77 protein-coding genes and 2 riboswitches (1 of these 79 cut by a window edge) are annotated in these 113,332 nt (G+C 66.5%); of the genes, 37 read left to right on the top strand and 40 right to left on the bottom strand.

Annotated features, from left to right (window positions below):
- The 5 genes from FHY06_RS11120 to FHY06_RS11100 all read right to left on the bottom strand — a co-directional run.
- Positions 1–2,476: non-ribosomal peptide synthetase (locus FHY06_RS11120; RefSeq protein WP_184604979.1), on the bottom strand; the 2,476-nt coding region annotated here is incomplete at its 3' end.
- Between the two features lie 136 nt (positions 2,477–2,612).
- Positions 2,613–6,908, bottom strand: a complete 4,296-nt coding sequence (locus FHY06_RS11115; RefSeq protein ID WP_184604977.1) for a non-ribosomal peptide synthetase — start codon at positions 6,906–6,908, stop codon at positions 2,613–2,615.
- Between the two features lie 122 nt (positions 6,909–7,030).
- Complete coding sequence (locus FHY06_RS11110) at positions 7,031–7,246, bottom strand: MbtH family protein (protein ID WP_184604975.1); 216 nt, start codon at positions 7,244–7,246, stop codon at positions 7,031–7,033.
- 892 nt (positions 7,247–8,138) lie between these two features.
- Positions 8,139–8,909 (bottom strand): SDR family oxidoreductase, encoded by a 771-nt coding sequence (locus tag FHY06_RS11105; protein ID WP_184604973.1) that lies wholly within the window; start codon positions 8,907–8,909, stop codon positions 8,139–8,141.
- Between the two features lie 529 nt (positions 8,910–9,438).
- Complete coding sequence (locus FHY06_RS11100) at positions 9,439–9,690, bottom strand: hypothetical protein (RefSeq protein ID WP_019658326.1); 252 nt, start codon at positions 9,688–9,690, stop codon at positions 9,439–9,441.
- 131 nt (positions 9,691–9,821) lie between these two features.
- Here FHY06_RS11100 and FHY06_RS11095 point away from each other — a divergent pair, with 131 nt between their 5' ends.
- Complete coding sequence (locus tag FHY06_RS11095) at positions 9,822–10,040, top strand: hypothetical protein (protein WP_019658325.1); 219 nt, start codon at positions 9,822–9,824, stop codon at positions 10,038–10,040.
- Positions 10,041–10,080: 40 nt separating this feature from the next.
- Here the strand turns inward: FHY06_RS11095 and FHY06_RS11090 are convergent, their stop codons facing one another.
- From FHY06_RS11090 to FHY06_RS11080, 3 genes are read right to left on the bottom strand one after another with little or no spacing between them, the layout of a single operon-like run.
- Positions 10,081–10,491, bottom strand: a complete 411-nt coding sequence (locus tag FHY06_RS11090; RefSeq protein ID WP_019658324.1) for a PaaI family thioesterase — start codon at positions 10,489–10,491, stop codon at positions 10,081–10,083.
- A gap of 47 nt (positions 10,492–10,538) precedes the next feature.
- Positions 10,539–11,249 (bottom strand): aspartate/glutamate racemase family protein, encoded by a 711-nt coding sequence (locus FHY06_RS11085; RefSeq protein ID WP_184604970.1) that lies wholly within the window; start codon positions 11,247–11,249, stop codon positions 10,539–10,541.
- 49 nt (positions 11,250–11,298) lie between these two features.
- Positions 11,299–12,717 (bottom strand): MFS transporter, encoded by a 1,419-nt coding sequence (locus FHY06_RS11080; RefSeq protein WP_184604968.1) that lies wholly within the window; start codon positions 12,715–12,717, stop codon positions 11,299–11,301.
- 260 nt (positions 12,718–12,977) lie between these two features.
- Here FHY06_RS11080 and FHY06_RS11075 point away from each other — a divergent pair, with 260 nt between their 5' ends.
- From FHY06_RS11075 to FHY06_RS11065, 3 genes are all read left to right on the top strand, one after another.
- On the top strand, positions 12,978–14,330 hold the full coding sequence (locus tag FHY06_RS11075; protein WP_019658321.1) for a dicarboxylate/amino acid:cation symporter: 1,353 nt from the start codon (positions 12,978–12,980) through the stop codon (positions 14,328–14,330).
- Positions 14,331–14,407: 77 nt separating this feature from the next.
- Entirely contained in the window at positions 14,408–16,270 is a 1,863-nt protein-coding gene (locus tag FHY06_RS11070) for a sensor histidine kinase (RefSeq protein WP_019658320.1), read from the top strand.
- Positions 16,271–16,277: 7 nt separating this feature from the next.
- Positions 16,278–17,648, top strand: coding sequence for a sigma-54-dependent transcriptional regulator (locus tag FHY06_RS11065; RefSeq protein WP_019658319.1), 1,371 nt, complete (start codon positions 16,278–16,280; stop codon positions 17,646–17,648).
- A 31-nt stretch (positions 17,649–17,679) separates the two neighbouring features.
- Here FHY06_RS11065 and FHY06_RS11060 read toward each other — a convergent pair whose 3' ends face one another.
- Positions 17,680–18,420 (bottom strand): response regulator transcription factor, encoded by a 741-nt coding sequence (locus tag FHY06_RS11060; protein WP_019658318.1) that lies wholly within the window; start codon positions 18,418–18,420, stop codon positions 17,680–17,682.
- 65 nt (positions 18,421–18,485) lie between these two features.
- On the opposite strand from FHY06_RS11060, the gene FHY06_RS11055 reads away from it, so the two are divergent.
- The 8 genes from FHY06_RS11055 (at position 18,486) to FHY06_RS11020 (ending at position 48,032) form a co-directional block, all read left to right on the top strand.
- Positions 18,486–20,435: a sensor histidine kinase gene (locus FHY06_RS11055; protein ID WP_184604967.1), complete on the top strand. Its 1,950-nt coding sequence runs from the start codon at positions 18,486–18,488 to the stop codon at positions 20,433–20,435.
- A gap of 374 nt (positions 20,436–20,809) precedes the next feature.
- Positions 20,810–21,535 (top strand): winged helix-turn-helix domain-containing protein, encoded by a 726-nt coding sequence (locus tag FHY06_RS11050; protein WP_184604966.1) that lies wholly within the window; start codon positions 20,810–20,812, stop codon positions 21,533–21,535.
- Between the two features lie 163 nt (positions 21,536–21,698).
- The gene (locus tag FHY06_RS11045) at positions 21,699–40,202 is read left to right on the top strand and encodes an Ig-like domain-containing protein (protein ID WP_184604965.1); all 18,504 of its coding nucleotides are present in this window, start codon (positions 21,699–21,701) and stop codon (positions 40,200–40,202) included.
- Positions 40,203–40,279: 77 nt separating this feature from the next.
- Positions 40,280–41,815, top strand: a complete 1,536-nt coding sequence (locus tag FHY06_RS11040) for a tryptophan halogenase family protein (protein ID WP_184604963.1) — start codon at positions 40,280–40,282, stop codon at positions 41,813–41,815.
- On the top strand, positions 41,812–43,245 hold the full coding sequence (locus tag FHY06_RS11035) for a TolC family outer membrane protein (protein ID WP_311733679.1): 1,434 nt from the start codon (positions 41,812–41,814) through the stop codon (positions 43,243–43,245). Before FHY06_RS11040 ends, FHY06_RS11035 begins: the two co-directional genes overlap by 4 nt.
- A complete protein-coding gene (locus FHY06_RS11030; RefSeq protein WP_184604961.1) occupies positions 43,242–45,365 on the top strand; it encodes a type I secretion system permease/ATPase in 2,124 nt (707 codons plus the stop codon). The genes FHY06_RS11035 and FHY06_RS11030 overlap by 4 nt, the downstream gene beginning before the upstream one ends.
- The gene (locus tag FHY06_RS11025) at positions 45,346–46,689 is read left to right on the top strand and encodes an HlyD family type I secretion periplasmic adaptor subunit (protein WP_260310225.1); all 1,344 of its coding nucleotides are present in this window, start codon (positions 45,346–45,348) and stop codon (positions 46,687–46,689) included. Before FHY06_RS11030 ends, FHY06_RS11025 begins: the two co-directional genes overlap by 20 nt.
- Before the next feature lie 74 nt (positions 46,690–46,763).
- On the top strand, positions 46,764–48,032 hold the full coding sequence (locus FHY06_RS11020) for a tetratricopeptide repeat protein (protein WP_019658310.1): 1,269 nt from the start codon (positions 46,764–46,766) through the stop codon (positions 48,030–48,032).
- 42 nt (positions 48,033–48,074) lie between these two features.
- On the opposite strand, the gene nadE is transcribed toward FHY06_RS11020, so the two are convergent.
- From nadE to FHY06_RS11000, 4 genes are all read right to left on the bottom strand, one after another.
- Positions 48,075–48,914, bottom strand: a complete 840-nt coding sequence (gene nadE / locus FHY06_RS11015) for an NAD(+) synthase (protein ID WP_184604959.1) — start codon at positions 48,912–48,914, stop codon at positions 48,075–48,077.
- A gap of 123 nt (positions 48,915–49,037) precedes the next feature.
- Positions 49,038–50,225 carry a phospholipase A gene (locus tag FHY06_RS11010; protein WP_184604956.1) on the bottom strand — a complete coding sequence of 396 codons (1,188 nt, stop codon included), beginning with the start codon at positions 50,223–50,225 and terminating at the stop codon, positions 49,038–49,040.
- Positions 50,222–50,695, bottom strand: a complete 474-nt coding sequence (locus FHY06_RS11005) for a hypothetical protein (protein WP_184604954.1) — start codon at positions 50,693–50,695, stop codon at positions 50,222–50,224. Before FHY06_RS11005 ends, FHY06_RS11010 begins: the two co-directional genes overlap by 4 nt.
- 29 nt (positions 50,696–50,724) lie before the next feature.
- Positions 50,725–52,833: an ATP-dependent helicase gene (locus FHY06_RS11000; protein WP_019658306.1), complete on the bottom strand. Its 2,109-nt coding sequence runs from the start codon at positions 52,831–52,833 to the stop codon at positions 50,725–50,727.
- A 156-nt stretch (positions 52,834–52,989) separates the two neighbouring features.
- On the opposite strand from FHY06_RS11000, the gene FHY06_RS10995 reads away from it, so the two are divergent.
- Entirely contained in the window at positions 52,990–54,015 is a 1,026-nt protein-coding gene (locus FHY06_RS10995; protein ID WP_184604952.1) for an AEC family transporter, read from the top strand.
- Here the strand turns inward: FHY06_RS10995 and FHY06_RS10990 are convergent.
- Positions 54,004–54,717: a hypothetical protein gene (locus FHY06_RS10990; RefSeq protein WP_311733678.1), complete on the bottom strand. Its 714-nt coding sequence runs from the start codon at positions 54,715–54,717 to the stop codon at positions 54,004–54,006. The two genes, FHY06_RS10995 and FHY06_RS10990, sit on opposite strands and share 12 nt — an antisense overlap.
- 236 nt (positions 54,718–54,953) lie before the next feature.
- On the opposite strand from FHY06_RS10990, the gene FHY06_RS10985 reads away from it, so the two are divergent.
- Positions 54,954–55,163 carry a hypothetical protein gene (locus tag FHY06_RS10985; protein ID WP_026346831.1) on the top strand — a complete coding sequence of 70 codons (210 nt, stop codon included), beginning with the start codon at positions 54,954–54,956 and terminating at the stop codon, positions 55,161–55,163.
- A gap of 35 nt (positions 55,164–55,198) precedes the next feature.
- On the opposite strand, the gene FHY06_RS10980 is transcribed toward FHY06_RS10985, so the two are convergent.
- The 3 genes from FHY06_RS10980 to FHY06_RS10970 all read right to left on the bottom strand — a co-directional run bounded on the left by FHY06_RS10980 (position 55,199) and on the right by FHY06_RS10970 (position 59,832).
- Positions 55,199–57,298, bottom strand: a complete 2,100-nt coding sequence (locus tag FHY06_RS10980) for a primosomal protein N' (RefSeq protein ID WP_184605052.1) — start codon at positions 57,296–57,298, stop codon at positions 55,199–55,201.
- Positions 57,299–57,752: 454 nt separating this feature from the next.
- Positions 57,753–58,862, bottom strand: a complete 1,110-nt coding sequence (gene hemE, locus FHY06_RS10975) for a uroporphyrinogen decarboxylase (protein WP_184604949.1) — start codon at positions 58,860–58,862, stop codon at positions 57,753–57,755.
- A gap of 34 nt (positions 58,863–58,896) precedes the next feature.
- On the bottom strand, positions 58,897–59,832 hold the full coding sequence (locus tag FHY06_RS10970; RefSeq protein ID WP_184604947.1) for a LysR family transcriptional regulator: 936 nt from the start codon (positions 59,830–59,832) through the stop codon (positions 58,897–58,899).
- Between the two features lie 73 nt (positions 59,833–59,905).
- Here FHY06_RS10970 and FHY06_RS10965 point away from each other — a divergent pair, with 73 nt between their 5' ends.
- From FHY06_RS10965 to FHY06_RS10950, 4 genes are all read left to right on the top strand, one after another.
- Positions 59,906–60,634, top strand: coding sequence for an SDR family oxidoreductase (locus tag FHY06_RS10965; protein ID WP_184604944.1), 729 nt, complete (start codon positions 59,906–59,908; stop codon positions 60,632–60,634).
- Positions 60,635–60,821: 187 nt separating this feature from the next.
- On the top strand, positions 60,822–61,838 hold the full coding sequence (locus FHY06_RS10960) for an alpha/beta fold hydrolase (RefSeq protein ID WP_184604942.1): 1,017 nt from the start codon (positions 60,822–60,824) through the stop codon (positions 61,836–61,838).
- Positions 61,839–61,871: 33 nt separating this feature from the next.
- The gene (locus FHY06_RS10955) at positions 61,872–63,299 is read left to right on the top strand and encodes an aldehyde dehydrogenase family protein (RefSeq protein ID WP_184604940.1); all 1,428 of its coding nucleotides are present in this window, start codon (positions 61,872–61,874) and stop codon (positions 63,297–63,299) included.
- A 124-nt stretch (positions 63,300–63,423) separates the two neighbouring features.
- Positions 63,424–64,890 (top strand): TPM domain-containing protein, encoded by a 1,467-nt coding sequence (locus FHY06_RS10950; protein ID WP_184604937.1) that lies wholly within the window; start codon positions 63,424–63,426, stop codon positions 64,888–64,890.
- Positions 64,891–64,897: 7 nt separating this feature from the next.
- Here FHY06_RS10950 and tcuC read toward each other — a convergent pair whose 3' ends face one another.
- From tcuC to FHY06_RS10925, 5 genes are all read right to left on the bottom strand, one after another.
- Positions 64,898–66,235, bottom strand: coding sequence for an MFS transporter (gene tcuC / locus FHY06_RS10945; protein ID WP_019658295.1), 1,338 nt, complete (start codon positions 66,233–66,235; stop codon positions 64,898–64,900).
- A gap of 112 nt (positions 66,236–66,347) precedes the next feature.
- The gene (locus tag FHY06_RS10940) at positions 66,348–66,953 is read right to left on the bottom strand and encodes a class I SAM-dependent methyltransferase (protein WP_184604935.1); all 606 of its coding nucleotides are present in this window, start codon (positions 66,951–66,953) and stop codon (positions 66,348–66,350) included.
- Positions 66,954–66,963: 10 nt separating this feature from the next.
- Positions 66,964–67,656, bottom strand: a complete 693-nt coding sequence (locus FHY06_RS10935; RefSeq protein WP_184604932.1) for a thioredoxin family protein — start codon at positions 67,654–67,656, stop codon at positions 66,964–66,966.
- Between the two features lie 94 nt (positions 67,657–67,750).
- Positions 67,751–69,934 (bottom strand): protein-disulfide reductase DsbD family protein, encoded by a 2,184-nt coding sequence (locus tag FHY06_RS10930; RefSeq protein WP_260310243.1) that lies wholly within the window; start codon positions 69,932–69,934, stop codon positions 67,751–67,753.
- A 103-nt stretch (positions 69,935–70,037) separates the two neighbouring features.
- Positions 70,038–70,811, bottom strand: a complete 774-nt coding sequence (locus FHY06_RS10925) for an alanyl-tRNA editing protein (protein ID WP_184604926.1) — start codon at positions 70,809–70,811, stop codon at positions 70,038–70,040.
- Between the two features lie 144 nt (positions 70,812–70,955).
- Here FHY06_RS10925 and FHY06_RS10920 point away from each other — a divergent pair, with 144 nt between their 5' ends.
- Complete coding sequence (locus FHY06_RS10920) at positions 70,956–72,329, top strand: PQQ-dependent sugar dehydrogenase (RefSeq protein WP_184604924.1); 1,374 nt, start codon at positions 70,956–70,958, stop codon at positions 72,327–72,329.
- A 17-nt stretch (positions 72,330–72,346) separates the two neighbouring features.
- Here the strand turns inward: FHY06_RS10920 and FHY06_RS10915 are convergent, their stop codons facing one another.
- Together FHY06_RS10915 and FHY06_RS10910 are read right to left on the bottom strand one after the other, a co-directional pair.
- Positions 72,347–72,901, bottom strand: a complete 555-nt coding sequence (locus FHY06_RS10915; protein ID WP_184604922.1) for a GNAT family N-acetyltransferase — start codon at positions 72,899–72,901, stop codon at positions 72,347–72,349.
- Positions 72,902–72,987: 86 nt separating this feature from the next.
- Entirely contained in the window at positions 72,988–73,998 is a 1,011-nt protein-coding gene (locus tag FHY06_RS10910) for a zinc-binding alcohol dehydrogenase family protein (RefSeq protein ID WP_132752112.1), read from the bottom strand.
- A gap of 84 nt (positions 73,999–74,082) precedes the next feature.
- Between FHY06_RS10910 and FHY06_RS10905 the strand changes: the two genes are divergently transcribed.
- A complete protein-coding gene (locus FHY06_RS10905; protein WP_184604920.1) occupies positions 74,083–74,991 on the top strand; it encodes a LysR family transcriptional regulator in 909 nt (302 codons plus the stop codon).
- Positions 74,992–75,334: 343 nt separating this feature from the next.
- Here the strand turns inward: FHY06_RS10905 and FHY06_RS10900 are convergent, their stop codons facing one another.
- From FHY06_RS10900 to pgaA, 5 genes are all read right to left on the bottom strand, one after another.
- Positions 75,335–76,132: an SDR family oxidoreductase gene (locus FHY06_RS10900; protein ID WP_145761882.1), complete on the bottom strand. Its 798-nt coding sequence runs from the start codon at positions 76,130–76,132 to the stop codon at positions 75,335–75,337.
- 96 nt (positions 76,133–76,228) lie between these two features.
- Positions 76,229–76,804, bottom strand: coding sequence for a poly-beta-1,6-N-acetyl-D-glucosamine biosynthesis protein PgaD (gene pgaD / locus FHY06_RS10895; RefSeq protein WP_260310224.1), 576 nt, complete (start codon positions 76,802–76,804; stop codon positions 76,229–76,231).
- Positions 76,794–78,074, bottom strand: a complete 1,281-nt coding sequence (pgaC, locus tag FHY06_RS10890; protein WP_184604918.1) for a poly-beta-1,6-N-acetyl-D-glucosamine synthase — start codon at positions 78,072–78,074, stop codon at positions 76,794–76,796. Before pgaC ends, pgaD begins: the two co-directional genes overlap by 11 nt.
- Positions 78,071–80,152, bottom strand: coding sequence for a poly-beta-1,6-N-acetyl-D-glucosamine N-deacetylase PgaB (pgaB, locus tag FHY06_RS10885; protein ID WP_184604915.1), 2,082 nt, complete (start codon positions 80,150–80,152; stop codon positions 78,071–78,073). Before pgaB ends, pgaC begins: the two co-directional genes overlap by 4 nt.
- The gene (gene pgaA / locus FHY06_RS10880) at positions 80,152–82,764 is read right to left on the bottom strand and encodes a poly-beta-1,6 N-acetyl-D-glucosamine export porin PgaA (protein WP_184604913.1); all 2,613 of its coding nucleotides are present in this window, start codon (positions 82,762–82,764) and stop codon (positions 80,152–80,154) included. Before pgaA ends, pgaB begins: the two co-directional genes overlap by 1 nt.
- Before the next feature lie 312 nt (positions 82,765–83,076).
- Here pgaA and FHY06_RS10875 point away from each other — a divergent pair, with 312 nt between their 5' ends.
- Complete coding sequence (locus FHY06_RS10875; RefSeq protein WP_132802187.1) at positions 83,077–83,931, top strand: creatininase family protein; 855 nt, start codon at positions 83,077–83,079, stop codon at positions 83,929–83,931.
- Positions 83,932–83,955: 24 nt separating this feature from the next.
- Here FHY06_RS10875 and FHY06_RS10870 read toward each other — a convergent pair whose 3' ends face one another.
- The 10 genes from FHY06_RS10870 to FHY06_RS10825 all read right to left on the bottom strand — a co-directional run bounded on the left by FHY06_RS10870 (position 83,956) and on the right by FHY06_RS10825 (position 92,505).
- Positions 83,956–84,921 carry a threonine dehydratase gene (locus tag FHY06_RS10870; RefSeq protein WP_019656826.1) on the bottom strand — a complete coding sequence of 322 codons (966 nt, stop codon included), beginning with the start codon at positions 84,919–84,921 and terminating at the stop codon, positions 83,956–83,958.
- A gap of 23 nt (positions 84,922–84,944) precedes the next feature.
- The gene (locus FHY06_RS10865; protein WP_019656827.1) at positions 84,945–85,577 is read right to left on the bottom strand and encodes a LysE family translocator; all 633 of its coding nucleotides are present in this window, start codon (positions 85,575–85,577) and stop codon (positions 84,945–84,947) included.
- 1 nt (position 85,578) lies between these two features.
- Entirely contained in the window at positions 85,579–86,271 is a 693-nt protein-coding gene (locus FHY06_RS10860; RefSeq protein ID WP_184604911.1) for a VOC family protein, read from the bottom strand.
- Between the two features lie 14 nt (positions 86,272–86,285).
- Entirely contained in the window at positions 86,286–87,209 is a 924-nt protein-coding gene (locus tag FHY06_RS10855) for a PhzF family protein (RefSeq protein ID WP_132752120.1), read from the bottom strand.
- Between the two features lie 133 nt (positions 87,210–87,342).
- Positions 87,343–87,984, bottom strand: coding sequence for a glutathione S-transferase family protein (locus FHY06_RS10850; protein ID WP_184604909.1), 642 nt, complete (start codon positions 87,982–87,984; stop codon positions 87,343–87,345).
- 39 nt (positions 87,985–88,023) lie between these two features.
- Positions 88,024–88,860, bottom strand: coding sequence for a PhzF family protein (locus FHY06_RS10845; RefSeq protein WP_184604907.1), 837 nt, complete (start codon positions 88,858–88,860; stop codon positions 88,024–88,026).
- Between the two features lie 12 nt (positions 88,861–88,872).
- On the bottom strand, positions 88,873–89,508 hold the full coding sequence (locus tag FHY06_RS10840) for a LysE family translocator (RefSeq protein ID WP_132802201.1): 636 nt from the start codon (positions 89,506–89,508) through the stop codon (positions 88,873–88,875).
- Between the two features lie 22 nt (positions 89,509–89,530).
- Positions 89,531–90,733: an aminotransferase-like domain-containing protein gene (locus FHY06_RS10835; RefSeq protein ID WP_019656833.1), complete on the bottom strand. Its 1,203-nt coding sequence runs from the start codon at positions 90,731–90,733 to the stop codon at positions 89,531–89,533.
- 61 nt (positions 90,734–90,794) lie between these two features.
- The gene (locus tag FHY06_RS10830) at positions 90,795–91,751 is read right to left on the bottom strand and encodes a DMT family transporter (RefSeq protein WP_184604905.1); all 957 of its coding nucleotides are present in this window, start codon (positions 91,749–91,751) and stop codon (positions 90,795–90,797) included.
- 154 nt (positions 91,752–91,905) lie between these two features.
- On the bottom strand, positions 91,906–92,505 hold the full coding sequence (locus FHY06_RS10825) for a LysE family translocator (RefSeq protein WP_184604902.1): 600 nt from the start codon (positions 92,503–92,505) through the stop codon (positions 91,906–91,908).
- A 122-nt stretch (positions 92,506–92,627) separates the two neighbouring features.
- Here FHY06_RS10825 and FHY06_RS10820 point away from each other — a divergent pair, with 122 nt between their 5' ends.
- From FHY06_RS10820 to FHY06_RS10805, 4 genes are all read left to right on the top strand, one after another.
- Positions 92,628–94,067 carry an aminotransferase-like domain-containing protein gene (locus FHY06_RS10820; protein ID WP_184604900.1) on the top strand — a complete coding sequence of 480 codons (1,440 nt, stop codon included), beginning with the start codon at positions 92,628–92,630 and terminating at the stop codon, positions 94,065–94,067.
- A gap of 226 nt (positions 94,068–94,293) precedes the next feature.
- Positions 94,294–95,076 (top strand): PhaM family polyhydroxyalkanoate granule multifunctional regulatory protein, encoded by a 783-nt coding sequence (locus tag FHY06_RS10815; protein ID WP_132802213.1) that lies wholly within the window; start codon positions 94,294–94,296, stop codon positions 95,074–95,076.
- Between the two features lie 44 nt (positions 95,077–95,120).
- A complete protein-coding gene (locus FHY06_RS10810) occupies positions 95,121–96,401 on the top strand; it encodes an FIST signal transduction protein (RefSeq protein WP_026346611.1) in 1,281 nt (426 codons plus the stop codon).
- Between the two features lie 209 nt (positions 96,402–96,610).
- The gene (locus tag FHY06_RS10805) at positions 96,611–98,017 is read left to right on the top strand and encodes an RtcB family protein (protein WP_184604898.1); all 1,407 of its coding nucleotides are present in this window, start codon (positions 96,611–96,613) and stop codon (positions 98,015–98,017) included.
- Between the two features lie 19 nt (positions 98,018–98,036).
- On the opposite strand, the gene FHY06_RS10800 is transcribed toward FHY06_RS10805, so the two are convergent.
- Positions 98,037–99,344: a D-amino acid dehydrogenase gene (locus FHY06_RS10800; protein ID WP_184604896.1), complete on the bottom strand. Its 1,308-nt coding sequence runs from the start codon at positions 99,342–99,344 to the stop codon at positions 98,037–98,039.
- Positions 99,345–99,435: 91 nt separating this feature from the next.
- Positions 99,436–99,541: riboswitch (glycine riboswitch) on the bottom strand.
- 3 nt (positions 99,542–99,544) lie between these two features.
- Positions 99,545–99,643: riboswitch (glycine riboswitch) on the bottom strand.
- Positions 99,644–99,759: 116 nt separating this feature from the next.
- Here FHY06_RS10800 and rfbB point away from each other — a divergent pair.
- The 12 genes from rfbB to FHY06_RS10740 form a co-directional block, all read left to right on the top strand.
- A complete protein-coding gene (gene rfbB / locus FHY06_RS10795; RefSeq protein WP_184604893.1) occupies positions 99,760–100,830 on the top strand; it encodes a dTDP-glucose 4,6-dehydratase in 1,071 nt (356 codons plus the stop codon).
- Positions 100,827–101,717: a dTDP-4-dehydrorhamnose reductase gene (rfbD, locus tag FHY06_RS10790; protein WP_184604891.1), complete on the top strand. Its 891-nt coding sequence runs from the start codon at positions 100,827–100,829 to the stop codon at positions 101,715–101,717. The genes rfbB and rfbD overlap by 4 nt, the downstream gene beginning before the upstream one ends.
- Positions 101,718–101,737: 20 nt before the next feature.
- A complete protein-coding gene (gene rfbA / locus FHY06_RS10785) occupies positions 101,738–102,634 on the top strand; it encodes a glucose-1-phosphate thymidylyltransferase RfbA (RefSeq protein WP_184604888.1) in 897 nt (298 codons plus the stop codon).
- Positions 102,631–103,179, top strand: a complete 549-nt coding sequence (gene rfbC, locus FHY06_RS10780) for a dTDP-4-dehydrorhamnose 3,5-epimerase (RefSeq protein ID WP_184604885.1) — start codon at positions 102,631–102,633, stop codon at positions 103,177–103,179. Before rfbA ends, rfbC begins: the two co-directional genes overlap by 4 nt.
- A 148-nt stretch (positions 103,180–103,327) precedes the next feature.
- Positions 103,328–104,254 (top strand): UDP-glucuronic acid decarboxylase family protein, encoded by a 927-nt coding sequence (locus tag FHY06_RS10775; RefSeq protein WP_184604883.1) that lies wholly within the window; start codon positions 103,328–103,330, stop codon positions 104,252–104,254.
- The gene (locus FHY06_RS10770; protein ID WP_184604880.1) at positions 104,251–105,216 is read left to right on the top strand and encodes a glycosyltransferase; all 966 of its coding nucleotides are present in this window, start codon (positions 104,251–104,253) and stop codon (positions 105,214–105,216) included. The genes FHY06_RS10775 and FHY06_RS10770 overlap by 4 nt, the downstream gene beginning before the upstream one ends.
- A complete protein-coding gene (locus FHY06_RS10765; protein WP_184604878.1) occupies positions 105,213–105,599 on the top strand; it encodes a GtrA family protein in 387 nt (128 codons plus the stop codon). The genes FHY06_RS10770 and FHY06_RS10765 overlap by 4 nt, the downstream gene beginning before the upstream one ends.
- Positions 105,596–106,198: a hypothetical protein gene (locus tag FHY06_RS10760; RefSeq protein ID WP_184604876.1), complete on the top strand. Its 603-nt coding sequence runs from the start codon at positions 105,596–105,598 to the stop codon at positions 106,196–106,198. The genes FHY06_RS10765 and FHY06_RS10760 overlap by 4 nt, the downstream gene beginning before the upstream one ends.
- Before the next feature lie 7 nt (positions 106,199–106,205).
- Positions 106,206–108,260 (top strand): hypothetical protein, encoded by a 2,055-nt coding sequence (locus FHY06_RS10755; protein WP_184604874.1) that lies wholly within the window; start codon positions 106,206–106,208, stop codon positions 108,258–108,260.
- Between the two features lie 26 nt (positions 108,261–108,286).
- Positions 108,287–109,453 (top strand): nucleotide sugar dehydrogenase, encoded by a 1,167-nt coding sequence (locus FHY06_RS10750; RefSeq protein ID WP_184604872.1) that lies wholly within the window; start codon positions 108,287–108,289, stop codon positions 109,451–109,453.
- A gap of 114 nt (positions 109,454–109,567) precedes the next feature.
- Positions 109,568–110,956 (top strand): hypothetical protein, encoded by a 1,389-nt coding sequence (locus tag FHY06_RS10745; RefSeq protein ID WP_184604869.1) that lies wholly within the window; start codon positions 109,568–109,570, stop codon positions 110,954–110,956.
- Positions 110,953–113,332, top strand: partial view of an FkbM family methyltransferase gene (locus tag FHY06_RS10740; protein ID WP_184604867.1) — the 5' portion only. It continues 2,234 nt past the right edge of the window; only the first 2,380 of its 4,614 coding nucleotides appear in the window; it begins with the start codon at positions 110,953–110,955; the stop codon falls past the right edge of the window. Before FHY06_RS10745 ends, FHY06_RS10740 begins: the two co-directional genes overlap by 4 nt.

The raw sequence follows: 113,332 nt of genomic DNA, 5'->3' as shown, positions 1-113,332 counted from the left end.
CGGCGCTCAGGCCGGGGCGGTTGAGGTAGCCGCGTGCCAGGCCTGCGCCTGCGATGTAGAGCTCGCCGGGCACGCCCGCGGGCACGGGCTGCAGCTGGGCGTCCAGGACGTACACCTGCGTGTTATCCATGGGGGCACCGATCGGCACGTTCGCATCGACGTGAAACGGTGCACGCATCGGATAGCAAGTCGCGAAAGTGGTGGTCTCGGTCGGACCGTAGACATGGACTACGTCGGTGTGCGGGCAATGATCGATCACCTGTTGAAAGGCTCGTGTCGAGGCGGCCTCACCGCCGCTCCATACAGTGCGTACATGCTCGAAGCAATGAGGTTGTTCCTCCGCAAGCAGACGGAACAACGCCGTGGTGAGGAACAGCGCTGTAACCTTCTTGCGGGCGATGAGCTGAGACAGCGCCTGGATATCAGTTTTTTCGGACTCGGCGATCACGCTCTGGTGACCACTCAGCAGCGGGACCCATATCTCGTAGGTGGATGCATCAAAGACCAGCGGAGAGTGCATCAGCACGCGCTGCTGGTTGCCGTCTTGCCAGCGATGGTCCATCGCCAGTTCGATGACGTTGCGATGGGTGATGGTGATGCCCTTGGGCGTGCCGGTAGACCCGGACGTGTACATCACATAGGCCAGATGATCTGGATGCGTCGCGCATGCTGGCGATGCGTCTGGCTGTTTCGCAATTGCCTCGGCTTCGCGATCAAGCACAACCAAAGTGTTCGACAGAGGTGGTAGGCGATCAAGCAGGGTCGATTGAGTGAGCAACACCGGATTCGTCGCTTCTGCGAGCATGAACGCGATGCGCTCGGGCGGATAGTCCACATCCAGGGGGAGGTAGGCGCCGCCGGCCTTGAGGATGGCCAGCAGGGAGACGACCAGCTCCAGGGAGCGGGGCAGGGCGAGGGCGACGATGCACTCGGGGCCGACGCCCTGTGCGATGAGGTGGTGTGCGAGCTGGTTGGCGCGCGTGTTGAGCTCGCCGTAGGTGAGCGAGGAGTCCTCGAAGACGAGTGCGGTGGCGTGGGGCGAGCGTGCGGCCTGCAGCTCGAAGAGCTCGGGCAGGGTGGCTGGTGGCACGGGGTGTGCGGAGTCGTTCCAGTCCAGCAGGATCTGGGAGCGCTCGGCGGGTGCGAGGATCTCGATGGCGCCGATGGGCTGTGCGGGGTCGTGCGCGATGGCCTGGAGTACGCGTTGCAGGCGATCGACGATGGCCTGGACGCTGGCGCGATCGAACAGGTCGGTGGCGAATCCGACCCGGCCGGTGAGACCCTGCGGCGATCCGTCCGTGGCGCGCAGTTCACGCAGCTCAAAGGATAAATCGAACGTGGCTGCAATCGACTCGAGCGATTGGGAACTCACAACGGCAAGCCCGGGCAGCTGGAAGCTGGCGCGCTCGTTGTTCTGCAGCACCAGCATGACCTGGAACAGCGGATGGCGCGCCATGGAGCGCACGGGGTTGAGCACCTCCACCAAGCGCTCAAAGGGCAGGTCCTGATGAGCATAGGCGCTCAGGTTGGTCTCGCGCACGCGCGAGAGCAACTCGCGGAAGCTGGGGTTGCCCGAGGTGTCGGTGCGCAGCACGAGCGTGTTGAGAAAGAAACCGACGAGATCGTCCAAAGCCTCGTCGGTACGCCCTGCGATCGGACTGCCCAGGGGGATGTCGGTGCCCGCGCCCATGCGGGTGAACAGGGTGGCCAGCGAGGCCTGCAACACCATGAAGAGACTGGCCCGTTCCTGGCGGGCGAGGTTCAGCAATCCTCGATGGATGGCTGCGTCGAATTTGAAAGCGATGTCTTCGCTGTGGTAGCTTGATACCGCGGGCCGTGGCCGGTCTGTCGGGAGTTCAAGCTGCTCTGGCAAGCCCGTCAGTGCGTTCCGCCAATAGCTGAGCTGCTTCGAGATGACGCTGTCCGCGTCCGCTTCGCTACCCAGCAACTCCTGTTGCCAGAAAGTGTAGTCGGCGTACTGCACGGGCAGAGGCGACCATGCCGGCGCGGTGCCACGTGCCCTCGCACTGTAGGCCAGGGACAGATCGCGGGCCAGCGGCGTCCACGACCAGCCGTCGCAGGCGATGTGATGGCACAGCAGCATCAAAACGTGCTGGGTCGGACTTAGCTGGAAGAGCCACGCGCCGAACGGGATCTCGCTGTCCAGCTTGAAGCTGTAGGCTGAGGCCCGTGCGATCTGCTGCGCCAGCGTTGCCTCCGATGCCGTTTCGATCTTCAGGAAGGGGCGGGCCTCCTCGGGCGGCAGAATGAGCTGCTGTGGTGACTGCTCGGCACCCGAGAAGACCGTGCGCAAGCTCTCGTGACGTTCCACCACGTCCGCCAGTGCCGTTGACAACGCCATTTCGTCCATGCGTCCTTCGAGCCGAACCACGGTTGGTACGTTATAGGTGGGCGTCGGACCATCGATCTGATAGAGGAACCACAGCCGCTGTTGTGCAAAGGACAGGGGAATCATGGAAGGTCCGGTACTGGATGAGGTTTGTCCCGATGGGGGCGTTGTCGTCGGTGACAAAGGCGAACGATGTGTCGATCAACGGCGAGCGCGGCGCGCACGAGCCATCCGGCGCGTTTGCGCCTGGGGCGCACGCTTGTCAGATGCTGTTGTCGTAGCGAACGCTCGGCTGTGGCACCTGATTGCTGCGCCGGGTCGGACGTAGCGCTATTCGGGCTTTGGGAGCAGTGCTGATCCTGGATGCCAGCTGGGCCACGCTCGAAGCTTCGAACAATGTGTGGATGTCGACTTCCACACCCATGTGGGTACGGATGCGATTGATCAGCCGTGTCGCCAGCAGCGAATGGCCACCCAAATCGAAGAAGCTCTCGTCGGTTCCGACTTGCGGAATGCCGAGGATTTCTGCGAAGAGCGCCGCCAACGCTTCTTCTTGCGGTGTGCCGGGAGTGCGCGTCGCCGGGGCCACTGCGATCGACGGTGCTGGCAACGCCTTGCGATCGATCTTGCCATTGGGTGTCAACGGGAGGGCGTTCAGCCAGACATAGTGCGCGGGCACCATGTGATCGGGCAGCAAAGCCGCGAGCTGGCTCTGCACCTGGGCCGCGTCGGGTGGCGAGCCTGCGCGCGATCGTTTCATCACGGTGGCGAGGTTCACCAGGTTGTCGAGGACTGTGTCCGTTGCGATGCCGAAATCAATCAGGCACGCAAACTCGTCGATCCCGACCTTCTCCAGCTTGCGCACCAGTTCCAGACAGCTCTCCGGGCCACCGATGAGGGATGAGGTGCCGAAGTAGCGACGCACCGCGAGCGCGATGAGTTGCTCCGCCTCGACTTCGCCCACGGCCTGGTTCGGGATGTTCCCCTCGAGGTCTTTGAATACGCTCTTGCGCAATTCCGTGTGTGCCTGGAAATACTGGACCATCGGCTCATGGGCCACCTTTCGTGCCGTCTCGTCGTCAGGGCCAACAAAGGTGTGCAGCATCAGCGTGACCTTGTGCGCGTCCGGGTCGTGCCCGTTGGCACGCAGCGCGTCGCGGTAGATCCGGATGCTCTCGGTCAGCTCTGGAATCGTGAGGCTCAGCAGCGCTGTCAGCACGTTCGCGCCGATCCGACCGGCTGCCTCGAAGGTGGCCGGGCTTCGGGTGGCCGTGATCCACACCGGCAGCTCCGGCTGGATCGGCTTCGGTTGCAGGTGGACCTGGGACGTGTGGCCCGCACCGTTGCGCGCGGCCATCGTGCCGCCGCGCCAGAGTTCGCGCACCTGCGCGACCCCGTCGAGCATCACCTGGTACCGGTCGGCGAAATGGTCCGGCGCCAACACGAAGTCCTCGGGCACCCACCCTGAGGCGAACGCGACGCCGACGCGACCACCGGAGAGATGGTCGACCACAGACCATTCCTCGGCAACCCGCAACGGATGGTGCAGCGGCAGCACGACACTGCCCGCTCGCAGTTGCACGTTCTGCGTGACCATGGCCAGAGCCGAACTCAGCACGGACGGATTGGGGAACGCGGCCGCCACCTTGGTGAAGTGCCGCTCGGGTGTCCAGATGGCAGTGAAGCCGTTGCGGTCCGCGAACTTCGCGCCCTCCACATACAGCCGGTAGAGCTGCTCACCCTCTTGGCCCTGACTCGCATCGGCAAAGTAGAAGAGGCCGAACCCCGGGGAGCGCGAGCGCTGGGGCAGCGCCGCCTCGTCCGCGACGAGATAGGCGACAAGTCGCTTGCCGGCCGTCGAGTCTTCCCGCGCCACAACGGCGGCGTGCTTGATCAAAGGATGCTTGATCAACTGCGCCTCGACTTCGCCGGGCTCGACCCGGAAACCCCGCAGCTTGATCTGGTGGTCGACCCGGCCCAGATAGCCGAGCACACCCTCTTCATTCCAGCGTGCCAGGTCGCCCGTGCGGTACATCCGCTCGCCGGGCGCCCCGAAGGGATTCGCCACGAAGCGTTCGGAAGTCAACGCGGGGCGACCGAGGTAGCCCCGCGCCAGCCCGGCGCCGGCGACGAACAGTTCGCCGACCGCGCCCGGCGGGACCGGTTGAAGCAGGGCGTCCAGCACATAGACCTGCACGCCCGGCAAGGGGGTACCGATCGGCACGCTGGGCAGTCCATGGCCGTCGAAGCTCTGGTTGACCCAGCCCGCCGCGTCCCAGAATTCGGATGTGCCGTACAGGTTGACCAGCAAGGCCTGCGGCAGCACCTTCCTGAAACGCTCGGCCAGCGCTGGCGTCAACGCTTCTCCGCCGCAGGACCAGTACCGCAGGTGCGGCAGCCGGGTCCGCACCTTGAACTCCGCTTCGAGCATCGCCTCGAGCAGCGACGGGACCAGGACGATCCGGGTCACCTTCTCGGCGGCCAGCAGATCGATCAATCCGTTGATGTCCTTGCTGAACTGCGGAGGCACGATCACCAGGCGCTGACCGCCGATGAGCGGCATCAGCACTTCCCAGACGAAGTCGATGAAGTTGTGGGTCGTCCTCTGGGCGTACACCGTCGCTTCGTCGGCCTGCAGCACGTCCCAGCGCAGCCTGTTGAGCAGTGTCCTTGCGGTTCCCGCCACGCCCTTGGGGAGTCCCGTGGAGCCCGAGGTGTACAGCACGTACGCAAGGTCGAGCGGGCTGGGCGCGCGCGTGCGCTGCCCGTGGGTCAGGTCCGTTGCCGGCAAGGCCGAGAGTTCGGCGCAGAGCGATGCGTCGTCCAGGCGCACGCCGAGCGTTTCCATGTCCGTGAGGAGATGGGTAACGTCGGACATAGAGATGACGCATCGGGGCCGTGCGTCCTCGAGCATGAACCGCAGGCGATCCACGGGATAGTCGAGGTCGAGCGCGAGGTACGCCGCACCTGCCTTCAGGACGGCCAGGAGGCTGACCACCAGTTCGGGCGAGCGTGGCAGCGCCAGCGCCACGATGCTGTCCGGGCCGATGCCTAGGGAACTCAGGTAGTGGGCAAGCCGGTTCGCCTGCTGATTCAGTTCCTGGTACGAGAGGTTGATTGCTTCGAACGAGATGGCGCGCGCGTGCGGGGTTGCCGCGACCTGTCGCTCGAACAGGTCCGCCAGTGTGTCGGGAAATGCGCCGGGGGCTGCGCCGTTCCAGTCCGCCAGGACGCGCTGGCGTTCCTCGGTGCTCAGGATGTCCAGCGCCGCGACGGGGATCGCCGGCTGGGCCAGGCTTGAATCGATGAAGCGCAGCAGCCGTTCCTGGTGCGCTTGCACGTCCGCCAGCGAGTAGGCGGACGCGTTCGCCGTGCAGTAGACGTCGGCGCTGCTGTCTTCGCCGATGAAGAACGAAAACGAGATGTCGGCCGCTGTGCGGGCGGAGGTGTTGAACGACTTGGACGGCAGGCCGCCGAAGGAGATGCCTTCCTTGAACGGCATCACATTGATCACGGGCCCGAAGTCGCTGCCATAGCCCCTGATCCTCTTGGCATCCAGGTACAGGCGCGATGCCGGATAGCGTTGATGCGCGAGGACCGTGCGGATTTCCCGGTCGACGATCCCGACGATGTCCCGCATCGTCATTTCCGGCGCAATCGACAGATGCATCGGCAGGGTGTTCGACATCATGCACGGGATCGCCCGTGTCTCGGCGGACCGCCCCGACACCGGCAGGCCGATCGACAATTCCCGGACACCCGTGGTGCGAAACAGGTAGGCGGCCACGGCCGCGATCAAAATACGCGCCAGGGAGGTCTCGCACACGCGCGCCAGCTCCGCGATGCCCTCGAGTGCCGGCTTTTCCATCCGGCAACTGTTGCGGATCGGCAGGCGCGAGAAGCTGCGCGTGCCTTCCCCGAAACGGGTTGGCGCAGGGAGGTTCTCGAGGTAGCCATGCCAGAAATCGCGATCCGAGTTGAACGCATCCGAGGACAGGTAGGTTTGCTCGATGTCCAGCAACTGGCCCAGCGGCTCGAACCACGCGCGCGGTACTGTGCGCGCTTCGATCGCAGCCGTGTAGAGCTCGCCCACGCGGCGCGCGATGAGCGAATAACCAAAGCCGTCGATGACGATGTGGTGGTAGAGGTGGTGCCAGGCGAATCGATCGGCCGAGAGCTTGAACAGGCAGAAGGCAAAGAGCTCGGGATCGGTCGGTGAGAGCGAGTTCTCCATCTTCCGGCCGATCGTGTCGAGCATCGACCGATGGGGATCGGCATCGCCGCTCAAGTCGACAAAGCTGACGCACTGTTCGCTGAGCTTTCCTCCGATGACTTGCCGGGGCGCTGTGTCCGTTTCGATGAACGTGGTGCCCAGCGCCTCGGCCTCCTTGGCCACTGTGCGCAGGCACTGCAGAAACAATTCCGCATTCAGCGCGCCGGCAATCTCGATGTATTCGCCGACGTTGTGGGAGGGGTGGCTCGGGTAGAACTGCCGCTCGAACCAGAGCCCGAGCTGCGCGAAGGACAGCGGCCAGCCATCTTCAGAGGTCGACGCCATATGGGGTCCTGTTGACTTACGTTTCGGGAAAGCCAAACGATCCGGGCCGGCCGCGCAACGGCGCCGGACGGAGAGCCGTACAGCTTTTCTAAGGAAAGAGCCGGATGCAGCGCGGCGGCTGCTTATCCCTGATTGCCCATCGCTTGGGCCAGGCTCCGCGGACGCATGTCCGTCCAGTTTTTCTCTACGAATTCAAGGCATTCAGCCTTTGCGGAAGGACCGTGAACTTTTTGCCAGCCTTGAGGGATTTCAACGAAATCAGGCCAGATGGAGTGCTGGTTTTCGTCGTTGGTCAGAACCAGAAATGAAGCGCCAACGTTGTCGAAAGGATTAGTCATGAGATCTTTTCAATGAAAACGACTGCTAAATTCTGATGCGCTGTTGCTCAATTTGAGCCAAATTGGTGCAACTGCAAATAGATGTGTCATTCCAGCACATTGCTGCCGAGGGCGCAACGCATACATATGGGATGCCACGGGATTGGGGCTTTAGCTGACTTTTAAGAAAAAAGAACTCATTAAAAAATTATTGACTATTTGTTGCTACTCCGGTTTTATCGATTCAGTTGGATCGCTTTGGTATGGGCGATTTGACTGGCATTGATATGGGGCAAATTCATGACATTCGAACTCCCGGCATGGTGATTTCAGCCGAGATGGACGCCACGATTGAAGCTGGTAACCGGTGAAATAGCTGCTCGGACGTTATTGGTCGTGTTGACCATGGGTTTGCGCCCGAACTCATCGAACGCATGACACAAGCACGATTGACTCGGAAGGCAAAGCCTCAGGCGCGGAACCCTTGGAAGGGATATGTCGCGAGAAGTGCCACGAAATTAAGTACCCTCTGTAAAAGGAGTACTTCGCGGGGAGGATCACTGCGGATCCCGCGAGCGCTTTGAACTCGATGCCCGAGCGAAGGCATACCCGTCAGATACCTTGGAGATGCTAGATCTCACAATGTGTCGAGCCCTTCTCGTTCTCGATGAGCCTCCCTCGAGGACAAAAGGCTTTAAGCAACTGCGGCGGCAAGAATGGCTTGATTCATTCGCCCCTTTCGTTGGAGCAAATGCTCTGTTCATCGGTTGGAGCCATTGCCGACATGCCGAACTTTTTGGGACGCTGCGTGCCTTGTGTACTTCTGCACGTTTGGTGATCAGAGTTCTTGGCGATGTCGTGGCAGCTGAGGTCAGTGTTTCAGGCTGCGCTGAGGAGGTCGTAGAGAGCGGGTTCACCGTGCATGAGTGGCGCCGCCGTCGACAATCAGGGTGGAGCCGACGACATAGTCACCCGCGCGCGACGCGAGGTAAACGGCTGCGCCTGCGATGTCTTCGGGGGTGCCGATGCGGCCCAACGGGATATAGGCTGCAACGTCGTCGCCATTGTCCCGTGCGCTCTTGTTGAGATCGGTGGCGAATGCGCCAGGCGCAATGGCGCTCACGACGATGCGTTCGGGCGCAAGCCTCAGCGCCATCAAGCGTGTCAGTTGAATCAACCCCGCCTTGCTGGCTGCATACGAATAGGTCTCCCGAGGGCCCACGGAGATGCCATCAACCGAAGCAATGTTGATCACTTTCGGCAGGTTCTTCGCCACTGCCTTGCGCAGCAGGGGCGTCAGGCACTGGGTCAAAAAAAAGGGCGTCTTGAGATTCAGATCGACGACCTTGTCCCATCCCGCTTCGGGAAATTCGTCGTAGGGCGCTCCCCAGGCTGTCCCCGCGTTATTGACCAGGATGTCAAGCGACTCCTCTCGTGCAGCAACGCCGCGCACGAGGGTGTTGACGCCTTCGAGGGTAGATACATCCGCCGGCAGTGCGACGATTTCACCGAACTCGGAAAGTTGTGCAGCGGTCTGGTTGCAGGTGTCGGCGTCCCGCGCCGAGATATAGACCCGCGCCCCTTGCACGAGATAGGCATGCGCGATCATCCGGCCGATCCCTCGGGACCCGCCGGTGATCAGGGCCGTGCGTCCGCGGAGGGAAAACAGATTGGCGATGTCCATTTGCTGCGTGATTCCTTGGATCGGGAACGTGAGGCTTGGCCGCGCATAGATCCCATACGTTGGAGCGTGTGTTCCGCAAATGTAGCGGAGGATGATGATTGGGTGATCGGACTGACTGCTCGGAGGCGCACGCTGTCGCACATTCAAGGAGCGAGCGGCGCTGCTCTGTATCAAGCGGTGCAATAGGACTCTCGCCGCCCCCGTTAGTCGGATGCTGCGCAGACCAATTTGGTCGCTGCCATAATGGCGGCAGGCTGGATGGCTGCCTGTGGTTCGATGCCACTTCTGGCCATTAGGCCGATGGTCAGTTTGGTGTACCCAAGCGTGTACCCCGCAGGAATTCACGAGTGAGAAAAGTAAAGCGTGGCGGTCTTGGCAAGGGATTTTTCGATTCCGCCCCAGCCACCAAATTCAGCAAGGCGCTACAACTCTCGAGGTTGTAGCGCCTTTTGCTTTGCGCCCGTCTTGCCGCGATCCGGTGCGGCCTCCCGTATCGGCACATCATCGGCCCTTCAGGCCGACGACCACTTCACTGCAGCGCCACCTCCGTCCCATCGGCCGCCACCATCACCCCCGGCGTGTTCTCAGCAATCTCGATGGGCACTCCCATGTGCTTCGTCGCGCTCATGTCGCGTTCGCCAGGGATGGTGATCAGCGACAGGTCGCGCAGATACTGGTCGCGCAGTGCGGGGCTGAGCACGAACTTCCGGGGGTAGGCGTTGTTGTTCTCTCTCCAGTGCGCGGAGAGCTTCTCGGTCATCTGCAGGTACAGCGTAGTCATCGGCTGATCGTAGCGGCAGGCCCGCGCCTACAGTGGGGCGGGCCGCACGCTGCAGAATCGTCGCGGGGAGCCACGACGACGAGCCATAGCCAAAAGAACAAGCAAGCGCGCACCTGCGAGGATCATCAGCAATGCCGATGGACTTTCTACGTCGGATCGAGGAGGCGTCTTTCCCGCTGGCCATCCTGGAGGAGGCCGATATCCACTGCGCGGCCGTCCTTGCGGCGGCCGGGTTCATCGAGGCGAGGCTTCCCGAGCCGGGTGAACGCCTGAGGCGGTCCGCCATGATCCTGCGCATCACGCCGCTCGGTCGGGCGGAGCTTGGGCGATGGCGTCGGCAGCGGGCCTGAGGGCCGCTCCCATCAGCGCTCAGGGCAGCAGCAGCGACGCTCAGGCTGCCGCGTCGAGCACCAGCTGAGTCTGGGTGACGACTGCGCAGAGCTTTCCATCCGCATTGGCGATCGTGGTCTGCCACACCTGGGTCGTGCGCCCGCGGTGCAGCGCCACGCTGGTGCCGGTGACCGTCGTTCCCACGCGTGCTCCGGCGATGAACTTGGTGCTCGAATCGGTCGTCGTCGTGCGCTTGCCTTCGGGCAGGTTGACGATGGTGCCGACCGCGCCCAGCGTGTCCGCGAAGGCCATGTAGGCGCCGCCATGGAGGATGCCGCCGGCGGTGCACAGGTCGGGGCGGACTTCCATCTGCGCGACTACGCGCTCGGGCGCGAGTTCGGTGAGCCTCACGCCCATGAGGCCGGGGAAGATGGTGTCCAGCAGCTTCTGCATCGAGGCGATGTCGGGCATGAGCGTCTCCTTGCTTGTTGTGTCGAGGAACGAATGAAGGCGAAGGCTCAGGCGGTCGCCGCCGCTGCAGCCGTCGCGCGCCGCAGCGCGGCGCGTGCCAGCAGGCGGGTCGAGTCCAGCGTCGGCAGCGACGAGTTGCCGTCGTCCAGCACCAGCGGAAGCTCGGTGCAGCCCAGCACGACGGCATCGCAGCCGCGCGCCTTCAGCCCGTCGATCATCCGCCGCAGCATGTCGGTGGACTCGGGCTTGATCACGCCGCGCACGAGCTCGTCCATGATGATGCGGCCCATCTCCGCACGCTCATCGGCGCCTGGCCGCACGGCTTCGAGCCCGGCTGCAGACAGCGCCTGCGGGTAGACCTCGCTGTTCACCAGCCAGTGCGTGCCCAGCACGCCCACGCTGCGGAAGCCGCGCGACACCGCCTCGGCTGCAACCACCTCGGCGATGTGAAGCCATGGCCGCGGCGATTGCGCAAGCACCAGGTGCATCGCCTGGTGGATGGTGTTGTCGGGGCAGATCAAGAAGTCGGCGCCGGCTGCGGCGAGCTTGCCTGCGGAGGACAGCATCAGCTGCGCGACGCCGTTCAGATCGCCGCGGTCCAGGCAGTCCACGTACGCCGCGAGCGAGTGCGTGTGCATCGAGACCTCGGGGTGCGCATGGGCGTGGCCCATGTGGCTGGCGCCTTCGACGCACAGCGTGCGATAGCAGAGCGCAGCGCCTTCGGCCGAGCAGCCGACGATGCCGATGTGCAATGGCATGGAAGATGTCTCCGGAAACGAAGTGGCAGAAAAGAGGCGGACGATGTTCTCACGCCCTGCGCGACACCGCCACGCCGGCATGGCGGTCGAGCCGCAGCGTCATCAGCGCCGCGATGGCCATCAGCAGGCCGACCACGTACCAGGCATGGCGAAAGTCGGCGAGCTCCACCGCGGGCGCGCCGCGCAACGCCTGAGAGGCGCCGAGCACCATCGCGCCCAGGGCCACGCCGAGCGCGAGCGACACCTGCTGCAGCATGGTGCCGAGCGTGCTGGCGCCCGCGCGGGTCTCGTCGGGCACATCGGCGAAGGCCAGAGTGCCGATGGCGGTGAAGTTCATCGAGCGCGCCATGCCCGCCACGAAGAGCAGCACGCACATCCACGGCAGCGGGTCGCCGGGCGACAGCTGCCCGCAGCCGAAGAGCGTGGCGGCGCAGATCGCGCCGTTCACCGTCAGCACGCGGCGAAAGCCGAAGCGCCGCAGCACCGCCGTGGTGGCGCTCTTCATCACGAGGTTGCCGGCCATGTAGACCAGCAGCATCGAGCCGGCCTGGAAGGCGCTCATGCCGAAGCCGATCTGGAACATCAGCGGCAGCAGGAAGGGCGAGGCGTTGATCGCGACCCGCGAGACGAAGCCGGCGGTCGCCGTGGCCAGCGCATAGGTTGGCACCGCCAGCGCACGAAGGTCGAGCAGGGGCGCCGCCGCGCGCCGCGCGTGGCGCACCGCGGCGATGGCGGCCGCCACGCCCGCGGCCAGCAGGCCAAGCGTGAAGGCCGAGCCCGGGTGCGGCCCGCCCAGCCGCGTGAGGCCTTCGACCAGCGCGGCCAGCGCGATGGCGGTGAGCGCGAAGCCGGCGGCGTCGAAGCGCGCCGGCGCCGCGTCGGCCCGGCGCGGAAAGAGCCGCATGATCAGCCACAGGCCGACGAGTCCCAGCGGCACGTTCAGCAGGAAGATCCAGCGCCACGACGCATGCGTGGCGATCAGCCCGCCCAGCGGAGGCCCGATCACCGGAGCGATGAGCGCCGGCCATGTGATGGTGCCGATGGCCTCGATCAGCCGGTGCTTCGGCGTTTCGCGCAGCACCACCAGCCGGCCCACCGGCGACATGAAGGCCGCGGCCGCGCCCTGCAGCACGCGCGCCGCGACGAAGAATTCGAAACTCGGCGCGAGCCCGCAGGCCAGCGAGGCGAGGGTGAAGGCCCCGACCGCCAGCGCGAACACCCGTCGCGCGCCGAAGCGGCCCGCGCACCAGCCAGCGGCCGGCACCAGCGCGGCCATCGCGATCAGGTAGACCGTCACGCCCAGGCTCGCGTCCAGCGCGCCGATGCCGAAGGCCGCCCCGATCGCCGGCAGCGCCGTGACGATGACGGTGGCGTCCAGCGTCTCCATGAAGAAGGCGGCCGCCACCGTGAGCGCGATGCGCCTGGAGGCGCCTTCCGAGGCCGCGACGGGCTGGGCGTTGTCGTTCATGCGCCGAGTCTGACACCGCCGGGCGCCTAGGGTTTACCCGGTGGTGACGATCCGGAAGCTCGGACGGGACCGGTCTGCGGCATCCGGATCATCGGCGGGGCGCCTCGCACCTCTTGGGGAAAAGCGCTTTGAAATCAATGGCTTATGGCGGCTGCCGACCCTCGCCGGCCGTGGCATGTCGATTGCTGAATCACCGGCCGGCCGCGCCCCTCCGATATGGGCCCGGTCACGACCCTGGAGACAAACCAATGAGCACCCCCATGGAACACCAGACCGCCCCCAAGCCCTTCTACAAATCCCTGTACTTCCAGGTCATCACGGCCATCGTGCTCGGAGTGCTCCTGGGCCATTTCTATCCCGACACCGGCGCCTCGATGAAGCCGCTGGGCGACGGCTTCATCAAGCTGATCAAGATGATCATCGCGCCGATCATCTTCTGCACGGTGGTGGTAGGCATCGCCGGCATGGAGGACATGAAGAAGGTCGGCAAGACCGGCGGCATGGCGCTGCTGTACTTCGAGATCGTGAGCAGCATCGCGCTGATCGTGGGCCTGGTGCTCGTGAACGTGCTCAAGCCCGGCGCAGGCATGAACGTCGACGTGAGCCAGCTCGACACAAAGAGCATCGCGGCCTACACCGGCCCCGGCAAGATGCAGAGCACCACCGACTTCCTGCTCAACATCATCCCGAGCACGGTGGTCGATGCCTTCGCCAAGGGCGAGATCCTGCAGGTGCTGCTGATCGCCGTGATGTTCGGCTTCGCGCTGCACCGCTTCGGTGGCCGCGGCACGCTGGTGTTCGACGTGATCGAGAAGGGCTCGCACGTGCTCTTCGTGATCGTCGGCTACATCATGAAGGTCGCGCCCATCGGCGCCTTCGGCGCGATGGCCTTCACCATCGGCAAGTACGGCGTGAGCTCGCTGCTGCAGCTGGGCCAGCTGATGGCCACCTTCTACGCCACCTGCCTGCTCTTCATCTTCGTGGTGCTGGGGCTTATCGCGCGCTTCCACGGCTTCAGCATCTGGAAGTTCATCAAGTACATCAAGGAAGAGCTGCTGATCGTGCTGGGCACCTCGTCCAGCGAATCGGTGCTGCCGCGCATGATGGCCAAGATGGAGAACCTGGGCGCGAAGAAGTCGGTGGTCGGCCTGGTGATTCCGACCGGCTATTCATTCAACCTCGACGGCACCTCCATCTACCTGACGATGGCGGCCGTGTTCATCGCGCAGGCCACCAACACCGACATGACGCTCACGCAGCAGCTTACGCTGCTGGCGGTGCTGCTGCTGACCTCGAAGGGCGCGGCGGGCGTCACGGGCAGCGGCTTCATCGTGCTGGCGGCGACGCTGTCGGCGGTGGGGCATGTGCCGGTGGCGGGGCTGGCGCTGATCCTGGGCATCGACCGCTTCATGTCGGAAGCCCGTGCGCTGACTAACCTGATCGGCAACGGCGTGGCTACGCTGGTGGTGGCCAAGTGGACCGGCGACCTCGACACCGTGCGCATGAACCAGCACCTGAACCAGGAAAGCACCGCCGAGGCCGACGAGCCCGAGCGCGTGCTCGACGCCACAGAGGCGCACATGCCCGTCGCTTCCGCGCGGCAGGTTTCCTGATCCTCCCCTCGGCCCCGCCCTGGGGCCATCGGGCTGCCACTGATGCAGGCGGCCCCGCCTTGTGCAATAACGGCCCCATGAATCCAAGGGAGCCGGCCCGGCGTCTAGACCCACATTCCGACCAGGCGACGAGAGGGTGGCGCGGCCTGCCTCGATGGGGCGGCGCGCTGGCCCTCGTGGCCGTGGCCGCCTTCGCGGGCTACCAGGTCGCCATGCAGACCGGCCTGGCCCGGCTGCGCGAAGCGGCCGACCACCGGCTCGACATGCTCGCCACCGGCCTCGACGCCGACCTGGCCCGCTTCGACTACCTGCCCGCGCTGCTGGAGATGACGCCCCTGGTGCCGGCCCTGCTCGGCACCCCGTCGGACACGCGGCTGCGCGATTCGGTCAACCGCTACCTCGACGGCGTCAACGCCGCGGCGGGCGCGGAGATGCTCTACGTGCTCGATGCCTCCGGCACCTCGCTGGCGGCCTCCGACTGGGACAAGCCCGGTACCACCGTGGGCCAGGACCTCTCGTTCCGTCCCTACGTGATCGACGCGCTGGGACAGGGCAGGGGCCGCTTCTACGGCGTGGGCATCACCAGCAAGAAGCCGGGCTACTACCTTTCCTATGCGCTGCGCCGCGGGCAGGCCTCGCGCGGCGTGGTGGCAGTGAAGATCAATCTCGAGGAAGCCGAGCGCGCCTGGCGCAAGCTGCCGGGCGACGTGGCGCTGATCGACCAGCGCGGCGTGGTCATACTTTCCACGCGCGAGGACATCAAGTTCCGGCCGCTGCTGCCGCTCGATGCCCTCCAGCGCGCCGAGGTGCTGCGCTCGCGCCCCTACGGCGAGGCCGCGCTGCAGCCGCTGCGATGGACGCAGAAGGAGGCGCTCGACCGCGACGTGCAGGTGATCTCGCTCGACGGCGTCGACCAGCTCGCCTCGGCTCGCACCCTGCGCGGCGCGCCGTGGCAGCTGGTGGTGCTCGACAACCTCGCGCCGCTGCACCTGGCCGCGCGCAACGCGGCCATCACTGCCGGGCTCGCGATGACGGTGCTGCTGCTGGTGGCCGTGGCGCTGTGGCAGCGTCGCCGCGCGGTGCGCCAGAAGCTCGCCAACCAGGCCGCGCTGCAGGCGGCGCACGACACCCTCGAATCGACCGTGGCCGCGCGCACCGCGCAGCTGCGCGCGGCGCAGGGCGAACTGGTGCATGCCGGCAAGATGGCCGCGCTGGGGCAGATGTCGGCGGGCGTCGTGCACGAGCTCAACCAGCCGCTCACGGCCATGCGCACGCTCTCGGAAAGCGCCGCCATCCTGCTCGACAAGAACCGCCTCGACGATGTGCGCGGCAACCTCGAGCGCATCCGCGGCATGGTCGACCGGCTCGCGCGGCTGACCTCGCAGCTGCGCACCTTCGCCTACAAGAGCGAGCTTCCGCTGGCGCCGGTGCTGCTGTCGCACGCGATCGCCGACGCGCAGGTGATCGTCGCCGAGGCGTCCAGGAAGCATCGCGTGGCCATCGAGGTCGACGTGCAGCCCGCCACGCTGAGCGTGATGGCGGAGGAGGCCGCGCTCGGCAGCGTGCTCGCCAACCTGATGCGCAACGCCATCGACGCGATGCAGGACGCGCCGGTGCGCAAGCTGCGCCTGCAGGCGCGGCCGAAGGAGGGCCGCGTGCTGTTGTCGGTGACCGACACCGGGCCGGGCATCCGCCCCGACATCCTGCAGCGCCTGTTCGAACCCTTCGTCACCGGCAAGGCCGCAGGCTCGGGCCTGGGACTGGGTCTCGTGATCTCGGCACAATTGGTGCGGTCCATGGACGGCACGCTGCGCGCGGCCAACCTGGACGGCGGCGGGGCCTGCTTCGTCATCGACCTGCCGGCGGCCATCGCCGTGATCCACGACAGCAGCAGCCAGCCGCCGGTTTCCGACGCCTTTTCCATTGCACAACAGGAGTGACCCCCAAGTGAGCGAAGCCCCTGCCATCCGGGTGATGCTGATCGAGGACGACGAAGACGTCCGCGTCAGCACCACCCAGGTGCTGACCCTGGCCGGTTTCGAAGTCGAGTCCTTTCCAAGCGCCGAGCGCGCGCGCCCGCACATCACGTTCGGCGTGCCCGCCGTCGTCATCAGCGACGTGCGCCTGCCGGGCATGAGCGGCACCGAGTGGCTGCCCGAGCTGCGCAACGTCGATCCCGAGCTGCCGGTGATCCTGGTCACAGGCCATGGCCACATCGCGATGGCGGTGCAGGCCATGCGCGAGGGCGCCTACGATTTCATCGAGAAGCCCTTCGGCTCCGAGCGGCTGGTGGCCATCGTGCGCCATGCCATCGAGCGGCGGCAGCTCAGCCTGCAGGTGCGCGCATTGCGCGATGCGCTGGAGAACTGGCAGGGCATCCAGTCGGTGCTGATCGGCCGATCGGCGCAGATGCAGCAGGTGCGCCAGACCGTGAAGACGCTGGCCGAGACCTCCGCCGACGTGCTGGTCTACGGCGAGACCGGCACCGGCAAGGAGCTCGTCGCGCGCTGCCTGCACGACCACAGCGCGCGCCGGCGCCAGCATTTCGTGCCGCTCAATTGCGGCGGGCTGCCCGAGTCGCTGGCCGAGAGCGAGCTCTTCGGCCACGAGGCCGGCGCCTTCACCGGTGCGAGCCGCATGCGCGTGGGCAAGTTCGAGTACGCCAGCGGCGGCACGCTGTTCCTCGACGAGATCGAGAGCATGCCGATGGCGGTGCAGATCAAGCTGCTGCGCGCGCTGCAGGAGCGCAGCATCGAGCGCATCGGCTCCAACAAGACCATTCCCTTCGACTGCCGCGTGGTGGCCGCGAGCAAGGACGACCTCAAGGCCATGAGCGACCAGCAGAAGTTCAGGGCCGACCTGTACTACCGCCTGGGCGTTGCCTTCATCGAGCTGCCGCCCCTGCGCGAGCGGCGCGAGGACATTCCGCTGCTCTTCGAGCACTTCACGCTGCAGGCCGCGACCCGCTACGACCGCCCCGCGCCGCTCTTGAGCAACGCCCAGCTGGCCGACCTGATGGCCTACGCCTGGCCCGGAAACGTGCGCGAACTGCGCAACGTCGCCGACCGCTTCGTGCTGGGCCTGCTTGGCGAGCGCCTGACGCAGACGCACGGCGGCGGCGGGAGCGCGCAGGGCGTGCCCGCATTGCCGCGCGGGCTGCCGCAGCAGGTGGAGTCGTTCGAGCGCGCCGTGATCGTCGAGGAACTGCGGCGCCAGCGCGGCGACCAGCCGGCCACGGCCGCAGCGCTGGGCATCGCGCGCCAGACCCTGCACGACAAGGTGCGCAAGCTGGGCCTGACGGTCGACGAGTTCAAGTGAGCGAAGCGGCGTACGCGGAGGCTTGCGTACGTCAAGTCTGGAACTGGTAGCCGGTGCCTCGCACGGCGTGCAGCGGCAGCGAGATGCCCGCAGCCGTCGCCTTTCGCCTCAGCCGGCTCACGACAGCGTCCACGCGCTGCAGATCGAAGTTCTCCAGGTCCTCGCCGCCCAGTGCCGCGGCGAGCTGCATGCGGTCGACCGGCTTGTTGCGCTGCTTGAACAGGCTGGTGACGATGGCGCGCTCCGACATCGTGAGGCGTAGCGCCCTGCCGTCCGGGTCGTACAGAATCCAGTCGCCTTCCTTGAGCACCCAGCGCCCAGTGCCGCGCGGCGCCTCGGGCTGATAGGGCTGCAGCGTTCGGCCGGCACCCGCTTCGGCAGCCTTGATGCGACGGTAGATGGCCTCGATCGATGCCGCGAGCTCCTCGGCATGCACCGGCTTTACGAAATAGGCGTCGGCGCCACCGCGCAGCCCGCGGACCCGGTCGCCGAGGTCGCCGTGCGCGGTCGCGAAGACGATCCCCACATTGCTGGCCGAACGCAGGTGCTGGGCGATCGAAAAACCGTTCTCGTCCGGCAGCTCGATGTCGATGACCACTACATCGCAGCGATCGACCGCGTAGGCCCTGTAGAACTCCGCCGCGGTAGAGAAGCCGGAGGCCTTGAAACCCAGTTGTTCGAGGCTGTAGACCAGCGCTTCCTGAAGGTCTTCTTCGTCCTCGATCAGATAGACGGTTATCTTTTTATCGGTGTTGGCGTTCGGAGTATTCATGGTGCACCTTTCCTGGGCGGCTAAACGGGACCGGCGCCGAAGAGTGGCTGGACAATATCAACAACATGAAAAGAAATCGCTGTCTTTTTTTTATCCTGGGGGTGGCGCTGTGGCTTGTTTCGCTGGTTTCCCATGCCCTCGAGCTACGCAGTGACCAGGGGCTGGAAGAACCCGTCCTGCTGCACGGTCATGAGGAAATCTTCATTGATACATCTGGAAATATTTCTATCGAGGACATTCTTTCAGGCCGCGAAGGCGTGGAGTTTATAGCCGGGGATACTCGCCACGGACGGCTTCGCCCCGGCGAGATTTACTGGATCAGATTTTCATTGCAGCGAGAGCCCGGCGCTCCTTCGCAATGGGCCGTGCAGATATTCCCCAACTGGATCGACGACGTGGAGGTCTACCGCCGCGATGCCTCGGGCAAGATTTCGGTGGATAGGGTGGGCGACCAGCACCCCTTCGTCGAACGGACCATCCGCAGCGGCATGCTGGCCTTCCCGGTCGAAGCGGGATCCTCGCCCGAAACCTACTACGTGAGGGTGAGGACACATGGCTTGGCCCCCCTGTGCCTGCATGTCTGGCAACGGGCGGGGATGGAGAGAGTAGAGATCAGCCGCATGGTTCTTGTCTCGGCACTCGCCGGCGCCTTCGGCGTCATGGTGCTGATGAACCTGATCTTCTGGGTCTGGCTGCGCAACGGCATCTATGCGGTCTATGCGCTCTTCTTGGCCTTTATGTTCGTGTTCGTCGCCTTGATGCAGGGCTACGCGAACTCGCTGTTGTTTCCCGAGGCGCCCGTCGTAGCCGACCGCTTCATGGACGTGATCTCAAGCGCGCTAATGTCGATCGGTGCCGTGTTCGCATGGCGATTCTTCGACTACGACAGCTATTCGCCATGGGCTGCCTGGTTGATGAAGGCCGCGGCGGCTACCTTCGCAGCGACCGCGTTTCTTTCGGCATGGGGCGTCCAGGCGGCCGTCCATGTGGCGATCTACCTGCAGATGGGCGTCGGAGTGTTCAACCTGGGCTTCTTCGTCTGGCTGATGCTTCGCCACCGGGCGTTCCACTATCTCCTGGCTACCACCATCTTCACTTGCGTGAATCTGTCGTGGACCTTCTACGTGCTGGTGCTGCTGGGGGTAGTGAACATGTCGCAGCCGTACCTTCTGGACTCTTGGATTCCGATGTTGCAGCTCGCGAATCTGGCGATGCTCAACTTCGCGGTGGCCAGCCGTTCAAGGCAAGCGGAACTGGCCCTTCGCGCAGAGCGCAAGGTCGCCTTCGATTCGATGAAGGTCGCCAAGAAGGCGCTGGAGGACAGAGTGCGGCAGCGTGAATTCGTCGCCGTCGTCTCGCACGAATTCCGCACGCCGCTCGCCATCGTCGACGCGGTGGCCCACGCGCTGGAACTGTCGCCTTCTGGCCGTGACGAGGCGGTGAAGCGCGCGGTCGGCAAGATCCGCAAGGCCATCCGTCGCCTCGCCGTGCTCATCGAGAACATTTTGCAGGACGACGCGTTGGCGGTCGGCTCCACGAAGCCCGCCGCCCGCAGCTTCGATCTGCGCGAGGTGATCGAGAGCGTGGCTGGCGTCGGGCTACCCGAGGAAAACGCCCGCCTGAGCGTCGAGGCGCCGACCCAGCGGACGATGTGCATGGGCGACCCCGCAAAAATCGAAATGGCGATCCGCAATCTGGTCCACAACGCCCTGAAATACTCCCCTTCCAATTCGACGGTCACGGTGCGCTGCGACTCCATGACGGGTTTTTTCAGCGTGACAGTCTGCAATCAGGGGGAGCCGATTCCCGATGGCGAGCAAAGCAGCCTCTTCGAACGCTATTTCAGAGGGGCCACATCGACCCAGGTGCCCGGCTCGGGGCTGGGACTCCACATCTCGCGGACCATCGCCCGCCAGCACGGGGGCGACGTGGTACTGCTGTCCAGCGACGATCAGGGCACGGTGTTTCGCCTGACGATTCCGCTGGAACCAGCGCCTCTTGGGCTGCCGCGCTGACCGAGGCCGGTTGCGACCGCGTCAGCGCGGGGTCTTGACCGATAGTGGAATGTGACTTTTTCGATTCCAGAAAGAAAACGTTCGCAGAGTCGCTGGCGGCATCGGATGACATTAATGGTCATTAATGCGCATTGACTTCGGGTCCGGACAAGGAGTTTTCCTGCTCCCTGTCCAACTTTGTGATTTTCTTCCACTCACTATACAAAAGTTTTAATTTTATGCGCGAGTGAATCAGTCAGCATAGGTCATTTGTGGTCAATCTCTGACATTGTCTGATCTGATTGTAAATAGATACATTCCCCACCCCGAAAGGGTTCACGGGGATGCGGGGAAAGCGCTTTCCGTGAAATCCAACGTCAAACGGAGAGTTTGGAATGATTTCGCCGGAGTCTCGCGCCCAGGTTTTCAACCTGGACAAATCCCAACTGATTTGCCTGCCGCCGCACCAGCGCCAGTTGTCGCACGCCGACACCTTCGATCTGCTTGCCGATTTCATCGGATCGCTTCAGGCGGGGCAGCATTCAGGGCTGGTCCTGCTGCCATTGCCCGTCAATGCGACTGTCCAGTGGCTTGACTCGGTCCGCGCTCTCATTGACGCGCCGCTGCTCTTCGCAGTCAACAGCGACAGCGTTGCTGCACAACAGCGCATCGATCGTGAGTTTTCCGGAGAGAGAAACTTCGATTTCGTGCTTCATCCCTTCGATCTCGAAGAGGTCAGATCGAAAGCACAGGGCCTGCTTCACCGCTCCACCATGGCGGCGTACGGCGCTGGAAGAAACGAGCTTCTGATTTATCGGGGCTACCGCTTCCAGATCAGCGAACGTCGGGTTTTTCACGGCGACCAAGAAATGTACCTGCAACCCCGCGAATTCGATTTGGCGCTCGAATTGTTCCGGAACAGGGATTGTCTTTTGAGCCGCGAGCAGCTCTACAGTCTTTTCTGGCGGGACACCGTCAGCCTGCGCTCTCGCGCATTGGATGTCTGCGTTTTCAAGATCCGCAGAAAACTCAATATCGAGCCGGCAAATGGATTGATGCTGCGCGCCGTATTCGGACAAGGTTACAAGCTGCACACGGTTTCACCAATGTTCCTCAGATGAATTGAGGGTTGCCTGTATTGCAGGCAATTTTGGCCGGCGCTTGGTGCCTCGAGCGCCGCCTTCCTTTTTGATTTTGTTTTTTACCTTTCCGGGATGCATCCGAGCAACATAGCTGGAGCTCCTTGGAATTTACTCGTCGATAGAAAAATGCAGGGAGCAGAAAATGATTTCGTTGAAGGTGGTCAGCAAGCGTAGCGGCGACTCCACGCCCGTCTCGGTGTCCGAGGTGTTCCTGAACGAGGCTGCAGTCGTCCGGGTGGGACTGTCCAGGGAACAGATCAGGGGAATGCGCCGTGTCGGCAACGACTTGGTCATCACCTCTGTCTCGGATGAGGTCGTCACCGTCCGCGACTTCTTCTCGTTGTTCGATGGCCACAAGAGCGATCTCGTGCTCGAGGGTGAAGACGGCGGCCTGTGGCTGACCGGCTTCGGTGAAGGACAGGGTGAGCTGGCATTCAGCTATACCAGCATCGACGCCATCGAGCCCCTGCTGCTGGCACAGGACTTCAACTTCGGCGTGGTGCCCTGGCTGCTGGGCGGTGGGCTGGCGGCTGCCGGTGTCAATGCAGGCGGCGGAGGGAGCTTCAGCGGCGGTTCCATGATGGCGGTGGCGCCTTCGACGCCACGTGCATCGGCTGCGAACGACTCGTCGCCTGGCAGGCCCACGGTCAATCCCACCAATGCTACGAAGATCACCGGTACTGCCCAGCCGGGCACGACTGTCAAGGTCTTCGACAACACCGGCAAGGAGATCGGCAGCGCGGTCGTCGCATCGGACGGCAGCTACATGGTCGTGCCGTCGACGCAGCCGCCTCACGGCTCCGAACTCCGCGTCGTCGCAGTGAACCAGGCGGGTACCGTGAGTCCCGAGGCCCGTGCGACGGTCGACAGCCTGGCGCCGGCCGCACCCACGATCCAGCCGACCACCGGCATCTCCGTCAGCGGCAAGGCCGAGCCCGGCTCGGTGGTCACCGCCACCGACGAGCGCGGCAACGTGATTGGCAGCACGACTGCCGGGGAGGACGGCGCCTACCGGATCATGCCGCCAGCACCACTATCCAATGGCGCTGTGATCAAGGTCGTGGCCGTCGACTCCGCAGGAAATGCGAGCGTGCCGGCCACCACGGCCGTTGACCTGACCGCTCCCGGACGGCCCACGCTCGATCCGAGCAACGGCAGCAAGATCGCCGGCTCGACCGAGCCCGGCGCGGTGGTCGCCATCAGGGACGACACCGGAAAGCTCATCGGCAGTACGACTGCCGATGTCAGCGGCAGGTTCAGCTTCACGCCCTCCACGCCTCCGGCGGACGGCACGTCCATCTCGGTGGTGGCAACCGATCCCGCAGGCAATAACAGCGACCCTGCAACCGCCGTCATCGATCGCACCGCGCCTGCCACGCCCAAGGTGAACCCGACGGACGGCAATCCCATCACCGGCATTGCGGAGCCCCGTTCGATCGTCATCGTCACCGACGAGAAGGGGGACGTCATCGGCAGCACCACGGCAGCCAACAACGGCATCTTCAGCCTCACGCCCATCAAGCTGCCGCGCAACGGCGACGTCGTCAAGGTCGTCGCGGCCGATGCGGCCGGAAACACCAGCGCGCCCGCCACCGCCACCATCGACGGCACGCCGCCGACGCCCACCGTCAACGCGACCAACGGCCGCGTGATCGCCGGCACTTCGGAGCCTGATTCGTTGGTCACCGTCACCGACGGCAACGGCAAGGTTGTCGGCAGCAGGACCACCGCTGCCGATGGCACCTACTCCCTCTCGCCCGCGGCGCCCCTGGCGGATGGCACGGTGATCCATGTCGTTGCCAAAGATCTTGCCGGCAACGTCGGCAGGGCCGTGACGACCACCGTCGACAGCAGGCCGCCCGATGTCCCGCAGGTGGACGCAACGAACGGAACGACGATCGCAGGCAAGACCGAAGCGGGTGCGCTCGTTACCGTCAAGGACGGCGCGGGCAAGCTCATCGGCAGCACCACCGCCGATGCCAATGGCAAGTTCAGCCTTTTGCCGACGACGCCTCTGACCGACGGCACCGTACTGCACGTCGCCGCCGTGGACGCCGTCGGTAACGTGAGTGCCGAGGGCCTGGCCACGGTGGACCGCGTGCCGCCGGCCGCCCCCTCGGTCGACCCTACGCATGGCAACCACATCACCGGTCGTGCGGAGATCGGCTCAGTCGTCACAGTCACGGACATCGCCAGCAAGGTCATCGGCAGCGCGACGGTCGGCTCCAACGGCTTCTACAGCGTGGTACCCAAGTCGCCCCCCAATGACGGCACGGTGCTGCGCGTGACCGCTACCGACGCTGCCGGCAACACCGGCCCTGAAACCAGGACCACGGTCGACGGCGTTCCTCCGTCGAGACCCACGGTCGATCCGACCGCGGGCAGCCCGATCACCGGCACCGCCGAGTCCGGCGCGCTGGTCATGGTCAAGGACAGCGCCGGCACCCTGCTCGGCAGCGCGACCACCGACTTGAACGGGCGCTACAGCATCAAGCCCGTGACAATTCCGCCGCACAACAGCGTGCTGCGCGTCGTCGCGACCGACCCTGCCGGCAACGACAGTCCGGAAGCCAGAGCCACCGTCGACAGCCTGCCGCCTTCGGCGCCCATCGTCGATCCGAGCTCCGGCCGCACGATCAGCGGCACGACCGAGCCAGGTGCAGTCGTCACCGTCAAGGACGGTGCGGGCAAGCTGGTCGGCAGTGCAACGGCCGACGCGAACGGCAAGTTCAGCGTCGTTCCCGCCGCGCCGCTGGCCGACGGTGCCCAGCTCAACGTCGTCGCCTCCGACTCCGCGGGCAATGCGAGTCAACCCGCCACGATGGTGGTCGACGCCGCGGCCCCGCTCGCACCGGCCGTCGATCCCACCGACGGCAGCCGGATCACTGGCAAGGCTGAAGCCGGCTCCGTGGTCACGGCAAAGGACGGAGCCGGCAAGCTCCTCGGCAGCACGACCGCTGATGCGAGCGGCAAGTTCAGCATCGGCCTCGGAACCCGTGAGACTGATGGCACCATCATCACTGTCATCGCGGCCGACCGGGCGGGCAATGCCAGCCAGCCTGCCACCGTCACGGTGGATGGCACGCCGCCTGCCAAGCCCTCGGTCGATGCAACCAACGGCAACTCGATCACCGGCTCGGCCGAGTTGGGCTCGTTCGTCACCATCCGCGACGGCGCTGGCAACATCGTCGGCAGCGCTGCCGTCGATTCAAACGGCCGCTACGGCATCAAGCCCTTGAGCGGCCTGTCGCACAACACCGTGCTGCGCGCCGTTGCCACGGATGCGGCCGGCAACACCAGCCCCGAGACGCGGGCCACAGTCGACAGCGAGCTGCCCGCCGTGCCCAAGGTCGATCCGACCAACGGCGGTTCGATCGCGGGCAAGGCCGAGCCCAACTCGGTCGTCGAGGTCACGGACGGCACCGGCAAGCTCATCGGCAGCACGACGGCCGATGCCAACGGCAACTACAGCATCAAGCCGGCAACGCCGCTGCCGCACGACACCCTGTTGGACGTCACCGCCACCGACGCAGCGGGCAACACCAGCCAGCCAGCACGCGCCACCGTCGACGGCCTGGCGCCCAATGCGCCCACGGTCAAGCCGACGAACGGCAGCCTGATCGCAGGCACGTCCGAGCCCGATGCCGTGGTCACCGTCAAGGATGGCGTCGGCAAGCTCATCGGCAGCACGACCGCAGACGGCAACGGGGCCTATGCCGTGCAGCCTGTGGTGCCGCCCTCCGACGGTACGGTGCTGCGGGTCATCGCCACCGATGCTGCCGGCAACAGCGGCCAGAGCGCGACTGCCACTGTCGACCGCGTGCCGCCTGCCGAGCCCTCGATGGATCCGACCAACGGCAAGCTGATCTCCGGTTTCGCAGAGGCCTATTCGGTCGTCACGGTCCGCGACGGCGTCGGCAATGTCGTCGGCAGCACGACGGCGGCTTCGAACGGCTCCTACAGCATCAAGCCTCCGCTCGTCCTGCCGGACGGCACCGTGCTGCGCGCCTTCGCCACTGACGCTGCCGGCAACAGCAGCTCCGAGGCCCGAAGCACCGTGGACAGCGTCGTGCCCGTCACGCCGACGATCAGCCCGACCAACGGAAACCGCGTCTCGGGCAAGGCCGAGGCCGGCTCGGTCGTCACGGTCAAGGACGACGCCGGCAATCTCATCGGCAGCACCATCGCCGAATTCAACGGCACCTTCACCGTCACGCCGGTAGCGCCGCCTGCGCACGGCACCGTGCTGCACGTCGTTTCGACCGACGCTGCCGGAAACACCAGCCCCGAAGCCCGGGCGATGGTCGACCGTACGGCGCTGCCGGGTGCCACTATCAACCCGACCGACGGCAGTCCCATCACAGGCATGGCAGAGCCCGACTCGGTGGTCACCATCAGGGACGATGCCGGAAAGCTGATCGGCAGCACCACGGCCGATTCGCGCGGTGCCTACAGCGTCACGCCAGCCTTCACCCCGCCGCACGGAACGGTGCTGCACGTCGTGACCACCAACGCTGCAGGCAACGAGAGCCCCGAGGCCACCGCGACGGTCGACAGCGTGCCACCTCCCGCACCGGTCATCGATCCGAGCAACGGCAATCTGATCACCGGGACGGCCGAGGGCGGCTCCGTGGTCCGCATCACCGATGACACCGACAGGCTCATCGGCAGTGCGATCGCCGCGCCCAACGGCGCCTACAGCGTCAAGCCCTTGGCCGTTCCGGCGCACGGTACGGTGTTGCGCGCCGTCGCCACCGACGCCGCAGGCAACGCGAGCCCCGAAGCCAGGACGACCGTCGACCGCGTGCTACCTGCGGCACCCAAGGTCGATCCGTCGCAGGGCGGCGTCGTCACCGGTTCGGCGGAGGTCGGCTCGGTCGTCAAGATCACCGACGATGCCGGCAAGCTCATCGGCAGCGCGATCGCCGGCAACGACGGCGCCTACAGCATCAAGCTCTCCACCACCCTGCCGCACGACTCGGTGATGCGCGTGACCGCGACCGATGCCTCGGGCAACGTGAGTCCCGAAACCAGGGCGACGGTCGACAACTTGGCTCCGGACGCACCGGTGGTGAAGCCCACCAACGGCAGCACCGTCACCGGCACGGCGGAGGCGGGCTCGCTCGTCACCGTGAAGGACGGCGTCGGCAACACGCTCGGTACTGCGACTGCGGACGGCAACGGCAACTACAGCATCAAGCCCACCACACCGCCGGCGCATGACACGCAACTGAGCGTGACCGCTACTGACGCAGCTGGTAACACCAGCGCACCTGCCACGGCCACTGTCGACAGCAAGGCTCCAGACGCACCGAAGGTCGATCCGACCTCGGGCAGCACCATCGCCGGCACGGCCGAAACGGGCTCGCTGGTCACCGTGAGGGACAGTGTGGGCAACCTCATCGGCAGCGCGACCGCGGGCAGCAACGGCAAATACAGCATCACGCCCTCAACGCCGGCGATGAATGGCACCCAGTTGCGCGCGATCGCCACCGACGCGGCAGGCAACACCAGCCAGGCCGCGACGGCCGTGGTCGACAGCGTGGCGCCCGTCATCGCCGTCGCGATCCTCAGCGACGCTAACAACGACGGCTTCATCAACGGCAAGGAGATGGGCTCCGAAGTGACCGTGCGCGTCAAGCTCGTTTCCGGCGCCGCCGAAGGCGATGCCATCAGCGTCACCGACGGCAACCGCAACGTCGAGGTGACGCTGGCCGCGGCGGATGTCGCCAAGGGCTTCGCCGGTGTCTCGTTCCCCAACCCCGCGGAAGGCGCGTCCATCCGCGTCAGCGCCGTGAGCCAGGACCTAGCCGGCAATGTCTCCAGGCCGGTGGCGGTCGACAGCGCCGTGCTCGACACCACGGCACCGGCGACGCCTGCAACCGTGTCCGCATCGGACAACTTCGGTCCTGTGCAGGGCGAGTTCGGCAGCGGCGGCTCCACCGACGACACCACGCCGACCCTGGCCGGCAGCGGCGCGACGCCGGGCGAGATCGTCAAGGTGTACGACGGCGCAACGCTGCTCGGCAGCGCGACCGTCAAGTCCGACGGCCGCTGGGAATTCACGCCGACCGGCCTCGGCCATGGCACGCACAGCATCACGCACACCATCACCGATGCCGCGGGCAACACCAGTATCGCCAGCACGCCGCTGACCTTCACCGTCGACACATCGGCGGTGGCCGTCAGCGTAACCAAGGCCGGGGAACCGCGGCAGGGCCAGCCGGTCAAGCCGCGCCCTGCCGGCTTCACCGATGACACCACGCCGGCCGTCGTGGGCACGGCCTCGCCGGGCGCGGTGGTGACCGTCAAGGAGGGGTCGAAGGCACTGGCTTCCGCCACGACGGATGCCAACGGCAACTGGAGCCTCATGCTGCCCGCGCAGTCGGAAGGCGCGCACAGCTACAAGGTGACGGCGGTCAACGCAGCCGGCAACAGCAGCGAGACCGCGTTCACGCTCACCATCGACACCACGCCGCCGGCCGTGCCGGTGGTCGCATCCGCGGAAGACGACCTCGGGCCGGTGCAAGGTGCATTGGCCAGCGGCGCCGCCACCGACGACACGAGGCCCACCCTCAGCGGAAGCGGCGCGACGCCGGGCGACATCATCACCGTCCATGACAACGGCAGCGCCATCGGCAGCACCACGGTGCAGTCCGACGGGCGATGGAGCTTCAACACGGCTTCGCCGACCGCACCGCTGTCCGAGGGCGAACACAAGCTCACCGTCACGGCCACCGACCCGGTGGGCAACCAGAGCGGGCATTCGGCGCCCTTCGTGATCAACGTCGACACGACGCCGCCGGCGAGGCCGGATGCCATCTCGGGCTATGCCGACAACTTCGGCGCCGTGCAGAACACGGCCAGCACGGCGGCATTCACCGACGACACCACGCCCGGTTTCAAGATCGGCTCCGTCGCGGCCGGCCTGACGCCGTCGCTGTACGTCGACGGCGCGAAGGTCGCCGCGACCTTCGACCCGAACACGGGCACGCTGATGCCTACATTCCCGCTGGCCGAAGGCGCGCACAGCATCAGCTACACGCTCACCGACGCGGCAGGCAACGAAAGCCCGCGCGCCGTCGATTTCAGGCTCACCGTGGACACCACGCCGCCGTCGGCCCTCGATGCCTCCCAGCTGCGCGTGCTGGATCACGTCGGCCCTGTCCAGGGCCCCCTGGCTGCCGGCGCGAAGACCGACGACAGCAAGCCGGAGTACACCGGCACGGCCGATCCCGCCCAGGTCACGGCCATCAACGTCTACGACAACGGCAATCTCATCGGCAGCACCGCGGTGAACGCCGACGACACCTGGCGCTTCACGCCTGCCGTGCCCCTCGCCCTGGGCGCACACAGCCTCGTCGCATGCCCTGTCGATGCGGCAGGCAACATCGGCCCGGCCACGCCCGCGTCGACCTTCACGCTCGTGGGCGATCCGCCGGCGGCACCCGCGATCATCGGCGTGAGCGACGACAAGGGCAGCGTCACCGGCAACGTGGCGCCCGACGCGAGCACCGACGACACCACGCCCACCCTGCGCGGCACGGGCACGGTCGGCACGGTGGTCACCGTCTATGCCGACGGCGCGGCCGTTGGCTCGACCAGCGTGGCCTCCGACGGCACCTGGAGCGTCACCACCAGCGCCCTGAGCGGCGACGGCACCAAGAACCTCACCGCGCAGGCGGTCGACGGCGCAGGGCAAGTCAGCCCGCGCACCGGCGTCTATGCGATCGTGCTCGACACCACTGCACCGGCCACCCCTGCAGTGGTCACGGCCATGGACGACCAGGGGCCTGCACAGGGCGCGATCACCGCCGGCGGCGTGACAGACGACACCACGCCCACCTTCAGCGGCAGCGGCGTGAAGGCCGGCGACACCATTCGCCTGTACGACGGCGGCGCCCTCATCGGCAGCATCACGGTCGCGACCGACGGCGCGTGGAGCATCACGCCCAGCACGCCGCTGGCCAGCGGAGCGCATCGCATCACCCTGACCGTGACCGACGCCGCGGGCAACACCAGCGCCGCCAGCGCGCCGCTGGAGTTCACCGTCGACCTCGCGGACGTCGTCGTCAGCATCGAGCAGGTCGTCGACGACCAGGGCAGCATCAAGGGCAACCTCGCTCCCGGTGCCCGCACCGACGACACGACGCCCACGCTCGTGGGCAAGGCGACGGCCGGCGCGCTCGTCACCGTCAAGGAAGGCGCGACGGTCCTCGGTTCGACGACCGCCGATGCCGGCGGCAGCTGGCGTCTCACGCTTTCCGCTCAAGGCGAGGGCACGCATAGCTACACCGCCACCGCGGTGAACGCCGCGGGCAAGAAGGGCGAAGCCACCATCGACCTGACCATCGACACGACCGCCCCGGAAGTGCCGAAGATCGCCGGCGTCGGTGACGACGTGGGCCTCGTGCAGGGCGCGCTCGCCAGCGGCGCATACAGCGACGACACCACGCCCACGCTCGGCGGCAGCGGTGCCACTGCCGGCGACCTCATCAAGATCTATGACAACGGCAGCTTCCTCGGCTCCGCCACGGTGAAGGCCGACGGCAGCTGGAGCTTCACGCCGACCACGCCGCTGGCAGAGGGCGCGCACCGCTTCACCGCCACGACCACCGATTCCGTGGGCAACGAGAGCGCGCACTCGGGTTCCTTCACGGTCAACGTGGACGTCACGCCTCCGACGGCCAAGGCCACCGTCGGCGCGATCAGCACCGACACCGGCACGAGTGCCGACGACTTCGTCACCAGCGACCGCACGCTGGTCGCGACGATCACGCTCGACTCCGCGCTGGAGCAGGGCGCCACGGTGCAGATCTCGATGGACAACGGCAGGACCTGGAGCAACGCCACGCCTGTGGGCAACAACAACTACCAGTTCGACAACACGGCCGTCTCGCTGCCCGATGGCAGCTATACCTTCCTGGCGCGCGTCGTGGATGCCGCCGGCAATGCGACCCCGTCGAGCTCGCAGGTCGTGATCATCGACAACAGCGGCCCCACCGCCGACAACGCCGTCGCGATTACCGCCTATACCGACGACGTTGCGCCCAATGTCGGCGACTACCCGAGCGGCACGAGCACGAACGACACCACGCCGGTGCTCAAGGGCACGGTCTCGGGTCTGAAGGCCGGCGACGTCGTGCAGATATTCGAGGGCGCCGTGCTGCTGGGCACGGCCACCGTGAACGGTGCCGCATGGACCTTCGCGCTGCCGGTCCTGGCCAACGGCACCGCCCACACCTACAAGGCCGTGATCGCCGATGCCGCAGGCAACAAGGGCACGGCCTCGGCGGACTTCTCGCTGAGCGTGGCCACCGCAGTGCCTTCGCAGTCCGCGCAGATCGTCGGCTTCACCGACGACCAGGCCCCGCTGACGGGCACCTTCGGATCGGGCGCCGTCACCAACGACACCTCGCCGCTGCTCAACGGCACCTTCACCGGCACGCTCAACACGGGCGACGTCATCGTCATCTATCGCAACGGCGCGCGCCTCGGTGCCGCCACCATGACAGGCGGCAGCGCCTGGACCTTCCAGGATGCGGGCCTGGTCGACAACACCAGCTACAGCTACGCGGCATTCGTCGAAGATGCCGCCGGCAACCGCGGCGGCTCCTCGGCGGCCTTCACTCTCACCATCGACCAGCGCGCGCCCAGCACGGCGCCCTCGATCGACAGCGTCACCGACGACGTCGCGCCCGTCACCGGCAGCATCGCTTCCGGCGGCACCACCAACGATGCCCGCCCCGAGCTGAAGGGCTCCGGGGCCGAGCCCAACGGCACTGTCAGGATCTACGACAGCGGCACGCTGATCGGCACCGCGACGGTGGACGACGCGGGCAAGTGGAGCTTCACGCCGGAGGCCGGCAAGGAGCTGGCCAACGGCGTTCACAGCCTCACGGCGAGCAGCGTCGATGCGGCCGGCAACGAGGGCCCGCAGTCTGTTGCGACGGCCTTCACGGTCGACACCATCGCGCCGTCGCAGTCGACGACCATCGTCTCGATCAAGGACGACCAGGGCGCACTGCAGGGAACGGTGGCCGACGGCGGCTTCACCGACGACGTCGCGCCGCAGCTGGCCGGCACGCTCTCGGCGCCGCTGCAGGCGGGCGAGAAAGTGGTGGTGCTGCGCGACGGCGCAGTCATCGGCACCGCGACGATGACCGACGCCACCCACTGGACCTTCGACGACGCCGGCCTGAGCGACGGCCGCACCTACGCCTACACCGCACGCGTCGAGGACGCCGGCGGCAACCGCGGCGCCATCTCGGGCAGCTACGCCATCACCATCGACACCTCCGTGCCGGCGCAGAAGGCCGCGATCTCGACCGTGTTCGACAACGTCGAGCCGGTGCAGGGCGATGTCGCCAACGGCGGAACCACCAACGACTCGCAGCCGGAACTCAGAGGCACGATCACCGGCAGCCTGGCGGCCAACGAGTTCGTCACCGTCTATCGCGACGGCGTCAAGATCGGCACCGCGTCGATCTCGGGCACGAGCTGGTCCTACACCGACACCAGCGGCCTCGCCAACGCCGCGAGCTACAGCTACACGGTGCGCGTCGAAGACGCCGCCGGCAACGGCGGTGCGGCTTCGTCGCCGTACGTCATCACGCTCAAGCTCTCCGGTCCGGCCACCACGGCAGCCATCACCGGCGTGAATGACGACGTCGACCCGCAGCAGGGCGACGTGCCGAACAACGGCTACACCAACGACACCGCGCCCCAGGTCTCGGGCACGATCTCGGCTGCGCTGCAGGCGGGCGAGAAGGTCGTGGTCCTGCGCGACGGCAAGGAGGTCGGCTTCGCGACCATGACGGATGCGACGCATTGGACCTATGCCGACAGCGGGCTCTCCAACGGAAGCGCCTATGTCTACACGGCCCGCGTGCAGGACGCGGCCTCCAACCCCGGGGCAGAGTCGAACGCCCACGCCATCCGCATCGATACGTCCGCGCCGACGCAGACGGTGAGGCTGCTGCGCGCCATCGACAACGTCGACCCGGTATCGGGCGACATCCCGGCCGACGGCACCACCAACGACGACACGCCCACGCTGGAAGGCACGCTCTCGGCCGCACTGACCGGCACCGAGCAGCTCCATGTGTTCCGCAATGGCGTGCACGCCGGCACGGCCAAGGTGAGCGGCACCCGCTGGACCTTCGAGGACGCAGGCCTCTCCAGCGGCACCGCCTACACCTACGAGGCGAGGGTCATGGACGCAGCCGGCAATGCCGGCGCTGCCTCGAACAGCCTGCGCTTCACCGTCAACACGTCGGGTGTCACCCAGACGGTTCAGATCCTCGGTGTGGAGGACCGCACCGACCCGGCGATGGGCAACGTGGCCAGCGGCGCCGCGACCAACGAAACCAGCCCGTTGCTCACCGGCTCCATCTCCACCGCGCTGGGGGCTGGCGACGTGGTCCAGGTGCTGCGCAACGACAAGGTGGTCGGCACCGCCACGGTCACCGGCACGACCTGGAGCTTCTCCGACTCGGGCCTGGCCGACGGCATGACCTACAGCTACACCGCCCGCGTCGTGAACTCGGGCGGCAACGAGGGGGCGAAGAGCGCTGCCTATGCGATCTCGCTAGACCTCACCGCACCGGGCCAGACCGCTGCGATCACCAGCTTCACGGACAACCAGGACCCGCAGCAGGGCGACTTCCCCTCGGGCAGCGCCACCAACGACACGACGCCCATGCTCAACGGCACCTTGAGCGCCCCGCTCAGCGCGGGTGAAGTGGTGGCGATCTATCGGAACTACAGGCGTGTCGGTTCCGCCACCATGGCCGATGCCACCACCTGGACCTTCCAGGACTCGGGCCTGGTCGATGGCGTCAGCTACGTGTACAGCGCCGCCGTCATCGACGCCGCGGGCAACAAGGGGCCGAGCTCCGCGCTCTTCTCGATCGCCATCGACCGCACCGCACCCGCGGCGGCGCCTTCGATCGACAGCGTCATGGACAACACGGCACCGGTCATCGGCCAGATCACCGCCGGCAGCACGACCAACGAAACCCGCCCCCAGATGGCGGGCGCGGGTGCCGAGCCCAACGGCACGGTGAAGGTCTACGACAACGGCACGCCGATCGGCACCGCGATCGCCGACGGCTCGGGCAAGTGGAGCTTCACGCCCGAAGCCGGCAAGGCGCTGTCCAACGGCGCGCACAGCCTGACGGCGGGCAGCGTCGATGCGGCCGGCAACGAGGGACCGCGGTCTGCGCCGCTGGCCTTCACGGTCGGTACCACTGCGCCTGCGCAGGTGGCAACGATCACTTCGATCAGCGACGACACCGGCGCCAGCGCGAGCGACTTCATCACCAGCGACACCACCCTGGTAGTGACGGCGGCGCTGGACGCCGCGGCCGCCACCGGCGAGAAGGTGCAGATCTCGCTCGACAACGGCACCAGCTGGCGCGATGCGACGCTGGTCTCGGGCAACACCTATCGGCTGGACAACACCGCTGTGCCGCTCGCGGCTGGCGACTACGTCTTCCAGGCGCGCGTCGTCGACGCCGCCGGCAATGCCGGCAAGCCGACCAGCCAGCGCGTGGTGATCGACACCCGGCACTCGGCGGGCATCACCATCGACATCGCCTCGATCAGCACCGACACCGGTGTCGCCGGCGACTTCATCACCAGCGATACCAGCCTGACCATCAACGGCAGGCTGACCGGCACGCTGGCCTCAGACGAAACCGCGCAGATCAGCCTCGACGGCGGCGCCACCTGGGTCAACCTGATCGTCAGCGGCGGCAACTGGAGCTACGTCGACGGCAGGGTGCTGACCGACGGCAGCCACGACTACAGGGTGCGCGTGGTGGACACCGCCGGCAACCTCGCGGCCTTCGACGCCCGCACCGTGGTCGTCGACACCTCGACGCCGACCGCCGGGAATGCGGTGGCCATCACCGCCTATGCCGACGACGTCGACCCGAATGCGGGCGACTACGCCAGCGGCACGACCACGAACGACACCACGCCGGTGCTCAAGGGCACCGTGTCGGGCCTGAAGACGGGCGAGGTCGTGCAGATCCTCGAAGGCGGCGTGCTGCTGGGCACCGCCACCGTGAACGGCAATGGCAACGTCTGGGAGTTCAAGCTGCCGACGCTGGCCGATGGAAGCACGCACACCTACACCGCTGCAATCGCCAGCGCTGCCGGCACCAAGGGAACCACCTCGGCGAACTTCACGCTGACGGTCGATACCGTCGCCCCGTCTGCCGCACCGGTCATCGACAACGTCGACCCGGTCCAGGGCCCGATCGCCCAGGGCGGCACGAGCAACGACGCGCGCCCGGAGTTCAAGGGCTCGGGCGCCGAAGCCAACGGCACGGTGAACGTCTACGACAACGGCGTGCTGATCGGCAGCACCAGGGCCGATGCCTCCGGCAAGTGGAGCTTCGAGCCTGCATCCGGCAAGGAACTGGCCGACGGCGTGCACAGCCTCAGGATGAGCAGTGTCGACGCGGCGGGCAATGAAGGACCGAAGTCGGCGCCGATGGTCTTCACGGTCGACACGGTCGCACCGTCGCAGACCGTGACGCTCGCGCGCGCACTTGACAACGTCGACCCTGTGCTGGGCAGCATTCCGGCCAATGGAAACACCAACGACGATTCGCCCAGGCTGGAGGGCATGCTCTCCGCCACGCTGGGAGGATCGGAACAACTGCGCGTGTTCCGCAATGGCGTGTACGTGGGCAATGCGAGCGTCAACGGTACCGACTGGGTCTTCGAGGACACCGGCCTCTCGAACGGCACCACCTACACCTACGAGGCCAGGGTCATGGACCTGGCCGGCAATACCGGAGCAGCCTCGAACAGCATGCGCTTCACCGTCATCACCTCGACGGTTACGCAAACGGTGGATATCACTCGAGTGCAGGACAACGTCGATCCGGTGCGGGGCGCCGTGGCAGACGGCGGAACCACCAACGACGCCGCCCCGGTACTCGTGGGCTCGATCTCAACAGCGCTGAATACGGGCGAGGTGGTCGAGGTGCTGCGAAACGGAACCGCGATCGGCACCGCCACGGTGTCCGGAACCAGTTGGCGTTTCGCCGACAAGGGACTCGCCGATGGTGCGACCTACAGGTACACCGCCCGCGTCGTAAGTGCCGGTGGCAACCAGGGCGCAGAGAGCTCGGCTCACTCCATCACGCTCGACCTGACGGCCCCCGTCCAAAAGGCGGCCATCACCGACTTCACCGATGACCGCGATCCGCAGAAGGGTAATTTCGCGTCCGGCAGCGCGACCAACGATGCGGCGCCCCAACTCAACGGCACGCTCTCAGCGCCGCTTGCGACGAACGAAGTGGTGGCGGTCTATCGCAACGGCTCGCGCCTTGGCGCTGCCGTCGTGAGTGGCAGCACCTGGAGTTTCGAGGACAAGGGCCTAGATGATGGCAGCACCTACCGCTACACCGCCCGCGTCGAGGACGCTGCGGGCAACCAGGGTGGTGCCTCGGCGGAGTTCACGCTCACGGTCGACCGGACCGCACCGGTGACCGCTCCCTCCATCGACAGCGCAAGGGACGACGTCGCGCCGGTGACGGGGGCCATCGCGTCGCGCGGCGCGACCAACGATGCACGTCCCGAACTGACAGGCTCGAGCGCAGAACCGAACGGCACCGTCCACGTCTATGACAATGGCACGTTGATCGGTACTGCGACGGCGGATACCTCGGGGAACTGGAGCTTCACGCCCGCGACGGGCAAGGAGCTCGCCGATGGTCTGCACAGGCTCACGGCGCGAAACGTCGATGCAGCGGGCAACGAGGGCCCGCAGTCGACGGCGATGGTCTTCACGGTCGACACGATCGCTCCGACGGCCACGCCTTCCATCGATCGTGCCGTGGACGACGTCGGATCGATCACCGGCTCGATCGCGCCTGGAAGCATGACCGACGATGTCCGCCCCGAGATTAGAGGGACGGGAATCGAGCCCAACGGCATGGTGAGCATCTACGACAACGGCAAGCTGATCGGTTCCACGACGGCGGACGGCTCCGGCAAGTGGAGCTTCACGCCCGAAGCCGGCAGGGAACTGGCCGATGGCACTCACAGCCTGACGGCGCGCAACGTGGATGCCGCTGGTAACGAGGGCCCCGCGTCGGCAGCGCTCGCCTTCACCGTCGATACAGTCGCTCCCACGACCGCGCCTTCCATCGACCGCGCCGTCGATGACGTGTCCCCCGTCGTCGGGGTCATCGCGCCCAACGGCGCAACCAATGACACCCTCCCCGAGCTGGGTGGTAGCGGCGCCGAACCCAACGGCTTGGTGAAGGTCTACGACAACGGTACGCTGATCGGCTCCGCGACTGCGGACGGCTCCGGCAAGTGGAGCTTCACGCCCGACGCCGACAAGAAGCTTGCCGACGGGGCCCACAGCCTGACAGCGAGCAACGTCGATGCCGCAGGCAACGAAGGCCCGAAATCGGCGCCGCTGAGCTTCACGGTCGACACGAAGGTGCCGGCCAATGAGGCGAAGATCGCCGGCTACATCGACGACGCGGGCCCGGCCAGGGGTACCTTCGGCAGCGGCACCACGACCGACGACGCGAACCCGGTACTCACCGGCACCCTGACGACCGCGCTCGGCGCCGGCGATACGGTGAATGTCTACGAAGGCTCCGCCCTGCTGGGGACGGCGACAGTGACGGGCGCCACCTGGACCTACGACCTCGGAGTTCTCGCGGACGGGTCGACCCATACCTATCGCGCTGCCGTGATCAGTTCGGCGGGCAATCAGGGCAGCCTGTCGGGCGGCTTCAGCCTGACCGTGGACTACGCCGTCACGGTCAACCGCCAGACGACCGTCGACACCACGCCGCTCGTCTCGGGTGGTATCCCCTTCAAGCTGGTTGGTGGTCAGTATCTCGAGGTCACCATTGTCGGAAAAACCTACAGCTCGGCCGATGGTTCGGTGGTTGTCGATTCGCAAAACGAGAGCTGGTATGTGCAGGTGACGTCGGACATTCCGGTCGGAACTCATGACGTCCGGGCCGTCGTGAAGAACGCTTCCGCTGCCGTGGTCACCGACGACGCAACCACGGGTGAACTGATCGTCGCGACGGCGCCGACGGTGACCGTTGGATCGGTGGCCAGTGACCCGAACCAGAAGGCGACTGCCTACACGCTCGGTGAGAACGGCATGTGGCGCATCCACAGCAACCAGACGATGCTGGATGCCGACGGGAGCGACAGCGCTTCGCTGGGCAGCTTCAAGCAGACGTATCTCCGCAGCAATACCAACGATGCTTCAAGCATCGGCTATGCCCGCGGTTATGTCGGGCCAAACTACGTGCAGAACGCCACGTTCATGGACTTCAACCGCGATGGATACATGGATCTGTTCGCGGAGGACAGCACCTACGACGATGGCCAGCAGGCCTTCCTCTACAACGGCGCCTCCTACACCGCCGTGCAGGTCGGCGGGCCGGCCGCCGTGTACGGCGACAAGCTCACCCCCGGAAGCGCGAATACGTACAGCTGGTTCGGTGGCGTGGTGGCCTTCGACAAGACCGGGGACGGGCTGGTCGATCTGGCATATGGCGACCAGACGCCCAACGACGCGACAAGCGGCGGCGGCTATGACTCCCAGATCGTGCTGAACGCGGACGGCACCATCCTCGGCATGGTGAAGGACGGCGGCTACACCGACGACAAGGCGTCCGCGTCGGGTGCGCCCAATTCGAACAATTACTACAACACGACCTTCGACATGGAACTGTCGGGCGTCGACCTGGACAACGACGGCAAGGTCGACCTGGTCTATCACGCCACGGCAAGCCTCACGAAGCTCGGCGGACCGTACGACGACCCAAACACCAATCCTCGTCTGGGCAGGAGTACGAACCAGCACCGGCTGGTCGTCGCGAGCAACAAGGGCGACGGCACCTGGGAGAACACGCAGATCATCGAGAAGACCTTCCAGCGCACAGACGACGACCCATACTATGGAAACGGCATCTCCATGACCTGGGCCGATTTCAACGGCGACGGTTACATGGACCTGTTCCTCAGCCGCGGGTACGGCACCACCACCGACGCCCAATACCAGAGCCGCATCATCTTCAATGACGGCACTGGCAAGCTGAAGATGGATTCCGGGACGCAGTACGCCGGCGTCGGCAGCCAACCGTCGGGCATGTACATGGTCAACGACGCGTACGTCGGCTGGAACGGCGCAACGCCGACCACGAAGCGCCTGCAGGGCGGTCCCTCGATCGCAGTGGACTGGGACGGCGACGGCAAGATGGATGCCATCGAACTGCCCGGCCTGGGGCCGAGCGGCGGCCAGACGGCCAGCGGCATGTCCGGACCGATAAACCTCTACCTCAACAAGAGTTCGTCCGGAAATGTCCAGTTCGACACCGTCAACCTTCTGGGAGGGCTGAATGAGACCGGCATCTGGACAGGCAACAACGCGACCAACAACGCCGTGACCGGCGCTGTCGCGGTCGACATCGACTGGGACGGCGACCGCGACCTGCTGGCATTCACGCAGCGGGGCAACACGAAGTTCATCACCAACACCAGCACGGTGGCCGATGGCACGGCGCTGCATTTCCGCATCCTCGATGCGCAGGGCATCAACGCGCTCTACGGCAACACGGTCCAGCTCTTCGATTCGAAGGGCAAGCTGGTGAGCACGCAGATGATCAACCCGCAGTCCGGCAACCAGACCAACGACAGCTCGGCGATCGTCGATTTCTACGGGCTCGACGCCAGCGAGACCTACACGCTCGCACTCCTGCGCATCGCCAACGGCAAGGCGGCGGACGTCGGCGGCCTGGGCAGCCTCGGCGGCAACACCATCGAGAACGTCAATGCGGCCTGGACCGGCCTGAAGACCGGCGCTGCGAACCATGCCTTCGTGCTGACGGCCGAGTCCGACAGCAACGTGACCAACGCCGACATCGGCAACGGCATCGTCGGAACCGGCTACAACGACACCTTCTTCGCCACCCTCGGCGACGACAAGTACGAGGGCGGCGGGGGCACAGTGACGGTATCGGGCGTCAGGGCGTGGAGCAACACGGGAGGTGTCGACGTCGTCGACTACAAGCTCGCTGGCAGCACGCCGCTGACCATCGACCTGAGCAAGGCCGGCGTTCAAAGCACCGGCTTCGGCAGCGCGACCTTCAGCAACATCGAGGGCCTCGCCGGCGGCAGCGGCTCGGATGTCTTCACCGACAACGCGGCGGACAACCAGTTCGAGGGGCGCGGCGGAAACGATGTCTTCAACCTCACGGGCGGGGGGCGTGACACGCTGCTGTACAAGCTGCTCGCCTCCAGCGATGCCACCGGCGGCAACGGCGCCGACTCGGTGAACTCGTTCACGGTCGGGACCTTCGAGGCAACCGCCAATGCGGACCGCATCGACATTCGCGAACTGCTGGTCGGCTACAAGGCGGACGCCGACGGCGCGGCCCGCTACATCAACGGCGTCGCCACCATCGACGCCGGCGAGACCATCGGCAAGTACCTCAGCGTGACGGTCAGCGGAGGCAACACCACGCTGTACATCGACCGCGACGGAGCGGGCGGCGCCTACTCGGCGACGCAGCTGATCACGCTCAACGGCGTGACCACCGACCTCGCGACGCTGCTCGCCAACCACCAGCTCGTGCTGGCCTGAGGCCCATTGCCGGACGAGAGAAGGGCGCGACACGTGCGCGCCCTTCTTCCCGGCCGGGGGCCCATGAAAGCACGCATATGCTGAATCTTCGCAACATCTCCCGTGTCGTCGTCATCGGCGGCGGAACCGCGGGTTGGTTCTCGGCGCTCACGCTGCGCCGCCTGTTCGCACCGAATGTCGAGGTGCGCGTGATCGAGTCGCCCGCCATCGGCATCGTCGGCGTGGGCGAGGGCGGCCTGCTCAACCTGATCGACGCGCTGCGCCGCAACGGCATCGGTCTCAAGGAGTTCGTGCGCGAAACCGGCGCGGCCTTCAAGCTCGGCTTCTGCTACGAAGGCTGGCGCACCGGCGACGACGACGACCGCTACTACCACCTCTTCGGCCGTCCAGGGCTGCAGGAGATCGACTGGATGGAAGCCGGCTTCCATCCTCTGCTCTCGGGCATGGTGCATGAAGGCATCGAGCTGCATCGGTACATACCGGGCTTCGCGTCGATCGCCAGCAATGCATCGCAGCAGCAAGCGGCGGCGATGCTCCAGCTCGGCGAGAGTTCGGGCCTGTCGGCGTCCTTCCATTTCGACAGCCACAAGCTGGCCGATTACCTGCGCCGCGTGGCCGTCTCGCGCGGCGTGGTGCACCAGCAGGCCCGCGTCGAGGAGCTGGTGTGCGACGCGCAGGGGCTGGCGCGCGCCGCAAGGCTCGAAGGCGTCGAGGAGGTCGTCGGACTCGACCTGCTCATCGATGCGTCCGGGCTGGCACGACTGGGCATCGGCGGCAAGCTGGGCGTGCGCTGGCGCTCGTTCTCCGACTACCTGCTGCTGGATCGGGCCGTGCCTTTCCACATGCCGCATCCGCAGCCCAATCCGTCGCTGGTCACGCGAGCGATCGCGATGCCCGCGGGCTGGATGTGGCAGATACCGCTGATGGAGCGCGTGGGCGCCGGCTACGTCTTCAGCAGCGCCCATACCGACGAGGCGCAGGTCGTCGACGAGATCCATCGCCGCATCGGCCCCGGGATCGAGCCCATGCGCACGCTCAGGTTCGAGCCCGGCCACTTCGAGCAGGTCTGGGTCGGCAACGTGATGGCGATCGGGCTGGCCTCGGGCTTCGTGGAGCCGCTGGAGGCGACTTCCATCGGGCAGATGCTCGAGCAGCTGCGCAATTTCGAGCGCATCGTCGCCGCGGGTGACGGTGTGGTGGCGGGGCACCTGATCGACGACTTCAACGAAGCCAATGCGCGTTGCTGGTCCGGCATCCGGGACTTCCTGCGCATGCACTACGACTGCCCGCGGCGAGACACCGCCTTCTGGCGCGACGTGGCGGAACTGCCGCTGCCGCCCAGCTACGCAGAGCTGTGGGCGTGCTTTCAGCAGCGCACCCCGCGGATGGTCGACGTGCAGGCCTACGCCATCAACGGATGGCAGGGAATCTTCCACGCCATCAACTGGCTCTTCGTGGCCGCGCCGCTGGGCGTGGTGCCGCGCGAGGCGGCTGCGGCCGAACTGGCGAGCCTGCCCGCCGCCAGCCGCAGGCGCGTGGGGGCCTACATCAACCGGATGCGCGAACTCGGCGCTGCGGGCAATTTCTCTTCCACGCAGGAGCGAAGCGCGTGACCCCTCGAACGAAACTCTGCGCGGCCGCCTTGGTGGCCCTGGCCGGCCTGCCCGCCGCCGCGCAGGATGCTCCTGTCGAGCTGAAGGCGTCGCGGCGGCTCGCGCCTAGCGCACTGGCTCGCGAGCTCGGTGCAGCCCGCGCCACGGCGGCGATGCATTCATCGACTCAGGCAGCCGCCGAAGACTCGAAGCCCTTGGAGCTGGCCGATGCCGTGCGCCGCGCGGTGGCGCGCCATCCGTCCATCGCCGATGCCATCGCCACGCTGGCGCAGCAGTCCGGAGGCGTCGACGTGGCGCGCGCCGGCTACTACCCGCAGGTGAAGCTGGGCATGGGGGCAGGCCTCAACAACAACAGCGGCGGCGCAAGGCGCGGCAACGGCATGCTCGCCAGCGCCTCGCTGTCGCAGATGCTCTACGACTTCGGCAAGGTCTCGGGCGCTGTCGACCAGTCCGAGGCGCAGGTCCGGCGCCAGCAGGCCATCGTGCTGAGGCAGATCGATGCGGTCGCGCAGCAGACGGCCGAGGCCGTGGTCAGGGCGCACCGCTACCAGTCGCTCGCCGCGATCGCGCAGGAGCAGGTAAACGCGGTCGAGAAGGTGCTCGAGACCGCGCGGCTGCGCGCGAAGTCGGGGCTGAGCACCGGGGCCGATCCGCTGCAGGCCGAGTCGCGCGTCGAGAGTGCGCGCGCCAACCTGCTGCAGGTGAAGTCGCTGCTCGCGCAGTCGCGCGAACGCCTGGCAACGCTGCTGGGCGGCCCCGCCCCGGCGCTCGTCGCAGCGCTGCCGCAGCAGCTGGCCAGCGAGCTGCGCTTCGACCAGCCGCCGGACACCAGCCTGCTGCCCGAAGTGCTGACCGCAGAGGCGGACCGGCGCGTTGCCGCCGCCCAGCTCGATGTCGCGAAGGCGCAGCGCTACCCGACGCTCAGCCTCGACGTCTCCGCCAACAAGGCCATGGGCGGAGTCAACCCAGGCACGCTGGAACGCAACGGCTTCAACCACACGGTCATGTTCAACCTCTCCAGCGCGATCTACCAGGGCGGCGCGATGGACGCCCAGGTGCGCTCGGCCACCGCCGCCGAGGAGGCCGCGCGCATGCGCATCGATGCCGCCCGCCTGAATGCGGGCGACCAGGCGCGCAGCTTCCGCGAGCAGGTCGCCGGCGCGCAGGCACGACTGGGCGTGCTGGCCGAGCGGCGCCGCAGCATCGCCGAGGCACGCGACCTCTACCGCGAGCAGTACACGCTCGGCACGCGCTCCATCCTCGACCTGCTCAACGCCGAGCAGGAGATCCACCAGGCCGCGGCCGACCAGGAGGCCGTGCTGCACGACCTCTGGGAGAGCCGCATCGGCTACATCGGCGCGACGGGACAGGGCCGCGCCTTCTACGGCCTCGACAACACAACCGTCCAGGGAATGGAGCTGCTTCCATGAAACTGCCTCCGCAGTACACCAGCTGGCTCGACGCCATGCTCTACGTCGCACGCCACTACGGCATCGGCGCCTCGCAGGAGCGCGTGCGCGTCTCGCTGGCATGGGAGCGCGGCGCGCCGCTGGACGCGCTGCTCGACCACATGGCGCGGCACCTGGGCCTCGCGTTGCGGCTCGACGCCTTTTCCCGCACGCAGCTCGACCCTTGGCGGCTGCCTCTGGTGGTGGAGTTCGACAACGGCGAGGTCGGGGTGGTCCGCACGGCCGACGGCAGCGGCAGGCTGGGCGTGCTGTTGTGCGGCGACCAGGGACTGGAGACCTCGCTGTCCGTCGACGAGCTCTGTGCGCGCGCGCAGCGCGCCGCCATCCTGCGGCCCAACACGGCCGTGCCCGACGCGCGCGTGGACGACTACATCCGTCCCTACCGCAAGGACTGGTTCTGGGCCGTCGCCCTGCGCGACTGGCGCCGCTATGGCGACATCGTGCTGGCCTCGGTCTTCGCGAACGTGCTGGCGCTGGCCTCGACGATCTTCTCGATGCAGATCTACGACCGGGTGGTGCCCGCCCAGTCGGAGTCCACGCTGTGGGTGCTGTTCGGCGGCGTCATGCTCGCCGTGGCCTTCGAGTTCCTGCTGCGCACGTCGCGCACGCACATCTCCGACGTGATCGGCAAGCGTGCAGACCTCAAGGTGTCCGATCTCGTCTTCGGCCACGCGCTGCGCGTGCGCACCGACGCCCGCTCCAAGTCCACCGGCTCCTTCATCGCCCAGGTGCGCGAGGTGGAGCAGGTGCGGGAGCTGCTCACCTCCACCACCATCGGCGCGGTGGCGGACCTGCCGTTCTTCGTGCTCTTCCTGGTCGTGCTGTGGCTGGTGGCGGGACCTCTCGCGCTGGTGGCGCTGGCCGCGGTGCCCCTGCTGGTGATTCCGGGGCTGCTGATCCAGAAGCCTCTCGCACGGCTCGCCAGCGAGGGCATGCGCGAGTCGGCGCTGCGCAATGCGCTGCTGGTCGAAGCCGTCGAGGGCCTGGAAGACATCAAGCTGATGCGCGCAGAGCCGCGCTTCCAGAACCAGTGGAACCACGCCAACGACGTCGCGGCCGGCGTCAGCATGCGCCAGCGCTTTCTCACGGGGCTGCTCATGACGTGGACGCAGGAGGTGCAGACCATCGTCTACGCGGTGACGCTGCTGGCCGGCTGCTTCCTGGTGATGAAGGGCGACATGACCACCGGTGCGCTGGTGGGATCGTCGATCCTCGCCTCGCGCATGATCGCGCCGCTCGCGCAGCTTTCGGGCGTGTTTGCGCGCTGGCAGCAGGCCAAGGTGGCGCGGGCCGGGCTCGACCAGCTCATGCAGCGGCCGGTAGACCACCCCGAGCGTGCGCGCCTGGTCCACGTGTCCGCAATGCAGGGACGCTACAACGTCGCAGGCGTCGAATTCCGCTACGGCAAGGACGACAGGAGCCCGGCCTTCGCGGCCGCGCAGCTGCAGATACAGCCCGGCGAGAAGGTCGCGCTGCTGGGCCGCATGGGCGCGGGCAAGTCCACGCTGCTGCAGCTGCTGGCCGGCCTGCAGTCGCCCCAGCGCGGGCATGTGACGCTCGATTCGCTCGACATCGCGCTGATCGACCCGTCCGACCTGCGCCGCGACGTGGGCCTGCTCACGCAGAACGCGCGGCTCTTCCACGGCTCGATCCGCGAGAACGTCACCATGGGCATGCCGCTGGCGACCGACGATCAGCTGCTGGAGGCGCTCACGATGGCCGGCGCCCTGCCTTTCGTGCAGTCCCGCGCGGAAGGCCTGGGCGAGATGATCCACGAGGGCGGCCTCGGCCTCTCGGGCGGCCAGCGGCAGGCGCTGCTTCTCGCGCGCACGCTCATACGCCAGCCGTCGATCGTGCTGCTGGACGAACCCACCGCGCATTTCGACGAAGTCACGGAACGCCAGGTCATCGATTCGCTCGGCGACTGGCTGGCGCCGCGCACGCTGGTGGTGGCGACGCACCGCATGCCGGTGCTGCACTGGGTGGACCGGATCATCGTGGTCGATGGCGGGCGCGTGGTTCTGGATGGTCCGAGGGACCGCGTGATTGGAGAGCTTTCCCATGGCAACAGCAACGTCTGAAGCGGGCCGTCCCAGTACCGTGGGTGGCGAAGTGGTGGTGGCCGACGCCGCGCAGGTCGTAGCGAAGACGGTCGCGGAATTTCCCGCGCAGCCTGCCGCGGCCGAACCGGCAGCGCCGGTACCTCCGTCGAGGCCGCCGTCGCGGCTGCCCGTGGCGCCTGCCGCCGCACCCCGCTCGCCCTCCGAGCCGCCGCTGCCGCGCTCCTCGCTGATCGTCTGGATCGTCAGCGCGGCGCTGCTCCTGCTGCTGGCGTGGGCCTGGCGCTTCGAGCTCGACGAGGTGTCCACCGGTACCGGCAAGGTGGTGCCGTCGTCGAAGGAGCAGATGGTGCAGTCGCTCGAAGGCGGCATCCTGGTCGACCTGAAGGTGGCCGAGGGCGACATCGTCGAGGAGGGGCAGGTGCTCGCGCAGCTCGACAGGACCAAGACCGAGTCGACCGTGCAGGAGAGCGCGTCCCGCGTGCGCGCGGCGCTCGCCATGTCGGCGCGGCTGACGGCCGAGGTGGGCGGCACGCCGCTGGCGTTTCCGCCGGAGGTGCAGGCCGACACCGACCTCGTGCGCACCGAGACCGCGCTCTACCGCTCGCGCCGGGAGCAGCTCTCGAGCAGTCTCGCCGGCGTGACGCAGGCGCTGGCGCTGATGCGCAGCGAACTGGCGCTGACCGAGCCGCTGGTGTCGCGCGGCGCCGCGAGCGACGTCGAGGTGCTGCGCCTGAAGCGCCAGATCAACGAGGCCGAGAGCAAGGCGGCCGACATCCGCAGCCAGTACTACGTGAAGGCGCGCGAGGAGCTCGCCAGGGCCAACGCCGAGATCGAGGCGCAGCGCTCGGTGACGCGCGGACGCTCCGATTCGCTCACGCGCCTGACCTTCGCCTCGCCGGTGCGCGGCATCGTCAAGGACATCGCAGTGACCACGGTGGGCGGCGTGCTGCCGCCGGGGGGCAAGCTCATGGAGATCGTGCCGCTCGACGAGAAGCTGCTGGTGGAGGCGCGCATCTCGCCGCGCGACGTGGCCTTCATCCACCCGGGGCAGGAGGCGACGGTGAAGGTGACGGCCTACGACTACGCCATCTTCGGTGGCCTGCCGGGCAAGGTGACGACGATCTCGCCCGACACCATCCAGGACGACGTGAGGCGCGACGTGTACTACTACCGCGTGTACATCCGCACCGACGCCGACCACCTGACGAACAGGAGCGGCAAGAGCTTCCCGATCGTGCCCGGGATGATCGCCTCGGTGGACATCCACACCGGCAGCAAGTCGGTGCTCGACTACCTGGTCAAGCCGCTCAACAAGGCGCGCGAGGCGCTGCGCGAGCGCTGAGGCGAACGAGCAAGCAAGCGAAGAAGCGAACACGCGAAGAGGCGGAACAACGCAGAGGCGAAGGGAGCGCGACGATGGCGAAGGCGGGCACGAAGAAGACGAAGTCACCGGTTCCGGTGCGCAGGCCGGCGATCACGCAGCAGGCGCTGGACGCCCTCGGCACGAGGTTCCGCGCGGCCTTTGCGGCAGGCGACTACGAGAAGGCGCGGGGCTTCGCGTCGCAGGCATGGCAGGCCACGTACAGCCCGCAGCCGCTGGCCGACGTCGCGCTGTGCCTGCTGAGGCTCGGCCAGCCGCAGCAGGCCTATCACCTCTACCTGCGCGTCATCGGCGAACTCGGTACCGCCAACACCTTCGACGGGCTGGCCGAGGCGGCCGGGCAGCTCGGCAAGCGCGACGAGGTGCGCAGGTTCGGCTCCGAGTCGCTGCGGCTGAAGATGCTGGAGGCCGACAGGGAGCCGGCTGCCACCACCGTCGGCCTGCCCGTACCTTGCCGCTTCGACGAACGTAACCGCCATCGCAACCTCATCGCCTTCAGCCTCTTCGGCGGCGATCCGCGCTACTGCGAGATGGCTGTACTCAACGTGCGGGCCGCGCGCGAGTTCTTCCCGGCGTGGCTGTGCCGCTTCTATGTAGACGATTCCGTGCCGGTCGACGTCTGCGGCCGGCTGATGCGGGAGGGCGCCGCGGTGATCGACGTGCGCTCCATCGGCGGTCAGGACCTGCCGGGCACCATGTGGCGCTTCCTCGCGCTCGACGACCCCTGCGTCCACCGCGTGCAGTTCCGCGATGCCGATTCACTGCTGTCCACCCGCGACCAGGCTGCGGTGCGCGCGTGGTGTGCCTCCGACCGCTGGTTCCACGTGATGCGCGACTACCACTCGCACACCGAGCTCATGCTCGCCGGCATGTGGGGCGCGTGTGCCGGCGTGTTCTGGGACATGGCCGGCGACATGCGCGCCTACCTGCGCAGCCGCCCTTTTTCCTCGCGTTATGCCGACCAGCATTTCCTGCGGCACCGGGTGTGGAAGGTCGCCCAGCGCAGCCTGCTCATGCACGACGAGTGGTTCGACCTGCCGGGGAGCGAGCCCTTTCCGCCCCACGTGCCGATGACGGTGGACGCGCGCTACGCCCACGTGGGCGCCAACATCGGCGCACCCTCGATGCAGGTGGTGCACGAGGCGCCCGACGGCACCCAGGTGCGCTGGACCCTGTACGACGCCGAAGGCCAGCCCGTGTGCAGCTACGACGCGGTCGTGCGCGGCAACGCCTACGAAGCCAGCATTCCGGCGCCCTACGCCGCCGAGATCTCGGCCGGGCGCTGGAAGGTCGTCACGCGCTGAGGCAGCGCGGGAAGGCGAGGCGGGGCGGGGCGGGCGCCGCGCTCAGAACGGCTCGACCGGCAGCGCCCGCTTGTGCGCGCTCTTGCGATGCGTGGAAAGAATGATGCGACGCGCCTCGGCCGACACAGGCTTGCCTTCGAGGAAGTCGTCGATCTGCTCGTAGGTGACGCCGAAGGCGTCCTCGTCGGGCTTGCCCGGCACCAGCGACTCGAGGTCGGCGGTCGGCACCTTGAAGACCAGCGCGTCGGGCGCGCCCAGCAGCTGCGCCACCGCGCGCACGCGGCGCTTGCTGAGGCCGGTCAGCGGCGTGATGTCGGCCGCGCCGTCGCCGAACTTGGTGAAGAAGCCCATCAGCGCTTCGGCCGCATGGTCGGTGCCGATGACGATGCCGTCGTGCGCGCCGGCCACCGCGAACTGCGCGATCATGCGCTGGCGCGCCTTGATGTTGCCGAGCACGAAGTCTTCATGCGCCGCATCGCGGAACTCCAGGTCGCCGGCCTTCAGCGCCGCGAGCATGGCGTCGGCCGCGGGGCGGATGTCCACCGTGATCGTGCGGTCGGGCTTCATCACCGCGAGCGAGGCCTGCGCCTCGGCCTCGTCCTTCTGCACGCCGTAGGGCAGGCGCATCGCGATGAAGCTCGCGTCGTAGCCCGTGGCGCGCAGCTTCTCGACCGCGCGCTGCGCGAGGCAGCCGGCGGTCAGCGAATCGACGCCGCCGCTGATGCCCAGCACCAGCGTCTTCAGGCCGGTCTGCTTCAGGTAGCTTGCGAGAAAGTCGACGCGCCGCTCCAGTTCGCGGGCTGCATCGAAGACGGGCGCGACATGCAGCGCCGCGATGATCTCGCGCTGCGTGTCGTCGACGGGGGAGAGGTCGTGATTCATACGGCGATTTTTCCTGAGATTCTTCGAGTGGAACACCGCGGAACCGGCTTTGCCGGGCCGCGGGTGTTGCCCCCGGTAGGGGGATGGCGAAGCGACACGAAGTGCGCGCAGCCTGGGGGCGAACTAGAAGTCCACGAGGCTGAGGCCGATGCTGAGCACCGTGCGCTTGCGGTTGTAGTCCGCCAGCGTGTCGCCGTAGCCCGAGAACAGCTGCGTGTGGAAGCGCAGGTTGCTCTTGGTCGGGTCGCCGATGGCTTTCAGCCATTCGAGGCGGATCGAGCCGCGGCCGCTGTCGCGCAGGTTGTTGCGCACGGTCACGGCGAGCTGGTTGTCGCGGTTGAGGTTCCAGCGGCCGGTGATCTCGGCGCGGCCGATGTAGTCCGCGATGTCGGGGTTGTCGTCCTTCGCGGCGCTTTCGGAGATGCGCTTCCAGATGCGGCCGGTGATGGTGAAGCGGTCGTCCAGCTCGGCGCCGCCCATCAGGTACACGCGGTTCCAGCTGCGCGACAGCGGCAGGCTCTGCCCGTTGGACTGGTGCACGATGCCCAGGCCGGCATAGCGCCAGCGCCAGCCGCCCGGCAGCTTGAAGTCGGCCGGGTAGACGTACATCAACTCGGGCTCGTGGTCGGTGGTGCGGAAGGGCCGCGAGATGGAGCCGTTGAACAGCTGCCAGGTCGACTGCTGGCTGTAGGCGAACCACAGCGAGTCCTTCTTGACTGGGTCGTTCTGCGTGAGCAGGCCCTGCGCGAGCTTGGTGCGCACCGACAGGCCGATGCGCATCTCGTTGGCCTGGTAGGCCACGGGGTCGGCGGTGTGGTCGGGCGAAGGCGAGGTCGGCGTCTCCGGCTTCTTGGTGGCGGCCGAGACCGACACGTTCAGCGGACGGTAGCCGCGGAAGCCGAAGGTGCCGCAGTCGGTGGCGTTCTCCAGTTCCCAGAAGCGCGAGAGCGCCGAGTACTGGCGGTCGCGGCAGCCCTCGGTGGTGGCCACCGAGACCACGCGCGTGGCGGGCACCGATCCGTCCACCGGCGGCTGCGTGCTCGCGAGCACCGGCGGGGCAGGCGGCACCGCGGCGGCGGGCAGCGTCTGCTGCTGCGCCCAGCGGTCGAAGCACGCCAGGCGGGCCTCGTTGTTGGCGCCGAGCGCGGTGCACTGCTGCCAGGTGAGCTGCGAGTCGGCCAGCGGGCTCGGGGGCTTGTCCACGGCCTGCGCGTGCAACGCGCCCGCCGTACCGCCCAGGCAGGTCGCCACGGCGGCGAGCGTGCCGAACCCGAATCGGGACCGCGGGATGATCTTCTTCGTCTTCGTCATGGCTTCTTTCCTTCCTGTGCCACTGTCTTGCTGAGCACGAACGGGTGCGTGCTCTCGTCGGCCGCATTGCGCCAGGTGCCCCTGAATTCGCGGCCGCACGAGCCGGCCTGCAGCTTGCCGGACCAGACGCCGCTGATGGCGCGCCCGTCCTGCGATTCGTCGATGGAGAGCGCGCCTTCGTCGTCCACGTCGCCCGCGAGCTGCGCGACCGTGGCCTTCGCCGGGTTGGCGCCGTTGCGCGTGATGGTGCCGCGCACGCCGTCGTAGTCGGGGTGCTTGCCGAGCTGCACGACGGCCACGGCCGGCAGGTTGTCGAAGCGGGCTTCCCAGCTGCCGTAGAGCGATTCCAGCGGCAGGTCGCGCGCGTCGGTGGGGCAGTCGGGGTTGACGCCTCTCATCGAGGCGCAGCCCGAAAGGAGGGCAATGGCGCCGGCGAGCAGCGCAGCGGTCGCGGTGGTCTTCTTCTTCATCGTGTTCGTCGTCGTCCTCGCTGTCGTCCTCATGGCGCCGAGGCGGCCGCTGCCGCCTTCGCCGCGCTGTCCTGCGCCTTGCGCGCGAACTCGGCGCGCAGCGCCTTGAGCTTCTCGCGCGGGTCTTCCCTGGTGGTGGCCTTGTCCAGGCCCATCTCGGCGATGAAGCGGCTGGGCACGCAGGGCACCATCTCGCGGCCCTGCTTGCGCTTCTTGGTCCAGCTCACGGCCAGGCTGCGCTGCGCGCGCGTGATGCCCACGTACATCAGGCGGCGCTCTTCCTGCAGGCGCTGCAGCGTGTCTTCGCTGACCTGCTGCTGGCGGCCGTTGTCGTCGTCGAGCTTGAAGGGCAGCAGGCCCTCGCTCACGCCGATGAGCATCACGTGCGGCCACTCGAGGCCCTTGGAGGCATGCAGCGTGGAGAGCGTGACCACGTCCTGGTCCTGCTCGCGCTCGCTGATGGTGGACAGCAGCGAGATCGTCTGCGCCACCTCGAGCAGGCTCTTGCGCTCGCTCTCGATGCCACCGCTGTCGGCGCCGGATGCGTCGTCGAGCGTGCCGCCGGCGCGCTGCGACATCCAGTCGACGAACTCCAGCACGTTGGTCCAGCGCGAGGCCGCGGCGGCCTCGCTGTCCTCGCCGTCGTAGAGGTGCTTCTCGTACTCGATCTCCTTGAGCCAGTCGAGCATGAAGGTGCGCGAGTCCTCGGCGCCCATGGTGCGGCGCGCACGGTATTCGAGGTCGTTGATGTAGCGGCCGAACTCGTGGATGCCCTCGAGCGTGCGCTTGGGCAGCACGCTGGGCAGCGAGGGGCTGAAGAGGGCCTCGAACAGGCTCAGCTTGTACTGGCTCGCGAAGGTGCCGAGGCTGGCGAGCGTGGTGTGGCCGATGCCGCGCTTGGGCGTGGTGATGGCGCGCAGGAACGCCGGGTCGTCGTCGTTGTTGACCCACAGGCGGAACCAGCCGCACAGGTCCTTGATCTCGGCGCGGTCGAAGAAGCTCTGGCCGCCGGAGACCTTGTACGGGATCTGCGCCTTGCGCAGCGCCTGCTCGAACACGCGCGCCTGGTGGTTGGCGCGGTAGAGGATGGCGAAGTCGCGGTACTCCTTGTACTGCTTGCCCTGCGTGGTGGCCTCGCCCGCGCGGATGCTGATGATGCGAGCCACCGCGCGCTCGGCCTCGTGCGCCTCGTTGTCGGCATCGACGATGCGCACCGGCTCGCCTTCGCCGAGTTCGGAGAACAGCGTCTTCGGAAAGAGCTTCGGGTTCGGCCCGATCACGTTGTTGGCCGCGCGCAGGATGGCGCTGGTGGAGCGGTAGTTCTGCTCCAGCTTGATGACCTTGAGCTTCGGATAGTCGACCGGCAGCTTGCGCAGGTTGTCCAGCGTGGCGCCGCGCCAGCCGTAGATGGACTGGTCGTCGTCGCCCACCGCGGTGAAGTGGCCGCGCTCGCCGGCCAGGGCCTTGAGCACGTCGTACTGCGTGGCGTTGGTGTCCTGGTATTCGTCGACGAGGATGTGGCCCATCTTCGCCTGCCACTTGGCGCGTACTTCGGGGAACTCGTACAGCAGCTTCAGCGGCATGCCGATGAGGTCGTCGAAGTCCACGCTCTGGTAGGCCAGCAGGCGCTCCTCGTAGCGCGCCATGATCTTCGCGGTGATGCGCTCGTTGTCGTCGGCCGCCTGGGCCTCGGCCTGCGCGGCGTTCAGGCCCATGTTCTTCCACTTGCTGATGGTCCACTGCCAGATGCGGGCGGTGGCCGCGTCGGTGGTGCCGCCGGCGTCCTTCAGGATCTTGGTCACGTCGTCGGCATCGAGGATGCTGAACGCGTTCTTCAGGCCGAGCACGCTGCCGTCCTCGCGCATCATGCGCACGCCCAGCGCGTGGAAGGTGCACACCACCACCTTGCGCGCGTCCTTGCCGATGAGGTCTTTCGCGCGCTCGCGCATCTCGGCGGCGGCCTTGTTGGTGAAGGTGATGGCCGCGATGCGCTGCGGCTCGATGCCCGACTGGATCAGCCGGCCGATCTTGTGGGTGATCACTCGCGTCTTGCCCGAGCCCGCGCCGGCGAGCACCAGGCAGGGACCGCTCATGTAGTTGACCGCTTCGAGCTGTGCGGGATTGAGACCGTGGGACATGGGAGGAAAAGAGAACCGAGGAAGCCGGAAACTGCCGCCGCAAACGCCGTGGGGAACGGCCGGCGCAAAGCGGGCAATGATACGGGGCCGGCGCTTTCGAGGCTGTAGGCGCGCAACGCCGATGCATCCCCCGGCAGCGGGCAACGACAATGGGGTGTGCTGGCTGTATTCCTTGTTACTTTCCCTTTCTTCGCGCTGATCGCGGCCGGCTACGGCGCGGCGCGCGCCCGCATCCTGCCGCTGGACGCCATTCCCGGCCTCAACACCTTCGTGCTGTATTTCGCGCTGCCGTGCATGCTGCTGCGCTTCGGGGCCGGCACGCCCATCGGTCAGCTGCTGGACGGCAGCGTCGCACTGGTTTGGGGCATCTGCGCGCTGGCGGTGGTGGCGGGCGTGGTGGCCTTCACGCGGAATGCGCGCGTGGGCTGGAACGACGCCGCCTTCGGCGCGCTGGTGGCCGCGTTCCCGAACACCGGCTTCATGGGCGTGCCGCTGCTGGTGGCCATCCTCGGCGCGCAGGCGGCGGGGCCGATCATCATCATGATCGCGTTCGACCTGGTCGTCACTTCCTCGCTGTGCATCGCGCTCTCGCGGCTCGACGGGGCCGGGGAGGCCGGGCGGCACGGTGCCATGCTGGCGGCGCGCAAGGCGCTGCGCGGCATCGTGGTCAACCCGATGCCGTGGTCGATCCTGCTGGGCGTGCTGCTGTCGGCCGCGCGCTGGACGCTGCCGGGCCCCGTCGAGCGGACCGTCGCCATGCTGGCCGACGCGGCCTCGCCGGTGGCGCTCTTCACCATCGGCGCGGTGCTGGCCCGCTCGGCGCTGCTGGCGCGCGAGCACGACGCGAGTGCGGCCGTGGCCGAGGCCATGGGCGCCACCGGCCGCATGCTGGCGGCCAGGGCGCCGTGGAGCGACGTGCTGCCGGTGGTGGCGGTGAAGCTCATCGTGCATCCGCTGCTGGTCTGGGGGTTGGGGCGGGGCGCCATCGCGCTGGGGCTGCCGCTGTCGCACGCGGCGCTCGTCGCCATCGTGCTGGTGGCGGCACTGCCGAGCGCGAGCAACGTGTCGATGCTGGCCGAGCGCTTCGGCGCGGACAACGGGCGCATCGCCCGCATCATCTTGTGGACGACGGTGATCGCCTTCCTGAGCTTTCCCCTGGCAGTGAGCGCGCTACGGAGTTAGCACGCCGAGCTTGAACGGATCGGCATCGGCCAGGCGCTCGCACTTCGAGAAGTCGCGGCCCTGCGTGCCGTCGCAGTAGTAGGTGTTGTAGATGCGGCCGAAGAGGGTGGGGCTCGCGGTGAAGAGCACGCCGTGGTCGGGCTGCCAGTTGTCCTTGGCGTCCCCCGTTGCAGAAGGCGCCGCGCTGGTCTCGATGGGCTTGGCAACGGCCGAGGTGGGCGTGAATTCGGCCAGCGTCTTGTGGGCCTCGTCGCCGCGCCAGCGCACGGCTAACTCGGCGGCGGTGGGGCGCTGCGCCACCGGAAGCAGGATGCCGTTGACCTGCGGGCCGTAGCCGAAGCGATGGGTCTTGCCGGCCAGGAAGGCGTAGGCGCAGGCTGCCATGCACTGGCCGCGCACTTCGGTCTGCACGCCGCTCGCGCGGATCGCGTCGGCAAAGGCGCCGGCCGCGTCGGCGGTGCCGCCGAAGGAGTCCTCGAAGACCACGGTGTGGATTGTTCCGCTGGTCAGGCGGTCGGTGAATTCCTTGATCGCGCTGCCGTCGAGCATGCCCGACACCACGAGCCGGCTGCCCTGAAGTTCCAGTTCGGCCGCAGCGGCGGGCGGCGCGGCGAGGGCAACAGCGAGGCCGAGGAGGCCCACGAGGCCGGAGGGGCCCGATGCCAGCGAGAGGGACCAACCACGAAGAGACGGCGGTTTCACGGTGACCTACCTTTGCGACCAGTAGCGAGGCAGTTTGGAGTTCGCGATCCGCGGCGGGTTCGCGTCTTTACAGCTTGTGCAGCGCAGCGAGCGCCGTCAACTTATTTTTCACATATTTTCGGTAATCCTGGGCATGCCGTAAGGCATAGCTGTCGGCTACCACTTCAGATGAATGCTTGGGTTTGCAGATGCACTGCTACAGTGTTCACAAGTCAAAGATGTGAATGGGGCGCGCGATGGCAATTCTGGTTCGCATCCTTCTGTGGCTGGCCTGGCTCTCGGCAGTCGGCTGGTTCTGGCATGCCGGCAAGTTCGGCACCGCCACCGCGATCGCGCTCGCCGCGCTGAGCCTCGTGGTGTTCGCATGGCCGGTGGGCGTCGCGCGGCGCAGGCACGACGAACTGCGCTACGTCGACATGGGCAAGGAGCCGACCGGCTACCACTGAAACCGCGGTCTCAGGGCCTGCGGACGCCGCCGGCGTCAGATGCTGTGCGGATCGACGTCGATCAGCCAGCGGATCACCCCCTTGCCCTCGGGCGTGCGCCGCAGTTCGTGCAGCAGTGGCTGCCATGCCGCAAGCAGCTTCTGCAGTGCGGCGCGCGAGGGGCTCTCGATCAGCATCTGCGCACGCTCCACGTTCGCCACGCGCTGGATCGCCAGCGGCACTGCCGGGTAGCGCGTGACGATGTCGGCGCCCGGCAGCGACTCGGCCTGGTCGGCCGCCGTGTTCAGGAAACCCTGTGCCACCGACTGCTCGCGTGCGTCGGCCCGCAGCAGCGCCTGGAAGGCGAAGGGCGGCATGCCGGCGGCGCGGCGCTCGTCGAGCTGCTGCGCGGCGAAGGCGGTGTAGTCGTGCCTGCGCAGCGCCATGAAGAGCGGGTGCTGCGCGTGGTGCGTCTGGATCCACATCTCGGCCGTCGCGCCCTGCGCCGCGAGGTACGCGGCGTCGCGGCCCGCGCGGCCGGCCGATTGCATCAGCAGGCTGAAGAGCCGCTCCGGCGCGCGGAAGTCGCTGGAGAACAGCGCGCCGTCGGGGTTCACCGCCGCCACCAGCGTGATGCGGCGGAAGTCGTGGCCCTTGGCGATCATCTGCGTGCCCACCAGCACGTCGACCTCGCCCGCGTGCACGGCGGCGAGCTGCGATTCGAGCGCGCCCTGCTTCTTCGTGCTGTCGGCGTCGATGCGTGCGATGCGCACCGCGCTGCCGTCGGGCCGCTTCACCGATGAGAACAGCTCCGCCAGGTGCTCCTCGAGCCGCTCGGTGCCGCGGCCGACCGGTGCGATGTCGGGATTGCCGCAGGCCGGGCAGGCGCGCGGCACGCGCTCGGTGAAGCCGCAGTGGTGGCAGCGCAGCGTGCGGTCGATCTTGTGGAACACGCGATAGGCGCTGCAGTGCGGGCATTCGCTCTTCCAGCCGCAGTCGCCGCAGGCCAGCACCGGCGCATAGCCGCGTCGGTTGAGGAAGATCATGCTCTGCTCGCCGCGGGCGATGCGCTGGCCGATGGCCTCGAGCAGCGCGCCCGAGATCACCGTCTTCGGCGGCTGCAGGTTCATGTCGACCAGCCGCACGGCGGGCAGCTCGCCCGCGCCGATGCGCGAGGGCATGGCCAGCCGCACGTAGCGACCGCCCGGGTCCTCGCCTTCGGCGGGGCGACTCTGGTGCCAGCTCTCGAGCGAAGGCGTAGCCGAACCCAGGATCACCTTGGCCTTCTCGCGCTGGCCGCGCCATACGGCGAGGTCGCGTGCGGAATAGCGCGCGCCCTCCTGCTGCTTGTAGCTGGGGTCGTGCTCCTCGTCGACCACGATGAGCCTGAGCGCCGGGATCGACGCGAACACCGCCATGCGCGTGCCCAGCACGATGCGCGCCGCACCGCTGTGCGCCGCCAGCCAGCTCGCCAGGCGCTGCGGGTTGGTCATGCCGCTGTGCAGGGACACCACCGCCTCGTCGCCGAAGCGCGCCTTGAATCGGGCCTCGAGCTGCGGCGTGAGGTTGATCTCGGGCACCATCACCAGCGCCTGCGCCTCGGGCTCGCGCGCGAGCAGGTCGGCCACGCAGCGCAGGTAGACCTCGGTCTTGCCGCTGCCGGTGCTGCCGGCGAGCAGGAAAGTGCCCGTTCCCTCGTCGATGCGCGCCAGCACGGCCGCCTGCTCCGCGCTCAGCGCCACCGGGTTCGACGACTCGGCCGTCTGCGCGACCGGTCCGGCCGCGCTCTTGCGCTTGAGCCGGCGTGCGAGCTGCGCGGTCGACAGGTCGCGCAGCTGCGGCGGCAGGGCCGCGAGCGCGATCTCGCCGATCGAGCGCTGGTAGTAGCGCGCGGCGAAGGCCACGAGGTCGCGCCAGCCTTCGCCCAGCGGCGCCAGCGCGTCGAGCGCCGCGCCTACCGGCTTGAGCGCCATGTCGGGCTCGGTGCCTTCCAGCGAGACCGGCTCGTTCCAGACCACGCCCAGCACCTCGCGCCTGCCCAGCGGAACGCGCACCAGCGTGCCCGGCGGCAGCGGCTCGGCGCCCGCGTAGCTCAGCAGATCGCCGAGCGCGGCGTGCGCGGGCGTCTGCACGGCGATGTCGAGCCGCCACGGCAGTGCCGAGGGGGCGCCGTTCGTCGGCTGGTCGCTGTCGTCGAGGGGCAGGCCGGCGGGGGAGATGGGAGATCCTTCTTGGAGCGGTTTGTTAATGAGACTTTGAGCAAGACCACTTAAGTCGTTGATTTTCCAGCGCTTTGGATCCCATCCAGAGTTCCTGTGGATAACTTTGTTGACAAGCAGGCCCGACACGCTGCCAAGCCTTGAAAATCAAGGCTCCGGCTGGATTGCCCGGAAAAAATGCAAAGTTCAAATCCTATACAAATCAACGACTTAGCTTTGCTATCTCTTTGGAAGCACGGAAGATGGGTAACCCGCGAATCTTGCGCACTGCAGCACGCGTTTTGTGCATAAGTGGGGTTGCATATACCGTTTTTGCGCTTGACAAACGGCTGCGGACGGCTTCTTCCGGGTTGCCGCGACCGCGCCGGCCCGGCACCCGCCGTTAACAATCTCAGGCCCGCATCGCCCTGGACTTCGCGTGCACCGCGGCCACCAGGGCCGCCACGTGCTCCGGTGGCGTGAACTGGCTGATGCCGTGCCCCAGGTTGAAGATGTGGGTCGGGCCCGGGGCAGCGCGGTCGGCGTGGGGCTTGCCGAAGGCTTCGAGCACCTTGGCCACTTCGGCCTCGATCTGCGCGGGCTGCGCGAACAGCACGTTGGGGTCGATGTTGCCCTGCAGGGCCTTGGCCTTGCCGTCGGCGCCTTCGGCGACCTGGCGGCGCGCGGCGGCCAGGTTCACGGTCCAGTCGACGCCCAGCACCTGGCAGTCGAGTTCGCGCATGTCCTGGAGCCAGAGGCCGCCGCCCTTGGTGAACACGATGCGCGGCACCGGCTGGCCGTCGGCGCCGGTGCGCTTGAGGCCGGCCAGCACGCGAGCGGTGTAGGCGAGGCTGAATTCCTGGAACGCGCCGTCTGCCAGCACGCCGCCCCAGCTGTCGAAAATCATCACGGCCTGCGCGCCGGCGTCGATCTGGGCGTTGAGGTAGGCGGCCACCGAGTCGGCATTCACGGCCAGCAGGCGGTGCATGAGGTCGGGACGGCCGTAGAGCATGCTCTTTACCAGGCGGTAGTCGCTGGAGCCGGCGCCTTCCACCATGTAGCAGGCCAGGGTCCACGGGCTGCCCGAGAAGCCGATCAGCGGAACGCGGCCGTTCAGCGCCTTGCGGATCGAGGTCACGGCATCGAACACGTAGCGCAGCTTCTCCATGTCGGGCACTTCGAGCGCCCCCACGGCGGCCTCGTCGCGCACCGGGCGGGCGAAGCGCGGGCCTTCGCCGGCCTCGAACGACAGGCCCAGGCCCATCGCGTCGGGCACGGTCAGGATGTCGGAGAACAGGATGGCCGCGTCCAGCGGATAGCGCTCCAGCGGCTGCAGCGTGACCTCGGTGGCGTAGCCGGTGTTGGTGGCCAGCCCCATGAAGCTGCCCGCCTTCGCGCGGGTGGCCACGTATTCCGGCAGGTAGCGGCCGGCCTGGCGCATCAGCCAGACGGGCGTGTGGTCGGTGGCCTGGCGCCAGCAGGCCCGCAGGAAAGTGTCGTTTTGCAATGGGGCGAAAGGCATTTCCCGATTGTCGCAGGGGTGTGTCCCGGCCCCCTCAGGCAACCGGCTTGCCGCCGAACGCGTCCGCCACGAGGCCGATGAGCCACTGCAGGGCCGGGTCGGCATCCTGCGCGGCCGTCCACAGCAGCGACACCTCGTAGGCCGGCGTCTCGAAAGGCAAGGGGCTCACCGCCAGCCCGAGCGCGTCGCGCCAGGTGGCGGCGGCGAAGGTGGGCACCGTGGTGATCGCGGGCATCTGCCGCACGATGAAGGGGCTGGTCGCGAAGTTGCGGCTGGAGAAGACGACCTGGCGCGTGTGCCCCTTTTCGCGCAGCAATTCGTCGACGAGCCCGCTGAGGTCGGCGCTGAACGAGGTCAGCAGGTGCGGGTGGCGCAGGTACTCGGCGAGCGTGATCTTCCCGCCGCGCAGCTTCACCAACGCCGGGTTGTAGACACAGACGAAGTTCCAGCCGAACAGCGCGCGCTGCCGGTGCCACGAGGCGCGGTCGATGAAGACGCCTGCCGCCAGCTCGATCTCGGCCGCGTCGAGCATGGCGGGCGCGTTCGTGCGGTCGGCCTCGCGCGCGATCAGCCGTACGCCGGGCGCCTCTTCGGAAAGCCGCTGCATGAGCCGCGGCATCAGCGCCACTTCGAGCGCATCGCTCAGGCCGATGCGGAACACGCGCTCGGCCTTCGCCGGGTCGAACGCCGGCCGCGCATGCAGGGCCTGCTGCAGCGACAGCAGCAGCGGCTCGATGACGCGCGCGAGCTCCAGTGCGCGCGGCGTCGGCGTCATGCCGCGAGAGGTGCGCACGAACAGCTCGTCGCCCAGCGCGGCGCGCAGGCGCTTGAGCGCGCCGCTCAATGCAGGCTGGCCGATGAACAGGCGCTGCGCCGCGCGCGTGACGCTGCGTTCGTGCAGCAGCGCGTGGAACACCAGCAGCAGGTTCAGGTCGAGCCGCCTGAAATCACTTTTGTTGATGTATTCCATGGTTACAAACGATTTGAATGATAGTGCCGCGCTCCCTAACCTGAGGCCTCTTCCAGCATTCAAAGGAATCGGCATGACCCAGAAGGAACAACAGCAACAGACGGTGGTGGTGGTCGGCGGCTCGTCGGGCGTGGGGCTCGAGACCGTGCGGCGCATGGCGGCGACCGGCGCGCGCGTGATCGCCACGGGGCGCGACAACGGCAAGCTGCAGGAGGCGATCGGTGGCCTGGGCGCGAACGTGAGCGGCGCGGCCTTCGACGCCTGCGACCGCGGCGCGCTCGACGCCTTCTTCGACAGGGTCGGGCCCGTCGACCACCTGGTGCTGACGCTCAGCGGCGGCGAGGGCGCGGGCGAGTTCGCGCAGCTCGACCTGCGGTCGCTGCGCCGCGGCTTCGAGGCCAAATTCTGGCCGCAGCTCGAGGCCGCCCAGGCCGGCGCACGCGTGCTGCGCAAGGGCGGCAGCCTGACCTTCGTGACGGCGATTTCCGCGCGCAACTCGCTGCCGGGTACGGCGGGGCTGGCGGCGATCAACGGCGCGATCGAGGCCATGGTGGGCAGCCTGGCGCGCGAGTTGAAGCCGAGCCGTGTGAACGCTGTGTCGCCGGGCCTGGTCGACACGCCCTGGTGGGACCGCGTGCCAGCCGCGATGAAGGACGACCTGTTCCGCCAGCAGGTCGAGACGCTGCCCGTCGGCCGCGTGGGCCGGCCGCAGGACGTGGCGCATGCGATCCAGTTCCTGATCGAGAACGGCTACACCACGGGCACCGTCATCGAATGCGACGGAGGGCTGCGGCTGGTGTGAGTCGAAGCGCCTGCAGCACCCGAAAGCGCCTGCGCCGGGACATGCATCGTGCGGGCATCGAAAAGTTTTGTTGAAAAAATGCGGGCGGATACAGAGCGATACGCAGGACCGGGCGAACGGCGGTTCGAGGGGTGACAGTCGGATCCATCGACCTTCCACCACAACCTCCAGCCATCCAGGAAAGCCCATGACATCGTCGCTCCAACTGCCCCGCAGAACCTTCCTCGCAGCCGCCGCCCTCGGCGCCGCGGCCGCCCAGCTCGCGGCACTCACGCCGGCCTTCGCCCAGGCCGCCGGCGCGTCCCGGCGCCTCGAGCCGCTCAAGAGCATCGATGCCGGCACGCTCAACATCGGCTACTACGAAGCGGGCCCGGCCGATGGTGCTCCGGTGATCCTGCTGCATGGCTGGCCCTACGACATCCACATGTTCGTCGACGTGGCGCCCGCGCTCGCGGCGGCGGGCTTCCGCGTCATCGTGCCGTACCTGCGCGGCTACGGCACCACGCGCTTCCTGTCGGCCGACACGCCGCGCAACGGGCAGCAATCGGTGGTGGCCGTGGACATCATCGCGCTGATGGATGCGCTGAAGATCCAGGTCGCCACCGTCGCCGGCTGCGACTGGGGCGCGCGCACCGCCTGCATCATGGCCGCGCTGTGGCCGCAGCGCGTGAAGGCGCTGGTCTCGGTGAGCGGCTACCTCATCGGCAGCCAGGAGGCCGGCAAGGTGCCGCTGCCGCCGCAGGCCGAACTGCAGTGGTGGTATCAGTACTACTTCGCGACCGAGCGCGGCCGCGCCGGCTACGAGAAGAACCGCCACGACTTCGCGAAGCTCATCTGGCAGACGGCGTCGCCCAAGTGGAACTTCGACGCCGCCACCTTCGATCGCAGCGCCGTGGCGCTCGACAACCCCGACCACGTCGCGATCACGGTCCACAACTACCGCTGGCGTCTCGGCCTGGTCGAGGGCGAGGCGAAGTACCAGGCGCTGGAGGACCGGCTTGCCAAGGCCCCGGTGATCGGCGTGCCGACCATCACGCTCGAAGGCGACGCCAACGGCGCGCCGCATCCGGAGCCCAGCGCCTATGCGAAGAAGTTCTCGGGGCGCTACGAGCACCGGCTGGTCAGCGGCGGCATCGGCCACAACCTGCCGCAGGAGGCGCCCGAGGCCTTCGCGAAGGCGGTGATCGACGTCGCGCGCGGTTGAGCTGGCAAGGCCCCAAGCGCAGGAGCGACGACCATGTGGAACATCCATGACGCCTACATCGACGGCGCCTTCGTGCCCGTGCAGGGCAGCGAGCGGCTGGAGCTCGTCGACCCGGCCACCGAGCAGCCGATCGGCACCGTGACGCTGGCGAACCGCGACGACGCGAAGCGCGCGATCGAGGCCGCGAGCCGGGCACAGCCGGCGATGGCCGGCAGCACCAGGGCGCAGCGCATCGACATGCTCAGGCGTCTCGAGGCCGCCGTGCTGGCGCGCACCGAGCAGATCTGCGAAGCCACCATCGAGGAATACGGCGGCCCGCTGGCCCGTTCGCGATGGGTCAGCAACTACGCCTCGCAATGCTTCGCCGACACGGCGCGCGTGCTGGAGGGCTACGACTTCGAGCGGCGCATGGGCGATGCCGTCGTGCGCATGGAGCCGGTCGGCGTGGCGGGGCTCATCGCGCCATGGAACAGCACCGCAGGGAGCATCTGCAGCAAGCTGGCATCGGCCGTCGCCGCGGGCTGCGCATCGGTGATCAAGCCCAGCGAGTTCAGCCCGCTGCAGGCGCGGGTCGTGACCGAGGCGCTGCACGAGGCGGGCCTGCCGGCGGGCGCCGTCAACGTGCTGCTCGGGCGCGGCGGCGACGTGGGCGACGAGCTCGCCACCCATCCGGCCGTCGCCAAGATCTCCTTCACCGGCTCGACAGCCACCGGCAAGCTCATCGCACGCGCGGGCCTGGACACGCTCAAGCGCGTGAGCCTCGCGCTCTCGGGCAAGTCGGCCACCGTGGTGCTGGACGATGCGGATCTGCCTGCGGTGTTGCCCATGGCGCTGGGCGCGGCCTTCATGAACAACGGCCAGGCCTGCGTGGCGGGCACGCGCCTGCTGATTCCGAATGCGCGGATGGCGCAGGCCATCGAGCTCTTGCGCGCGGCGGCAGCAGCCATGCGCGTGGGCGACCCGCGCGACCCCGCCACCGCGGTCGGGCCGCTGGCGAGCAAGGCGCAGTTCGAGCGGGTGCAGCGGTTCATCCGCCGCGGGCTCGAGGAGGGCGCGACGCTGGTGGCCGGAGGCGAAGGCCGCCCGGAAGGCTTCGACAAGGGCTGGTTCGTGCGGCCCACCGTGTTCGCGGGCGTGCGCAACGACATGGACATCGCGCGCGAGGAGATCTTCGGGCCGGTGCTCTCGGTGATCGGCTACGACGGCGAGGACGATGCGGTGGCGATCGCGAACGACTCGCCCTACGGCCTGCAGGCCTACGTCTTCTCGTCGCAGCCGCAGCGCGCGCTGCGCGTGGCCTCGCGGCTGCGCGCCGGCACGGTGCTGGTCAACCGCGTCACGCCCGAGCTCAGCGCGCCCTTCGGCGGCGTGAAGCAGTCGGGCATCGGCAGGGAGTTCGGGCTCTTCGGCATGGAGGCCTTCCTGGAGCCGAAGACCGTGGCCGTCGCGCAGTCCGGTTGAGATCGCGCCGCGACGGGGCGCAGGGGCAGCAGGGGGCAGGGGTTATCCTGCCCTCATGCTCCTTACAGACTCCGAGTCCTGCGCATTCGCACCGCAAGCACAGGCGAATGACGGCAAGAGGCCGTTGAAGCGCTGGGCGTGCCTCTGCTTTCTTTTCTTCGTCTTCATCGCGGCCTGCGCATGCCCGGCCTTCGCGCAGTCCAGGACGAGCCCGGTGCCCGTGCCGCCGATGAAGACGCGCGTGGTCGATCTCACGAACACGCTGGGCGCGCAGGAAGCCGATGCGCTGCGCCAGGAGATTTCCGAGCTCGAGAGCAGCACGCAGGCGCAGCTCGCGGTGCTGGTCGTGCCGACGACCGGACAGGAGTCGATCGAGCAATACGCCACGCGCGTGTTCGCGCGCTGGAAGCTGGGCCGCAAGGACGAGAACGACGGCGTGCTGGTGCTCGTCGCGTTGAAGGATCGCAAGATGCGCATCGAGGTGGGCTCGGGCCTGGAGGGCGCGATCACCGACATCCAGGCCGCCGCCATCATCGACCGGGAGATGGCGCCGCGCTTTCGCAAGGGCGACTACGCGGCCGGCCTGCAGGCGGCGGTGCGTGCGCTCTCGCAGCTGATCGGCGCGCCGGCGGCTGCGCAATCATGGCCCGACACGCTCGCATCGGACACCTCGTCCGCGTCGCTGCCGGTGGATGAGGAAGCCGTGCGCGAGCCGAAGGAATCCGGCGGAGGCCTCACGCCGGAGGGGAAGGCCTTCCTCGGCGTGATGCTGTGGAGCATCGGCGTGGGTGCATGGCATGGACTGGGCGCGGGGCCGCTCGTCCCCACGCGGCGACGCACCTCGCGGCCCCCTGTGCGGGGCAAGCGTTCGGGCAAGCGCGGGCGCCGCCTCCAGCGGCCCGAGCCCTGGGCCGAGGCGCTGCAGGACATCGAGCCCGAAGAGCCGCGCAAGCCGCGCGACTGGCGGCTCGTGCTCGGCCTGGTCGGCGTGGGTCCGCTGGGCGGGGCAGCCCTGCTGCTGAACCCGTTCATGGCGGGCTTTCTGGCCATTCCGGCGCTCTTCCTCTACGGGCTCGGCTATCTGTGCGCGCGCGTGAAGGAGGTGGCCTATGTGCTCGGCGGCATCGCCGCGGTGATCGCCGCCTTGACCTGCATCGGCTTCATGGTCGGCGGCGAGGTGTTCTGGCCGGGCTTCCTGTGGGCGCTGGCGATCGGCGGCGCGGGCCTTCTGGTCACGGTCATCGTCTTCGGCATCCGCAATACCTGGCGCGACGGCAGCGTGCTGGGCTTCGTGGTCCGCTGGGTCGTCGTGCTGGGCGTGGCCGGCGCGGCGGTCGCGATCACCAGGCCCGGGCCCTTCCCCGGCGAGATGTGGATTCCGGTGGCCATCGCGACCGTCGTCGCGCTGCTGTTCATGTTCGTCTTCCCGATCTTCGGCACGGGCTCGGGGGACGGCGACGACGACAGCTCGGACAGCGGCTGGAGCAGTGGCTCGTCGAGCAGTTCTTCGAGCAGCAGCTCGTCGTCGGACAGCTCCTCGTCCGGCGGCGGGGGCTCCAGCAGCGGAGGCGGGGCCTCCGGCAGCTGGTAGCGGCCGGTCAGACCACCGGGACGCGCGTGGCGTCGGCCGCGTCCACCTTGCGGCGGTACAGCACCAGCGTGGCGATCAGGCCGCAGATGGCGGCGCCCGTCATCCACAGGCCCGGCGCGCCCTTGTCGCCGGTCATCTCGATCAGGCCCGTGGCGATGGCCGGCGTGAAGCCGCCGAAGATCGCGGTGGCCAGGCTGTAGGCCAGCGAGAAGCCGGCGGTGCGCACGTTGACGGGCATCACCTCGGTGAGCGCGACCACCATCGCGCCGTTGTAGCTGGCGTACAGGAACGACAGCCACAGCTCGACCGCGAGCATGCGCGCGAAGCTCGGCTCGCCGACCAGCCACTTGAGCGCGGGATAGGCTGTGAGGATGGTCAGCACCGTGAAGACGATCAGCAGCGGCTTGCGGCCCACGCGGTCGGACAGCGCGCCCATGATCGGCAGCCAGATGAAGTTGGAGATGGCCACGCACAGCGTGACGATCAGGGCGTCGGTGGTGCTCAGGTGCAGCACGGCCTTGCCGAAGGTGGGCGTGTAGACGGTGATCAGGTAGAACGACACGGTCGTCATCGACACCAGCATCATCCCGGCGATGACGAGGCCCCAGTTGGCGATCATCGAGCGGAAGATCTCGCGCGCGTCGGGGCGGTGCTTGCGCGCCATGAACTCCTCGGTCTCCTGCAGCGAGCGGCGGATGATGAAGAGCACCGGCACGATCAGGCAGCCCACGAAGAAGGGGATGCGCCAGTAGAAATCGCCGATCTCCTGCGGCGTGAAGGTCACGTTGAGCCAGTAGCCGAGCGCGGCCGCCACGACGATGGCCACCTGCTGGCTGGCCGACTGCCAGCTCACGTAGAAGCCCTTGTGGCCCGGCGTGGCCATCTCCGACAGGTACACCGACACCCCGCCGAGCTCCACGCCGGCCGAGAAGCCCTGCAGCAGCCGGCCGACCAGCACCAGCACCGGGGCCGCGAGGCCGATGGTGGCGTACGAGGGCACGCAGGCGATCAGCAGCGTGCCCAGCGCCATCAGCGCCAGCGTGACGATCAGGCCCTGGCGGCGGCCGACGCGGTCGACGTACGCGCCCAGGAAGATCGCGCCCAGGGGCCGCATCAGGAAGCCGGCGCCGAAGGTCATGAAGGTCAGCATCAGCGAGGCGAACTCGTTGCCCGACGGGAAGAAGGCCTTCGAGATCTGCGTGGCGTAGAAGCCGAACAGGAAGAAGTCGAACATCTCCATGAAGTTGCCGCCGGTCACGCGCAGGACGGTGGCGAACTTGGAGGAGGAAGCGGTGGAGGCGTGGGCGGCTGTGCCCGATTGCGCGGCGCTGGGCGCAGGATTCATCTAGTTGTCCCCTTGGGCGGTTCTGGCGATGTGTGCGCCCAAGCGTAGGCCGGGCTTCCCGACCGCAACCTGACTGCGCTGGTCAGGTAGCTGTCACCGGCATCGTTGTCCCTCAGGCGGGGCGCTGCAGGACCAGGAAGCTCCAGCGCACGTCGGCGCGCCCGAGCATGTCCTCGCGCTGCGCGAGGAAGCGCGGCAGCAGCCCGTGACGGCCGGCGAGTTCGGCCGTTTCCTCGGCCGAGACCTCGAACATGCGCCGTCCCTCGGGCACCGGGCCGTGGCGCAGCGACATCGCGACCTGGCCGCCTTCGGCCACCAGCCCCGCGAGAGCCTGCATCGCTGCGGCGCGCTCGGCGGCGTCCAGGTGCATCCAGACGGCGGTCAGCAGGACCAGGTCGTGGCGAGTGCCCAGCGTCAGGGTGCGGTGCAGGCCGGGCAGGTGGTCGTCGATCCACTCGATGGGCAATTCGGCATGGCGGCGCATGCCCTCGGCGCGCAGCTGTGCCGTGGGCTCGACCGCCACCACCCGGTGCCCCCGCGCGGCCAGCGCCGCGGCATCGCGCCCGGAGCCCGCGCCGATGTCGAGCACGCGCGCCGGTGCGGCAGGGAACAGGTGCAGCACCTCGCGGTGCACGTCTTCGAAGCGCAGGCTCTCGTACTGCTGCGCCAGCGCTGCGGCATTGGCGCCGTAGCCGGCTGTGCCCCGGATCTCGCTCATCCCGGCGGCGTCAGGCCTTGTACTTGATCGAGCAGCCGTACGGCCGGGTGGTGGCCGCCGAGATCGGCCTGCCTCCGAAGGCCTCGCCCAGGGCCTGGTTCACGTAGTTGGTCGCGGTCTTGATGTCGTCCGCCCGCGCCGAGGCGATGCTGTCGATGCCGCCCGCGTAAACCAGCACGCCCTTGGGGTCGATGATGAAGATGTGCGGCGTGGTGCGCGCGCCGTAGACCTGGCCGATGACGCCGTCCTCGTCCATCAGCACGGCGGTGGGCGCGGCCTTCTGCGACTTCATCCAGGCGTCCAGCGCCTCGGGCTTGAGGTAGTCGGTGGCGGCGCGCTCGGTGGAATTGATGGCCAGCCACACCACGCCCTTGTCGGTGGCGGCCTTCTGCGTGGCGGGCATGTTGCCGCTGCCATAGTGCTTGCGCACGAAGGGGCAGCCGGGGTTGGTCCACTCGAGCACCACGAACTTGCCCGCGAAATCGGACAGCTTGTGCTTGGCGCCGGTGGTGTCGACCGCGACGAAATCGGGCGCCTGCTGGCCCACCGTGGGCGCCGCGGCGGCGTTGTTGCCCATCAGGAAGGTGGCGCCGAGCGCCACTGCGGCGGCGACGACGGCACGGCGGGAGGCCCGGCTCAGGGCGGCGCGGGCATTGCGCGCGGCACGGAAGGAACGCGAGTCGGCGGTTGGCGAGAGAGACATGGCCAGCTTGAACTCCAAAACAAAATTCCAAACAACAACTGCAGCTTAGAACGGTTTCTTCAAGTGCTTGTGACAACCCATGTCACGCCGGTGGTCAAAGCGCGGCGATGGCGGCGCGGACCTCGTCCTTGCCCAGTATCTCCGTCAGCACGACCGGCGGCTTGCCCGGCGCCTGCAGCACGTACACCGGCACGCCGCTTCGGCCCAGCGCGGTGAGCGCGGCGGTGATGGCCGGGTCGCGGCGGGTCCAGTCGGCGCGCAGCATCGCGACCTTCTTGGCGTCGAAGTCGGCCAGCACCTTCTCGTCGGACAGGGTGCTCTTCTTGTTGTACTGGCAGGTCACGCACCAGGCGGCGGTGAAGTCGATGAACACCGGCCGGCCCTCGCCCGACAGCTGCGCCACGCGCTCGGCGGACCAGGGCTGCCAGCGCTGGCCGACGCCGTCCTTCGTGGCGGCCGATGCCAGCTTCGCGGGCTCCACCACCTGCAGCACGTTGCGGCCGATGGCGGCGGTGAGCACGGCGGTGAAGGCGATCAGCACGCCGGCGATCACCATCCGCGTGCGCCCGCGCAGCGTGAGCGCCCAGACGATCGCGGCCATGCACACCAGCAGCGCCAGCAGCGTGCCCGCGCCGTCGATGCCGCTTTGCTGGCCCAGCACCCACACCAGCCACGCCACGGTGGCGAACATCGGGAAGGCGAGCAGGCGGCGCAGCGTGGCCATCCACGGCCCCGGCTTGGGCAGCAGGTAGGCCACGGCGGGCACGAAGCCGGCCACGAGGTACGGCAGCGCCAGCCCGAAGCCCAGCGCCGCGAAAAGCAGCAGCGCCTGGGCGGCCGGCAGTCCGATGGCGAAGCCCAGCGATGCGCCCATGAACGGCGCGGAGCAGGGCGATGCGATGACCACCGCGAGCACGCCCGAGAGGAAGTCGTTGGCCAGCGGATGCTTGGCCTGCGCGCTGCACACCGAAGAGGGCGCGGCGCGGCCGAACTCGAACACGCCCGCGAGGTTCAGCCCGATCAGCGTGAACAGTGCCGCCAGCGCCGCCACCACGCCCGGCGACTGCAGCTGGAAGCCCCAGCCCAGCCCGGCGCCCGCCGCACGCAGCGCGAGCATGCCGCCGCCGAGCGCGAGGAAGGACAGCATCACGCCGCCCGTGTAGGCCAGCCCGGCCTTGCGGTGCGCGCTGGCGTTGCCGGCCTGCCGCGCGAAGCCCAGCACCTTGATCGCGAGGATCGGGAACACGCAGGGCATCAGGTTCAGCAGCAGGCCGCCGAGCAGGGCGCCCAGCAGCGCGGCCATGAAAGTGGTGGTGGAGGGGGCGGGCAGGTCGCTGGCCTTCGTTGCCGCGGCATTCGCGGCGTTGGCCGCGAGCGCCGCCTGCAGCGCCGGAGACACCTCGGCAGCGCGCGATGCGGCGGCCGAGGGCCACGCGCCCGAGACGGGCGCCTCGGCGCGCCACGCCACCGGCTGGCCGGGCTGGCGGTCGGACTCGGGCAGCGTCACCACCACCGGCATGACGGTGGGGCTGGCGCTGCGCTGGTCGGCCAGCGGCACGGTGGCGGTCCAGGTGTCGCCCTGCCAGGACTGGGTCCAGTCCTTGCCGGAGACGGCGGCGGTGCGGATCACCTCGGGGGTCTCGGGGAAGAACTCCAGCGTCTTGCCCTGCGCGGCGGCCGGCAGGCCCTCGAGCCGCACCTTCAGGCTGTGGCCGTCGACCTCCACGGCGCCCGGCCTGGCCAGCGGCTGGGGGGCGGCGCCCAGGGCGGCATCGAACTCGGCCTTGTGCAGCGCGGTCGAGCCCTGCAGCGGCAGGGACAGCGTGAAGGTGCCCTCCTCGGGAATGCATTCCTTGCGGCAGACCAGCCAGGAGGCCTTGAGCTGGATGTCCATCGCCGGCGTGCCGCCCAGCGCCACCGGCGGCTTGTAGAGCGTGGAAACCTCCAGCGGCACCGGCAGCAGCACGGTGTTCTCGTAGCCGTAGTTGGCGAGGCTGCCGACCGGGATCTTCTTCGGCGCCGGCCATGCGATCTCGCCGGTCGAGACGCCCGCCGGCAGCGTCCACGTCATCTCGGTGGGCAGGCCGGAGTCGCCCGCGTTCTTCCAGTAGGTATGCCACTCGGGCTGGTGCGCGATCTGCAGGCCGACCCAGACCGGGGCGCCGGGCGTCACGCCGTCGGGGGCGTGGGCGACGAGTTCGGCGCGCACATGGGGGGTGGTGACCACCGCGCCCGGTTTCGACGCCAGTTCGGATGTCGATTGCGCCACGGCCGGCATGCTGGCTGCGGCTGTTGCTATCAGAAGCGTAGCGAATTGGATGCGCGGGAAGATCATGCCGTCAGTCGGAGCAATCGGTGGGGGGCGAAGTTCCGGGGCCTCGTCAGCCTGCCGTGGCGGCTTGCGGACCCCAGCCCAGCACCACGCGGCGGCTGCTGGCGCTCTTCTTCTCTATCTTGGTGACCACCACCGCCCCGATCTCGGCGGTGTTTGCAACATGCGTGCCGCCGCACGGCTGGAAGTCGATCGCCGTCCCGCCCTCGCCCGATCCGCCGATGCGGATGGTGCGAACGGTGCCCGTGCCGCGCGGCGGCTGCACGCTCATGCTCTTGACCAGCGCGGGGTTGGCGTCGAGCTCCTCGTCGGTGATGGCGCCCACCGTCAGCGGATGGGCCGCCTCGACCAGCCGGGCCAGGCCCGCGGTCAGCGCGTCCTTGTCCAGCGGATCGGTCATGTGGAAGTCGATGCGTGCGTAGTCGGGCGTGATGGAGCAGCCGTTCACCGGGACCGGCACCAGATGGCAGAGCAGGTGCGAGGCGGTGTGGAAGCGCATCAGCCGATGGCGGCGCCCCCAGTCGATGCGGGCGGCGACAGCGTCGCCTGGCTTCAGCGCGGCCAGCAGTTCGTCCTGCCCCGGGGCCGGCACGTGGATGAATTCGTCGGTCGGCTTGCCTTCCGCATCCTTGGCCTTGCGGGTGTCGGCGATGACGATTTCTCGCCCGCCGGCCATGGCCAGCACGCCGCTGTCTCCGGCCTGTCCGCCGCCCATCGGATAGAACACCGTGCGGTCCAGCACGATGCCGGTGTCGTCGATTCGCACGATGCGGGCGTCGCAGCTGCGCAGGTAGGCGTCGGCGCGGAACAGGTCGTCGGTCATCCGGCGATGGTAGCGGCGATGCGCCGATGAGGTGCGCCCACGCCAGAAAGCGCCCACGGCCGACACTGCCCGGTGCACCCGCCTGGGGAAGATGTGCCGCATGCGGCACGCCGCCGCAGACGACCGCAGCGCAAAGGAACACGCATGGAACGACAGCAGCAAGCACCCACCCGCATCGCGCCTTCGTGGCCCGCAGCCACCGCCGCGGCACTCGCCGCCGCGCTGCTCGTCGCCGGCTGCGGCGAGGCGGCAAAGCTCGCGCCCGAGCTGACCACCGGCCCCCGCCCGCAGCTGGCCGAGCCGAACAAGACGCTGATTCCCACCGTCAACGTCGCGCCGGCTGTCGGCTGGACCGACACCGCCGCGCCCGTCCCTGCCGAGGGCCTGAAGGTGACGGCGCTGGCGCGCGGCCTCGACCATCCGCGCTGGGTCTACACGCTGCCCAACGGCGACATCCTCGTGGCCGAGAGCAACAAGCCGCCCAGGCCCGCCGACAGCAACGACGGCGGCAGCGGCCCCATCGCCAAGATCCGCAACTGGGTCATGGGCAAGGTCATGGGCCGCGCCGGCGCGGGCGTGCCCAGCGCCAACCGCATCACCCTGTTGCGCGACGCCGACGGCGACGGCGTCGCCGAGGTGAAGCAGGTGTTCATGACCGACCTGCGCTCGCCCTACGGCATGGTGCTGGTGGGCGGCGAACTCTTCGTCGCCAACGCCGATGCGCTGGTGAAGGTGCCCTACACCGAGGGCCAGACCTCCATCACCGCCAGCCCGACGCTGGTGACGCAGCTGCCCGCCGGCATCAACCACCACTGGACCAAGAACGTCATCGCCAACGCCGACGGCAGCAAGCTCTACGTGACGGTCGGCTCCAACAGCAACATCGGCGAGAACGGCCTGCCGGCCGAGGAGGGCCGCGCCGCCATCTGGGAGGTCGACACCAAGAGCGGCGAGAAGCGCCTCTTCGCCAGCGGCCTGCGCAACCCCAACGGCATGGGTTGGGAGCCCGAGACCCAGGTGCTGTGGACCGTGGTGAACGAACGCGACGAGATCGGCAGCGACCTCGTGCCCGACTATCTCACCTCGGTGAAGGACGGCGCCTTCTACGGCTGGCCATGGAGCTACTACGGCGGCGTGGTCGACGTGCGCGTGCAGCCGCAGAACCCGCAGATGGTCGCCAAGGCCATCGCGCCCGACTACGCGCTCGGCTCGCACGTCGCGCCGCTGGGCATGGCCTTCTCGCGTCCGGGCGGCATGCCCGAGCAGTTCGCCAGCGGCGTCTTCATCGGCGAGCACGGCTCATGGAACCGCAAGCCCAAGTCGGGCTACAAGGTGGTGTTCGTGCCCTTCATCGGCGGCAAGCCCAGCGGGCCGCCCATCGACGTGCTGACGGGCTTCCTCAGCGCCGACGAGAAGGCCCACGGCCGCCCCGTGGGCGTGGCGCTCGACAAGAGCGGCGCGCTGATCGTGGCGGACGACGTGGGCAACACCGTGTGGCGGGTGTCGAAGGCGCGGTAGCCGTCGTCCTTCCTGCCTCAGCGCTGCGGCCGGGTGATGCGGTAGAGCCGGTGCCGGCGCAGCGCGTGTCCTTCGGGCACCAGCGGGTGGTCGAAGGCGCCATCGATGTCTTCCTTCATGCCGATGCGCTGCATCACCGCGGCCGAGCGGGTGTTGTTCCATGCGGTGAAGGCGACGATCTCCTGCAACCCGAGCTGCTCGAAGCCCACCTGCAGCGCGCCGCGCGCCGCCTCGCTCGCATAGCCATGGCCCCACCACCTGCGCGCGAAGCGCCAGCCGATCTCCACGCACGGTGAGAAGGGCAGCTCGGGCGCCGGCGAGTTGAGCCCGGTGAAGCCCATGAACTCGCCCGACTCCCTGTGCTCCACCGCCCAGAAGCCCCAGCCGCTCTCTGCGATGCGCGAGCGTGTGCGTGCCACTGCCGCATCGCTGTCGGCGCGCGTGGGCAGCGGCAGCAGGAATTCCATCACCAGCGGGTCGCACGCGAGCTCGAAGAAGGGAGCGAGGTCGCTGTCGCGCCATTGGCGCAGGCGCAGGCGGGTCGTGTCGGTTTCGATGATGTCTCTGGTCATGCGGCCGATTGTGTTCGACCAGCACGCTAGCCCCGCCGCGGCGGCAGGCGCTCTCTCCATCGCGCCTGCCTGCCGCGTGCCTTGACTCAGAACCCGGCCAGCACCACCTTGCCCTGCGCCTTGCCGCTCTCGATGAGCGCGTGGGCGCGGCGCAGGTTCGCGGCGTTGATGGTGCCGAAGCTCGCGTTCGCCGTGGTGCGGATGCGGCCCGCGTCGACCAGCGCCGCCACCTCGGCCAGCAGCGCGCCCTGCTCGGCGATGTCGGGCGTCTCGAAGCGCGAGCGCGCGAACATCATCTCCCAGTGCAGCGAGATGCACTTGGTCTTCAGCGGCATCGCGTCGAGCACCTTCATGTCGTCGATCACCGCGAGCTGGCCCTGGGGCTTGAGGCTTTCGATGATCTGCGCGTAGTGCTGGTCGGTCTGCGTGAGGCTGGCGACCATGTCGACCTCGCCGATGCCCGCGGCCTTCAGTTCGGCGGCCAGCGGCCTGGAGTGGTCGATGACCGCATGCGCGCCCAGTTCCAGGCACCAGGCGCGCGTCTCGGCGCGCGAGGCGGTGGCGATCACGCGCAGCTTCGTCAGCTGGCGCGCGAGCTGGATGAGGATGGAGCCCACGCCGCCGGCACCACCGGTGACCAGCAGCGTCTGGCCTTCGCCGCCGCCCTTGGGCACGCGCAGGCGGTCGAACAGCAGCTCGTAGGCGGTGATGGTGGTCAGCGGCAGCGCGGCGGCCTGCGAGTCGTCGAGGCTCTTGGGCGCGAGCGCCGCGATGCGCTCGTCCACTGCGTGCAGCTCGGCATTGGTGCCGGGACGGATGATCGAGCCCGAGTAGTACACGCGGTCGCCGACCTTGAAGTTCTTCACCTGGGCGCCGACGGCCTCGACCGTGCCCACGGCGTCCCAGCCCAGCACCTTGGCCTGGCCGGCCTCGGGAGCGGCGTTCTTGCGGACCTTGGTGTCCACGGGATTGACCGACACCGCCTTCACGCGCACCAGCAGGTCGCGCGCGCCGGGCACGGGGGTGGGCAGCTCGATGTCCTGCAGCGACTCGGGGTTGTCGATGGGAAGGGGCTGGTAGTAGCCGATGGCTTTCATGGGAGGACCTTTCAGTGACGATGAACGGACTGTAGGATCGCAAGGCCGATTTGATAAGTAGGCCGAAATCAGCAACAGTTTCAAATGAAGATTGAAAATATCTCCGACCTGCAGGTGCTGGTGCACACCGCGCGCGCCGGCACGCTCACTGCGGCGGCGCATGCGCTGGGCATCACGCCGGCGGCCGCGAGCGCCACGCTCAAGCGGCTGGAGGCGCAGCTCGGGGCGCGGCTGTTCGAGCGGTCGACGCGGGCGATGCGCCTCACGCCGCAGGGGCAGACGCTGCTCGACTACGCGGTGCGGGCGTTCGAGCTGCTGGACGAGGGGGAGTCGCTGGTCACGGCCGATCGCGGCGAGCTGGTCGGCACCCTGCGCGTGGCCTCGCCCTCGGACCTGACGCGCAGCACGCTGCTGCCGTGGTTCGACGAGTTCCTGGCGCTGCATCCGGGCGTGCAGCTGTCGCTCTCGGTGGGAGATCGGCCGCTGGACGTGATGCGCGACGAGGTCGACGTGGCGCTGCGTTACGGCGCGCTGGCCGATTCGCGGCTGGTGGCGCGCGCCTTTGCGCTGACCAATCCGCTGCTGACGGCGTCACCCGACTACCTGCGGCGGCATCCGGCGCCCCGGGTGCCGCAGGACCTGGTGCATCACAACTGCCTGATCTTCAATCGGTCGGGGCGGCGGCACCGGGTGTGGCGGTTTGCGCAGAACGGGCAGTGGACGGAAGTGCGGGTGAATGGGAACCGCAGCGTGGACGATGCCTCGTTGGCGCGGGAGTGGACTGTGGCGGGGTATGGGATTTCTCTGAAGTCTGCGCTGGATGTGCGCAATGACATTCGGGAAGGGCGGTTGGTGCAGCTGTTGGCGGATTGGGAGACTGAGCCTTATCCGTTGCATGCCTTGTTGCCTAGTGGGAGGTTTGTGCCGGCTCGGGTTCGGGCGTTTGTCGAATTTCTTGCCGTGAAGTTCGAGGGGTTGTTGGGGGCGGGGTGAGGTTGTTTCCCGGGGCCGGGACTCGCCCCGGCGGGCGACCTGCTTTCTTTTGCTTCGCCAAAAGAAAGTAGGCAAAGAAAAGGCGACCCCGCTGTCTGCGACCCTTCGCTTCGCTGCGGGCAACCTGCGGTGCTCGCGTTTCGCGGGGTCTCGCCCAAACTCGCTTCGCTCAGACAAGGGCGAGCCCTGATCCGCGAAACGCTGCGCTCCTCGGCGCAGCCAGAGGGGAGGAGGGACGCTCGGGCCTTTGCTGCGCTCGGCCTGGCTCCCTCTCCCTCTCCCGCTTGCGGGAGAGGGCTGGGGTGAGGGCTGCGGCGCCTATGTGTCGTGCTTTCTCGTTCTTTCAGATCATCGGCGTGACCGCACCATCCATCGCCACGATCGCGCCGGTCACATAGCTTGCCTTCGGCGACGCGAGGAACAGCACGGTGTTCGCCACTTCTTCCGGCGTCGCGATGCGGCCCAGCGGCAGTTTGGACTTGGCACGCTCCAGTGCTTCGTCGGTGCCGATGCCCTGCAGCTTCGCGTCGGCCTTCATGCCTTCCTGCAGGCGCTCGGTGAGGGTGAGGCCGGGGTTCACGGCGTTCACGCGCACGCCCTTGGCGGCGTAGGCGGCGGCCATGCCGGCGCTCACGAGCATGAGGGCTGCGTTGGCTGCGCCGCCGGCCATGTGGACGGGGCTGGCGACCTTGCCGCCCTGGCCGATGACGTTGACGATGGCGCCGCGGCCGCGACGGCCCATCCGCTTGACCACCGGGTCGATCATGTGGATGTAGGTGAAGTACTTGGCGTCCATGGCGTCGTGCCACGACGCGGCGGTGAGGTCGTCGGGCGGGGTGCGGCGGGCGGCGCCTGCGGAATTGACGAGGACGTCGACGGGGCCGAATGCCTTTTCGGCGGCGTCGAGGGCGGCAACGGCGCCGGCGGGGTCCTTGAGGTCGGCGGCGTGGATGGAGACGCGGCCTTCGGCCTGCGCGAACGATTCGAGCAGGGTCTTGCGGCCCTGTTCCAGATTGGCGAGGTCGCGCGAGACGAGGCTCACGCGCGCGCCTTCGCGCAGGAAGCCGAGGGCGCAGGCCAGGCCGATGCCCTTGCTGCCGCCGGTGACGAGTACGTGTTGGTCCTGGAGTTGGAGGTCCATGAATCGGGTCCTTGTTAGAGATTGCAGGATGGGTGCGGCGATTCAATCACCACAGCGAAACCCCTGCACGCGCCCGGACGGACGGACCGCGGGCGCTCAGCGCCTGTTCTTCGTGGTCTCGGGTTCGAGGGCCGCCGGCGTGGTGTCGATGGCTTCGCGCAGGTGGCCGTCGTTGTCGTGGTGCACCAGCAGCTGGCGCGTGCGCTGCCAGGTCGACAGGCGCGAGGGTGGCACCTCGATGTAGGTGGCCAGGGCGGAGAGGGAGGATTTCTCCTTCACCGGCGCCGGCTCGCGGCGGTGCTGCCGGCGGCGCCAGGGTGCGATCACCAGCATCGACAGCAGGATGCCGCAGATCACCAGCCCGTAGAGGCTCAGCAGGTGCATCACCTCGGGCTGGGAGCGCGCGCCCAGCACGTAGGGCCACGCGTACCAGATGGCGCAGAACCAGATCGCGACGGTGACGGCGGGGCGCAGCAGGCGCAGCCACAGGTACATGGCCAGCGCACGCTGCGGCGAGCGGCTGCTGCCGAAGGCGTGCAGCGGAATGCGCGCGGCGTCGATGATGGGCTCCTCCACCGCCGGCTGCCCCCACGAGCGGCGCCGGCTCGGGGGCGCCGTGTCGTTGTGCATGTCGGGCGGGTAGCTGGAGGGGAACACGGACTCATGGGACATCGGAAACTCCTCTATCGGGACTTGTCCACACCGCTCGTTTGCCCCGGCGGCGTATCAGGGCTTTGGGAAAGGCGATCACGGTGGTGGCCATCGTGATGGTCCAGAAGGCGATCGGATACCAGATCGTTCCGGCGAAGTAGCGCATCAGGTCCCGGTCGTAGCGGCGGTCGATCCACAAGCTCAGCAGCATCTGCAGGATGCAGGTCATGGCCAGCAGCGTGCCCTGCCAGTGCGGCAGCAGGGCCGAGTGCCACGACGAGTCGTAGGGCAGGAAGGGCCGCACCAGGCTGACGACGAGCACCAGCGCCATCGCATAGGCCCAGAAGACGCTGGTCATGTACTCGATGTAGATGGGCCACATGCGCCAGTGGCGCGGCCGCAGGATGTGCGAGCTGCAGCGCAGCATGGTCTGGATGCCGCCGATGGCCCAGCGCAGGCGCTGCTTCCAGAGGCCGCGCAAGGTCTCGGGCATCAGGATCCAGCACAGCGCGCGCGGCTCGAAGCGCAGCTTCCAGCCGGCGATCTGCAGCTTCCAGCTCATGTCGATGTCCTCGGTGAGCACGTCGGGGCTCCAGAAGCCCACGTCGATCACCGCGCGGCGGCGGAACATGGCGATCACGCCCGACACCGTGAAGAGCGTTCCCACCAGCTGCTGCGAGCGCTTGATGAGGCCGATGATCGAGGAGAACTCGCCCACCTGCATGCGCCCGAGCAGCGTCGTGCGCGTGCGGATGCGCGGGTTGCCGGTGACCGCGCCGATGCGCTCCGAAGCCAGCATGGGCAGTAGCATCCAGGCGATGGCGTCCTCGTCGATCAGTGCGTCGCCGTCGATGCCCAGGATGTACTCGCCGCGCGCGAGCTGGCAGGCAGTGTTCAGGCCCACGGCCTTGCCCTGGTTGCTGGCGTTGTGGATCACGCGCAGGCGGCCGTATTCCTTCGTCATCTCGTCCAGCAGCTCGCCGGTGCCGTCGGTGCTGCCGTCGTTCACCGCGATGACTTCGCAGTAGGGGTAGCGCGTTCGCATCAGCTGCTCGATCACCTCGCGCAGGTGCGGCGCCTCGTTGAAGCAGGGCACCACCACCGTGACCAGCGGGCGCGAGGGCAGCAGGTCGAGCGGGTTGACGTCCACGTCGCGCTTGCGCTCGAACACCATCGCATGCGAGAGGCCGCCGGCCATCCAGACGTAGGCCATGAAGAACGGGTAGTAGAAGACGAAGCCGAACAGCAGCGAGGGCAGCGTCTGCGCGAGGAACTGCGTCGTGGGGCTCATGGCGCACGTCCTCCCTGCGCCGCGGGCGACGGGCCTTCGGGCTGGGCCGGCGTGCGCAGCGCACGCGGCAGCAGGGTGCGCACCGAGATCGCGCGGCGCACGGTGTCAAGCCCCGGCTGGTCGTTGAGGAAGTCGTCGGGGTAGTAGCCGAGGTGGCGCACACCGGCGCGCTGCAGCAGCGTCCACTGGCGCGCGAGTTCGGCGTCGGGCACGGGCTTGCCGGTGCGCCAGTCGCGCGCCTGCAGTTCGAACACCGTGCCGTCGAGGCCGCGCGGCGTGTCGGCGGCGCGCCTGGCCAGCCGCGCGAGCCAGCCTTCCGCGTCGGCCTCGCGTTCCATGCGCGGCATGGCCATCAGCGCGACGTAGTCGTAGGCCGCGAGCGAGGACTCGTAGTTCTGCGCGAACCACTGCTCGGCCTGCGGCTCGAGCACCGGCCGGGCGTAGAGGTTACGCGCGGTTTCCAGCGCGGGCCGCCACGCGCCGGTGCGTGCGGCGAGCTCCTGCGTGAACTCGATCAGGTGGCGCGTCTTGGCCGCGGTCCAGCGCGCCGCCAGTTCGGGGTTCGCGCGGATCGCGGCCATGTCGGCCGGCAGGCCCCACTTCGCGTAGGCGGCCAGCGCGGCAGGGCTCGCGTCCTCGTCGTCGGACAGCATCGCGTCGTCGTGGAACAGCAGGCCCTCGAAGAAGGCGTGGCGGCCCAGGTCCTCGTAGATGTCGCCGACCAGCGCCCGCACCGCGGGGTCGAAAGGCGTGAGGCGGTGGTAGCGGTCGGCGTGCACCGCACCGTCCTGCGCCGTCACGGTGTGCGTGGCGAGCGGGTTCGACGCCGGCAGCCTGAAGGCCGTGACCGGCATCCACGCGTAGACCTTCACGCCGGCGCGGCTGTGCAGCTGCCAGGCCGCGCGGCCGAACAGGTCGGCGCGCACCGGCAGGTGGCGGTTGGGAAAGTACAGCGCGTCGGCCACGCCGTCGCCGTCGGGGTCGGCGTACGCCTGCAGGAACACCGCGCGCGGATGCACCGCGGCCACGCGGTCAATCAGCAGCGAGAGGTTGCGCTCCTGCTGTCCCGGATCGGGGTCGTACACGTAGTCGAGGTCCACGTGCATCACGCGGTTGACCGGCCGCACCTCGCCGCCCACGGGGCTGCGCAGCATGCGGTCGAAGGCGGGCGCCTCGTTGTCGTAGGCGGCCAGCGCGCGGCGGATGCGCGCGAGCGGCACCTCGGGCGCGTTGGGGCCGTCGTCGAGCGTGAAGGTGATGGGCATGCCCGCGCGCTTCGAGGCCTCGACCGCGGCGCTGTTGTAGGCGCCGTAGGGCCACACCATCGAACGCACCTTCGCGCCGGTGCGCCGCTCGATGATCTCGCGGCTGCGGCGCAGGTCGGCCTCGACGCGCCGCACGTAGGTGTCGTCGTCCTCGTAGCGGCCGGTCTTCGGGTCGTAGCGGTGCGTGGCCGCGGCCGGCAGCAGGTTGCCCTGCGGGTTGGCGAGGATGCCGGTGTGCAACGCGTCGCTGTGGCTCGCGAACTCGACCAGGCCCGAGCGCGCCATCTCGGCCGCCTCGCTCCACGAGAGGAAGTTCTCGCGCGGCGCGGGCCTGTCGCCCCAGTGCACCTGCCGGCCCTCGGGCACCTCGAGCCAGCTCGTGACCAGCGCCATCAGCGCCGGGTAGTTGTAGCGCTTGAGCAGCGGGAAGACCTTGGTGTAGGCGCTGCGGTAGCCGTCGTCGAAGGTCAGCAGCACCGGCTTGGGCGGCAGCGGCTTGCCGCCCGCGCGAGCGTCGACGATCTGCTGCAGGCTCACCGGGTGGTAGCCGTTGTACTGCAGCCAGGCGAGGGTGTCGGCGAAGGTGCGCTCGTCCACCGCGGTCTCGTCGGGCGATGCCTCGAAGCTCTGGCGCACGTTGGCGCGCACGTCGTGGAACGCGATCACGCGAAAGCTCAGGCCGTCGTCCGGGTCGGCGGGCGGCAGCGGCTGCGCGGGCACCGGCAGCGCGCAGGCCGCGAGCAGCGCCAGCAGCAGCCACGGCAAGGTCGAGCGCCAGAAGGCGAGGGGATGGGGCTTGGTTTTTCTTCTCATCACGGCAGCGGGGTCGAGAGGTTCAGGAAGACGCCGCGCTGTCGCTCGCGCACGCCGTCGTAGGGATGGCCGGAGAAGACCAGGCCGTAGCGCAGCGTGAGCTTCGGGCCGAGGTTCCAGCGGTGCTCGTAGCGCAGGCTCCACATCGGGCCGCTTCCGAAGCCGGCCTGCCGGTAGCTGCCGCCGCCGAGCTCCAGCACCTGGAAGAACTGCCGGTCGTCGCGCTTCCAGTTGAGCCACTGCGCGCGCACGCTGAACTGCACGCTGGAGTCGCTCGACGGATTGAAGTAGGGCGCATCGACCGTGCGCCCGCGGCTCGCGTCCGCGCCCAGGCGCGTCTCGAGCTGGAAGGCCGGTGTGCTGATCCAGCGCTCGCGCCAGCCGATGTCGACGCCTTCGCGCCGGTTGCCGTCGCTGAAATCGAGCTGCTGCCACTTGAGATCGAAGCGGCGCGATTCGTCGACCACGTAGCCCACGCCCGCGCCGAACTCATGCGCGCCGATGCCGGCCGCGCGCGCCTTCCACGGCAGCTCCCGGCTGTCGCCGTCGTAGGTGGCCGACAGCCGCCATGCGTCGCCCGCGCGGTAGTCGAGCCGGCCGGCCACGCTGTTGCGGTACGGCCCGCTGTTCGCGTGCTGGACGATGCCTTCGGCGAGCCAGCGGCCCTGCTCCCAGCTCAGGCCGAGGCCGCCGCGCGCCCAGTTCGCGTTGCCGATGTCGGTGCTGCCGCGCCCCAGCGTCTGCTCGTAGAACACGCGCCAGCGGTCGTCGATGAGGCCCGAGCTGAGCCGGCTGTCGATGCGCCATTCGTGGTTGGCGATGGCCGCGCCGCCCGAGGAGGCCTCGGCGTCGACGTCGAGTCTCGGGCCCACGAGCGCGCGGCGCTTGCGTTCCATCTCGCGCACCTGCACCGAGTCGGGCACGTCGGCGGCGAGCGATTCGGCGCGGCGGCGGGCCTCGGCGAACTCGGACGCGTCGAGCAGCGCCTCGACATGGCCCACGCGCGCATCGGTGTCGTAGGGCGAATCGGCCGCGAGTGCCTCGTAGCGCGCCAGCGAGGCCTCGGGGTGCTCGCGCAGCCGCTCGGTGAGGGCCGCGCCGTGCGCGAAGCCGGCGTTCATCGGCGCCTCCCGCGTCAGCACCGAGAAGCTGCGCTGCGCGAGCGCGGGACGGTCGGTATAGAGCTGCACCATGCCCCGCAGGCCGCTGACGTCGGTGTACTCGCCGTTCGGGCGGCCGGGCTCGGGCGCGAGCCGCAGCTGCGCGGGCGTGGCGGCCTCGATGCGCTGCAGCAGCGCATCGGCGTCCGCGAAGCGGCCCACGTCGAGATAGGCGTAGACCAGCCCCAGGTACGCCTGGTCGGGCATCGGCAGCTCGGACCCGCGCCAGGCGATGGCCGCCTCGTAGACCGGCACGGCCTCGATGGAGCGCCGCTCCTGCGCCAGCGCGCGGCCCGCGGCCACCAGCGCGTAGGCGGGGATGTCAGTGTCGGTGGCGCGCATCGCGTCGTAGAGCGCGATGGCCTGGGCAGGGCGGCCGCGTTCGACCAGCGCCAGCAGGCGGTCGGACTGCAGCTTCACGCGCAGGTTGCGCCATGCGTCGGCGTCCACCGAGTCCGCATGGAGCACCTCGGCATCGACCCGCGCCAGCGCGGCTTCCTGCTCGGCCAGCACGCGGTCGAGCGCCACGACGCGCTCGGTGCCCAGGCGCTGGTCGCGCGCCTGTATCGCCCAGCGCAGCCGCTGCGCAAGCGCCTCCTGCTGCAGGGTGGACAGCGCCAGCGGCGAGAAGCTGCCGGGGCTGGCGCGCTGCGCGGCCTCCGCGCTCTCGAAGGCGCTCGATGCGGCGCCGCTGTCGGCGAGGAGGAAGTCGGCCTCGCGGCGCAGGTCGGGACGGCCGGGTCGAAGAGCCCCGGCCTCGGCGTAGGCGCCCAGGGCCTGCAGCGTGTCCTTGCGGGCACGCGCGAGCGCGCCGCGCAGTTCGAGCAGCGCCACGCGGTCATCGATCCGCGTGGGAGCGGGCTGCGACAGCGTGTCATAGAGCGCCTGTGCGCCGGCGAGGTCGCCGCTCTCGATGCGCCACCAGGCCTCGTGCACGCGGGGCTCGCGCGCTTCGGGCTGCCGCGCGCGCCAGACGGCGATCGTCTCGCCCTGCAGGCGGGTGTCGTGCGTGCGCCGGGCGGCCACCGCCAGCGGGCCTAGCGCATAGGTCTGCAGCGTCGAGGGCGCGAACTCGCGGCCGAGCGCGACGGCCTCCGCGTACTGGCCGTCCGCCGAAGCGATCGCGATGGCGTCGGAGGCCACGCGCCGGCGCGCATCGCCGTCGATCGGCGAGGCCAGCCATGCCTTGAGCTGGCGCAGCGCGTCGGCACCGGTGATGCGGCCTTCGCGGCGCTCGACGATCAGCGCGTCGTGTCGGCGCGCGTCGTAGGCCGCGTCATTCGGCGAACGCGCGCTGTCGATGGCCGCGGGCCGTGCGGGCGACGGCTGCGCGAGCGCGACCGGTGCGCCGAACGCCAGGGTGCATGCCAGGGGCAGTGAGGGAAGTTTTTGCGCGGTTCGCGCCAATCGAAGAAACATCGGACCGGCCGGCGCCGAAGCGCGCGCAGCCATGACCGTGCCTCCAGTCTTTTTCTGGATGAACACCTTGCTCCCTTGGAAAACCGAAAAGAGACCCCGGGCGACCCATCGCGACGCCGCAAGGACCGGGGGTGCCTACGTGACAGGCCGGCAACCCCGATTCGGAGAATCAAATCTTCGCTGACTTTAGTGATGATTGTTAACTAACGCAAACAATGAAGTGAACTTTTGCGGTTCTAGGTGTGAATAGGTTCGCGTTTTGGCCGCCTGCGTCGATCGCTGTTGTCGGACGGGTGCCCGACCCGCCGATGACCGCGCGGTTCCGGCCCGGCCTAAGATCGCGTGATGAACGCTTCCCAGGCCCCTTCGACGCCATCGCTGCCATCGCCCGCGCTGCCGCGGTTCTGGTCGCAGCTCACCACGCGCGACTTCGCATCGCTCGACGCGAGCACCACCGTCGCGGTGCTGCCGCTGGGTGCGACCGAGCAGCACGGGCCGCACCTGCCGCTGGGTGTGGACACGGTGCTGGCCGACGGCATCGTGGCCGCGTCGCTGCCGCTGCTGCCGGCCGCGCTGCCTGTGCTCTTCCTGCCGACGCAGCAGATCGGCCTGAGCCCCGAGCACGCGCGCTTCGCGGGCACGCTCACGCTTTCGGCCGAGACGCTGATCCGCATGTGGAAGGAAATCGGCGCAGGCGTGGCGCGCGCGGGCGTGAAGAAGCTGGTGCTCTTCAATGCGCATGGCGGCCACGTGGGGGCGATGGACATCGTGGCGCGCGAGCTGCGCGCCGAGCACGGGCTCATCGTCTACAGCGTGAGCTGGTTCAACCTGCCGCTGGGCGACGCCGGTGCGCAGTTCAGCGCGCACGAGCACCGCTTCGGCGTGCACGCGGGCGAGATCGAGACGTCGATGATGCTGGCGCTCTCGCCGCAGCTGGTGCGCATGGGCGAGGCGCGCGATTTCGACTCCACCTCGCGCCAGCGCGCGGCCGACTACGCGATCCTCGGCAACGGCAGGAGCGCCAAGCTCGGCTGGGCCATCGAGGACTACAACGCCCACGGCGCCGCGGGCAACGCGGCCGCCGCCACCGCGGCGCACGGGCAGGCGGTGGTCGACGAGGCCGCACGGCAACTCGCGCTGCTGCTGGAAGAGGTGTCGCGGCTGCCGCTGGAAACGGCCAACACCGGGCCTCTGCCCTGAACTCCCGAGCTTCCTGAATTCCGGTCAGGCGGCGGCCAGCACGCCGGCGAACATGTCCGAGTCGACATTGCCGCCGCTCAGGCATACGCCCACCGTCCTGCCGCGCCAGCGCTCCTGCTGCTGGAGCGCCGCGGCCAGCGCGGCCGCGCCGGCCCCTTCGGCAACGTTGTGCGTGTCGCTGAAAAGGATGCGCATGGACTGCGCGATCTCGTCGTCGGTGACGGTGACCACGTCGTCGGCCTCGCGCAACATCACCTCCACCGATTCGGGCACCGGCGTGCGGCAGGCCATGCCGTCGGCCAGCCGCGTGGTCACGGGCGATTCGACCGGCTTGCCCGCGCGGAAGGAATCGCGATAGGCCGTCGCATGCGCCGACACCACGCCGATGAGCTTCGTCGACACGCCGCAATGCGCGCGCGCCGCCGCTGCGGCCGCGAAGCCCGAGCCCAGGCCGATGGGCACGAAAAGCACGTCGGGCGGCGTGGCCGAGAGCGCTTCGAAGAACTCGACATACGCCGTCGAGACGCCGCGCACCAGCTCGCGGTGGAACGAGGGCACGCGGTGCAGGCCGTCGCGTTCGGCGAGCGCGGCCGCATGTTCCGACGCGGCCTGGAAGTCGTCGCCGTGCTCGACCAGCGTGACGCCCAGTGCACGCATCGCGGCGTTCTTCTCGGTCGAGTTGCCGTGCGGCACGACGATGGTCGCGCCCAGCCCGTGGCGGCGCGCCGCGAAGCCGACCGACTGGCCGTGGTTGCCGCGCGTGGCGCTGATCGCGTGGCGCACCGTCGGCTGCTCGCGCGCCAGCGTCTCGAAGTAGGTCAGGCCGCCGCGGATCTTGAAGGCGCCGGCCGGCGTGTGGTTCTCGTGCTTGGCCCACACGGTGGCGCCCAGGCGCTGCGACAGGAGCGGCCAGGCGTACTGCGGCGTGGGCGGCATGGCCGCGCGCACGGTGCGCTGCGCCGATTCGATCTCTTCGCGGGTGAATCTCATGGGGTGTCTCTCTTCCTGTCTTCCTACTTGCGCTCGGTCAGCGCCACCCGCACGGCCAGCGCGGCGAGCACGCTGCCCATCACGTAGCGCTGCGCGCGCAGCCAGCCGGCGCTTTGCGACAACACGGCCGTGATGCCTGCGGCGCCGACGATCATCACCGTGTTGACCAGCGCGCTGGCGGTCATCTGCGCGATGCCCAGCTGCATGCTCTGCAGCAGCACCGAGCCGCGCTCGGGGTGGATGAACTGCGGGAAGAACGAGAGATAGAACATCGCCACCTTCGGGTTCAGCAGGTTCGTGAGAAAGCCCATGCGGAACAGCTTGCCCGGCGGGTCGGCCGGCAGCGCGCGCGCTTCGAAGGGCGCGGTGCCGCCGGGCTTCACCGCCTGCCATGCGAGCCACAGCAGGTAGGCCGCGCCGGCGATGCGGATCGCGTCGAACGCCAGCGGTACCGCCAGCAGCAGCGCGGTGAGCCCGAGCGCCGCCGCGAACAGGTGCACCAGGAAGGCCAGCAGCACGCCGCCCAGCGATATGAGCCCCGCGCGCCGGCCCTGCACCAGCGTGCGCGAGACGCAATAGATCATGTTCGGCCCGGGCGTGAGCGCCAGCAGCAGCGAGGCGAATGCGAAGAGGGCGATCTCGGTGAAGCTCAGCATGTCAGAGTCCTTGCGATTCGAGGGTCACGCTGCCGCGCGGCGTGTCGAGCACGGCAACCAGGTTGGGCGGGCCGGCATCGACCTCGAGGCCCGTCATGCCGATGGCCGACAGCGCGGCGGCCAGCGCCGGCGCGCGCGGGTGCGTGGCGCGCAGCGAGCGCAGCACGACGCCCGACGCGGGCATGGCGTCGGTGGGATGCACCGCGCCCCACTGGATCAGCGTGGGCAGCGCGCCATAGAAAAGCCGCTGGCCGTCGTCGCGCACGGTGATCTGCCATTCGAGCCGGCCGGCGGGCGTGTCGCGCGAGGCTTCGAGCAGCTGGCCGCGGTCGATGTGCGCGTGCTCTTCATGCGCCAGCGCGCGCATCGCCGCATGCGCATCGGGCACGCGCGCGACGACGTGGATCAGCCGCGGGCCGTGCCGCACGAGGCCGGCCTGCAGCGCGGCATCGTCCATGTCGAACCAGCGGCGCGTCTTGGGCCGCGACGGCTTCCTGCCCGGCTCGATCGCGATGATCTCGGCATAGGCCGCCGGGTAGGCGTCGCCGGAGACGTTGAACAGCCGGTTGTGCGTGCCCATGAGCGGATGCGAGCCGCCCGGTGCCGGCGTGATGCCGAGCGTGGCCTCGCACCACGCCACGCCCTCGGCGAGCGAGGTGGCGGCGATCACCAGGTGGTCGAGTTGCGCGTGCATGGCGGGCTGTGCGTTCAGAGCGAGACGCTGCCGTCCACGCAGGTCACGGCGTCGCCGCCGACCCAGATGCGGCCTTCCGCGTCGCGCTCGATGTGGACGCGGCCCGCGCGGCCCAGGCACTGGCCCTGCGCCGCGAGGTAGCGCTCGGGCATGTGGCCGTCGGCGATCAGCCATTCGGCGAGGCTCGCGTTGAGGCTGCCGGTGACCGGGTCTTCCTGCACGCCGATGGGCTCGGCGAAGGCGCGCACCTCGAGGTCGATGCGCGCGCCGTCCGCGTTGGGAACCGCGGGCCGGTTGCCGAAGGCGCGTGCCTCTCGGTTGGAGCGGCCGATAAGCAGCGAGGTGTCGTGCGCCGCAGGCACGCCCGCCACGCCGGCCTTCACGCCCAGTTCCTTCAGCGCGCGATGGTCGGGCTGCAGCGCCAGCACCGCGTCGGCGTCGTTGACCAGCAGGCCGAACCAGACGGGGCCGTTGTCCAGCACCTGCGCCGCGATGACCTGCTGCGCCTTCAGGCCCAGCGCGCCCGCCACCTTGGCCAGCAGCGCGGGGCTGGGCGCGCTGCGCTTGAGCGGCGGCGCTGCGAAGGCCAGGCGGCTGCCGTCGCGGCGCAGCGGCACCAGGCCCGCGCCGCACTGCTGCACGACCATGCCCGCCGCCTTGGGCTTGCCGCCGGCCTCCAGCCACGCATGGCAGCTGCCGATGGTCGGGTGGCCGGCGAAGGGCAGCTCGCCGCCGGGCGTGAAGATGCGCACGCGGTAGTCGGCCGTCGGATCGGTGGGCGGCAGCAGGAAGGTCGTTTCGGACAGGTTGGTCCACTGCGCGAAGCGCTGCATGGCGGCGTCGTCGAGGTCCTGGCCGTCGATCACCACCGCGAGCGGGTTGCCGTAATAGGCGGTGGCGGTGAAGACGTCGACTTGCTTGAAGGGGCGGGATTTCATTCGAGGCTCAGGAGGGTCGGATCAATGGACGATGTCAGTCGGGGAGCACCGTGGAACCGGCTTTGCCGGGCCACAGGTGTTGCCCCCTGCAAGGGTGTTGGCGCAGTCACACGAAGTGCGCGGAGACTGGGGGTCATTCCAGGCTCAGATCTAGCACGCCGCGCGTGCCCGGTCGGGAAAGCAGTTCGGAGTACCAGCGCTCCACGTTCGGCCAGCTCGGCCGGCGGTATTCGGCGGCGGGCAGGCCGAACCAGCGGTGCGCTTCGCAGCCGACCGGGATGTCGGCCATGGTGAAGCGCTGGCCGGCCATGTAGGGCTGGCGCGCGAGGTGCGCGTCGAGCATCGCGAACAGCGCTTCGCTGTCGCGCACCGAGGCATCGATGAGCGAGGGCTGGCGCTCCGAGGGCGGCGTGCGCACCCACTGGACGAAGGCGTCGCGGCTCACGCGGTTGAGCGTGGTCTGCTGCCAGTCCATCCAGCGCTCGGCGTCGAAGCGCGCGGGCAGCTCGGCCGGATAGAGGTTGCCGTGCGAATGCTTCGCGCAGAGGTAGCGCACGATCACGTTCGACTCCCACAGCGTGACGCGCTCGGCGCCTTCGCCGTCGTCGATGGCGGGCACCATGGCGTTCGGATTGATCGCGAGGTATTCGGGCGTCTGCACCACGCCGAACCTGCCGCCGGCCTCGGTGCGCTGGAAGTCGAGCCCGAGCTCCTGCGCGCACCACACCACCTTGCGGACGTTGATCGAGCTGATGCGGCCCCAGATGTTGAGCATGTTTGGTCTCTTTCTTTCTCTTCTCGATTCTTCGGTTGTTCAGTCCCGCATGACGCGCGCCGTTCCCGACACGCGTATCGAGCTGCCCGGCGCGGGCGAAATGTCGGCGTGCAGGCGCGACAGCATGCCCATGTCCTCGCCCTGCACCACGTCGATGGCGCCGCCGTGCGGCCAGCCGATGTCGCGCAGGTAGCCGGCCAGCGCGGCCGTGGCGGCGCCGGTGGCGGGGTCTTCGTACACGCCGCCGGACGCGAAGGGGTTGCGCGTGTGCAGCCGCTGCGCGGTCTCGGCGAAGACCAGCACGATGGTCGTGAGCCCGGCGCGAGCCATCAGCGCGCGGCCGGCCTCCAGCTCGTAGTGCATCGCCGACAGCGCTGCGCGGCTTTTCAGGGCCAGCACCAGATGGTCGGCGCCCGCGTGGACGACGGCCGGCGGGATGCGCGGATCGATGTCCTGCGGCGAATAGCCGAACAGGGCGAGCGCCTCGGACAGCAACCCGGGCGACGCAGCGGCGCTGCGCGTGGGTGGCGACTGCAGCGCAGCCTCGACCACGCTGCCGTTGCGCCGGCCTTCCACGGTGATCCGTGCCTGGTTGAGCACCAGCGGGAACACGCCGTCGCCTTGCCGCATCGCCAGCGCGGCGCCCAGCGCGATCGTCGCGTGGCCGCAGAAGGGCACTTCGGATTGCGGCGCGAAGTAGCGCACGCGCCAGCTGCCGCCGTCGGCCGGAGCGGCGAACGCGGTTTCAGAAAAGCCGACTTCCGCCGCAATGTGCTGCATTTGTGCAGCAGGCGGCAGCGCATCGGCGATAACGACGCCGGCTGGGTTGCCGCCCGTCTCTCCATCGGAGAAGGCTGCGATCTTCAGGACATTCATGAGAAGGCCTCTTCAGCGGGGCGAGGGGCGGTCGAGGAACAGCAGGCGCACGGCCAGCCCCAGCATCACGGCCGCAAGCAGACCGCTCTGGAAGCGCGCCGCGCCGGGGCGACTGTGCAGCCAGCGTCCGATCTGGCCGCTGCACGCGCCCAGCAGCGTGTTGAAGGCCAGCGCCGCCATCGACAGCACCACGCCCAGTTGCACCAGCTGCAGCGGCACGCTGCCGTGCGAGGGGTCGACGAACTGCGGCAGGAACACCATGAAGAACAGCAGCGCCTTCGGATTGACGAGGTTGTTCAGCAGCGCCATTCGCACGATGCGGCCGAAGCCGGCGGGCTGCGCCTGCGCCCCCATGCGAAGGCCGCCGCTGCGCAGCGCCTGCACCGCGAGCCACACCAGGTACAGCGCGCCCGCATAGCGCAGCACGTCGAACGACGGCGGCCAGGCGGCCACCAGCGCGGTGACGCCGGTGGCGGCGAAGAGCGTGTGCACCAGGTCGGCCGCCGAGATGCCGATGGCCGCCGCGAAACCGCCGCGCGGACCATGGGCCACGCCGTGCGAGAGCACGAAAGCCATGTTCGGGCCCGGCGACAGGAACAGCGCCAGTACCGCGAGCAGGAAGAGCGAGAGCGTCGCAAGACCGATCACGGGTGGCTCCTGGGTCGTGGTATCAGGCCTGCGCCACGGCCGGCGTCTTCTCGCCGAGCAGCGCCAGTTCCTCGCGCAGCGTCTGCGCGAGCGCGGCGATGGCGGTGTCGATCTCGTCGACGCTGGCCGTCACGAACGACAGGCGCAGCGTGCGCGGATCGCCTTCGCCGGCGTAGAAGGGCGCGCCGGGCACGAAGGCCACGTTGCGCTCCACCGCCTTGGGCAGCAGCTTCACGGTGTCCACGCCCTCGGGCAGGCGGGCCCACAGGAACATGCCGCCCTTGGGCGCGTTGAACTTCACGTCCAGCCCCTTCATCTCGCGGGTGAGCGCGGCCATCATCGCGTCGCGCTGGCGCTTGTAGAGGGCGCGGATGGTGGGCACGTGGGTGTCGAGGAACTTGTCCTTCATCACCGCCGAGACCATGCGCTGCGTGAAGATCGGCGTGTGCAGGTCGACGGCCTGCTTGGCCTGCAGCAGCTTCGGGTAGATCGACTTGGGCGCCACCAGGAAGCCCAAGCGCAGCCCGGGGGCCAGCACCTTCGAGAACGAGCCCAGGTAGATCACGCCCTCGGGGTTGCGCGCGGCCAGCGGCAGCGGCGGGGCTTCGTCGAACCAGAGTTCGCCATAGGGGTTGTCCTCCACGATGGGCAGGCCCGCGGCGGCAGCGGCGGCCGAGACAGCGGCGCGGCGCTCTTCCGTCATGGTGCGGCCGGTGGGGTTCTGGAAGTTGGGCAGCAGGTAGATGAAGCGCGCGTCCTTCGCCTTTTGCACGAGGTCGTCGACGATCACGCCATCGTCGTCGCTGGCCACGCCCACCGGGTGCGGCTCCATCGGGCCGAAGGCCTGCAGCGCGCCGAGGTAGGTGGGCGTCTCCACCAGCACCTTGCTGCCCGGATCGATCAGCACCTTGGCCACGAGGTCGAGGCCCTGCTGCGAGCCGGTGGTGATGAGCACCTGCGAGGCGTCGACGTCCCACGGCAGCATGTCGGCCACCGCCTGGCGCAGCGGCGCGTAGCCTTCGCTGGCCGCGTACTGCAGCGCGGCCTGGCCGTCGTTGTGCAGCACCTCGGCACAGGCGTCGGCGAAAGCCTGGATCGGGAAGGTCTTGGGCGAGGGCAGGCCGCCGGCCAGGCTGATGATGCCGGGGCGCTCGGTGACCTTGAGGATTTCACGCAGCACCGAGGGATTCATCTTGGCGGCGCGGGCGGCGAGTTTCCAGTTCATGGCTTTCTTCTTTCAGGCGGTGAGGTGAGATTCGGATGTTCGGGGGCGCGCACGGCGCGGGTCAATCACGGTACACGACATGGGCTCGCTTGTCGTCCCGGCCCCGGGCGGGTGCCGGGGCGGGCTGCGACAGCTGCTTGCCGATGACCACCGTGGCCACCACGGCCGCGGCGAAGGCCAGCGTGACCACGTCCAGCGGCTCGCCCAGGATCGGGATCGAGGCCAGGATCGACAGGAAGGGCTGCAGCAGCTGCGTCTGGCTCACGCGCAGCGCGCCGCCCAGGGCCAGGCCGCGGTACCAGGCGAAGAAGCCGATCCACATCGAGAACATGCCGACGTAGACGAAGCCCAGCCAGGAGGTGGTGGCGATCGGCTGCGTGGGCCACAGCGCGAGCGTGGCCGGCAGCGTGACGGGCAGCGCCATCACGCACACCCAGCAGATCACGCGCTCGGCGCCCAGCGAGGGCGTGACCTGCGCGCCGTAGATGTAGCCCAGCGAGGCGGCGACGACCGCGCCCACCAGCAGGAGGTCGGCCCATTCGAAGCCGAAGCCATGACCGCCCTGGCTCGCGCGCAGCACCGAGAACACCACCACCAGCAGGCTGCCCGCGACGGCGCAGAGCCAGAAACCCAGCCGCGCGCGCTGGTGCAGCACCCAGGCCGCGACGGCGGCCGTGACCAGCGGCAGCAGGGCGGTCACCACCGCCGCATGGCTGGCCGTGACCACGCGCAGCGCGTAGGCCAGCAGCAGCGGGTAGCCGATGACGTTGCCCAGCACCGCCATGCCCAGCGGCCTCCACTGGTGCGCAGCGGGGCGCGGCGAGCGCGTGACCAGCAGGAAGACGGCCGACAGCACGCCCGCCAGCGCGGCGCGGCCGAGCGTCACGAACCACGGCGACAGCTGCGGCGCGTCCTGCGAGCCGGTGGCCAGGCGTGTCATCGGCAGCGTGATGGCGAACATCGCCACCCCCACCACGCCCAGCCACATGCCGAGAGTTTCGGCCTTGAAGTTCTTCATGTCGGCGACCTCCCCGAGAAAGGTGCCGCTGTAACCGGGCGGTGCGCCGTCGGGGAATACCGCGGAACCGGCTCGGCCGGGCCGCTGGTATTGCCCCCTGCAAGGGGGGTGGCGAAGCGACACGAAATGCGCGAAGCCTGGGGGTGAGCCGATCTCATACGCCCGCCATCCACCAGGCGGTGAGCACGAGCACGAGTCCCATTGCGCGGTTGAACCACAGCAGCCGCGAGCCCTTGGCCAGCCAGTCGCGCAGCATGGCGCCGACCAGCGCATAGGCGAAGTTGCTGACGAAGGCATAGGCCAGCATCACCGGCGCCACGATCGCGAAGCGGTGCAGCGCGTCGGGCTGCCCGGCGATCCAGCCGGCCACCAGCGTGAGCGCCAGCAGCCAGGCCTTGATGTTCACGAACTGCAGCATCACGCCCTGCCCGAAGCCCACCGACAGGCTCTTGCCGTCGGCCTTGCCGAGCGTCGCGCTGCCACTGAGCTTGTACGCCAGCCACAGCAGATAGCCGATGCCCAGCGCCTTGATGGCCAGCCGCAGCGAAGGCACCGCCACCACCAGCGCGCCGATGCCGGCGGCGCACAGCGCCAGCAGCAGCGTCCAGCCCACCGGCACCGCGACCACGAAGCGCATGGCGCGCGGCAGGCCGCCGTTGGCCGCCAGGGCGGTGGAGAGCGTGGTGTTGGGGCCGGGCGAGAAGCTCATCGCCGTGGCCAGCACCAGCAGCGCGGTGAATTCTCGCCAGTTCATGACACACACTCTAAACTTGAGACCATTACAGTTCCAGTACAGATGATCGAACAATCGGGCGATCTGTATTGGTCACTCCTTCGACACAGAAGCCAGGGAAGCCGGCAGACCCCGGACGACGAATGCTCACACGCACCTCCACACAGTCGCTGACCGGGCAGCTCGCCGATCGCCTGGCCGAGCGCATCCGCACCCGGCTGCTGCCGCCCGGCGCGCGCCTGCCCTCGGTGCGCGAGTGCGCGCGGCAGCAGGGCGTGAGCCCCTACACCGTGGTCGCCGCCTATGACCAGCTGCTGGCGCAGGGCCTCGTCGAAGCCCGGCGCCAGCGCGGCTTCTACGTTCGCGACTCAGCTCCTGCGCAGGACGCCCGCTCGGCGAAGGGCGCCGATGGCGCGATGGGCGTGCCCGCAGCGATCGCGGTGCAGATGATGGCCTCGCGCGTGCCGGCCGACGCCAGCTCGCTGATCCGCAGCATGTTCCACCGCCCGAGCGACAAGCCGCAGCCGGGCATGGGCGTGTTCCCGCCCGACTGGATGGCGTCGACCTTCATGCCCACGGCAGTGCGGCGCATGACCAATACAGCCGCGCTGCAGGAACTGTCGCTGCAGTACGGCGAGCCGGCCGGCGACATGAGCCTGCGGCGCAGCCTCTCGCAGAAGCTGGTGGGCATCAACGTGCCGGCCTCGCCCGACCAGATCGTGACCACCGTGGGCGCCACCCACGCGCTGGACATCGTGAGCCGCACGCTGCTGCGTCCGGGCGATCCGGTGATGGTCGAGGAGCCCGGCTGGGCGCTGGAGTTCGCGCGGCTGGAGGCGCTGGGCATGCGCATCCTGCCGGTGCCGCGCCGCGCCGACGGGCCCGACCTGGAAGTGATGGCGCAGTACTGCAAGCTGCACGGCCCCAAGCTCTTCGTCAGCGTGAGCGTGCTGCACAACCCCACCGGCTACAGCCTCACGCCGGGCAGCGCGCACCGGGTGCTCAAACTGGCCAACGAGCACGGCTTCCACATCGTCGAGGACGACACCTACAGCCACCTCGCACCCGAGCACGCCACGCGGCTGAGCGCGCTCGACGGGCTGCAGCGCACCATCTACGTCAGCGGTTTCGCGAAGATCCTCGCGCCCAACTGGCGCATCGGCTTCCTGGCCGCGCCGCCCGACCTGAAGGAGCAGCTGCTCGAGACCAAGCTGCTGGCTACGCTGACCTCGCCCACGCTGTTCGAGCGGGCCTTGTCGTGGTGCATCGACCAGGGGCAGCTGCGCCGGCACTCCGAGCGCGTACGCATCCGGCTCGACGGTGCGCGGGGGCGGGCGGTGAAGCTGGCGATGGCGCACGGCTGCACCTTCGCCTCGGAGCCGGCGGGGCTCTTCGGCTGGGTCGACACCGGCGTGGACACCGACGCGCTCACGCAGCGCATGCTCGACCAGGGCTACCTGCTGGCGCCCGGATCGCTCTTCCATGCGCGCCGGCCGCCGAGCACCATGATGCGGATCAACTTCGCCACCTCGCAGGATGCGGCCTTCTGGAAGGTCTTCAGCAAGGTCCGAAGCGAAGTCTGATCTGGCTCGCCACCAGGCGTCGCCCACTTCGCGCCGCGCGCGCCTTGCCTTGCCGGGGGCCATTCCGACGGCCCGGCAAAGCCGGTTCCGCGGGGTCCCGCGGAGGGGCTTTCGCGTTGGACGGCACGTTGGGAAAAGGCGGCACGGAAAGGTCAAACGCCGGAGGCTTGGAGTAAGCTGGCAGCACAAGAAAACCCATACCCAGCACCCCAGGAGACCTCCTCGCATGAGCAACGCCAGCAAGCCCTTCGACTTCAGCCAGTTCGTTCCCGGATTCGACTTCCTGAAGAACCTCGCCGGCGGCGCTGCCTCGGGCAACGGTTCGGTGCCGGGCATCCCGAGCCTCGCGAGCTGGGTCGCGCCCACGCTGAGCGTGGAGGAGGTCGACAAGCGCATCCAGGAACTCAAGACGGTGCAGTACTGGCTCGAGCAGAACGGCCATGCGCTGAAGGCCACCATCCAGGCGCTCGAAGTGCAGAAGATGACGCTTTCGACGCTGCGCGGCATGAACGTGCGCATGGAAGACATCGCCAGCGCGTTCACCCGGCAGGCGACCGCCGCCGCAGCAGCCGTGGCCCCCGCGGCCGCGGCCTCCAGGGCTGCGCCGGAGCCCGAACCCCGGGAGCCCGAGGAAGTCGAGAACGAAGAGGCGCCCGAGGAGGAGGCTCAAGAAGCCGCTCCCCCGCCCAGGAAGCCCACCCGCAAGCCCGCCGCCTCCAAGGCCAAAGCCACGGCGGGCGAGAGCGCAGGCGTGGTCGACCCGATGCAGTGGTGGGGCTCGCTCACCGAGCAGTTCCAGCAGATCGCCAGCACGGCGCTGCAGGACGCGGCCCAGTTGAAGATGCCGTCCATGGCGCAACCGCTGGCCGATGCAGTCGGCTCGGTCATGGGCAAGCCGGCTGCAGCCCGCAAGCCGGCCGCCGCGAAGAAGTCTGCGAAGACGACGGCTCCGGCCGCCAAGAAGAAGACGTCCACCGCCGCGCGCAAGCGAACCTCCGCGCGACGCTGACGTCATACACACATCCATTTTTCAAGAACGGGTTGGCACGCATCATGAAGCTTTTTCCCTCCGGTCATGCCACCCATCCGCAATGGCGAATGGCCGCGGGCCTCGTGCTCGCGCAGCTGCGGGCGCAGATGGCGCTGCCCGACTACGCCTCCGCGCCCACGCTGGGGCTCCTCTACATCACCGACCACTACGCCGGCGACGCGCAGGACATCCTCGACCACCTGAGCGCCGAGCTGCCCGAGGTGACCGACTGGTCGGGCACCGTCGGCGTCGGCGTGTCGGCCAACAACGCCGAGTACTTCGACGAACCCGGCATGACCCTGATGCTGTGCGCGCTGCCGAGCGACCAGTACCGCGTGTTTTCCGGCGTCGCGCCCCTGGGCAATTCGGAAATGAGCGGTTTCGAGGCGCACACGGCGCTGGTGCACGCCGACCCCGCCACGCCCGACCTCGCCGAACTGATCGGCGAGATGGCCGGGCGCACCGATACCGGCTACCTGTTCGGCGGACTTTCGTCGGGACGCGGCGGCGCGCTGCAGTTCGCCGTCGGCGGCAACGGCAACATCCGTGGCCATGGCGCCGCGGGCGGCGTGTTCTCGGGCGGGCTCTCGGGCGTGGTCTTCGGCGAAGGCGTGCGGCTGGTGTCGCGCGTCACCCAGGGCTGCCAGCCGCTGCGCTCGGGCGCTGTGCGCGAACGCGAGATCACCGAGGCCGACGGCAACCTGCTGCTCAAGCTCGACGGCGAGCCTGCGCTCGACGTGCTGCTGGCCGACCTGCAGGTGTCGCTGGAACGCCCGCAGGAGGCCATCGAAGCGGTGCGCAACACCCTGGTCGGCCTGGCCGACGCCGGCAGCGACGGCATCCGCCGCACCGGCGACCTGGGCGCCGACGTGCTCGTGCGCCACATCATCGGACTCGACCCCACGCGGCGCGGCATCGCCATCGCCGATACCGCGGAAGCCGGCATGCGCCTGACCTTCTGCCGCCGCAACGCCCAGGCCGCGCGCGCCGACCTGATGCGCATCTGCGCGGAAATCCGCGAGGAACTGGAGCCCGAGGAACAGACGCTGGCCACCGCACGCGCCGTGGCGGCTGGCGAGGCCGAAGCCGCGCCGCATCCCGCGCGGCGCATCGCCGGAGCCGTGTACGTGAGCTGCTCCGGCCGCGGCGGCCCGCACTTCGGCGCGCCGGGGGCGGAGCTGCAGATCGTGCGGCACGCGCTCGGCGACGTGCCGCTGGTGGGCTTCTTCGCCGCAGGGGAGATCGCGCGGCACCATCTGTATGGGTATACCGGGGTGTTGACGGTGTTCACCGCGCCCGACTGACCTGGCGCCCGACGCGAAAAAGCGACGGGCGAGTTTTCGGCGGGAGGATCCATCGCTAGAATCCGCCCGCTTTCTTGAATCTCTGCTGCTGCAAGAAAGAGCCAGCCGCGCATCGCCTCCTTCGCGAGCGCGGCCGATCTTTTTCGCCTCTCCACGCAAAGTGCGACGAGGCAGGAAACCGACATGGTTTCCCGAATGGAACAGCAGTCATGAGCGATCCTCGCTTCTCCAGACTCCAGCGTGCCTTCTCGCGCGCCGGCATCGCCGTCGACTACCGTGATGGCGTGTATCACCTGCACCATGAGGCCTCGCAGGCCACGGTGCTCCTGCCGCCCAGTCTTCCACTGGAAGAAAAGGCGGTGAACCAGTTGCTGGCATTCGCCAGCGTGCGCTCGCCCGACGGCGAGAAAGGCGTGTGCAAGGCCTGCGCGACGCCCGATTTCCACCCGGGCTCCGTCGCGCCCGTCGGCAGCGTCGTCGCGACCGACCCCGACTTCGTCATTCCCGCAGCAGTGGGTACCGACATCAACTGTGGCATGCGCCTGCTGACCACCGGGCTCACGCTCGACCAGGTGGCTCCGCACAGGACGCGGCTGGTCGAGAGGCTCACGCGCAGCCTGCTCGACAACGGTCGCGACGTGCCGGTGCACACGACGGCGTTCAGGGCGCTGTTCGACGTGGGCCCCGCGGCCTTCCTGGAGGCGGTGCGCAGCGGCGGGCTATGGTCTTCGTGCGAACGCGACCGGATGCAGGCCGAGCTCGATGCCTGCATCGGCCTCGCGAGCTTCGGCGGCAGTGCCCGGCATGCACCCGAGGCCTACATCGGCGGCCGCCACGAGCTGTTCCGTGACCCCTGCCTCGGCACACCGGGAAGCGGCAACCATTTCGTGGAGCTGCAGGTGGTCGACCATGTCCTGGACCGCCATGAGGCCTACCGTGCGGGCCTGAAGACGGGAGATGTGGTCGTGATGATCCACAGCGGCTCGCGCGACATCGGATTTCATGTGGGTGGGCGATGGATGGATCGCGCCCGCGCCGAGTGGCCCGGCGGCCTGCGCCATCCGAAGAGCGGTCTCTACGGTCTGGCGGGGCCGCTGGCCGACGAATACCTGGAGGCCATGGGCGTGGCGGCACGCTATGCATGGGCCAACCGTGTCGTGCTGGCCGAACTGGTGCGGAAGGATTTCGCTGAACTGCTCGGTGCCTCGTCGTCGAAGCTGGTGGTGGACGTGCCGCACAACGTCGTGCTGCGGGAACGCGGCATGAACATCCACCGCAAGGGAGCGACGCCGGCGAATGCAGGCGACCTGGCGCTTATTCCGGGCTCGATGGGCGACTACTCGTATCTGGCTTCCGGGCTCGGGCATGAGGACTGGCTCTGGTCGTGCAGCCATGGCGCCGGTCGGCGGATGCGTCGGCAGCAGGTGCGCGCGATGCGGCCCGCGACTGCCGACCAACAGGCCAGCTGGCAATGCGTGACCTTGCGCGAGGAGCGCCGGATCGAAGAGGCGCCGCAGGCCTACAAGCCTATCGGCGAGGTGATCGACGCGCAGGAACGCGCCGGGCTGATCCGCTGCGCGGTGCGGCTCAGGCCCTGGATCACCTTCAAGGCGTGATCCATGGCCTGCCGGCTCGTCAGCCCAGAGCGGGCTGAGGAACGCGGGGACTGGGCGCCGGCATCCCCGTGAACGCGAAATCCACCTCCGGCGCCAGCCCGCTCACGATCCGCGCGATCGACTTGCCCGAGCCGCAGGCGTGCGTCCACCCCAGGGTGCCGTGGCCGGTGTTGAGGAACAGGTTCGGCAGCTTCGTCTTGCCGATCAGCGGGACGTTGCTCGGCGTGGCCGGGCGCAGGCCCGTCCAGAACTGGGCCTGGGTGGTGTCGCCGGCGCCGGGGAAGAGCTCCTCGACGCGGCGCACGATGGCTTCGCAGCGCACGCGGTTCAGGTCGCGGTCGTAGCCGTTGAGCTCGGCCGTGCCGGCGATGCGCAGGCGGTCGCCCGATGCGGAGGTGTAGCGCGAGAACACGAGCTTGAATTCGTCATCGGTCAGCGAGACCTGGTGGGCCTTGAAGGCGTCCTTGACAGGCAGGGTCACCGAATAGCCCTTGGCCGGGTAGATCGGCAGCCGGATGCCCAGCGGCGCTGTGTACAGCGGGCTCAGCGAGCCCATCGCCAGGACGAAGGCGTCGCCGCGGATTCGCTGGAAGCGGCCTTCGCTGTCGGTGGCCTCGACGTGGTCGATGCTGCCGCCGGCCTCGCGCAACGCTGTCACGGTGTGGCTCATCAGGAACCTCACGCCCGCGGCGGCGGCCAGCGCGACGAGTTCGCGCGCGAAGCGGTTGGCGTCGCCGGACTCGTCCTCGGCCGTGTAGGTGGCGCCGGCCAGCTTGGGGCGGATGTGGGCGAGGGCGGGCTCGATCTTCAGGGCCTCGTCGGCCGAGATGACCCGGCGCTCGCATCCCAGGGCACGCATCTGCTCGGCGGGCTCGAGGGCGCCGTCGAACTCCTTCTGCGTCGTGTAGAAGTGGAGGATGCCTTGGGTGCGCTGGTCGTAGTTGAGGCCGGTGTCGCGGCGCAACTGTTGCAACATCGAGCGGCTGTATGTGCCGAGACGAACGATCTGCTCGATGTTGTGGCGGGTGCGCGCCGGCGTGCATTCGCGCAGGAACTGCAGGCCCCAGAGCCACTGGCGCATGTCGGCACGCATGCGGAAGAGCAGCGGGGCGTCTTCCTTGCCCAGCCATTGCAGCACCTTGAGCGGCGCGCTGGGGTTGGCCCAGGGCTCGGCATGGCTGACGGAGATCTGCCCGCCATTGGCGAAGCTGGTTTCGGCGGCCGGGGTGGCCTGCCGATCGATCACGGTCACTTCGTGGCCGAGTTGCTGGAGGTAGTAAGCCGAAGTCACGCCGAGCAGGCCGGCGCCGAGGACGATCACGCGCATTTCAAGTACCTTTGAGGTGCTGCGCTTGAACGGCGGGCATTGATTGCTATCGAATGAATAGCAAGGCAACCAGGCGACCGCAGTCCAAGTTGCCGCTCCCCCTGTCCTCGGTACCTGAGAGATTCACCCGCTGCGCCCGCAGAGGGTTTGCTCCTTCGGTGCGCCACATGGCGTGGCGGCTCTCCAGACGGCGTTTCAGTTGGTGCAGTACAGGCCCTTGCGAGGCCGACCTGAGCGTTTATGGGAGTTTGCGCCTTCGGTAGGGCCACCGGGGTGGCCCGCTCTCCTGCAGTGGGGCGATTGTAGGCGGAGCCTGCACGGGCGCCAACCTCTGAATTCTCGCCCTTGGGCGAATGGGATAATCGCCCGTTGATTTGCCGCAGGGCGATCGTTCCACATCACTGCAGGGGACTTCATGATCCTGGTTACCGGCGGCGCTGGCTTCATTGGCGCCAATTTCGTACTCGACTGGATCGCGAACAGCGACGAGCCCGTCGTCAATCTCGACAAGCTGACCTACGCTGGCAACCTCGAGACCCTCGCATCGCTCAAGGGCAATCCCAGGCACATCTTCGTGCAGGGCGACATCGGCGACAGCGCCCTGGTCGACCGCCTGCTGGCAGAGCACAAGCCCCGCGCCGTGGTGAACTTCGCCGCCGAGTCGCACGTCGACCGCTCGATCCACGGCCCCGAGGACTTCGTGCAGACCAACGTGCTCGGCACCTTCCGACTGCTCGAATCGGTGCGTAGCTTCTGGAGCGCGCTGCCGGCCGACCAGAAATCGGCCTTCCGCTTCCTGCACGTCTCGACCGACGAGGTGTACGGGTCGCTCTCCAAGACCGACCCGGCCTTCACCGAAGAGAACAAGTACGAGCCCAACAGCCCCTACTCGGCTAGCAAGGCCGCCAGCGACCACCTCGTGCGCGCCTGGCACCACACCTACGGCCTGCCGGTGCTGACCACCAACTGCTCGAACAACTACGGCCCGTTCCACTTTCCCGAGAAGCTGATCCCGCTGATGATCGTCAACGCGCTGGCCGGCAAGAACCTGCCCGTGTATGGCGACGGCATGCAGGTGCGCGACTGGCTCTACGTGAAGGACCACTGCAGCGCCATCCGCCGCGTGCTCGAGGCCGGCAAGCTCGGCGAGACCTACAACGTGGGCGGCTGGAACGAGAAGCCGAACATCGAGATCGTCAACACCGTGTGCGCCCTGCTCGACGAACTGCGCCCCCGCGCCGACGGCAAGCCGTACAAGGAACAGATCACCTACGTCACCGACCGCCCCGGCCACGACCGCCGCTACGCCATCGACGCGCGCAAGCTCGAGCGCGAACTCGGCTGGAAGCCCGCCGAAACCTTCGACACCGGCATCCGCAAGACCGTCGAGTGGTACCTCGCGAACAGCGAATGGGTGCGCAACGTGCAAAGCGGCGCGTACCGCGAGTGGGTCGAGAAGCAGTACGACGCGAAGGCCGCGGCATGAAGCTGCTGCTGCTGGGCAAGGGCGGACAGGTCGGCTGGGAACTGCAGCGCAGCCTGGCGCCGCTGGGTGAACTGGTCGCGCTCGACTTCGACAGCACCGATTTCCACGCGGACTTCAGCCGGCCCGAGGAACTCGCCGACACGGTGCTCAAGGTGCGCCCCGACGTGATCGTCAATGCAGCGGCGCACACCGCCGTCGACAAGGCCGAGAGCGAACCCGAGTTCGCGCGCAAGCTCAACGCCACGTCGCCCGGCGTCGTGGCCGAAGCGGCGCAGAAGATCGGCGCGCTGATGGTCCATTATTCGACCGACTACGTCTTCGACGGCAGCGGCACCACGCCGTGGAAGGAAGGCGATGCGACCGGCCCGCTCAGCGTCTACGGCAGCACCAAGCTCGAGGGCGAGCAACTGGTGGCCCGGCACTGCGCCAGGCACCTGATCTTCCGCACCAGCTGGGTGTATGCCGCGCGCGGCGGCAACTTCGCCAAGACCATGCTGCGGCTGGCCAAGGAGCGCGACAAGCTGACCGTCATCGACGACCAGTTCGGTGCCCCCACAGGCGCGGAACTGCTTGCCGACGTGACGGCGCACGCCATCAGGGCGACGCTGCAGGATCCCTCCAAGGTCGGCCTCTATCACGCGATCGCCGGCGGCGAGACGACGTGGTACGGCTACGCGCGCTTCGTGCTCGAAATGGCGCAGCAGGCAGGCGTCGAACTCAAGGCCGGGCCCGACGCCGTCGAGGCCGTGCCGACCAGCGCCTTCCCGACCCCGGCGAAGCGCCCGCACAACTCGCGCCTCGACACCAGCAAGCTGCAGACCACCTTCGGCCTGCGCCTGCCGCCATGGCAGGAAGGCGTTGCGCGCATGCTGCGCGAGATCCTTTGAATCCCACGAGAAGAAAGAGCATGACCAAGACGACGCAACGCAAGGGCATCATCCTGGCCGGCGGTTCGGGCACGCGCCTGCATCCCGCGACCCTGGCGATCAGCAAGCAGCTGCTGCCGGTGTACGACAAACCGATGATCTACTACCCACTCAGCACGCTCATGCTGGGTGGCATGCGCGACATCCTGATCATCAGCACGCCGCAGGACACGCCTCGCTTCCAGCAGTTGCTTGGGGACGGCAGCCAGTGGGGCATCAACCTGCAGTATGCGGTGCAGCCCAGTCCGGATGGTCTCGCGCAGGCCTTCATCATCGGCGACAAGTTCGTCGGCAATTCGCCGAGCGCGCTGGTGCTGGGCGACAACATCTATTACGGGCACGACTTCGTGAACCTGCTGGCCGATGCGGACGCGAAGACTTCCGGGGCCACCGTGTTCGCATATCACGTGCACGACCCCGAGCGCTATGGTGTGGTCGCGTTCGACGGCAAGGGCAAGGCCAGCAGCATCGAAGAGAAGCCGCTCAAGCCAAAGAGCAGCTATGCGGTGACCGGCCTCTACTTCTATGACAACCAAGTGGTGGACATCGCGAAGGCGGTGGAGCCGAGCGCGCGTGGCGAGTTGGAGATCACCGCGGTGAATCAGGCGTATCTGGATCTCGATCAGCTGAACGTGCAGATCATGCAACGCGGCTATGCGTGGCTGGACACGGGCACGCACGACAGCCTGCTGGAAGCCGGGCAGTTCATCGCGACACTGGAGCATCGGCAGGGATTGAAGATTGCGTGCCCGGAAGAAATTGCTTGGCGCAATGGGTTCATCGACAACGCTCAGCTCGAGAGGCTCGCCGCGCCGCTGGAGAAGAGTGGCTACGGCAAATACCTGAAGCGTTTGCTGAGCGACGAGGTGCGGTCATGAAGGCAACGCCGACTGCAATTCCTGAAGTGCTCGTGATCGAGCCCAGGGTGTTCGGTGATGCGCGCGGTTTCTTTTTTGAAAGCTTCAACCAGAACGCGTTCGACGAGGCTGTTGGCCAGCACGTCGAATTTGTGCAGGACAACCATTCGCGCTCGACCAAGGGCGTTCTGCGCGGACTCCATTATCAGATCGAGCAGGCTCAGGGCAAGCTCGTGCGCGTGGTCAGCGGCGCTGTCTTCGACGTTGCTGTGGACATCCGCCGATCGTCTAAGACATTCGGTCAATGGGTCGGTGTCGAACTGACTGGTGCCAATCACAAGCAGTTATGGGTGCCTGCAGGTTTCGCACATGGTTTTCTGGTGCTGAGCGAAACTGCCGACTTCCTCTACAAGACCACAGACTACTATGCACAGGCACACGAACGTTGCATCCGTTGGGATGACGCGTCTATCGGCATCGCTTGGCCGGAGATCGGTGCCGTGCCGACGCTCTCGCCAAAAGATGAGATAGGGGCGGAACTCGTCGAGGCGCAAGTGTATTCGTGAAGCCGTTTCCGCCAAATTTCGAAGCTTGTCCGAGTGCTGGCGCTGTGAATGACGCTGCGGGTGTCGTAACGCGCAGACTAAAATTTCGCCTTTAAGTTTTCAATTTCAGATCGGGGGCCTCGTGCGCATTTCAAACAGAAAAAGAGTAATGGTGACCGGAGGCGCCGGCTTTTTAGGGTCCCATCTCTGCGAGCGGTTGCTCAATGACGGGTGCGATGTGCTGTGCGTGGAGAACTTCTACAGCGGTACCCGGGACAACGTCGTCCATCTCATGGGCAACCCGCATTTCGAGCTGATGCGCCACGACGTGACCTTTCCCCTGTATGTCGAGGTTGACGAGATCTACAACTTGGCCTGTCCAGCTTCGCCCATCCACTATCAGCGCGATCCGGTACAGACTACCAAGACCAGCGTTCATGGGGCAATCAACATGCTGGGCTTGGCGAAGCGTACGGGTGCCAAGATCCTTCAAGCTTCGACCAGCGAGGTCTACGGAGATCCTGAAGTACATCCCCAACGCGAGGATTACTGGGGCCATGTGAACCCCATCGGAATCAGGTCCTGCTACGACGAGGGCAAGCGTTGCGCGGAAACCCTGTTCTTTGACTACCACAGGCAGCACCAACTGGAGATCAAGGTCGTCCGGATCTTCAACACCTATGGCCCTCGCATGCATCCGAACGACGGGCGAGTAGTCAGCAACTTTATCGTGCAAGCACTGCGCGGCGAAGACATCACTATCTATGGTGATGGATCCCAGACGCGCAGTTTTTGCTATGTCGACGACTTGATCGAAGGGTTCGTTCGCATGATGGGTACTTCGAGCGAGATCACTGGCCCCTTCAATATCGGCAACCCGATCGAGTTCACCATCAGGGAGCTTGCGGAAGCGGTGCTCCAGACGGTCGGTGGAAAGTCCAAGCTCATCTTCAAACCTCTTCCGCAAGACGATCCGAAGCAGCGTCAGCCTGATATCGGCTTGGCGCGCGAGAAATTGAACTGGGAACCGAAGGTGAAGCTCCAGGAAGGCCTTGATCGGACCGTCGCGTACTTCCGGGGATTTTTGGCTCTATGAGCATCGGCGAGCGCACCCTCATCATCGTCACTCCTGTCTACGAAGACACTGAGGCCAGCAACCGGCTGTTTTCCGAACTCGCAATGCAATTTGGGAGCGACGTCTTCGTTGTCGCCGTGGATGATGGCTCCGTAAAGCAGCCGATGCAGATCGGCAATCTTGAACGGGCCCCCGTCGATGGCGTGATCTTGAAGCTGCGCCGAAACGTGGGGCACCAGCGCGCCATCGCGATCGGCTTGGGCTACGTTGCCGAGCACGTCCAGCAGGGTCAACGCGTGGTTGTAATGGATTCGGACGGAGAGGATTTGCCCTCAACGATTCCTGAGTTGCTGAAGAGCCTCGAGTCGGAAGACGTGGACGTAGTAGTGGCGCATCGCAAAAGCCGCGTCGAGACGTTGCGATTTAAGGCCTTCTATGCCATCTACAAGCGTTTCTTCAGCCTGATGACCGGCCGTGCCATCAGCTTCGGAAACTTCATGGCTCTCAAGCCACACGCAGTCAAGCGACTAGTGGTAATGCAGGAGTTGTCGATCCACGTGGCAGGCGCGGTTCTCGCGTCGAAGCTGCGAACAGGGCGATGCTCGCTGAACCGGGGTCCCCGCTACGCGGGGCAGTCGAAAATGAACTTCGTTGGACTGGTGCTGCACGGCTTCAAAGGCCTGATGGTATTTGCCGAAGATGTGCTGGTGCGTGTCGGCATCCTGTGCGCGATGATCGCTAGCTTGTCCGTAGCTGCCGCCTTTGTTGCAGTCGTTCTCAAACTATTGGGTTTTTCGACGCCTGGCTGGTTCTCTGTCGCCCTTGGCATTCTGGTGCTTGTTTTTCTTCAGACCGGCACATTGACGTTGATGACGCTGATGCTCACCGGAGTGGTACGTGGAGGGACAGTTACGACGTTCATCGCATATCACGACTTCGTCGAGGAGGCGATCGAGACATCCCAGCCTCAGCTGGCCACATGAAGCGCGAAGTGCTCCAAGTTGTTCGCTATGGAATCAATGGTCTTGCAGCAACGGCTGTTCATTATGGCGTCCTGACCTTCAACCTGAAGGTTCTACATTTTTCCTCCGCGGGCGCGGCCAATATGGTTGCGGCTTTGTTCGGCATCGCCACGTCCTTCCTAGGAAGCCGCTATTTTGTTTTTTCTCGCACCGGTCATTCGGTTGTCTACGAAGCCTTGAAGTTCAGCGGTTTGTACGGCGTGATCGCACTTCTCCACGGTGCGGTTCTTTTCGTATGGTCCGATATCTACTCCGGTGATTTTCGGATTGGATTTCTTCTAGCTACCGCCCTTCAGATTACGTTGAGCTTCTGGGGAAATAAGTATTTGGTGTTTAAGAAATGAAGTTGACTCGTGCGCTTATTGCATCGATGGTTTTTACGGTAGTCCTGCTTGGGATCTATTATTTCCATGTTAATTTTTTCAAAGTTAACGTGGTCTTTTATGCCGCCATCGGTGACGGAGTGGTTGCCGCTTTTATGACAGGCGTAATCCTCCAATTCCTTCCCTATTTCCGAGTATTTGGAGGATTCGAGAAGCTGCAGCTTGTGGTTATATGGCTTCTATTTGGATACTCGTTCGCCATTTCCGTGCCGACAGTGATCGATCGTTCTCTATCGTTCTATATTCTCGAAAAACTCCAACAACGGGGGGGCGGCATCAAGCAGGATAGCTTCGAGCAAGTCTTCACGCAGGAATATGTCAAGGAACATCATCTGGTCGATGTGCGCCTGACGGAGCAGCTGCAGTCGGGAACCATTGCCATCAATGATGGCTGTGTGACGCTGACCGAGAAGGGGCAGATGATTGCCAGCTTCGGGAGATTCTTCAGAACGCACTGGCTGCCGAAGCAGCGGCTGCTAATGGGGAAGTACAGCGATACCTTGACAGACCCATTCAGGAATAGCGTGGCCAATGTGGACTACACCTGTCAGCGTCGCTAGGTAGGTGATGCGACCGAAATCGATGGCAGCGGTAGGGCTGCCTTTCGTTTTTTTTGGAGCGGCTTTTTTATTCGGCCCGTTGTTGCAGCTTGACTATCTCGCGATGATGCCGGGTAATTTAGGCGACGCAAGGCTGAATAACTATTTCCTGGAACACTTCTATCTTTCTTTTTCTGAAGGATTCAATTCGCTCTGGCACCTGCCGTTCTTTTTTCCATTTCCCTATGTAATAGGGTTTTCGGATAACCTATTTGGCGCTGCCCCGATTTACGCCCTAGCTCGGTGGGGCGGCGGTGACCCAGATACCGCTTTCCAGATGTGGTTCCTGTTTGCATACTTGGCAAATTTCATTGCTGCCAGATATGCCTTGAAGCGACTGGGTGCTAATGATATCGGAGCAACGCTTGGCTCATTGATTTTCACGTTCGCACTACCTGTTACAGCGCACGCTGGGCATGCTCAACTTCATTACCGATTTGGCTTGCCTCTTGCAGTGGCCTACTTTGCCAACTTCTTGTCTCAAAAAGAGTGGCGCTTCTTTTTGGTGGCCTGCGCATGGATGACATGGCAGTTTTATTGCGGGATTTACATCGGATTCTTCACGGCATTGATGCTTGCAGCACAATCTGTGATCTATATTCTATTTGCAATCGGTGCATCGCGAAAGGACGTTGCCAGGGTCGGGACTGATTTTTTTGAAGGGTGGAAGAGGCAAGAAGGAGTGGAAAAAATTGTATTTCTGATTTTTCTTTTCTTTCTTGTTGTTTTATTGATTTTGCTTTTTTTCCCATATCTGCGAGTTTCCCGTCTATACGGCGTAAAACGCACTTGGGAGGAAATTGAGGCCATGTTGCCTCGTCCGCAGAGCTATTTTCTAGCTGATGCTTCAGTGCTGTGGTCGAATTTGAGCAAAGACATGGGCTCGAATATTCCCATGCGGCATGAGCATCAAATGTTCCTTGGCGTAATGCCGCTGTTATTGGCTGCAATAGGGTTCGCTTTTGGCATGCAGACTGGCTATGGAGATAAAATTTTTTTCCCGTTGCTGGCGGGTACTATCGTTGTTGTAATCGCATTGACCATCTATGTCGATGGGCATAGCCTATGGTACTTTTTCTATTTTTTACCCGGTGCATCGGCAATCCGTGCGATGAGTCGAATCGACTTAGCGCTGCTTTTTCCAATTGCGTATCTCTCGGCTATTTCAATCGATAAATTTAATTTTTCGAAAAATGGAAGATATGCACTCTTCATCCTATTGTTGCCACTTCTCGTGTTCGAGTTCTCGTCCACGAAAATGGAAACGACTCCCAAGTCGGAGTGGCGAATGCGCCTAGTGCAGGCGGAAGCGCGTATTCAGCAGCCCTTGCAAAAAGATTCGATCCTTTTCATGGCACAGCAAACCGGCATTTTTTTTGTCGATGAGTTGGACGCAATGTGGGTGGCCCTCCAGCGCCGGGTGAAAACGCTGAACGGATATTCAGGCGGTCTACCTCCAGGCTTTGCAGTTGAATATGGACATGATTGTTCGGAACTGCCCAAGCGAGTGATTTCATATCTGATCTTCAAGCGCGATCCGGGAAATACTAGGTTGTACCAGAATTTGATGTCGCGAATGGTGCCTGTAGGATTTTTAGATTGCAAAAAGAATTGGATGTCCACGCCACCTCGTGTCACGTCTGCTACAAGAATCTACACGAAAGAAGAAATCAGAAGCCTTCGCTATCAAATAGATAGAAAATTCGAAAAAGAAAATATAACTTATGTCGCCGTTCGAATAATGAACGACGGACAGACGAACTTTTCTGCGCATTCCTCCATTGGCCGACCGCTTCGGCTTTCATGGAGATTTCTGGATCGACAAGGTAAACCTGCTTCCGGTTTCGAAACGAGAAAAGATTTGCCCGCGGATATTCCTCCGCTGGGCGAGCTATCAATGCAAATACCTGTCGAGTCTCGAGAAGAATTTTCGAAGGATGTCCTAGAGCTCACTCTTGTTCAGGAGAGGGAGTTCTGGGCGCATGATGTTGGGGTGCCGGTAGCTAGGTTTTCCTGGAATTAGGACGCGTGATTTATGAGGAAATATAAATGAAGATTGCTGTTGCTGGCACGGGCTATGTTGGTCTCTCGAATGGTGTATTGCTGTCGCAGCATCATGAGGTCGTTGCGCTGGATGTTATCCGCGAGAAGGTGGAAATGCTCAACCGCAAAGAATCACCTATTGACGACGCCGAATTGACGCACTATTTGAAAAGCGGAAACCTCAACTTCCGGGCTACCTTGGATCCAAATGACGCGTATGCCGATGCAGCATACGTCATTATTGCCACGCCGACCGACTACGATCCGCTGACGAACTACTTCAACACGGAATCGATTGAAACCGTCGTTCGCGATGTCATGCGCATCAACCCGTGTGCAATCATGGTGATCAAATCGACAATACCGGTTGGATATACTCAAAAACTCAGTAAAAAGCTTCAGACCGAAAATTTGATTTTCTCTCCGGAGTTTTTACGCGAAGGCCACGCACTTCATGACAATCTTTATCCGTCGCGGGTCGTGATCGGCGAACGTTCAGCGCGTGCTGAAGTTTTCGCAAATCTTTTGCGCGAAGGTGCCCTCAAGAAAGATGCGCCAGTTCTTTTTGCAAACTCCACGGAAGCTGAGGCAATCAAGCTGTTTGCAAATACCTATCTGGCAATGCGAGTTTCCTATTTCAATGAACTCGATACCTACGCGGCTACACATGGTTTGGATAGCCGGCAAATCATCGAGGGAGTGGGGCTCGATCCTCGAATTGGATCGCACTACAACAATCCGTCGTTCGGTTATGGAGGTTATTGTCTGCCAAAGGATACCAAGCAACTACTTGCTAACTACCGCGATGTTCCACAAAACTTAATTCGGGCTATTGTCGATTCCAATACCACCCGAAAGGATTTTATCGCTGAAGAGGTTCTTCGCCGCCGGCCGAAAGTGGTAGGAGTTTATCGGTTGATCATGAAAAGTGGATCCGATAACTTCCGTACATCATCTATTCAGGGCGTCATGAAGCGCATCAAGGCCAAAGGTGTCGAGGTCATCATCTACGAACCCAATCTACATGAAGCCGAGTTTTTTAACTCTCGCGTTGTCACTGACCTGAACGAATTCAAGGCTAAATCAGACGTAATCATCAGCAATCGTATGTCAGAGGCACTGTCAGATGTGGCTGAAAAGATTTATACGCGAGATCTTTTTGGTGAAAACTGAGCAGATACTAAAAAAACAAGCTTGTGCAGATCGAATAAGTTGCTGACTGACAATTAAATGAATTTAAATCAATCCGCTACTGTCGGCAGTTCGAGTTGGCCGAAGTACCGCCTCATGGCGTTCAGCTTCTCCGTTCTGGGTTTCGCCGCATCATGCATTGCCTTCTTTCCTGGCTTCATGTCCTCAGACTCGCTTACCCAGTATGCGAGCTCCCAATCGCTCTCATATATTGACTGGCACCCACCAGTAATGGCATGGGTCTGGTCGATTTTAAATTTGATATTTCCCGGCCCGCAAGGGTTGCTTTATCTTCATCTTCTCACGCTATGGACGGCTCTCTACCTCTGGTTCCTCCGATACAGAGATAAAAAGCTTGCAATGGCAATTCTTCTTATCGGACTTTTTCCATGGGTGGTAAATTTTTCGGGGGTATTGTGGAAGGATGTGGGACTGGCATTTGCTTTGCTGCTCTTTTCCGTGATTGCAAGTTCTCCAATGAAATTGGGGAGGTTCATGATTGCATTGCTCTTGCTGTTTTACGCAATCAATGTAAGGCATAACGCGATTTTTGCCGCATTCCCATTGGTTATATATGCTGTTTATCAATGGCGCCCTGCGTTTAGGAAGGTCTGGGTACTGGTAATAGCTGTTGTGGCGTTAGGCGCAATGCTTGTTCTTGGAAATTTTCTCAATTACAACATTCTCCACGCCAAGAAGATGCATCCCTCTAACTACATGATGTTGGATGATCTTTCCTATCTTTCGTTGATTGAGAAAAGAAGCTTGGTTCCGGAAATTCCTATTGAGGATATTCGTGATTGCGCGACTCAGGAAGTTGGACAGACCAAACTGATAGCCAGGGATTTTTGTTTGTCAAAAAAGCAGAGCTATCGTGATCACAGTCCTTTCCGGGTAACGCTGGCTAGCGAGTGGAAAGAAGCAATTATGAATCATCCACTGGAGTATCTTCGTTTTAAGCTCGCGGCTTTTGCGTATTTCATGAGATCGAGTGATTCACCGTCTTTTTATATTTGGCAAGAAGGTATTGATCCAAATGAGATGAAGCTGGCTCAAAATAAAAATGCCCTAACTGTTTCTTTGGAGCGTTATGTAAAGAGCACTGCCGAAGTTTTCCCTTTTTTATTTAAGCCGTATTGGTGGCTGTGGTTTAGTTTTTCTCTTTTGATATTGAGTTCAGCAATCAAGAGAAGCCGTTCCACTGGTGCAGCACACATGCTGCTGATTTCATCTATTTTTTATATTTTTGGGTATCTTCCTGCGGGACCCACTGCCGATTTTCGCTATGTTTACTGGAGCGTGATTGCAACGTCACTGGCAGCGGTACTGATCGCAGTTGGGGGATTTCGATTGCAGGAGAAACCAAAGCCGGCGACGTATATTGCTTTGCTATTTGGTTTTCTGATTGCTACGATTTTTTTGTTTAATATTCAGCGTATCTTCACGATCGACATGGACAAGGTCGTTCTGCAGTCGATTTCTTGATCGTTAAAAAGAGGTTGAAAATGGAGCTTATTAGCGTTAAGACTGTAGGAACGATCAGGCCAGAGGATGAACTGATTGCTCGGCTGGAACGCGTGCTAAATCAAGGGTCTGAGAATCTTGAGAACGATGCGTTGATTGCATCAGAAATCGCTGGTCGTTTGACCGCATCAGATCCTGAATTGTTGTGTGTATTTCAAGAAAACTTGAATTTTGCGGAGCGTGCAATCCGCTATTTGAGTGATCATGATCAGCTTGAGGCAGCATTTTCTCTCGTTAGTAATCTTCAGATCCCATTTGAGAATAAATCGCTATTGCAAACCGCTGTCGATTTTGGCCTCCAAGGCGAGTCAGAAAAAATGCATCGATGGATTTTGGAGGATGATATCGTGCGGCAACGACTCGAAGTAATTCGTGACGTCGTTCTGCCCTACACCGAAATGCATTGCCCGGAGAGAAAGGCGTTTCACGCGCTGAAGGTCTACGAAGGCCGCTCTCTGGTTTCTGGCCAGTCACCTGTCAATGCCCAAGCTATCCACGACCTGCTTGCAAAACTCAAATTTAGAATCAAGAGCAATTCTTTTGAATTTGAGAGTTTCCCTGAGCCGAGCCAAAGTACGGTTGTTCGGGTTGCATTTGCCGAAGATGCATTCAAAACGATCTTGCGGCTGGCATGGGCCTCGCAGGAATATCTTTTCGAACTTCATGAAAGATATGGACCCGACGAGTTCATCGCGGCGATCGAACGTTTGAAGAATGTAGTTCCCGTCTGCCTAATACCTACACACTTGGGGTATCCCATGGGTGGTGGTGAAAGCTTTGTCCATCAGACTTGCCGAGTTCTCAATGAGTTTGCGGTCAAATGCATATGGATGAGTTTTGTGGAGCCTGGTATTGGGTGGTACAAGAAAGATTATTTCGTCACTACGCCATACTATATAGATATTCGAAAATCCGGTGAATGCATTGAAGATGCAATTCTTATGGCGGTAGAGAAATTTCGCCCTGAGATTATTCATGCTCATGGCGGAACGGCGGATCTGAGCATAAAGATCGCAAAGGAAAATCGCCTCACGGCAATGATTGGATACCATTTTTGGGATGGGCTGATTGAACTGGGTGGCACTAAAAACAGCCATATCCTAGAAAATATAGATCAGCATCGCCTCAGTAAATCTTTAGCTCGGGGTTCACCCCTGATCTATCGATATGTAGCCTCAGAGTTCATGCTGGAGGTTTATCAGAAGCTTGCCGGCACTGAGCCTCTCAACGTCATCCATCCGATCTCCGACAGCGCCCAATATGCGGTCGATCGACAAGGTGACGGTACCTTTGTGTTGCAGGTGAATACGTGCGTGCTAAAGGGTGGGAGAATTTTCCTGGATTGCGTAAAAAGTCTTGGAGACAAGATTCCCTTCATGGGAATCCAAAGTGAACCCGATAGTCCGGAGTTCAACGCCAGCCTGTCTGAGGAAATGGCTCGGCACCCCCAGTCGGAATTGAAATCTTACGGTAATGTCCGTGATTTCTACCGCTCGGCGCGGATGGTGCTCGTTCCCACACTTGTGGACGAGACTTTCTGTCGGGTTGCGTTTGAGGCCGCGATGAATGGCATTCCGGTAATTTCTACCGCAAATGGTTTCCTTCGGCAAATGCTGGGAGAGACCGGTGTATTTTTGTCGGAAGATTCTTCGGAATGGGTTGAAAAAGTCGGAGAGCTTTATTTTGATGTTGAACGCCTTCGAGAAATTGGAAGAAGACAACGTGATCGCTTGATACAGAACTTCGGCGGAAATTCTGGGCGGTTTGTTCGGGCGGCGATGGATCTGATCGATAACTCATCGACCCGAAATATCGGCATATTCACTGTTTGGGGTGATCAGGGCATTGGAAATCTCTCGCATACCCACGCAAAGGTATTGAGGAAGATCGGTTACAAGGTCCATATATTTTCAGCACAGCCGTATGCCGCGATAGGTCGGGCGCTCCTCAGGCAGGCAAATCCGGAAGATTGGGATGTGCCGGCAAACGCCGACTCGGTTCATTACTCCTTGAATCACAGGGAAGCAGTAACTGTTCATGAGCTGACGCAATTTATTCTAATCAACAAGATTCACACGCTCATCGTGCCGGAAGTTTGTTGGCAGCCTAACTGGGACAGACTTTTTGCATTGGAAATCAAGGCACTGGAGATCTGCACCATACCAATGATAGAGATTGTCATCCGGGATGAAATTCCGAATCACAATCGCTTGACTTCGACGCTCTATTGCACTCGTTTGGCGCAAAATGCTCTCAATTCTGCTGGCATTACTAATGGCGCGTTCTTGGGATATGGTTTCGGGACGTCGCTGAGCAAACAAAGAATCGATGAAAAGC

The sequence above is a fragment of the Variovorax atrisoli genome, assembly GCF_014195185.1.
Lineage (GTDB): Bacteria > Pseudomonadota > Gammaproteobacteria > Burkholderiales > Burkholderiaceae_C > Variovorax > Variovorax atrisoli.
The sequence above is the reverse complement of the archived record's forward strand: the minus strand, read 5'-3'. Positions and strand labels throughout refer to the sequence as shown.

Excerpts from the sequence above, each read along its gene's own strand:
- FHY06_RS11115 (WP_184604977.1), bottom strand. The coding sequence starts at position 6,908 with ATGGCGTCGACCTCTGAAGATGGCTGGCCGCTGTCCTTCGCGCAGCTC.
- FHY06_RS11110 (WP_184604975.1), bottom strand. The coding sequence starts at position 7,246 with ATGACTAATCCTTTCGACAACGTTGGCGCTTCATTTCTGGTTCTGACC.
- FHY06_RS11105 (WP_184604973.1), bottom strand. The coding sequence starts at position 8,909 with ATGGACATCGCCAATCTGTTTTCCCTCCGCGGACGCACGGCCCTGATC.
- FHY06_RS11100 (WP_019658326.1), bottom strand. The coding sequence starts at position 9,690 with ATGACTACGCTGTACCTGCAGATGACCGAGAAGCTCTCCGCGCACTGG.
- FHY06_RS11095 (WP_019658325.1), top strand. The coding sequence starts at position 9,822 with ATGCCGATGGACTTTCTACGTCGGATCGAGGAGGCGTCTTTCCCGCTG.
- FHY06_RS11090 (WP_019658324.1), bottom strand. The coding sequence starts at position 10,491 with ATGCCCGACATCGCCTCGATGCAGAAGCTGCTGGACACCATCTTCCCC.
- FHY06_RS11085 (WP_184604970.1), bottom strand. The coding sequence starts at position 11,249 with ATGCCATTGCACATCGGCATCGTCGGCTGCTCGGCCGAAGGCGCTGCG.
- FHY06_RS11080 (WP_184604968.1), bottom strand. The coding sequence starts at position 12,717 with ATGAACGACAACGCCCAGCCCGTCGCGGCCTCGGAAGGCGCCTCCAGG.
- FHY06_RS11075 (WP_019658321.1), top strand. The coding sequence starts at position 12,978 with ATGGAACACCAGACCGCCCCCAAGCCCTTCTACAAATCCCTGTACTTC.
- FHY06_RS11070 (WP_019658320.1), top strand. The coding sequence starts at position 14,408 with ATGAATCCAAGGGAGCCGGCCCGGCGTCTAGACCCACATTCCGACCAG.
- FHY06_RS11060 (WP_019658318.1), bottom strand. The coding sequence starts at position 18,420 with ATGAATACTCCGAACGCCAACACCGATAAAAAGATAACCGTCTATCTG.
- FHY06_RS11055 (WP_184604967.1), top strand. The coding sequence starts at position 18,486 with ATGAAAAGAAATCGCTGTCTTTTTTTTATCCTGGGGGTGGCGCTGTGG.
- FHY06_RS11050 (WP_184604966.1), top strand. The coding sequence starts at position 20,810 with ATGATTTCGCCGGAGTCTCGCGCCCAGGTTTTCAACCTGGACAAATCC.
- FHY06_RS11045 (WP_184604965.1), top strand. The coding sequence starts at position 21,699 with ATGATTTCGTTGAAGGTGGTCAGCAAGCGTAGCGGCGACTCCACGCCC.
- FHY06_RS11040 (WP_184604963.1), top strand. The coding sequence starts at position 40,280 with ATGCTGAATCTTCGCAACATCTCCCGTGTCGTCGTCATCGGCGGCGGA.
- FHY06_RS11030 (WP_184604961.1), top strand. The coding sequence starts at position 43,242 with ATGAAACTGCCTCCGCAGTACACCAGCTGGCTCGACGCCATGCTCTAC.
- FHY06_RS11025 (WP_260310225.1), top strand. The coding sequence starts at position 45,346 with ATGGCAACAGCAACGTCTGAAGCGGGCCGTCCCAGTACCGTGGGTGGC.
- FHY06_RS11020 (WP_019658310.1), top strand. The coding sequence starts at position 46,764 with ATGGCGAAGGCGGGCACGAAGAAGACGAAGTCACCGGTTCCGGTGCGC.
- nadE (WP_184604959.1), bottom strand. The coding sequence starts at position 48,914 with ATGAATCACGACCTCTCCCCCGTCGACGACACGCAGCGCGAGATCATC.
- FHY06_RS11010 (WP_184604956.1), bottom strand. The coding sequence starts at position 50,225 with ATGACGAAGACGAAGAAGATCATCCCGCGGTCCCGATTCGGGTTCGGC.
- FHY06_RS11005 (WP_184604954.1), bottom strand. The coding sequence starts at position 50,695 with ATGAAGAAGAAGACCACCGCGACCGCTGCGCTGCTCGCCGGCGCCATT.
- FHY06_RS11000 (WP_019658306.1), bottom strand. The coding sequence starts at position 52,833 with ATGTCCCACGGTCTCAATCCCGCACAGCTCGAAGCGGTCAACTACATG.
- FHY06_RS10985 (WP_026346831.1), top strand. The coding sequence starts at position 54,954 with ATGGCAATTCTGGTTCGCATCCTTCTGTGGCTGGCCTGGCTCTCGGCA.
- hemE (WP_184604949.1), bottom strand. The coding sequence starts at position 58,862 with ATGCCTTTCGCCCCATTGCAAAACGACACTTTCCTGCGGGCCTGCTGG.
- FHY06_RS10970 (WP_184604947.1), bottom strand. The coding sequence starts at position 59,832 with ATGGAATACATCAACAAAAGTGATTTCAGGCGGCTCGACCTGAACCTG.
- FHY06_RS10965 (WP_184604944.1), top strand. The coding sequence starts at position 59,906 with ATGACCCAGAAGGAACAACAGCAACAGACGGTGGTGGTGGTCGGCGGC.
- FHY06_RS10960 (WP_184604942.1), top strand. The coding sequence starts at position 60,822 with ATGACATCGTCGCTCCAACTGCCCCGCAGAACCTTCCTCGCAGCCGCC.
- FHY06_RS10955 (WP_184604940.1), top strand. The coding sequence starts at position 61,872 with ATGTGGAACATCCATGACGCCTACATCGACGGCGCCTTCGTGCCCGTG.
- tcuC (WP_019658295.1), bottom strand. The coding sequence starts at position 66,235 with ATGAATCCTGCGCCCAGCGCCGCGCAATCGGGCACAGCCGCCCACGCC.
- FHY06_RS10940 (WP_184604935.1), bottom strand. The coding sequence starts at position 66,953 with ATGAGCGAGATCCGGGGCACAGCCGGCTACGGCGCCAATGCCGCAGCG.
- FHY06_RS10935 (WP_184604932.1), bottom strand. The coding sequence starts at position 67,656 with ATGTCTCTCTCGCCAACCGCCGACTCGCGTTCCTTCCGTGCCGCGCGC.
- FHY06_RS10930 (WP_260310243.1), bottom strand. The coding sequence starts at position 69,934 with ATGCCGGCCGTGGCGCAATCGACATCCGAACTGGCGTCGAAACCGGGC.
- FHY06_RS10925 (WP_184604926.1), bottom strand. The coding sequence starts at position 70,811 with ATGACCGACGACCTGTTCCGCGCCGACGCCTACCTGCGCAGCTGCGAC.
- FHY06_RS10920 (WP_184604924.1), top strand. The coding sequence starts at position 70,956 with ATGGAACGACAGCAGCAAGCACCCACCCGCATCGCGCCTTCGTGGCCC.
- FHY06_RS10915 (WP_184604922.1), bottom strand. The coding sequence starts at position 72,901 with ATGACCAGAGACATCATCGAAACCGACACGACCCGCCTGCGCCTGCGC.
- FHY06_RS10910 (WP_132752112.1), bottom strand. The coding sequence starts at position 73,998 with ATGAAAGCCATCGGCTACTACCAGCCCCTTCCCATCGACAACCCCGAG.
- FHY06_RS10905 (WP_184604920.1), top strand. The coding sequence starts at position 74,083 with ATGAAGATTGAAAATATCTCCGACCTGCAGGTGCTGGTGCACACCGCG.
- FHY06_RS10900 (WP_145761882.1), bottom strand. The coding sequence starts at position 76,132 with ATGGACCTCCAACTCCAGGACCAACACGTACTCGTCACCGGCGGCAGC.
- pgaD (WP_260310224.1), bottom strand. The coding sequence starts at position 76,804 with ATGTCCCATGAGTCCGTGTTCCCCTCCAGCTACCCGCCCGACATGCAC.
- pgaC (WP_184604918.1), bottom strand. The coding sequence starts at position 78,074 with ATGAGCCCCACGACGCAGTTCCTCGCGCAGACGCTGCCCTCGCTGCTG.
- pgaB (WP_184604915.1), bottom strand. The coding sequence starts at position 80,152 with ATGAGAAGAAAAACCAAGCCCCATCCCCTCGCCTTCTGGCGCTCGACC.
- pgaA (WP_184604913.1), bottom strand. The coding sequence starts at position 82,764 with ATGGCTGCGCGCGCTTCGGCGCCGGCCGGTCCGATGTTTCTTCGATTG.
- FHY06_RS10875 (WP_132802187.1), top strand. The coding sequence starts at position 83,077 with ATGAACGCTTCCCAGGCCCCTTCGACGCCATCGCTGCCATCGCCCGCG.
- FHY06_RS10870 (WP_019656826.1), bottom strand. The coding sequence starts at position 84,921 with ATGAGATTCACCCGCGAAGAGATCGAATCGGCGCAGCGCACCGTGCGC.
- FHY06_RS10865 (WP_019656827.1), bottom strand. The coding sequence starts at position 85,577 with ATGCTGAGCTTCACCGAGATCGCCCTCTTCGCATTCGCCTCGCTGCTG.
- FHY06_RS10860 (WP_184604911.1), bottom strand. The coding sequence starts at position 86,271 with ATGCACGCGCAACTCGACCACCTGGTGATCGCCGCCACCTCGCTCGCC.
- FHY06_RS10855 (WP_132752120.1), bottom strand. The coding sequence starts at position 87,209 with ATGAAATCCCGCCCCTTCAAGCAAGTCGACGTCTTCACCGCCACCGCC.
- FHY06_RS10850 (WP_184604909.1), bottom strand. The coding sequence starts at position 87,984 with ATGCTCAACATCTGGGGCCGCATCAGCTCGATCAACGTCCGCAAGGTG.
- FHY06_RS10845 (WP_184604907.1), bottom strand. The coding sequence starts at position 88,860 with ATGAATGTCCTGAAGATCGCAGCCTTCTCCGATGGAGAGACGGGCGGC.
- FHY06_RS10835 (WP_019656833.1), bottom strand. The coding sequence starts at position 90,733 with ATGAACTGGAAACTCGCCGCCCGCGCCGCCAAGATGAATCCCTCGGTG.
- FHY06_RS10830 (WP_184604905.1), bottom strand. The coding sequence starts at position 91,751 with ATGAAGAACTTCAAGGCCGAAACTCTCGGCATGTGGCTGGGCGTGGTG.
- FHY06_RS10825 (WP_184604902.1), bottom strand. The coding sequence starts at position 92,505 with ATGAACTGGCGAGAATTCACCGCGCTGCTGGTGCTGGCCACGGCGATG.
- FHY06_RS10820 (WP_184604900.1), top strand. The coding sequence starts at position 92,628 with ATGCTCACACGCACCTCCACACAGTCGCTGACCGGGCAGCTCGCCGAT.
- FHY06_RS10815 (WP_132802213.1), top strand. The coding sequence starts at position 94,294 with ATGAGCAACGCCAGCAAGCCCTTCGACTTCAGCCAGTTCGTTCCCGGA.
- FHY06_RS10810 (WP_026346611.1), top strand. The coding sequence starts at position 95,121 with ATGAAGCTTTTTCCCTCCGGTCATGCCACCCATCCGCAATGGCGAATG.
- FHY06_RS10805 (WP_184604898.1), top strand. The coding sequence starts at position 96,611 with ATGAGCGATCCTCGCTTCTCCAGACTCCAGCGTGCCTTCTCGCGCGCC.
- FHY06_RS10800 (WP_184604896.1), bottom strand. The coding sequence starts at position 99,344 with ATGCGCGTGATCGTCCTCGGCGCCGGCCTGCTCGGCGTGACTTCGGCT.
- rfbB (WP_184604893.1), top strand. The coding sequence starts at position 99,760 with ATGATCCTGGTTACCGGCGGCGCTGGCTTCATTGGCGCCAATTTCGTA.
- rfbD (WP_184604891.1), top strand. The coding sequence starts at position 100,827 with ATGAAGCTGCTGCTGCTGGGCAAGGGCGGACAGGTCGGCTGGGAACTG.
- rfbA (WP_184604888.1), top strand. The coding sequence starts at position 101,738 with ATGACCAAGACGACGCAACGCAAGGGCATCATCCTGGCCGGCGGTTCG.
- rfbC (WP_184604885.1), top strand. The coding sequence starts at position 102,631 with ATGAAGGCAACGCCGACTGCAATTCCTGAAGTGCTCGTGATCGAGCCC.
- FHY06_RS10775 (WP_184604883.1), top strand. The coding sequence starts at position 103,328 with ATGGTGACCGGAGGCGCCGGCTTTTTAGGGTCCCATCTCTGCGAGCGG.
- FHY06_RS10770 (WP_184604880.1), top strand. The coding sequence starts at position 104,251 with ATGAGCATCGGCGAGCGCACCCTCATCATCGTCACTCCTGTCTACGAA.
- FHY06_RS10765 (WP_184604878.1), top strand. The coding sequence starts at position 105,213 with ATGAAGCGCGAAGTGCTCCAAGTTGTTCGCTATGGAATCAATGGTCTT.
- FHY06_RS10760 (WP_184604876.1), top strand. The coding sequence starts at position 105,596 with ATGAAGTTGACTCGTGCGCTTATTGCATCGATGGTTTTTACGGTAGTC.
- FHY06_RS10755 (WP_184604874.1), top strand. The coding sequence starts at position 106,206 with ATGCGACCGAAATCGATGGCAGCGGTAGGGCTGCCTTTCGTTTTTTTT.
- FHY06_RS10750 (WP_184604872.1), top strand. The coding sequence starts at position 108,287 with ATGAAGATTGCTGTTGCTGGCACGGGCTATGTTGGTCTCTCGAATGGT.
- FHY06_RS10745 (WP_184604869.1), top strand. The coding sequence starts at position 109,568 with ATGGCGTTCAGCTTCTCCGTTCTGGGTTTCGCCGCATCATGCATTGCC.